Raw genomic sequence first — 114,200 nt, 5'->3', positions numbered from 1 at the left:
CGCCGCGATCGACCCCGTCATCGCCGTTCAGGTCGGCGCCTCGATGGTGGCCACCGGCGTTATCGCCGCGACGGCCCTGCTGGGCTGGTGGCGCTTCCACCACAACTCGTGGCTGACCACCATCTACTCCGCGGTTATCGCCGTCGTCGTGCTGGGCGTGTCGATGTTGCTGCTGGCACGGGCCCAAACCGACGCGGATCGGCGCGTCGGCGACATCATGCTGTTGAGTGGCCTGGCGCCCCTGGCAGTCACCGCGGCAGCCGCACCGCCCGGCGGGGTGGGTTCCCCGCACGCGGTCTTGGGCTTCGGGGTGCTCACCATCTCGACGATGTTGGCCCTGCGTTTCACCGGCCGCCGGCTCGGCACCTACACCGCGATCATCACCGTCGGCGCGGTGGCGGCGATCGCCGCCCTGGCGCGGATGGTCGCGAACAGCAGTGCGGTGACGCTGTTCAGCTGCGTGGTGCTGGTCTGCGTGCTGGCCTACCACGCCGCCCCGGCGATGTCTCGCCGGCTGGCCGGCATTCGGCTGCCGGTGTTCCCGTCGGCCACCAGCCGCTGGGTTTTCGAGGCTCGACCCGACCTGCCCACCACCGTGGTGCGCTCCGACGGTGGCCCGCCGGTGTTGGAAGGGCCCGCATCGGTGCGCGACGTGCTGCTGCAGGCGGAACGGGCACGCTCGTTCCTGACCGGGCTGCTGATCGGACTGGGCGTGCTGATGGTGGTTTCGCTGGCCGCATTGGCCGATCCGCACACCGGTCAACGGTGGCTGCCGCTATTGCTCGCCGGCTTCAGCGCCGGGTTCCTGATGCTGCGCGGGCGTTCCTACGTCGACCGCTGGCAGGCGATCACCTTGGCCGCGACCTCCGTGCTGATCGTCGGCACGGTGGTGGTGCGCTACGCGCTGGTGCTGCACTCGCCGCTCTCCGTGGCGATCTGCACCGGGATCCTGGTTCTGCTGCCGGCGGCGGGCCTGATGGCCGCGGCGGTTGTGCCCAACACGATCTACAGCCCGCTGTTCCGCAAGTTCGTGGAGTGGATCGAATACCTCTGCCTGATGCCGATCTTCCCGTTGGCATTGTGGTTGATGAACGTCTATGCGGCGATTCGGTACCGCTAGCACCAAGGTGTGGCGTGGTCGCGCATCCCGCGCGACCGTCGCTGCCCTCCTGCTCACGTCGGGCGCGTTAGCCGGCCTGCCGCCGGCGTACGCGATCTCGCCTCCTACCGTCGATCCCGGCGCGGTTCCGCCCGACGGTCCGCCCGGACCGCCGGCGCCGATGAAGCAGAATTCGTACTGCACCGAGGTCGGGGTGCTGCCCGGCACCGATTTTCGGTTGCAGCCGAAGTACATGGACATGCTGAACTTGCAGGAGGCCTGGCAGTTCGGCCGTGGCGCCGGGGTGAAAGTCGCCGTCATCGACACGGGCGTGAGCCCCCACCCCCGGTTCCAGCACCTGATCCCCGGCGGCGACTACGTCATGGGCGGCGACGGATTGTCGGACTGCGACGCCCACGGGACGATCGTGGCGTCAATGATCGGCGCGGCCCCCGCCAGCGGCGCGACACCGCCGCCCGCGGGACCGCGCAAGCCGGTCACCATCCCGACCACCGAACCGCCCCCGAAAGCGCCTCCGCCGCAGACGGTTACGTTGTCGCCGCTGCCGCAGACGGTGACAATGGTTCCCCCGCCGCCGCAGTCGGAAGCTCCTCCCGCCGCGCCGGGACCCTTCGGCATACCGGGATGGCCGCCGCAGCCGCAACAGCAACAGCCGGCGGCACCGCCGGCACCGGCTCAGGGGGGCCCAGCCCCGGGACCCGGTCAGGCCCCGTCGGGCAATCGCGGCGGTTCGGGCACGGTGACCATCCCCAGCTACTCCGGTGGCAAGCACATCATCGGCGTCGACAACCCCGTCGACCCGCGCCCACTCGACCCGCCGAAGCCGCCACCGCCGCCCCCGCCACCCGCGGGGCAGGCGCCCGACGCCTTCAGCGGAGTCGCACCCGAAGTCGACATCATCGCGATCCGCCAGTCCAGCCAGGCGTTCGGTCTCAAGGATGCCTACACCGGCGACGAGGATCCGCAGACCCGGGCGAAGGTCGACAACGTCGAGACGATGGCGCGGGCGATCGTGCATGCCGCAAACCTGGGTGCCCAGATCATCAACATCTCCGATGTCACCTGCATGAGTGCGCGCAACATCATCGACCAGCGCTCGCTGGGTGCGGCGGTCCGCTACGCGGCGGTCGACAAGAACGCCGTCATCATCGCCGCGGCCGGGGACAGTAGCAAGAAAGACTGCAAGCAAAACCCGATCTTCGATCCGTTGCAGCCCAAGGATCCTCGCAACTGGAACGCGGTCACCACCGTCGTCACGCCATCCTGGTTCAGCGACTACGTGCTGACGGTCGGTGCGGTGGACCCGGACGGTCGGCCGATGACCCAAGGCGGTCAGGGCCAAGGTTCGTCGAGCATCGCCGGGCCGTGGGTGGGCATCGCCGCACCGGGAACCGACGTCATCGGGCTCTCGCCCCGCGACGACGGCTTGATCAACGCGATCGACGGCCCGGACAACACACTGTTGGTTCCGGCCGGCACCAGCTTCTCGGCGGCGATCGTGTCGGGGGTGGCTGCGCTGGTCCGCGCCAGGTTCCCGCAACTGTCGGCGTACCAGGTCATGAACCGCTTGACCCGCACGGCCAGGGCGCCCGCGCGCGGTGTGGACAACCAGATCGGGTACGGCGTGGTCGACCCGGTGGCGGCGCTGACCTGGGATGTGCCCGAAGGCCCGGCAAAACCGCCGCAGCAATTGTCGGCGCCGCTGACGGTGCCCAAACCGCCCCCGCACCGCGATATGGTGCCCGTGTGGGTGGCCGCCGGCGGACTGACCGGGGCACTACTCATCGGCGGGGCAATATTCGGTGTCGCGACGATGATGAAGCGACGGAAGCAGCAATGAGGGCGGAGCGACGATAGTAATGAATCCTCAACGCAGATTCGGGTTGTCGTTGTCGTGGCTGCGCGTCACCGCGGTGTTCTTGGTCGACGTCGTGATCCTGCTGGTGGCCAGCCACTGCCCAGACTCCTGGCAGGGCGAGCACCGCATCGCCTTTTGGGTCGGGGTCGGCCTGGCGGCGATCGTGACGCTGCTGTCGCTGGTCACCCACCACGGCCTCACACTCACCTCCGGGTTGGCCACGTGGTTGTGGGACTGGTCCGCCGATCCGGGCACCGCGCTGGCCGCCGGCTGCACGCCCGCAGTCGATTACCAGCGTAAGTACGGACGCGATACGGTCGGGGTGCGCGAGTACGCGGGCCGCCTGATTTCAGTGATCGCGGTTGACGGCGGTGAGGAGGACGTTCCCGGACGCCACCGCCACCATCGCACGACGGCGTCGGCCCCCACCCTGCTGGTGCAGGCGGTCGCCGAGGGGCTGCACCAGTTCGACATCCACCTCGACGGCATCGACATCGTGTCGGTGAAGATACGCCGCGGCGGCAACGCCGCCGAGCTGTCCAAGCTCGACGACTGGGGGCCCGAAGAGTGGGAAGTGGTGGGCGACCAGCCCGCCTCGTATGTGCGCCGCACCTGGCTGGTTCTGCGGATGAATCCCCAGCGCAACGTCGCCGCCGTCGCAGCCCGTGATTCGTTGGCGTCGACGTTGGTCGCGGCCACCGAACGCCTCGCCCAAGACCTCGATGGCCACGGCTGCGCGGCCCGGCCGCTGACGGCCGACGAGCTCGCCGAGGTCGACAAGGCCGTGCTGGCCGATCTCGAACCGACCTGGAGCCGCCCAGGCTGGCGCTACCTCAAGCATTTCAACGGGTTCGCGACCAGTTTTTGGTTGACGCCGTCGGACATCACCACGGAGGCAATCGACGACCTGTGGCAGCCCGACACCGAGGCGACCGTGGTCACCATCCGGCTCACTACATCGGGCGGCCGGCCGCTGGTTTCCGCGTGGGTGCGCTACCACAGCGACAAGCGAACCCCCAAGGGGTTGCCGCACGGACTCAACCGGCTCACCGGCCGCCAACTAGCAGCGGTGCGTGCCAGCCTGCCCGCCCCGACCGCTCGGCCCTTACTGGTGGTGCCCACCCGGGACCTGCTGGAGGGCGATGAGTTGGTGCTGCCGGTGGCCCAGGTGCGGGAGAACGCTGCGGCCTTGCCTGCAGCGCAATGAGTCGTCCGCAATCAACCCCCGAGGACGCCCGTAACGCGATGGTCGCCGGCCTGCTGGCGTCCGGCATCTCGGTCAACGGGCTGCAGCCCAGCCACAACCCGCAGGTGGCATTGCAGATGTTCACCCTGGCGTCCACCATCGACCCCGACATGTGCGACGCATGGCTGGCGCGGGTGCTCGCCGGTGACCAGAGCCTCGAGGTGCTCGCCGGCGCGTGGGCGTCGATCAGGACGTTCGGGTGGGAGATCCGCCGTCTCGGGGTCACCGAATTGCAGTTCCGGCCAGAAGTATCCGACGGGCTGTTCCTGCGGCTGGCGGTCACCAGCGGGGAGTCGCTCGCCTGCGCATATGCCGCGGCGCTCGCCGAGGCGAAACATTATGAGGAAGCCGCGAAACTGCTCGACGGCGTCGAGCCCAGGCATCCATTCGACGAAGAGCTGGTCACCTACGTGCGCGGCGTGCTGTACTTCCGCACCGGGCGATGGCCGGACGTGCTCCTGCAGTTCCCCGAGGGGAAGGTCTGGCGCAACCCCGAACTCAAAGCCGCGGGTGCGGCGATGGCCACCACCGCCCTGGCGTCGCTCGGGGTGTTCGAGGAGGCCGTCCGGCGCGGCCAGGCGGCCATCGAGGCGGACCGGGTGCCGGGTGCCGCCAACGTCGCGCTCTACACCCAAGGCATGTGCTTGCGCCACCTCGGTCGCGAGGAGGAGGCCGCCGAGCTGTTACGCCGGGTGTATTCGCGGGATCCCAAATTCACGCCGGCCCGGGAAGCGTTGGACAACAGCGATTATCGGCTGATATTGACCGACCCGGAGACGATCGAGGCCCGTACGGACCCGTGGGACCCGGACAGCGCGCCGACCCGCGCTCAGACGGAAGCCGCCCGCCACGCCGAGGAGGCCGCCAAATATCTGGCCGAAGGCGACGCCGAGCTCAACGCGATGCTCGGCATGGAAAAAGCCAAACGCGAAATCAAACTCATCAAATCGACGACCAAGGTGAATCTGGCCCGAGCCAAGATGGGGCTGCCGGTGCCCGTGACATCGCGCCACACCTTGTTGCTCGGGCCGCCGGGAACCGGCAAGACATCGGTGGCGCGGGCGTTCACCAAGCAACTGTGCGGGCTCACCGTGCTGCGCAAGCCGCTGGTGGTGGAGACCAGCCGCACCAAGCTATTGGGGCGCTACATGGCCGACGCGGAGAAGAACACCGAGGAGATGCTCGAGGGCGCATTGGGCGGGGCGGTCTTCTTCGATGAGATGCACACCCTGCACGAGCGCGGCTATCACCAGGGCGACCCCTACGGCAATGCGATCATCAATACGCTGCTGCTGTACATGGAGAATCATCGCGACGAGCTCGTCGTCTTCGGTGCGGGCTATGCCAAGGCAATGGACAAGATGCTCGAGGTGAATCAGGGTCTGCGACGGCGCTTTTCGACTGTGATCGAGTTCTTCAGCTATACCCCGGACGAACTTGTCGCGCTGACCCAACTGATGGGGCGGGAAAACGAGGATGTCATCACCGACGAATCGGCCCAGGCGTTGCTGCCGTCGTACACGAAGTTCTACCTCGACGAAAGCTACTCGGAAGATGGGGATCTGATCCGCGGTATCGATACGCTCGGCAACGCTGGTTTTGTGCGCAATGTGGTGGAAAAGGCTCGCGACCACCGAAGCTTCCGCCTGGACGACGAGGACCTCGACGCCGTACTGTCCAGCGACACAACCGAATTCAGCGAGCGCGACCTGCTGCGGTTCAAGGAGCTCACCAGCGACGACCTGGCCGAGGGCCTGAGCGCGGCGGTGGCCGAGAAGAAGTCGACCTAGCGCGCCGTTTTCGCGGCACCGCAAATCGGCCGGCAGCTAAGTTGACTCGCCCCGGTCCGAATGCCACCATGGCTTCGTATGCACCTCGCTAGGTGAGGCGTCTACATGGATATAGGCCACTGACCTCGAACGTCGAGAGACGCCCAGGGTCAGGACAGCTCTTCCCGGCTTTAAGGGTTGAGCCCAAGTGGCTTCCGGTTCGATCCGGATACGCCGTGTGGTGCCAAAGCTCTGACGAGAGGGGTGCGGTGCCTGGGTGGCTACTCGGGCCTCCTCCCCAATGTGCGACGCAGTTGGCACCCCCGTGTGCCCTGGCCGTGAGGAGGTGAGAGCGAAATGAGCCCCGACGATATTCCGTCTTCCAGAGCGACGACCATTTCGTTACGACCGACCACGGCCACGTTTCCACGGTCCTGATCGTGCTTGGCCCGGCAACCCCGGCCCGCCTCATCGGCTCCTAATGAAAACGGTTATCGTTTCGGTGTAGTGTCTTGCTCGGCCTCGCCGCGGCGGCGCGCGACGGCGCCAGCAATCCATCTGCAACGCGACGCGAGGAGGGGGCGATGTCGCTTGCCATTAGGCATCCGGAAGCGGTGACGACGGCTACCGGTCACCCGAATGGTGTTGGATTCGCCTTGACCGCAACACAATTCACGCCAAACGCCGGCTGGTAGGGCAGCAACTGTCCAAGGCATGGCAGTGCCCGGCACGACGTGCGGGATGCGGGACCTTGTGGCGTGATGAGCTCTCCGTTAGCTTAGCCTTGCCTAACTAGGAGGGCTCTCAACCCCCACGCGATCGCAACTAGTAAGAGAGGGACGCGAACAGTGACGCTGGATTTTGCGATGCTTTCTCCGGAGGTCAACTCGGCTCGGATGTATACCGGGGCGGGTTCGGCCTCGATGCTGGCGGCGGCGTCGGCATGGAAGGGCCTGGCCGCGGAGCTACGGTCCACGGCGCTGTCGTATGGGGCGGTGCTTTCGGCACTGACCGACGAGGAATGGCATGGTCCTGCATCGGCGGTGATGGCGGCCGCGGCCGCACCCTACGTCGAGTGGATGAACACCACCGCGGTGCAAGCCGAAGAGACCGCCGCCCAGGCTGAGGCCGCCGCGGCGGCCTACGACACCGCTTTCGCGGCCACGGTTCCCCCGGCAGAGATCGCGGCCAACCGCGCCCACCTGGCGTCGCTCGTCTCGACCAACTTCTTGGGCCTCAACGCTCCCGCGATCGCGGCGACGGAGGCCCAATACGGGGAGATGTGGGGCCAAGACGCCGCCGCGATGTACGGCTATGCCGGGTCATCGGCCGCGGCGAGCAGGCTGACCGAGTTTGACCCGCCTCAACCGATCGTCAACCCCGCCGCGACCACGGCTCAGTCGGCGGCGGTGACCCAGGCCGCGGCCACCTCGGCGGGCACCGGGCAAAGCACGCTGTCAAAGCTGATGACGTCGGTCCCGGGCACGCTGCAGAGCATGGCCTCCCCGGCGGCCTCGACGGCGTCCGCCCCGGCCAGCCTGGACGATCTCCTGAATTCCTCGATCTGGAATAACTTTGGACCCAACGCCAATATCTGGAACACCATCTTCTCTTCCGGGTTCTATATGCCGGGCAACTACCTAGGCACCGCCTCCAACTTCATGACCCAAGGCGCGGGCGACGCGGCCGCCGGCGCGGGCGAGGCAGCCGGCGCCGCGGCGGACGGAGCGGCAGCCTTCGGCCTAGTGCAGGCGGTCTCTCCGGCGGGCGGCCTCGGCGCCGTCGGCAACACCGTGTCGGCGGGGCTGGGCGCGGCACCCCAGGTTGGGGGGCTGACGGTACCGGCGAGCTGGACGGGGGCCGCGCCCCAGCTGTCTTCCGCAATCAATGCCACACCGATGGTGGCACCGCCGCCGGCGATGGCAGCAGGCATGCCCGGAGTGCCGCTGGCCGGCAGCCAGGGCTTCGGCCGCAGCATGCCCCCCCAGTACGGCTTCAGACCCTCGTTCGTCACACGCCCGCCCTCGGCGGGATAACCGCAGCTGCGGAGTGCGCTTGTCCAATCGCCCCTAGTGCGCACCAGCGCCCACGGGGCCACCTGACACCGCCTAGCAAAAAGGGGAGGAGGCTGACGAATGACCGCGCCAATGGATTTCGCCATGCTTCCTCCCGAAATCAACTCGGGCCGCATGTATTCGGGGGTCGGCGCCGGCCCGCTGTTGGCCGCGGCTTCGGCCTGGTATGGACTGGCCGCGGAATTGCGGGCCACCGCGCAAGGGTACGACTCCGTGCTTTCGGAATTGACCAGCCAGGCGTGGTACGGCCCGGCGTCGGCCTCAATGGCATCCGCGGCCGCGCCGTACGTGGCATGGATGAGCACCACCGCGGCGCAGGCGGAGGAAACCGCGATCCAGGCGGAGGCTGCCGTCGCGGCCTACGAGGCCGCGTTCGCCGCGACGGTGCCGCCGCCCGTGATCGCGGCCAATCGCGCTCAGCTGATGGTGCTGATCGCCACCAACTTCTTCGGCCAGAACACTCCCGCGATCGCGGCCACGGAGGCCGAGTACGCCGACATGTGGGCCCAGGACGCCGCGGCCATGTACGGCTATGCCGGTGCCTCGGCGGTCGCCAGCCAGCTGACGCCGTTCGACCCGCCCACGGAGACCACCAATTCCGCCGCGTCGCCGGCACAGTCGGCCGCGGTGGGCCAGGCCGCGGCCACGTCGGCGGGCACCGGGCAAAGCACGGTTTCGCAGCTGATGTCCGCGGTGCCCGGCAGTTTACAGAGTCTGGCAGCGCCGGCCGGTACGACGGCGTCTGCCCCGGCCAGCCTGGACGATCTCCTGAATTCCCCGATCTGGAACAACTTTGGGCCCAACGCCAATATCTGGAACACCATCTTCGGGTCCGGGTTTTACATGCCGGCCAGATACCTTGGCGTTGCCTCCGACTTCATGTCGATGAATCAAGCCGGCGGCGGCGTTGCCGACGCAGCGGAAGGTGCGGCCAGCGCAACGGCGGCCGGCGCCGTGGAGGGTCCGCCGGGCGGCGTGACCCTGGTCAACTCGGTCACCGCCGCCATGGGCAGGGGAGGTCTCGTCGGCCCGCTGTCGGTGCCGCAAGGCTGGGCCGCGCCCGCCCCGGTGCACAGTCCGCTCGCCTCGACGCTCGTCAGCGCCCCGGGGGATGGGACGGCCCCACCCGTCTCGGCCAGCACGCCCTCGGTACCGGTGGCCGGACATATGGGCGCTCGGGGGGAGGGCCGCGCGGTGCCGCAATACGGCTTCCGCGTGACTTTCGTGGCGCGCCCGCCGGCCGCGGGGTAGTAGGCCGTCTCGCACTATCTCACAAGCTCCACGTTGTTCACGTGAGCGTTCGGCAACCGTGGGGGCGCGCTGCCGGGCGCAGGGAACCAGTTGAACTACGCCATTTAGCACTGGGAACGGCGGCTTTCGACCTCACAGGCAACCGGCAGCAGCTAATCAGCGCTGTGGCAGAGAGCCAGGTTTACCCTTGGTGAAATTCAGGGGAGGTTTGCATGACAATTAACCGTCAATTCGGCGCTGCCGGTGCGCGGGGCCGCCGCGAGGCCCACGGCGCGGCGCCGCAAGCCGGGGACCACCGGGCCGGACCGCGGCTTCCAGGTGGTACATAAGCTGCCGAACCTGTGCGTAATTTGCGCACGTCCGCGGGACATACGTTCATCATCGATGCTGATGTTCCAGTCGACACATGTGTGATCGATATGCAATGGCAATGCGCTTTGCATTCCATGTCGATAGAGCTCTTTCGCCAATATCATTGCTGCGTATGATGCAATAGTGCGATGTAAAGTTTGCGAACAAAGAACTAATTACTGGCGTTAACCGCAATTAACGCGATCACCTGCGCCGCTGAAATGTGATCGGCGACACTAAATAGCAGACCCGCTGCGCGGGCATCGGGCCTGCGGTTTGACGTGCCAATATGCCTTCTGAGCAGGCCGTTCAGCATTGCGCTGCGTTAACTGTGAAACAGAGTTCTCACATCCGCACCAGGGAAACGTGACATTAATGTTTTACATCCTGATTACTCGTCGGGAACGCATAGTGAATAAGTTTCGATCACCATGATTCCTAGCTCAGGCGGGCACGGGCAGAGCGGCTCGATGCATGCTGTGACATTCACAGCTAAGGGAGGGTAGGGGTCCGGCTGTCTCCGGCGAGTGCAAATCAAACTCATGCACTCCGCGGCGAAATCAATGGATTCCATTAGAGCACGGCACGTTTGCTGGCTCGATGCTTAATGACGCCTAGCATGGCGGCCGAATAGGGGACCGGAGGTAATAGATGTTGGATTTCGGGGCGTTGCCGCCGGAGGTCAACTCCGGCCGGATGTACGTCGGGGCGGGAGCTGGGCCGTTGCTGGCCGCCGCCGCGGCGTGGGATGAGTTGGCCGCCGAGTTGCAGTCGACGGCGGCGTCGTACGGGTCGACCATCGAGGGCCTGACCGCCGGGCCGTGGACGGGTCCGTCCTCGATCGCGATGGCGGCGGCCGCGGCGCCGTATGTGGCGTGGATGAATGCCACCGGTGTCCAGGCCGAGCAGGCGGCGACGCAGGCCAAGCTGGCCGCGGGCGCCTACGAGACTGCGTTCGCGGCCACGGTGCCTCCGCCGGTGATCGCGGCGAACCGGGCCCTGCTCGCGGCGCTGGTCGCCACGAACTTCTTGGGCCAGAACACCCCGGCCATCGCCGCGACCGAGGCGCACTACATGGAGATGTGGGCGCAGGATGCCGCCGCCATGTATGCCTATGCGGGTGCGTCGGCAACGGCGTCGCAGCTGACCCCGTTCGTCCAGCCGCCGAAAACCACGAATGACGCGGGCGGCGCAACGCAAGCGGCCGCGGTTGCGCAGTCCAGCACCGTGTCCGGCTCGAACACGGCGTCGCAGCTTTCCCAACTGGTCACCGCGACACCGAGCACGCTGCAGAGCCTGGCAACGGGCAACGCAACGACCAACGCGACGTCGACGGCGGCCGCGACGGGAGTCGGTTTGCCGCCGGTGCCGCAGAGCCTGACGGACTGGAACACCATCTGGTCGACCCTCACCGGGCCGTACTCGCTGCAGGGGTTGACCGCCATACCCGGCGGTCCGTTCCTGTCGTTCGGGCAGGCGTACGCATGGGGCCAAAACGGGCAGGGAGCCGCCGCCATGTTGTCGGGCCCGAAAGCCATCAGCGGTGCGTTGGCGCCGCTGACCGGCGGCGCCAACGCCGTCAAGCCCATGCTGAGCTCCGCTGTCAGCCAGGTGGCGGGGTCGATGGGCAAGGCGCCCCTGGTTGGAAGCATGTCGGTGCCGCAGGGCTGGACCGAAGCCGCCCCGGCAATCCGGACGCTCGCCTCGGTGCTGCCGGCGAACCTCGCGGCCGCCCCGGAGGCCGCGCTCGCCGGCGAGGGCGGCGCCTTCAGCCAGATGGCCCTGTCGAGCCTGGCGGGACGAGCCCTGGCCGCCAGCGCCACATACTCCGGCGGTGGGGCGGCGGCCAAGGCGCTGGGCGGCGTCGTCGCCGAGGCCGACCCCGCCGCGGCCACCATCATCGTGATCCCGGCGCTCGAAGACTGAAAAGGGGTTTAGCCATGTTTTATGGAGCCTTTCCGCCGGAGTTCAACTCGGGCCGCATGTATGCCGGCCCGGGAGCCGAGTCGCTGCTCGCCGCCGCGGTGGCCTGGGATGATTTGGCCACCGAACTGCAGTCCACCGCGTCGTCCTACTCGTCGGTGGTCGCCAGCCTGACCGGCGGGCCCTGGATAGGGCCGTCGTCGCTGTCCATGGCGGCCGCGGCCGCCCCCTATATCGCCTGGATGCAAGGCACCGCGGTCCAGGCCCACGAAGCTGCCTCCCAGGCGACCGCGGCCGCAAGCGCCTACGAGACGGCGTTCGCCGCACACGTGCCCCCGCCGGTGATCGCGGAAAACCGCGCCCTGCTCGCACAGTTGGTGGCGACCAACGTGTTCGGGCAGAACACCGCGGCGATCGCGGCCACCGAGACCGAGTACTCCGAGATGTGGGCCCAGGACGCCCTGGCGATGGACAGCTACTTCAGCTCGTCAGCCGCAGCATCCCGGTTGACCCCGTTCACCGAGCCGCCACAGACCACCAGCACGTCGGGTACGGCGATGCAGGCGGCTGCGGTGAACGCCGCGGCCGCATCCCCGGCGGGCAATGCGGCGTCAACCGCCACCTCGGCCAGCTCGCTCATCACGAACAACCCCATCCTGTCGTTTCTCGCGGGGCTCGCCACCAACTACAACTCCACGATGGCGGGTCTGCTCAACACGGTGCCCAACGGAAATGCTTGGTACACAGCGCTGTACAGCGCCATCAAGGTTCCGCTCGGCTACACCACGCAGTTCAACGACATCGGCTTGCTGATCAACTTTCCCCTGTCGCAGTGGCTGAAGTTCGCCCCACCCGCGGGCTATGGCGCGCTGCCGAAAGACGCGCTGGGCGCCGGGCTCGGAGCGTTGGGCTTCGGCCGGGGCACGCTCTACAGCGCAGTGTCGGCAAGCATGGGAAATGCCGGCACGCTGGTCGGAAAGCTGTCGATTCCGCCGAGCTGGGCCACTGCCACCCCAGCGATCAGGACGGTCGCCGCCGCCCTGTCGGCCGCCGGGCCGGACGCCGTGCCCGCGGCCTCCCTGGGCGAGGGTCTGCTCAGTTCGATGTCGATGGCGGGAATGCTCGGCAGCGCCATGGGCGCCGGGGGCCCCACCGTCGTGAACGCCGGCGTCCGCGGCCGTCTCAACAAGATCAAAGACCTCAAAGACAAGCAATCGCCGGAGCAACTCAAGCGTCTGGTCGCGCAGATATCGGAAAAGCCCGAAAGCGTGCAGCACCACAACGTCGACCAAGAAGGCCTGGACGCCCTGCTCGAGCAACTCTCGAAGAAACCGGGCATCCACGCGGTGCACCTCTCCAAGGGAGACAAGCCCAAGGTCGTGCCGTCGGAAGCCCAATTGGGCTAGCGCGCAACATAATTGGAAAGTTGGTGAGTCATGAGAACACTACTGACATTGCTCGGCGTTTCCGCGATGATCGGCTTCGCCGCGCCGGCCCATGCCGCTCCACCTCCGGAACCCGACGGGGACGACGCGGGCTTCATCGCCGCACTGCACCAGGCCGGCTTCAGCTTTTCGAGCCCGAGCGCGGCCGTTGGCGCCGGCCGAGCGGTGTGTTCGTGCTTGAACAACGGCGAGTCGGGCCTGGAGCTGGTCCACGACGTGAAAATGCACAACCCGGGAATGGACATGGAGATGGCATCCAATTTCGCCTTGCTCTCCGCCAAGTACTACTGCCCCCATCAGTTATCCAAGGCCTGACCACCGGCGCGGAGTCATGAGACTGCTCCTGACACTGCTGGGCGTCACCACCGTGATCGGGCTTGCGGCGCCCGCGTCCGGGGATCCGGGCGGGGGCGACGACGTCTCCTTCTTGGCGACGGTGCGTGGCGCGGGCATCAACTACACCAGCCCCGAACAAGCGATCGCTTCCGCCAAAGCGGCATGTGCGTGGATAGGCACCGGCAAATCCGGCCCGGAGCTGGTCGGCGACCTGCAGAGAAGCAATCCCGCGTTGACCACCGCCCACGCAACGGTGTTCCTGGCCATCGCCGCGAAGTATTACTGCCCCCAACAACTCAGTCAGCGGGCCGCCGCGCAGTAGTTGCAGCACACCCGTAGCCACCCGCCGTTCACCTGGATGTGGCTAGATGTGGTGAGCCGCCGGGAAGCGCGGCGGGGGATGATCCGGCGGAAGGAGTGCGGCATGCAGACGCTGAGCGTCGCCGATTTCGCGCTCCGGCTGGCGGTCGGGGTGGGCTGCGGCGCCCTCATCGGGCTGGAACGGCAATGGCGGGCACGCCTGGCCGGCCTGCGCACCAACGCGCTTGTCGCCGGCGGCGCAACGTTGTTCGTGCTGTACGCGGTCGCCACCGAAGACAGCAGCCCCACCCGGGTCGCGTCATATGTGGTGTCGGGCATCGGCTTTCTGGGCGGAGGCGTGATCCTGCGCGAGGGATTCAACGTCAGGGGCCTCAACACCGCCGCCACCCTGTGGTGCTCCGCGGCGGTGGGTGTGCTGGCCGCGTCCGGTCATCTGGCCTTCACGGCGATCGGCACCGCAACCGTCGTCGCCATCCACCTGTTTGGGCGCCCGCTCGGCCGGCTGATCGACCACGACAACGGCGTCGAGGAAGACGAAAGCCTGCAGCCCTATCTGGTGCAGGTGGTCTGCCGACCCAAATCCGAGAAGTACGCGCGCGCCCAGATCGTGCAACACGCCAGCAGCCACGACATCACGCTGCGTGGCATCCACACCGGGCACGCCGACGACGACGAAATCACCTTGAGCGCACACCTACTCATGGACGGCCATACGCCGACGAGGTTGGAGCGGCTGGTGGCCGAACTGTCGCTGCAACCCGGGGTTCGCGCGGTGCAGTGGTATGCCGGCGACAAAGCCCAGCAACCGGAGTAGCGCGACTAGGGCCGCGCCTGCAACTCCGGCGCGGCCGCGGCCAGCAGGTCGGCACGGCTGCGGGTCAGCGGGGGATAGATCCGCCGGGTATTGATGGTCCGCTTGGTTGCCTTCGCCTGCGCGCCATTCGAAACCACCATGCGATCCCATCCCTCGGTGTACACCGCGCCGGCCGGCCCGAGGTCGAGAACCGTTACGTACCAAGGGATCCGAAGGGCCAGCATCGGCTCACCGAACAGGTCGCTGATCACGTTGTAACCGGCATAGCGTCCCATCGGCCGGCCGTGCTGACACGACATCACCGACAAGTGCTCGTCGTCCATCCGGGCCGCCGCCACGTCACCCGCGGCGAACACGTATGGCACCCCGATCACCCGCAGATAATCGTCGACGGGCACCCGGCCCAGGCGGTCCCGGGCCACGCCCAGCTGCTCGGTCAGAGGGCTCGCCCGCATGCCCGCGCACCACACCACCGTGGCCGCCTCGAGCCGCTCACCCGTCGAGAGCGACACGCCATCCTTGTCCACCGTCGCGACACTGACCCCGGTTCTGGTCTCGATGCCGTTGTCCGACAGGGCCTGTTCGATCACCGGCAGTGCCGAGGAGCCCATATCGGAGCCGACGGCGTTGTGGTCGACCAGGACCACCCGAGGCGTGACCGAACCCTCGGGGAACAACGCGCGCAGCCGCTTCGGCAACTCGCAGGCCGTCTCGATGCCGGTGAGCCCGGCACCGACCACGACGACGGTAGCGGCCGCGGCAGTCGGCGGATCATCTGCAAGACCGCGGAGGTGGCGCTGCAGCGTAAGCGCATCGTCATGGGTGTCGACGTCAAAACCGAACTCCCGCAGCCCGGGTACGGCGGGTTTGACCACCTGGCTGCCCGACGCCAATACCAGCCGGTCGTAGCCGTACCTCGCGCCGCCGGATGTGGTGACGACGCGGGCGGCCGTGTCGATCGCGGTGACCTCGGCGGCGACGTGTGTGACTCCCGCGGGGTCGAGCAGGTCGGCGAGCGGGATGCGGCAGGCGCTCAGATCGGCCTCGTAGTTGCGGACCCGGATGTCGTGAAACGGTTTGCCGCTCAACACGGTGATGTCGACGGTGCCTGGCGCAACGGCGAGCTCGTCGAGTCGCCGGGCCGCACCGAGCGCCGCCCATAGTCCCGCGAACCCCGAGCCGATCACGATCACTGCGGTCACGCGCTCACCATCTCCTCCGTCCGGCCCGCGCCGATGGTCGTAATCTATCGGTGTGCACGCCTTGACCGGGTTCTGGTTCGCGCTGCCCTCGCAGATGCGGGATCCGGTGCTGTTCGCCATCCCCTTCTTTTTGTTGCTGTTGATTCTCGAGTGGACGGCGGCCCGAAAGCTGGAGCGCCTCGAGGCGGCCGGCGCCGAGAACCCACGACCGGCGTCCGGCGCGTACCTGACGCGCGACTCGATGGCGAGCATCTCGATGGGGCTGGTGTCGATAGCCACCACCGCAGCCTGGAAGACCCTGGCGCTGCTCGGCTACGCGGCGATCTTCGCCTATGTCGCACCGTGGCACCTGTCGGTGACCAAGTGGTACACGTGGGTGATCGCGATCCTCGGCGTGGACTTGCTGTACTACACCTATCACCGCATCGCGCACCGGGTCCGGCTGATCTGGGCCACCCATCAGGCCCACCACTCCAGCGAGTACTTCAACTTCGCCACCGCGCTGCGCCAGAAGTGGAACAACAGCGGCGAGATTTTGATGTGGATTCCGTTGCCGCTGTTGGGACTTCCCCCGTGGATGGTCTTCTTCAGTTGGTCGCTGAACCTGATCTACCAGTTCTGGGTGCACACCGAGCGGATCGACAAACTTCCGCGGCCGTTCGAATTCGTCTTCAACACGCCGTCGCACCACCGGGTGCACCACGGCATGGACAAGATTTATCTCGACAAGAACTACGGCGGCATCTTCATCATCTGGGACCGGTTGTTCGGCAGCTTCCAGGCGGAGACGTTTCGCCCGCACTACGGCCTGACCAAGCAGGTGGACACGTTCAACATCTGGAACCTGCAGATCCGCGAATACGTCGCGATCGCCCGCGATTGGCGATCGGCGAGCCGCCTGCGCGATCGCCTGGGCTACGTGTTCGGCCCGCCGGGCTGGGTGCCGGGCGGGGCAGGTCAAATCGACGGCGCGGTGCCGCTGGCCACGTCACGGTAACGTCAAGACCAGGTCACGCGAAAGACTCAACGTCGGCGAGATTTGCGCCGTAATCTCAACCCGTGGCCGGTGCATGCACCGGCCCCGACGGAACGGAGTCCATGGTGCGCAGCCTGGCAATTCGCGCTTTTGTCGCCTCCGTCACCGTCGCGGCACTGGTGCCCGGGCTGCGGGCGGCGACGGCCGCAGCGGACCCCATCGTGGTCTTCCCCGGCATGGAGATCCACCAGGACAGCCACCTCTGCACCCTGGGTTACGTCGACCCGGGCCTGAAGATCGCGTTCACCGCGGGGCACTGCCGGGGCGGAGGAGTCGTCACCGACAAGGACCGCCACGTCATCGGCCACCTGGCGACGTTCCGGGACAACACTCCCAGCGGTTCGACGGTGGCCACCGACCAGGTGATCAACGACTACGAGGCGATCGTGCTGGACAACGTGCCGGCGAACAACATCCTGCCGAGCGGACGCGCGCTGGTGTCGACCCCGGGCCTGACCATCCAGCCGGGGCAGGCGGTCTGCCATTTCGGTGTCGCCACCGGCGAGACCTGCGGGACGGTAGAGGCCGTGAACAACGGGTGGTTCACCATGTCCCACGGCGTCCAGAGCCGCCAGGGGGATTCGGGTGGGCCGGTCTACCTCGCCCCCGACGGGGGGCCCGGCCAGATCGTCGGGATCTTCAACAGCATGTGGGGCGATTTCCCGGCGGCGGTGTCCTGGCGGTCCACCTCCGAACAGGTCCGCGAGGATCTGGGGATGCGCACCAGCTAGGGCTCATCAGCCCGAGGCCCCGCCCGCGGCGAGCACGAAGACCGGAATGGACGGCGCGGCGGCACGCAGCTCCTCATCGCTGGAGTCCGGCGTCAGCCCGGCGACATACCCCTTGACCTGCCAGTACCACCTGGCCAAATAGCGTTGCAGCACCTCGGGTTTGGCCGCGTCACCCAGCTCGGTAGCCAGCAGGCGTCTCCTGCGCCAGCGCGGGCCCACCTCGACGACGCCCGCGGCGCGCACATTGCGCGCCCATTGGGTGTTGCCGCGCGGCGAGACCAGATAGTCCACGCCGTCGACGGTCAGCAGGTTGATCACCACTGCGCGCTGTTTTCCGCTCTTGCGCCCACGTACCCGCAGGGCCCGGGTCCCGGCGATGCTGATCCCCAGCTCGGCGAGCCAGCGGATTGCCGCGTTCGCGGCCCGGGCGGCCCGGTTGGGTTCTTCGTATCGGGTGGCCATCGTGCGTCCTCTCGGGTGGTCTTGTCCGCTGAGCGGTATGAGAGCGGTGCTCTCGGTAATAGACACGGTGGCACAGCGCGCAGCGAAAAGCAAGAGCGGTGATCTCGTTTGTGTCAGACTGGTCACGTGGGCAAACGCCAGGAGTCGCGGGAGCAGATCGAGGCACGCATCGTCGAGCTGGGCCGGGTCCACCTGGTCGATCGCGGCGCGGCCGGCCTGTCGCTGCGTGCGATCGCCCGCGACCTGGGCATGGTGTCCTCGGCGGTCTACCGGTACGTGTCCAGCCGCGACGAGCTGTTGACCCTGCTCTTGATCGACGCCTATTCCGACCTGGCCGACGCGGTGGACCGGGCCCGCGACACCGCGGGCGAGGCCTGGAGTGACGACGTCATCGCGATAGCGCGCGCGGCGCGGCGTTGGGCCGTGGCGCATCCGGCTCAGTGGGCCCTGCTCTACGGCAGCCCGGTGCCCGGATATCACGCGCCGCCGGAGCGCACTGTCGGAGTCGGCACCCGCGTGGTGGGCGCCATCTTCGACGCCATCGCCGCGGGGATCGCGACCGGAGACATCAGGCTGACCGAAACCGTTGCGCCGCAACCGATGTCGTCGGACTTCGAACGGATCCGCCACGAATTTGGTTTTCCCGGCGACGATTCCGTCATCGCCAAGTGCTTTTTGTTCTGGGCCGGCGTGCTGGGTGCGATCAGCCTCGAGGTGTTCGGGCAATACGGCGCGGACACCCTGACCGATCCCGAGGCGATCTTCGACACCCAGCTCCGGCTGCTGGTGGACCTGCTGGCCCAGCATTGAGCGGACACTGAGGTCGGCCACGAATTAGAACGTGTTCACCCCGCGCTGGCGGGCGGCGGATGCCGGATTACGGCAAAGTCTTTCCGGCCCTTTCTGCCGGCCGGCGGACTGGGCTATCCTGCCAAACGATGACCGCTCCCACTCAGTCGCCGACGCAGATCGCATGGGTTACCCCGGACCTAGATGCCACCGAAAAGGCCCTCACCGGCCTTTTAGGCGTTCGGAAGTGGGTGCGGATCCCCGACGTGCACTTTGCTCCGGACGCGTGCAGCTACCTCGGCGAGCCCGCCGACTTCGTCGCCAGCATCTCGCTGAGCTATCTCGGTGACATGCAGTTGGAGCTGATCTCCCCGGTCCGCGGGCAGAGTATCTATAGTGACTTTTTGCGCGACTCGGGCCCGGGTTTGCATCACATCTGTATCGAGGCCGAGAGCCCCGAGAAATTCGACACGGCGCTGACCGATGCCGCCGGGCACGGCGCGCCGGTCGTGCAGCAGGGCGTGATGCCGGGCGGAATTCAGTTCGCCTACGTGTCGGCTCCGCAGGCGGGCGTGCCGTTCGTGGAGATCGCGTACGTCTCGCCCGAAATGCGGGCGTTTTACGAATACATCAAACAGGAGCAACGGTGAGCACCCAGATACCAGCAACCGTCGACGCGGGCACGGTCACGTCGTGGTCGGATGACGTCGACGTGGTCGTGATCGGTTTCGGTATCGGCGGTGGGTGCGCGGCGGTGAGCGCGGCCGCGGCTGGGGCGCGGGTGCTGGTGCTCGAACGGGCGGCCGTGGCGGGCGGCACCACTTCGCTTGCGGGGGGCCACTTTTACCTCGGTGGCGGCACCGCGGTCCAGCAGGCGACCGGCAATCCCGACTCGCCGGAAGAGATGTACAAATACCTCGTGGCGGTGTCCCGGCAACCCGACGAGGCTACTCGGGCCAAGATTCGTGCGTACTGCGACGGCAGCGTCGAGCATTTCAATTGGCTGGAAGACCTCGGTTTCCAGTTCGAGCGCAGCTACTTTCCGGGGAAGGCGGTGATCCAGCCCAACACCGAGGGGTTGATGTTCACCGGCAACGAGAAGGTGTGGCCGTTCCTCGAGCAGGCGGTGCCGGCGCCGCGCGGCCACAAGGTGCCCGTGCCCGGCGACACCGGGGGCGCGAGCATGGTGATCGACCTGTTGCTCAAACGGGCCGCGAGCCTGGGCGTACAAGTCCGATACGAGACCGGGGCCACCGAGCTCGTCGTGGACGGCTCGGGTGCGGTGACCGGTGTGACGTGGAAGCGGTTCACCGAAACCGGTGCGATCAAGGCAAAGTCGGTCATCATCGCTGCCGGGGGATTCGTGATGAACCCGGACATGGTAGCCAAGTACACGCCGAAACTGGCCGAGAAGCCGTTCGTGCTCGGCAACACCTATGACGACGGCCTGGGCATCCGGTTGGGCGTATCGGCCGGCGGCGCCACCCAGCACATGGATCAGATCTTCATCACCGCGCCGCCATACCCGCCGTCGATCCTGCTGACCGGGATCATCGTCAACAAGCTGGGGCAGCGGTTCGTCGCCGAGGATTCCTACCATTCCAGGACTTCGGGTTTCATCATGGATCAGCCCGACAGCGCGGCGTACCTGATCGTCGACGAGGCGCACCTGGAACACCCCAAGATGCCGCTGGTCCCGCTCATTGACGGGTGGGAGAGCGTCGCGGAGATGGAAGCCGCGCTGGGAATCCCCGAGGGCAACCTGGTTGCGACACTGGACCGGTACAACACCCATGCCGCTCGCGGCGAGGATCCCGACTTTCACAAGCAGCCGGAATTCCTTGCGCCGCAAGACAAAGGGCCGTGGGGGGCGTTCGACATGTCGCTCGGCAAGGCCATGTATGCCGGGTTCACCGTCGGCGGGCTGGCCGTGTCCGTGGACGGGCAGGTACTGCGCGACGACGGCACGGTGGTGCCGGGCCTGTACGCGGTCGGGGCGTGCGCGTCGAACATCGCCCAGGACGGCAAGGGCTACGCCAGCGGCACGCAGCTGGGCGAAGGCTCGTTCTTCGGCCGCCGGGCCGGGGCCCACGCGGCGACGCGCTAGACCGGCGCCGGCTCCTTTTCCACCGGCCCGAGCCGCCACTGCCCATCGCCGAGCAGCTGGAGCTGTTTTCCGTGGTGCTGCTCCACGGTGTGCCGGTGGCTGACGCTGACCACGACGCAGTCCGGCAGCTCGCTTCGGAGCAACTGGTAGAGCGCGAATTCCAGGCCCTCGTCCAGCGCCGAGGTGGCCTCGTCGAGGAAGACCGCCCGCGGTCTGGTGAGCAAAATGCGCGCGAAGGCGACGCGCTGCTGTTCACCGGGGGAGAGCACCTTGGCCCAATCCTGCTCCTCATCGAGCCGGTCATAGAGCGGGGCCAACGCGACCTTGTTCAGCACGTCGCGCAGGACGCCGTCCGCGATGTTCTCGGGGGAATTCGGATAGCACACAACGGTGCGCAACGTGCCCAGCGGCACATACGGCAACTGCGACAAGAACATCGTCGCGTTGTCACCCTCCGGGCGGCACAGCGTCCCGGAGGCGTACGGCCACAGTTCGGCGAGGCTGCGCAGCAGCGTGGTCTTGCCGGCGCCGGAACGGCCCGTGATCACCAGCGCCTCCCCGCTATCCAGTTGCACGTCAAGCGAATCGATCAATTGATCGCCGGCCGGAGTGCGCACCTCGACGCCGGCGAGCTCGACGGCCACCTCTTGACTCGGCTTGACCAGGACCGCAGGCAGTTCGCGCCCTTGCGCGTTGGCGTCGACGAGCCCGTGCAACCGGATGATCGCCGCCCGGAACGCCGCGAACGCGTCGTAGTTGTTGCGGAAGAACGACAGCGAGTCGTGAATTTCGCCGAATGAGGTCGCCGTCTGCCCGACATCGCCAAAGGCGATCTGGCCGGCGAACAGTCGCGGCGCCTGAATTATCCACGGCAGCGGCACGATTGCCTGCGACATCGACCAGTTCCATCCGTTGAAGATGATGGTCCGGCGGACGAACCTGCGGTAGTTGGTGATGACCGGGGTGAAGCGCCCCATCAGTTGCGTGCGCTCCACTCGTTCGCCGCGATAGAAGCCCACCGCCTCGGCGGCATCGCGCAACCGCACCAGCGCGTACCGGAATGCCGCGTTGAGCTTCTCGTTGTTGAAGCTGAGCCAGATCAGCGGACGCCCCAGCCAGAACGCGACGACGGTCGCGATGAAGACGTAGACCACGACGACCCAGAACATCGCGCGCGGCAGCGTGAAGCCGAAAATGTTCAGGCCGCCGGAGAGGTTCCAGAGGATCGCCGCGAACGAAATCACCGAAGCCACCGCACGCACGGCGCCGAACAACAAAGTGTTCTGCGTCTCGTTGGACGGGATGTTGGGGGTCGGACCGACCCCGGCCGTGAAGATGTCGACGTCTTGTTGGATCCGCTGATCTGGGTTGTCGATGGTGTTGTCGATGAACAGATCCCGGTAGTAGGCCCTGCCGTCGAGCCAGTCGTCGGTGAGGTGGGCGGTCAGCCAGACACGCCACGCGATGATGAAGCGCTGCGTCAGATAGATGTCGACCAGGATGCGGGCGATGAAGATGGTTGCCAACACACTGAAATGCCACAGCGACATCCAAAAGCCGTGAATACCAGAGTTTTTCACCCTGGCGTCGCCCGCCGCAATGCCTTCGAACGCGGTCTGCAGGGATGTGAACAGATCGTTGCTCTGGTAACTCAGCAGCACGGCGAGGCGCACGGACAGCAGGACCAACAGCAGCAGCACGCCCAGCATCAGCCAGACCTTGACGGCCTGCGGACCGACGAAGTAACCCCTGGTGATCCGCCAATACTGGCGGCCCCAGACCGTCACATACCTGATCACGACCAGCACGACGATCAGGCACACCGCGCTGATCGCCCAGGCTTCGCCCAGCCAGCGCAGGGAGTCATGGAGCGCAGCCGACCAGTTGATGGATTCCTTGAACGGCTTGGGGTCCAACTTCGACGTCTCCTTGCTACCGAGGCATCCGGCGGAGCCTCATGGTGGGCACTTCCCCGCGAAATTACCCGAGGCAGTGTGGATAGGCTGCCTGGATGAGCATCGACGCTCCGTCAAGCCAGACCGTGCATGCCGGCCGGCTCATCGCACGCCGGCTCAAGGCCAGCGGAATCGACACCATTTTCACGTTGTCCGGCGGCCACCTGTTTTCCATCTACGACGGCTGCCGTGACGAGGGTATCCGGCTGATCGACACCCGGCACGAGCAGACGGCGACCTTTGCCGCCGAGGGCTGGTCGAAGGTGACCAGGGTCCCCGGCGTGGCGGCGCTCACCGCTGGTCCGGGCGTCACCAACGGCATGAGCGCGATGGCGGCCGCGCAGCAAAACCAGTCGCCACTGGTGGTGCTGGGTGGCCGCGCGCCCGCTGGGCGCTGGGGCATGGGTTCGCTGCAGGAGATCGACCACGTGCCGTTCGTGGCGCCGTTGGCTCGGTTCGCGGCCACCGCGCAATCCGCCGAGGCTGCAGGGCTGCTCGTCGACGAAGCGTTGCGCGCGGCGATCGGTGCCCCCTCGGGCGTGGGATTTGTCGACTTCCCGATGGACCACGTGTTCGCCGCATCCGAGGACCCCGGCCGCCCCGGCGCACTGGCCGACATGCCGCCGGGCCCCGCTCCCGACGGCGCCGCGCTCGAGCGCGCCGCGGACCTGCTCGCCACGGCACACCGGCCGGTGATCATGGCGGGCACCAACGTGTGGTGGGGGCACGCGGAGGCGGCGCTGCTGCGTCTCGCCGAGGAGCGGCAGATCCCGGTGCTGATGAACGGGATGGCCCGCGGCGTGGTGCCGGCCGACCACCCGTTGGCGTTCTCGCGGGCCCGGGCCAAAGCGCTGGGCGAGGCGGACGCGGCGCTGGTCGTCGGCGTGCCCATGGATTTTCGGCTGGGATTCGGCAAGGTGTTCGGGCCGCAGACCCGGCTCGTCGTGGCGGATCGTGCCGAACCGACGCGCGAACATCCGCGGCCGGTCGCGGCCGGTCTCTACGGCGACCTCACGTCGATCCTGTCGACGCTGGCCGGGCCGGGGGAGCATCGGGACTGGATCGCCGAGCTGCGCACCGCCGAAACCGCGGCGCGTGGCTCCGAAACAGCCGAGCGCGGCGACGATCGCACGCCGCTGCACCCGATGCGGGTGTACGCCGAGCTGGCCCCCCTGCTGGACCGCGACGCCATCGTGGTCATCGACGCCGGCGATTTCGGGTCCTACGCGGGCCGCGTGATCGACAGCTACCTGCCGGGCTGCTGGCTGGACAGCGGCCCGTTCGGCTGCCTGGGTTCCGGCCCCGGCTACGCCCTGGCCGCCAAGCTGGCCCACCCCGACCGCCAGGTCGTCCTGCTGCAGGGTGACGGCGCCTTCGGGTTCAGCGGCATGGAGTGGGACACCCTAGTGCGACACAACGTGCCGGTCGTGTCGGTGATCGGCAACAACGGAATCTGGGCCCTCGAAAAGCACCCGATGGAGGCGATTTACGGCTATTCGGTGGTCGCGGAGTTGCGTCCGGGCACGCGCTACGACGAGGTGGTGCGCGCGCTGGGCGGCCATGGTGAGCTGGTGTCGGCGCCCGCCGAGCTGCGGCCCGCGCTGGAGCGTGCCTTCGGCAGCGGCCTGCCCGCCGTCGTCAACGTGCTCACCGATCCGAGCATCGCCTACCCACGCCGGTCCAACCTGGCCTGACGGCTCGTCACCGGAGGCGGCTGAGGGTTCACGTACCGTTGACCTGTGCCAAAGACCACCCGCGCTGAACCTGGCCGGCTGAGCAGCCGATTTTGGCGGCTGCTGGGCGCCAGCACCGAAAAGGACCGAAGCCGTTCGCTCGCTCAGGTGACCGCCTCGTCGGAGTACGACGAGGAAGCCGCCGGCCTCACCGACGAGCAGCTGCGTAAGGCGGCGGGACTGCTCAACCTCGACGATCTCGCCGAATCCGACGACATCGCGCAGTTCCTCGCGATCGCCCGGGAAGCCGCCGAACGGTCAACGGCGTTGCGGCCGTTCGATGTTCAGCTGCTGGGCGCGCTGCGCATGCTTGACGGCGACGTGATCGAGATGGCCACCGGTGAGGGCAAGACGCTGGCCGGGGCCATCGCGGCGGCCGGTTACGCGATCGCCGGCCGGCACGTGCACGTCGTGACCATCAACGACTACCTGGCCCGCCGCGACGCCGAGTGGATGGGGCCGCTGCTGGAGGCCATGGGGTTGACGGTCGGCTGGATCACCGCGGAGTCGACCAGCGAGGAACGCAGGGCCGCCTACGACTGCGACGTCACGTACGCCTCCGTCAACGAGATCGGCTTCGACGTGCTGCGGGACCAGCTGGTGACCGACGTTGCCGACCTGGTGTCGCCGAATCCCGATGTGGCCCTTATCGATGAGGCCGACTCCGTTCTGGTCGACGAGGCGCTGGTGCCGCTGGTGCTGGCCGGCACGACGCACCGGGAGACGCCGCGGCTGGAGATCATCAAGCTGGTCGGTGAGCTCGACGCCGAAACCGACTACGACACCGACGCCGACAGCCGCAACGTCCACCTGACCGAGGTCGGTGCGCGCAAAGTCGAGAAGGCGCTCGGCGGCATCGACCTCTACTCCGAGGAACACGTCGGCACCACGCTCACCGAGGTCAACGTGGCGCTGCACGCCCATGTGCTGCTGCAGCGCGACGTGCACTACATCGTTCGCGACGACGCCGTGCACCTGATCAACGCCGCGCGCGGCCGCATCGCCCAACTGCAGCGCTGGCCGGACGGCCTGCAGGCCGCCGTCGAAGCGAAGGAAGGCATTGAGACCACCGAGACGGGCGAGGTGCTCGACACCATCACGGTGCAGGCGCTGATCAACCGCTACACCACCGTGTGCGGGATGACCGGCACCGCGCTGGCCGCCGGTGAGCAGCTGCGCCAGTTCTACAAGCTCGGAGTGTCACCGATTCCGCCCAATGAGCCCAACATTCGCGAGGACGAGTCGGACCGGGTCTATATCACCGCCGCGGCCAAGAACGACGCGATCGTGGAGCACATCGCCGAGGTGCACCAAACCGGGCAACCGATGCTGGTCGGCACCCGCGACGTCGCCGAGTCCGAGGAGCTGCACGAACGGCTGCTGCGCCGCGGCGTGCCCGCGGTGGTGCTGAACGCGAAGAACGATGCCGAGGAGGCGCAGGTGATCGCCGAGGCCGGCAAGTACGAGTCGGTCACGGTGTCCACGCAGATGGCCGGGCGCGGAACCGATATCCGGCTGGGCGGATCCGACGAAGCCGACCACGACAGGGTCGCCGAACTGGGCGGGCTGCACGTGGTCGGCACCGGGCGCCATCACACCGAGCGGCTGGACAACCAGCTGCGCGGGCGCGCCGGACGCCAAGGCGACCCCGGCTCGTCGGTGTTCTTCTCGAGCTGGGAAGACGACGTCGTGGCGGCCAACCTCGACCGCAACAAGCTGCCCATGGAAACCGATGGGGACGGCCGGATCGTCAGCCCCAAGGCGGCCGGGCTGCTCGATCACGCCCAGCGCGTCGCCGAGGGCCGGATGCTCGACGTGCACGCGAACACCTGGCGCTACAACCAGCTGATCGCCCAGCAGCGCGCCATCATCGTCGACCGGCGAAACACGTTGCTGCGCACCACAACCGCGCGCGACGAGCTCGCCGAGCTCGCGCCCAAACGGTATGAAGAGCTGGCCAAGGCGATGCCCGAGGACGAGGCCGACGACCGCCTCGAGACGATCTGCCGGCTGATCATGCTGTATCACCTCGACCGCGGCTGGGCCGACCATCTGGCGTACCTGGCCGACATCCGCGAGAGCATTCACCTGCGCGCGCTGGGCCGGCAAAATCCGCTGGACGAGTTCCACCGGTTGGCGGTCGACGCGTTCGCCTCGCTGGCCGCGGACGCGATCGAGGCGGCGCAGCAGACGTTCGAAACCGCGAACGTGCTCGAAGAGGAGCCGGGATTGGATCTGTCGAAGCTGGCCCGTCCGACGTCGACGTGGACCTACATGGTCAACGACAACCCGCTTTCGGATGACACGCTCGCGACCCTGAGCCTGCCCGGGGTATTCCGCTAGGTCCCGATCCGGGCGCCAACGTGCGTCCAGCCGCACGCCGGTGCCCGAGTGTGCGGCCAGCCGCACGCTCGCCGGGCGTGGTCCGCGCTGCGGACCCCATCGTCTCCCGGCTAAGGTCACGGCTCATGGAGCACGTGCCTCCGCCCGACCGGGTACTGACCGTGCCCAACTTGCTCAGCGCGATCCGCCTGGCGCTCATCCCGGTGTTCGTCTACGCGCTGGTGTTCGCGCATGCCGACGGTTGGGCGGTCGCCATCCTGATGTTCAGCGGCGCCTCCGACTGGGCCGACGGCAAGATCGCGCGGGCGCTGAACCAGTCGTCGCGGCTGGGTGTCCTGCTGGACCCGGCCGTCGATCGCCTCTACATGGTCACCGTGCCCGTCGTCATGGCGATCGCCGGCGTCCTGCCCTGGTGGTTCGTCGTCACGCTGCTGGTGCGCGACGGGCTGCTGGCCGCGAGCCTGCCCCTGCTGCGAAGCCGCGGGCTGTCGGCGCTGCCGGTGACGTACGTCGGCAAGGCCGCCACCTTCGCCCTGATGTCCGGCTTCCCGCTCGTCCTGCTGGGCACCTGGGACGCGTTGTGGAGCCGCGTGATCGGCGCCATCGGATGGGCATTTTTGATCTGGGGCCTCTACACCTACCTGTGGGCGTTCGTGCTGTACGTCGTGCAGCTGACGTTGGTCGTGCGCCGGATGCCCACGCTCAAAGCGGGCGCGCATGGCTGAACCCGACCGCCTGCTCGGCGGCTACGACCCCAACGCCGGCCGCAGCGCCCACGAGGCGGCCCGGCCGACGCTGATACCGGTGCCGTCGCTGCTGCGCGCCCTGCTATCGGAACACCTGGATCCCGGGTACGCCGCCGCGGCCGAAAGACGTAGCCGCACCGCCACACCCCAGCCCGCGCGGGCGCGCGTATTCGGTTGGCTCTGGCAGGCCCTGGCGGCGATGCTGGTCGCCACCGTGTTCGCCGCCGCGGTCGCTCAGGCCCGCTCGGTCGAACCCGGTGTGCGCTCCGCCCAACAGCTGCTGGTGCGCAGCGTCCGCTCGACCGAGGACACGGCCGCCCGGCTGTCCAAGCGGCGCGCCGCGCTCTCGACACAGGTCGACGATGTCCAGCGACACGCGCTGGCCGACAACGCCGAGGGACAGCGGCTGCTGACCCGCCTGGACGCGCTCGGCCTGGCCGCGGCGAGCACCCCGATCATCGGGCCCGGCCTGACCGTCACCGTGACCGAGCCCGGTGCCAGCCCCAATCTTTCCGACGTGTCCAAACAGCGAGTGACCGGCAGCCGGCAGATCATCCTCGACCGCGACCTACAGCTCGTCGTCAACTCGTTGTGGGCCAGCGGCGCCGAAGCCATTTCGGTCGGCGGCGTTCGGATCGGGCCGAATGTAACGATCCGGCAGGCCGGAGGAGCGATCCTCGTCGACAACAACCCAACCGGCAGCCCGTACACCATCCTCGCTGTGGGGCCGCCGCGCTCGATGCGCGACGTCTTCGACGGCAGCCCGGGACGACAGCGTCTTAGGCTGCTGGAGATCTCCTACGGCGTCGGCGTCACCGTGAACGTCTCCGACGGTCTGTCGCTGCCGGCCGGGTCGGTCCGGGAAGTCAAGTTCGCCAAGCAGATTGGGCCCTAGTGAGAAAAGTCCTCGCATGATCGGTATCGCGGCGCTGGCGCTCGGCATCGTGCTGGGTTTGGTCTTCCATCCCGCCGTGCCCGAGGTCGTCCAACCGTATCTGCCCATCGCAGTGGTCGCCGCGCTCGACGCGGTGTTCGGCGGGCTGCGCGCCTATCTCGAGCGGATCTTCGATCCGAAGGTTTTCGTGGTGTCGTTCGTCTTCAACGTCTTCGTCGCGGCACTCATCGTGTACGTCGGCGATCAACTGGGCGTGGGCACGCAGTTGTCCACGGCCATCATCGTCGTGTTGGGTATACGCATTTTCGGCAACGCGGCCGCGCTGCGGCGACGGCTGTTCGGGGCATGACCGCGCCGGCGACGATGCAGTGGGGGCGCCCCCAGCCGCGCAGCGGCGAGGGGGACCAGCGATGAGGAGGAGCGGCGCTATGACCCAGGTGGGGTCAGCGTGAGCCAGGAGCCGCCAGAGGACGCCCGCGACGAAAGGCGTGACGCGCCAACCCGGCACGGCCACTCCGAAGGTGAGCACAAGGCCGACGACGCCCAGCGCGGCCGCCACGAATTGCCGTCGGACAGCCCGCGCCCCGAGATCGGGTCGGTGCGGCGGACCGGATGGTCCGGGCTGCTGCGGGCCGGGCGCTCCCGGCTCTTGTTCGGAATATTGGCGGCCCTGCTGTGCCTGGTGCTGGGGCTCGCCATCATCACCCAGGTCCGCCAGACGAAATCGGGTGACTCGCTGGACACGGCGCGGCCCGCGGACCTGTTGGTGCTGCTGGATTCGTTGCGGCAGCGCGAGGCCACGCTGAACACCGAAGTCGCCGAACTGCAGAACACACTGAATCAACTGCAGGCGTCGGGCAACACCGACCAGGCCGCCATCCAAAGCGCTCAGGCCCGGCTGGCCGCGCTGTCCATTCTGGTCGGCTCCGTCGGCGCCACCGGGCCCGGCGTCACCGTCACGATCGACGACCCCGGCCCCGGGGTGTCACCCGAGGCCATGCTCGACGTGATCAACGAGTTGCGTGCCGCCGGCGCCGAGGCGGTCGAGACCAACGACGCACACCAGTCGGTGCGGGTGGGCGTCGACACCTGGGTGGTGGGCACGCCCGGCTCGTTGACGATCGATGGCAAGACGCTGTCGCCGCCGTATTCGATTCTGGCGATTGGCGATCCGCCCACGCTGGCCGCCGCGATGAACATTCCGGGCGGCGCCGAGGACAGCATCAAGCGCGTCGGTGCGCGGATGTCGGTGCAGCAGGCCGACCGGGTGGACGTGACGACCTTGCGGCAACCAAAACCGCACCAATACGCTCAGCCCGTCAAGTGAGCACACCGACCAGAACAGGAACACCGTGAGCGATATCCCGGCCGAGCTGCACTACACCGCCGAACACGAGTGGGTTCGCCGCAGCGGGGAAGACACCGCGCGGATCGGGATCACCGACTTCGCCCAGTCGGCACTCGGCGACGTCGTCTTCGTTCAGCTTCCCGACGTCGGGGCCGAGCTGGTCGCCGGCGAATCCTTCGGCGAAGTGGAATCGACGAAATCGGTGTCGGACCTCTACGCGCCCGTGTCGGGCAGGGTCACCGCCGTCAACGCCGATCTGGACGGCAGTCCGCAACTGGTCAACTCCGACCCGTATGGCGCCGGCTGGCTGGTGGATGTGCAGGTTTCCGACGCCGCCGGGCTCGAGTCGGCCCTCGCCACACTCCTTGACGCCGAGGCCTACCGCGGCACACTGACCGAATGACGATTGCTAATGTCCCTGCAGCCTTTCGATCGCGCAGCCGTGGGGACATCGCCGACCGGTGCGCGGTACGGTCAAACGGATCACAATGAGAACGCAGTTATCGGCAGTACGAGGCAAAGCGCCTAGTGGGGAGCCGGCCGAGCGGCCCGGTCAGACAACGCCACAGCGGCCAGTGAGGAGCAGCGCGTGACGGACATGGACTCAGGGAAAGAGCAGGACCAGAACGCTGACGAAGTCACCGTGGAGACGACTTCCGTTTTCCGTGCCGACTTCCTCAACGAACTGGACGCTCCCGCGCAAGCGGGAACCGAGAGCGCGGTATCCGGCGTCGAAGGTCTGCCCGCGGGCTCGGCTCTGCTGGTCGTCAAACGGGGACCGAACGCCGGCTCACGCTTCCTGCTCGACCAGGCCATCACGTCAGCCGGCCGGCATCCTGACAGCGACATCTTCCTCGATGACGTCACCGTGAGCCGGCGCCACGCCGAATTCAGGTTGGAAGGCAACGACTTCCAGGTCGTCGATGTTGGTAGCCTCAACGGCACCTACGTCAACCGCGAGCCGGTGGATTCGGCGGTACTGGCGAACGGTGACGAGGTGCAGATCGGGAAGTTCCGTCTGGTGTTTTTGACCGGACCCAAGCAGGGCGACGACGAGGGAGGATCTTCAGGCTAGTGAGCGCACCCGATAGCCCGGCGCTGGCCGGGATGTCGATCGGGGCGGTCCTCGAACTGTTGAGGCCGGATTTCCCCGATGTCACGATCTCCAAGATTCGCTTCTTGGAGGCCGAGGGACTGGTGACGCCGCAGCGTGCTGCCTCCGGATACCGCAGGTTCACCGCGTACGACTGTGCCCGGCTGCGCTTCATCCTTACCGCTCAGCGGGATCATTACCTGCCGCTGAAGGTGATCAGGTCGCAGCTGGACGCGCAGCCCGACGGCGAGCTGCCGCCGTTCGGATCGCCTTACGGCGTACCGCGATTGGTCTCGGTCGCCGGCAGCGATCCCGGTTCCGCCGGCGGCGAGGCCGGGTCCGATCCGGCCGCCGTGGCGCCCACCCGCATCCGGTTGAGTCGCGAAGAGCTCCTGGAACGATCCGGTGTGGACGAGGGGCTGCTGACCGCGCTGCTCAAGGCCGGGGTGATCACCACCGGTCCGGGCGGGCTGTTCGACGAGCACGCGGTGGTGATCCTGCAGTGCGCACGCGCCCTGGCCGACTACGGCGTCGAGCCGCGGCATCTGCGCGCCTTCCGGTCGGCGGCCGACCGGCAGTCCGATCTGATCGCCCAAATCGCCGGGCCGGTAGTCAAAGCCGGCAAGGCCGGCGCTCTCGATCGCGCCGACGACCTGGCGCGTGAGGTCGCGGCGCTCGCTATCACTTTGCATACCTCGCTGATCAAGTCTGCCGTTCGCGACGTTCTGCATCGCTGAGGACTAGACTTTCGTTCGATAGCTTGGCGTTCGGGTGCATGTGCGGAGGGCAGACACAGATGGGCGAAGTTCGTGTTGTCGGCATTCGCGTGGAGCAGCCGCAGAACCAGCCGGTGCTCTTGCTGCGCGAGGCCAACGGTGACCGCTATCTGCCGATCTGGATCGGCCAGTCCGAGGCGGCCGCCATTGCGCTCGAACAGCAAGGCGTGGAACCACCCCGGCCGCTGACGCACGATCTCATCAGGGATCTCATTGCGGCGCTTGGGCATTCGCTGAAAGAGGTGCGGATCGTCGATCTGCAGGAGGGCACTTTCTACGCTGACCTGGTCTTCGACCGCAATATCACGGTGTCGGCGCGCCCCTCGGATTCGGTGGCGATCGCGCTGCGGGTCGGCGTTCCGATCTACGTCGAGGAGGCGGTGCTCGCCCAGGCCGGTCTGCTGATCCCCGACGAGAGCGACGAGGAACCCAACACCGCCGTGCGCGAAGACGAGGTGGAGAAATTCAAGGAGTTCCTCGACAGCGTGTCGCCCGACGATTTCAAGGCCACCTAAGCTGGCTATCCCATCGGGTTCGGGAAGCCGCAGGTAGCGGCGTTCCGTCGGCGGTCCGGGCAATCCGCGCGGGCGGCCACTAGGGTGGACGGCGATATCACGGATGCATCTCATCTGCGCCCGCGATGTCGACACGCCTGGCGGATAGCGCGCCGACTCACCCCTGCGGCGGCCATACTTTGACTACGACTAAGGCGCGGCGGCTGTCGGAAAGCGTAAGCTCTCTAGCACTCGGGCCTGAGCAAACATGGCTGCGGAGGCAGCCTGCGAACGCAGCTAGTAAACGAGCGCGATCGGCGAGAGGAACGAACCGTGAGCGAGCAGCCACGTCAAGAGCAGCTAGACCTAGCTGACCACGCGGACGCCACGACCGACCACAGCGCCACCCCGCCGAGCGTGGCCGTGCAGCCCGGGCTGTTCCCCGACGATTCCGTGCCCGACGAGTTGGTCGGCTACCGGGGGCCGAGCGCGTGCCAGATCGCCGGCATCACCTACCGCCAGCTCGACTACTGGGCTCGCACGTCGCTCGTCGTTCCGTCGATCCGCAGCGCGGCGGGCTCCGGCAGCCAGCGGCTCTACTCCTTCAAGGACATCCTGGTGCTCAAGATCGTCAAGCGCCTGCTCGACACCGGGATCTCGCTGCACAACATCCGCGTCGCGGTCGACCATCTGCGCCAGCGCGGTGTCCAGGATCTGGCCAACATCACCCTGTTCTCCGACGGCACCACGGTTTACGAGTGCACCTCGGCCGAAGAGGTCGTCGACCTGCTGCAGGGCGGCCAGGGCGTGTTCGGCATCGCGGTGTCCGGCGCGATGCGCGAGCTGACCGGTGTCATCGCGGACTTCCCTGGCGAGCGCGCCGACGGCGGCGAATCGATCGACGCCCCGGAGGACGAGCTGGCGTCCCGGCGCAAGCACCGCGACCGCAAGATCGGCTAGCACCGCGCGCTCGCGGGTAATTGGGGGCGGCCGAGTAAGCTGGGGCACGCATCGCCCTCGCGCGGGAGAGTTCCGTGATTGCCAGTCACGGACGCCGAAGGAGCAACACCTCTCCGTCAACCTCTCAGGCACCCGGACCGCGCAAGACAACGATGCCTCTGGAAAGCGGTGCGACCGGCAGCGGTCGCACCCGCCGATGGGGAAAGGCGCCGAGCGCACCGGCGCCGAATCTCTCAGGCACCCGGCGACCGGGTGAAGACAGAGGGAGAGGGCCGCTCGTCCCTCTGCCCTGTCAGGAGTTCGCCAGTGTCCGACCAGTCAACGTTCGCCGCCCGGCACATCGGCCCCGATAGCCCGGCCGTCGCGGCCATGCTCGCCGTCATCGGTGTCGACTCGCTCGACGAGCTGGCGGCCAAAGCGGTCCCGACCGGCATTCTCGACAAGCTTGCCGACGGCGGCGCGCCGGGTCTGGACGCGTTGCCGCCGGCCGCGAGCGAGGCCGAGGCGCTGAGCGAGCTGCGGGCGCTGGCCGACGCCAACACCGTCGCGGTGTCGATGATCGGGCAGGGCTACTACGACACGCTGACGCCGCCGGTGCTGCTGCGCAACATCATGGAGAACCCCGCGTGGTACACGGCCTACACGCCGTATCAGCCCGAGATCAGCCAGGGCCGGCTCGAAGCGCTGCTGAACTTCCAGACCATGGTCGCCGACCTCACCGGCCTCGAGGTTGCCAACGCGTCGATGCTCGACGAGGGCACCGCGGCCGCCGAGGCGATGACGTTGTTGCATCGGGCCGCTCGTGGCGCGGCCAACCGGCTGGCCGTCGACGTCGACGTCTTCGCCCAGACCGCCGCGGTGCTGAGCACCCGAGCCAAGCCGCTGGGCATCGAGATCGTGACCGCCGACCTGCGCGATGGCCTGCCCGACGGCGAATTCTTCGGTGTGATCGCCCAGCTCCCGGGTGCCAGCGGCCGGATCACGGACTGGTCGGCTTTGGCCCAGGAGGCGCACGACCGCAGCGCGCTGGTCGCCGTCGGCGCCGACCTGTTGGCCCTCACGTTGATCACGCCGCCCGGTGAGATCGGGGCCGACGTCGCGTTCGGCACCACCCAAAGATTCGGTGTCCCAATGGGATTCGGCGGTCCACACGCCGGATATCTGGCCGTGCACGCCAAGCACGCCCGCCAGCTGCCGGGCCGGCTGGTCGGGGTGTCGGTGGACGCCGACGGATCCCCGGCCTACCGGCTCGCGCTGCAGACCCGCGAACAGCACATCCGCCGGGACAAGGCGACCAGCAACATCTGCACCGCCCAGGTGCTGCTGGCGGTGATGGCCGCCATGTACGCCAGCTACCACGGCGCCGACGGCCTGACCGAGATCGCGCGGCGGGTGCATGGCCACGCCGAGGCGATCGCCGCCGGGTTGGGCTCGGCAGCCAACACGGCGCTGGTGCACGACAAGTACTTCGACACCGTGCTGGCACGCGTTCCCGGGCGCGCCGACGCGGTGATCGCCGCGGCCAAAGCCAAGGGCATCAACCTGTGGCGCGTCGACGCCGACCACGTGTCGGTGGCCTGCGACGAGGCCACCACCGCCGAGCATGTCGCGATTGTGCTGGACGCGTTCGGGGTTCAGGCCGCCGAGCCGGCACGCGCCGACATCGCGACCCGCACCTCGGGGTTCCTCACCCACCCCGCGTTCACGCAATACCGCACCGAGACGGCGATGATGCGCTATCTGCGCATGCTGGCCGACAAGGATATTGCGTTGGACCGCAGCATGATTCCGCTCGGATCCTGCACGATGAAACTCAACGCCGCCGCCGAGATGGAGCCGGTCACCTGGCCGGAATTCGCTCGGCTGCATCCGTTCGCCCCGCCATCCGACAGCGCGGGATTGCGGCGTCTCATCGCCGACCTGGAGAGCTGGCTGGTGCAGATCACCGGCTACGACGCGGTCTCGCTGCAGCCCAACGCCGGCTCGCAGGGCGAGTACGCCGGCCTGTTGGCGATTCACGACTACCACGCCGACCGCGGCGAACCGCACCGCGACATCTGCCTGATCCCGTCCAGCGCGCACGGCACCAACGCCGCGTCGGCGGCATTGGCCGGGCTGCGGGTGGCGGTGGTGGCCTGCCGCGACAACGGCGACGTCGACCTCGACGACCTGCGCGCGAAGGTCGCCGAGCACGCGGACCGGCTGGCGGCGCTGATGATCACCTACCCGTCGACCCACGGCGTGTACGAGCACGACATCGCGGACATCTGCGCGGCCGTGCACGACGCCGGCGGCCAGGTGTACATCGACGGCGCCAACCTCAACGCGCTGGTCGGCCTGGCGCGGCCGGGCAAATTCGGCGGCGACATCAGCCACCTGAACCTGCACAAGACGTTCTGCATCCCGCACGGCGGCGGCGGGCCCGGCGTCGGGCCGGTGGCGGCGCGCTCGCACCTGGCCAAGTACCTGCCCGGTCACCCCTACGCGCCCGAACTACCTGGCGGCCGGCCGGTTTCGTCGGCGCCGTACGGGTCGGCCTCGATCCTGCCGATCACGTGGGCGTACATCCGGATGATGGGCGCCGACGGATTGCGGGCGGCGTCGCTGACCGCCATCGCGTCGGCCAACTACATCGCCCGGCGGCTCGACGAGTACTTCCCGGTGCTCTACACCGGCGAGAACGGCATGGTCGCCCACGAATGCATCCTGGACCTGCGCGGCATCACCAAGTCGACCGGCGTCACCGTCGACGATGTCGCAAAACGATTGGCGGACTACGGTTTCCACGCGCCCACCATGAGCTTCCCGGTGGCCGGCACGCTGATGGTGGAGCCAACCGAGAGTGAGAGCCTGACCGAAGTCGACGCCTTCTGCGAGGCCATGATCGCCATCCGCCGCGAGATCGACCGGGTCGGCAAGGGGGAGTGGTCCGTGGACGACAACCCGTTGCGGGGCGCCCCCCACACCGCCGAGTGCCTGGTGGTGTCCGACTGGGATCATCCGTACACCCGCGAACAGGCCGCTTACCCGCTCGGCAAGGCATTCCGGCCCAAGGTGTGGCCCCCGGTGCGTCGCATCGATGGCGCCTACGGCGACCGCAACCTGGTCTGCTCCTGCCCGCCGGTGGAGGCTTTCGTCTAGCCGAATCGGTCGGCGATTGCCGCGGCGATTCGTTCGGGCTCGTCCTCCTGGATGTAATGCTTGGCGTCGGGCAGCTCGACTAGGACGTGGTCGGGGAAAGTCGCCCGCATCCGCGGGATGTTCGGGCCCGGCGGAAACGCGACGTCCTTCATGCCCCACACCAGCAGTGCGGGCTTGGCGCCTAGCTTGGCCGGCACCTCCGCGGCAAGCCGTCCCAGCAGCGGGTGGGCGGCCAGGATCTGCTTGGGCATCTCGGCAACGCCTTTTCGCGCCTCGGCGCTGGGCTGCACGCCGCGGTAGTGCGCCATCACGGCGTCGCTGGGTCGTCGCGCCGTTCCCGCCGGGATCAGCCGCTCGACGAAGAAGTTGTGCCGCAAGATCGCGTATTGCATCGGCGGACTGCCCATGACCCTGCTGAAAGCCTTCGTCGCGAAGGTTTCCGCCGGCCAGAACCAGGTGTTGCCCAGCACCACCCCGCGCACCCGGTCGGCGCGTTCGACCGCGACGGCCATGCTGATAGGCCCGCCCCAGTCCTGGCCCATGCTCACGTACCCGTCCAGGCCGAGGTGGTCGACGAATTCGCCGACGACCCGTGCGTGCTCGTCGATTTTGTAGCCGAATCCCTCCGGCCGATCCGAGAGCCCGAAACCGAGGTAATCCGGTGCGATGCAACGGAAGCGGTCGCGCAGCGCGACGATGATGTCGCGGTACAGGAAGCTCCAGGTCGGGTTGCCGTGGCAGAACAGGATCGGTGGCCCGGCCCCCTCGTCCACGTAGTGCATGCGGCCGCGCGAGCTGTCGAACCAGCGCGACTCAAACGGGTACAGCTGTGGGTCGGGCGTGAAATCGATGCGCATTACCCCTCCTCCGATGGCGCTCCCGATCGTATGCCCGCACTATGACATCTCCGAGGGTCAGAGATTGGTAGCGCTAGCCCAGGTATTGGGTGATCGCCGTGGCGAGGTCCGGGGAGCTCGACGTCGAAAGGTTCTGGTAGCTGCCGCCGCTGAGCTGGGCGACGGCTTCCCACGTCGCACGGTCGGGGTCCGCGCCGAAGTCGATGACGTTGACCGCGATCGGTTTTGCCGGGTCGGCGCCGGTGCGGATGAAATTCTGCAGCCCCGCGCCGTCCAGGGATTGGTCCGTGTGCGGCCCCGCCGTGATCACTAGTATCGAATTGGGTTGTCCGGCAACATATTTGGCTTGCATCTCCTGGTAGAGCATGCGCAGTGTGGTGAACGACACCGCACCGCCGGCCGATGCGGATTGCTTGTCCAGCGCCGCGGTCAGCGCGGCCGAGCGGGGCTGGCCGTTGACCGGGTCGGACAGCGGCCCGGCCGCAACCTCCGATCGGCCCTCGCGCCCGTCGAAAGTCCACAGGCCCACGACGGCGGTGGGCGGCAGCGCCTTGATCCGGTCGCTCAGCGCGCCGATCACGTTGGCCAGCCGCGACTTTCCGCCCTCCTCGCTGGGCATCGACTGGTCGAGCATGATCGTCGCGGCCAAGCCGCTCGACGGCGCGGCCATGGCGTCGGCCAGCGTGGCGCGCAGCGAATCATCGCCCACCGACAGCGTGGAAGGCAGCGCGGGGAAACCGGTCACCGCGCTGGCCGGCGGCTTGACGCCGTTGACCCGGAAGCCGGCCTTGGCCAGCTTCGCGAGTTGCTCGGGCCTGCGCATGAAGTGGGTGAACTCGCTGGCCGCCGAGCTCTGTTCGTGCGTGAGCCACGAGCCGCTGAGCAACACGGTGGGGTAGTCGGCGACGGCCGCCGGCCCGGGCGGTAGCCAGGAACCCAGCGCGTTCTTGGCGTCCGGCAGCGACTGGCCGCGCTGGAACAGCTGCTGCTCGGTGGTGACGACGGCGTGCACCGGCGCGGACGCCGGGTCACCCGGCTTGAGCAGCGTGTTCATCGCCTCCGTCAGCGAGTTGTCCGCCAATTTCGGTTGGGCGCTGGTCAGGCTGCGCAGGGCGGCGGTGCCCTGGATCGCGGGTGCGCCGGCGGGCGCCGAAGCGGCCGCCACCGCCTCGCCGGCGAGGTAGGCGGCGTCGCTGTTGCCGTTGGTCGGCAAGGCCAGCCGCAGCGATCCCCACGCGGGCAGGTTCAGGCCCGCCAACGAGTTCGGATTGGTTTGCAGGCCGGGCAGCGTCGCCCAGCTTTGATTGGCCAGGGCCGGCTGGAGCTCGGGCCGCACGGCGAGCATCACCGGCGAGCTCACCAGCGACCGGCTGTCGCTGATCGTTTTCTGGCCCGCGGCCGCGGAGAGCCGCGCCGCCGACACGGAGCTGGCCGGGATCCACAACGCCGGCTGGCCGCCCAGTTCGGCCGGCCATTTGCCGACGAAGCCGGCGACGACCGCGTCGGAGCCGGCGGGTTTGACACTGACCTGCATGCAGTGGTCACCGACCGGACCCGCCGTCGAGTTGTAGCTATCCGCGAACTGCTGCACCGGATCGGCCAGCGACGGGTCGACGACGACGGCGACCGTCTCCTTGCCTCCGACGCAGCGTGCGGCGGCCGTGTGCGAGCGGTGGGACAACACGTCGCCGAAGAAGCTCCACAGGATCACGGTGCCCACCACCACCACGACGGCGACGAGGGCGATGATGACGCCGATGCTGACCCCGCGTCGCCCGCCGGCGCTGCGGTGACCGCCGCGCCAGTCGCCGAGTCCGCGGTGGCCGCCGGTCGGCGGATCCGATCGCTCCGCGCTCGCCGTTGGGGGCGGAAAATCCGGGTACTCGCCGGCGGGATCGACGGCGAAGGCGTCGTCCGCGGGGTAGGCATCCGCCTCGTCCGCGGGGTAGGCATGCCCTTCGTCCGCGAATTCCTCTTCGGCGTAGTCATCCTCGGCGTAGTCGTCCTCGGCGGCGCCGAAGTACTCCTCGTCGGCGTAGTGACCCGCGTCCCGGTAGCGGCGGTAGTCGCTGAAGCCGCCCGGCGTGTCAGTTTCCTGGCCCGGCCTCAGATGACGGCCGCTGTCCTCGCCGGTTTCCAGATCATCGGCGTACAGATCGTCGGCAACGTAATCGTCGACGGGCTCGTCGCCGGAGTCTTCGGGGTCGGGCAAACTGTGCCTACCCATGCCGGTGCGCGCCGCCTTTCCGTCGAACCATCACATGACCCTGTTGTGGACTCAGCCGCCTGCCGCGCGGGCTTTGAATTCCCGCCGACGCCGGTGCAGGATCGGCTCCGTGTAACCGTTGGGCTGCTGCCCTCCGGCCAGGATCAGCTCCTGCGCGGCCTGGAAGGCGATGTTGTCGTCGAAGTTCGGCGCCATCGGCTGATAGGCCGCGTCCCCGGCGTTCTGCTGGTCCACCATCGGGGCCATGCGTTCCAGGCCGGCCCGGACGTCCTCTTCGGTGATCACGCCGTGGCGCAGCCAGTTGGCCAGCAGCTGGCTGGAGATGCGCAGCGTGGCGCGGTCCTCCATGAGCGCCACGTTGTGGATGTCGGGAACCTTCGACGACCCGACGCCCTGGTCGATCCAGCGCACCACGTAGCCCAGGATGGACTGGCAGTTGTTGTCGACCTCCTCGCGGATCTCCTCGGGCGCCCAGGCCAGCTCCTTGGCCAGCGGAATGGTCAGCAACTGGTCGATGTCGGTGCGCTTCTTGCCGGCCAGTTCCTTCTGCACCTCGATGACGTCGACCTTGTGGTAGTGCAGCGCGTGCAGGGTGGCCGCGGTGGGCGAGGGCACCCAGGCCGTGCTGGCCCCGGCGCGGGGTTGGCCGATTTTCTGCTCGACCATGTCGGCCATCAGCTCGGTCATGGTCCACATGCCCTTGCCGATCTGGGCGTGGCCGGCGAAGCCGGCGGCCAGGCCGGTGTCGACGTTGTTGTCCTCGTAACCCAGGATCCACGGTTGGCTCTTCATGGTGCCCTTGCGCACCATGGGCCCGGCCTCCATCGAGGTGTGGATCTCGTCGCCGGTGCGATCCAGGAAACCGGTGTTAATAAAAACGATCCGGTCGGTGACGGCCTTGATGCAGGCCTTCAGGTTCAGGGTGGTGCGCCGCTCCTCGTCCATGACGCCGACCTTCAGCGTGGTCTGCGGCAACCCCAGCACGTCCTCGACGCGGCTGAACAGCTCGGCGGTGAACGCGACCTCGTCGGGGCCGTGCATCTTCGGCTTCACGATGTAGATGGACCCGGTGCGGCTGTTCGTCAGCGGCCCGTTGGCGTCGCTGGCCTTGAGGCCGTGTATCGCGCTCACGCCGGTGAACAGCGCGTCCATGATGCCCTCGTACACCTCGTTGCCGTCGGCGTCGACGATCGCGTCGTTGGTCATCAGGTGCCCGACGTTGCGGACGAATAGCAGTGCGCGCCCGGGCAATACAAGCTCGCCGCCGTCGGGGGTGCTGTAGTGGCGGTCCTGGTTGAGGACCCGGGTGAACGTCTCGCCGTCCTTGTCGACCTGCGCGGACAGGTCGCCCTTGTTCAGGCCCAGCCAGTTGCGGTAGGCGGCGACCTTGTCGTCGGCATCGACGGCGGAGACGGCGTCCTCGAAGTCGATGATGGTGGTCACCGCCGACTCGAGGACCACGTCCTTGATCCCGGCCGCGTCGGTCTTGCCGATCGGCGACTCGGGGTCGATCCGGATCTCGATGTGCAGCCCGTGGTTGACCAGCAACACCGACCAATCGGGGGAGCCCAGTTCGCCGCTGTACCCCACGAATTGCTCCGGCCGGGCCAACCCCGTGGAATCCGGGCCGCTGGTGACCTTCAGCTGGCCGTCGTCGATGCTCACGCCCGTCGCTTCCGCCCACGAGCCCGACGACAGCGGCACCGCCTCGTCGAGGAACCTGCGCGCGTAGGCGATCACCTTGTCGCCGCGGATTCTGTTGTAGCTCGTGCCCTGCTCGGCGCCGTCGGTTTCGGGGATGACGTCGGTGCCGTAGAGGGCGTCGTAGAGGGAACCCCAGCGGGCGTTGGCCGCGTTGAGCGCAAACCGCGCATTGGTCACCGGCACGACCAGCTGCGGGCCAGCGGTCGTGGTGATCTCGTCGTCGACACCGGAGGTGGTGATGCTGAAATCGGCGGGTTCGGGCTGCAGATAACCGATTTCGGCGAGGAACTCGCGGTATGCGTCGACGTCGATCGGCTCGATGACGCGGTGCCGATGCCACTTGTCGATCTGGGCCTGCAGCTCATCGCGCCGCCGCAGCAAATCCTGATTCTGCGGGGTGAGGTCGGTGACGACCTTGTCCACGCCGGCCCAGAAGCTGTCGGGGTCGATATCGGTGCCGGGCAGGGCCTCGTTGTTCACGAAGTCGTAGAGCACTCGGGCGACGCGCAAGTTGCCCACCGACACGCGATCAGTCATGTTTCTCCTCCAAAATGGCCTCATTGGACGCCAGTGGCTACTTCGTCAGCCTACCGGCCGGCAGCCCGAGCGAGCGTATCCGCCCTACCCGCAATCGCAGGTCAGGCGCGCGAACAGCTCCGCCCATGGCGCCGGGGCGGACCTTGAGAACCGCTTTCTGGCAACGCATGTACTGCTGGCCAAGACCGTGAGCCCGCCAGCACGTTAGTGTGTCGGCGGCCGTTCAATCATACGGGCCATGGGCCGCGCCCTTCGCCAGGCGGCCCGCGAGCGCCGTCACTTCGGGCCTTTCACGATGCGTCGCGCATACTGCCGACCAGGTCCTCGACCAGATCCTCCATCGCCACCATCGCGACCACGTCGCCGCTGCCGTTCGTCACCAGCGCGAGATGGCTGTTACTGCGCCGCATCCGCGACAGCGCGTCGGCGAGCGGCAATGACGTGGGTACGCGCGGCAGCGGGCGCACCAACGCCAGGTCGATCACGGTCTCCGGATCGTCGTTGAGCGTCAGCACATCCTTGATGTGGAGGTAGCCGATGAATTTTCCGTCGCGCGCCGTGACTGGAAAGCGGGAGTAGCCGGTCTGCGCCAGAGCTCGCTCGACGGCGCCGACCTTCGGGCCCGAACCGGCCGCGTCCACTGACAACGCTCGCACGTCCGCCAGGGGTACGGCCACGTCGCCGACTACCCGGCTGCCGATCTGCAGCGCGCGGGTCAGCCTGCTGTGCTCTTCGGGATCCAGCAGGCCCTCGGACACCGATTCGGCGATCATCTCGCTGAGCACGACGGGGGAGACCGCGATGTGCAGCTCGTCCTTGGGCTCCACGCCCAGGGCGCGCAGTATCGCGTTGGCGCATTTGTTGTAGAACACGATGAACGGTCGGGCGGCGCGCACGTAGGCCAGGTAGGGCGGGACCAGCAGCATGGCCGTGCGTTCCGGGCCGGCCAGCGCGATGTTCTTGGGCACCATCTCGCCCAGCAGCACGTGCAGCGTCACCACCATCGCGAGCGCGATCGCGAACGACAGCGTGTGCAGCAGCGTCGGGTTCATGTGGGCGAGCCCGAGCCCTCGCCGCAGCAGGTTCGCGACCGCCGCCTCACCGATCCGGCCCAGCAGCAGCGATGCCACGGTGACGCCCAACTGGGCGCCGGCCAGCATCGACGACAGCTGTTCACCGGCCCGGATCACCGTGACCGCGCGCGCCTTGCCCTGTTCGGCCAGCGCTTCGAGGCGGTCGCGCCGCGCCGAGATGAGCGAGAATTCCGCGCCGACGAAGAACGCGTTCGCCCCGATCAGCAGGATCGCGAGCACCACTCCCAGCGTGTCGTTCATCAGTGGCCAAGCCCCATCGCCGGTTCGGCGTGGCCGCGCAGTTCGGTCAGCTCGAGCAGATCGATGCGCCGGCCGTCCATCCGCACGACGGTTGCGCGCCAGGGTATCGACGCGCCGGGCAGGCCGTCCGGGTCAAGAGCGGTCAGCTCGACCGTTTCCCCGACCACCGGGATATGACCGATTTCGCGAAGCACCAGACCGCCGATGGTCTCGTAGGGCCCCTCGGGTGCGCGATACCCGATGGCGGCGGCCACCTCGTCGATGCGCAGCAGACCCGACACCCGCCAACCGCCGCCGGCGGCATAGACGTCGGGCGTGGCGTCGTCGTGTTCGTCGCGGACGTCGCCCACGATCTCCTCGATCAGGTCCTCGACGGTCACCATGCCCGCCGTGCCGCCGTACTCGTCGACGACCATCGCGGTCTGCAGGGGATTGGCGCGGATCTCGGCCATCACGGCGTCGCCGTCCAGCGTCGACGGGACCACCGGAACCGGCTGGGCGACCGTCGCCAGCGGCGTACTCGGGCGATCGGCCCGCGGAATCTTGAAGACCTGCTTGACGTGCACGATCCCGACGGTCTCGTCGAGATCGCCGGCGACGATCGGGAAGCGGGAGAACCCCGACTCGGCGGCCGCGGCGACCAGGTCGCTGAGCGTGTCGTCGGTCTGCAGCGCGACGATCTTGGACCGCGGCGTCATCAGCTCCTCGGCGGTGAGGGCACCGAACTGCAACGATCGGCGCACCAGCGCGGCGGTGGCGGGGTCCAGCGAGCCGCTGCGCGCCGAGGTACGCACCAGCGACAGCAGCTCCTGCGGCGAGCGGGCCGAGCGCAGCTCCTCGGCCGGTTCGATGCCCAGCTCGCGAACGATCCAGTTCGCCGTGCCGTTCATCAGCCGGATCGCCGGGGTGAGCAGCAGCGAGAACAGCAGCTGGACGGCGACGACGGCGCGCGCGGTGGTCAGCGGCCGCGCGACCGCGAGGTATTTGGGGACCAGCTCGCCGAATACCATCGACACCGACGTCACGATCACCATCACCAGAAACGCCATGACCGCGTCGCCCACCCGGTCGGGAATGCCCATCGCGTCGAACCACGGATGCGGCAGATCGGCCACCATGGGTTCGGTCAGGTACCCGGTCACCAGCGTGGTGATGGAAATGCCGATCTGGGCACCCGAGAGCTGGAACGACAGCCTGTTCTGGGCGCGTTGGATCAGGCGATCGCGGCGGCCGCCGCGGCGCGCGTTGGCCTCGACGGTGGCGCGGTCCAGCGCGGTCAGCGAGAATTCGGCCGCGACAAACACGCCGTTGCCGAAGATGAGCACCGCGATGGCCAGCACGCTGACGACGGTGACGGTGACGTTCATGGCGGGGCTCGGTTATCGCGCTGGCGTCGCCGGTCGGACCGGGGCCGCGGTGGGGAGTCGCCGCCCCGCCCGGAAGGCCCCCGGCTGCAACGGGGCCTCGGCGGGTGCCTGCGGCACGTCATCCCTCTCGCTCTAGTACGGTTCCGGGTCGCGCACGCTTTGCTGCGGCCCGCAAGGTTCCAGGACTTCACATGGTAGCGAAAACGGCGGCGTCACCAGCCCAGCGGCAGCGGGTGTCCCTCGGCGAATCCGGCGGCGGATTGCACGCCGACGACGGCCCGTTCGTGCAGCTCCGCAAGGTTCGAGGCGCCGACATAGGTGCAGGTGCTGCGCACACCGGAGGTGATGTGGTCGATCAGGTCCTCGACGCCGCCGCGGTCGGGGTCCAGCCCCATTCGTGACGTCGAAATGCCTTCCTCGAACAACGCCTTGCGGGCGCGATCGAACTCGGTGTCGGCGGCGGTGCGGGCCACCACCGCCCGCTTGGACGCCATGCCGTAGCTCTCCTTGTACGGCTGCTCGTCGCGATCGCGCATCAGGTCGCCGGGCGACTCGTAGGTTCCGGCGAACCATGAACCGATCATGACGTTCGACGCCCCGGCGGCCAGCGCCAGCGCCACGTCCCGCGGATGCCGGATCCCGCCGTCCGCCCACACGTGGCCACCGAGTTGCCTTGCCGCAGAGGCGCATTCGAGCACCGCGGAGAACTGCGGCCGGCCGACCCCGGTCATCATCCGGGTGGTGCACATGGCCCCCGGACCGACACCGACCTTGACGATGTTCGCCCCGGCGCTCAGCAGGTCCCGGGTGCCCTCCGCCGACACCACGTTGCCCGCGGCCAGCGGGACACCCAAGTCCAGCGATGCGACCAGTTTGATCGCCTCCAGCGTCTTAACCTGATGCCCGTGCGCGGTATCGATGACCAGCACGTCGACGCCGGCCTCGACGAGGGAGCGGGCCTTGGCCCCCACATCGCCGCTGATGCCCACGGCCGCGCCGATGCGCAGCCGCCCGCCTGCGTCGGTGGCAGGGGTGTACAGGCCGGTTCGCAGCGCCCCGGTGCGGGTGAGCACCCCCGCGAGCGTGTCGTCCGGGTTGGTCACCAACGCGACCTCGATCGGGGCGTGCTCGAGCAGATCGAAGATCTTGCGCGGATCGGTTCCGATCGGGGCGCTGACGAAGTCACGGGTGGCGACGTCGCGCACCCGGGTGAAGCGGTCGATGCCGTGGCACGACGCTTCGGTCACCAGACCGATGGGCCGCCCCTCGAAGACCACCACGGCCACGCCGTGCGCGCGCTTGTGGATCAGCGCGACCGCGTCGGACACCGAATCGTCGGGCGCCAGCATCACCGGGGTGTCGAGGACGAGATCGCGGCTCTTGACGAATTCCACCGTCTGTTGCACCGCGGTGATCGGAAGGTCTTGCGGCAGAATCACAATGCCGCCGCGCCGCGCCACCGTCTCGGCCATCCGCCGCCCGGCGACGGCGGTCATGTTGGAGACCACCACCGGGATGGTGGTGCCGGAGCCGTCGCCGGTGGACAGATCGACGTCGAACCTCGACGCGACGTCGGAACTGTTCGGCACGATGAAGACGTCGTTGTAGGTCAGGTCGTACCCGGGTCGGTGCCCGTCCAGAAATCTCATCGCTCTCGCCCCACCGTCTGCAGCCCCCGCTAGGCCATGTTAGTTGGCGCGGGCTAGGCGGGTACTTCGCTGCGGTCGCCGCTCCACAGGGTGTGGAACTTCTTGCCGGGGTCCTCGTCGATGCGGCCGTAGGTATGCGCTCCGAAGAAATCGCGCAGCCCCTGGGTCAGGGCGGCCGGCAGCCGCTCGGTGCGCAGCGCGTCGTAATACGACAGCGCCGAGGAGAACCCCGGGATCGGGATACCCAACTGCGTGGCGGTAACCACCACCCGGCGCCAGCCGTCAATGGCCGCCTCGATGGCGCTGCGGAAATACGGCGCCACGATCAGCGTGGGCAGCTCGGGATCGGAGTCGTACGCCTCCTTGATCCGGTTGAGGAACTTGGCCCGGATGATGCACCCGCCACGCCAGATGGTCGCGAGATCGCCGGGCGTGATGCCCCAGTCGTACTCGGCGCTGCCGGCCTGGATCTGGTTGAAGCCCTGGGCATAAGCGATGATCTTCGACGCGTACAAGGCCTGGCGGACGTCCTCGACGAATTGCTTTGCGTCGCTTGGCTTTTCGCCCAGCTGGCCGGACGCCAGCCCGGTGGTGGCCTTGCGCTGGGCCACCGAACCCGACAGCGCGCGGGCGAACACCGCCTCGGCGATCCCCGTGACCGGCACACCGAGGTCCAGCGCCGACTTCACCGTCCAGCGGCCGGTGCCCTTCTGCTCGGCCTCGTCGAGGATCACGTCCACCAGCGGCTTGCCGGTCTTGGCGTCGTTTTGGCGCAGCACCTTTGCCGTGATCTCGACCAGGAAGCTGTCAAGATCGCCCTTGTTCCACTCGTCGAACACGCCGGCGATCTCCTCGGCGGTCTTGCCGAGCCCGTCGCGCAGCAGCTGGTAAGCCTCGCCGATCAATTGCATGTCGGAGTACTCGATGCCGTTGTGCACCATCTTCACGAAGTGCCCCGCGCCGTCGGGCCCGATGTGGGTGCAGCACGGCACGCCGTCGACGTGCGCGGAGATCTCCTCGAGCAGGGGTCCCAGCGACGTGTAGGACTCGGCGGGCCCGCCCGGCATGATCGACGGCCCGTTCAGCGCGCCCTCCTCGCCGCCGGAGATGCCGGCACCGACGAAGTGCAGCCCGCGGTCGCGCATCGCCTTCTCCCGGCGGATGGTGTCGGTGTAGAGCGAGTTGCCGCCGTCGATGATGATGTCGCCCTTTTCCATCGCGTCGGCGAGCTGATCGATGACGGCGTCGGTCGGATCGCCGGCCTTGACCATGATCAGCACGCGGCGCGGCTTCTCGAGCGCGTCCAGGAATTCCTCGATGGTCTCCGATCGCACGAACTTGCCCTCGTCACCGTGCTCGGAGAGCAGCGCGTCGGTCTTGGCGACGGATCGGTTGTGCAGGGCCACCGTGTAGCCGTGCCGGGCGAAGTTGCGGGCGATGTTCGAGCCCATGACGGCCAGGCCGGTGACGCCGATCTGCGCGGTGCCGGTCTTGGAATTCGGCTGGGAATCCGACGAACTCATGTCCTGCCTTTCAGTTAGGCCTCGCCGGTTGGAGAACCGGGTTGGAGAACACTGTGGCACAGCGGAGTGGTGGTCCTCCAAGGGGTTTCGCTTCGCGGTGCGCTAGAGGTTGAACAGGCGCTGCAGCTCGGTGAGCCACGGCACGGCCAGCGCGACGGTGGGCACCACGAACACCGCCGCCGCGGCCAGGTATGCGGCCGCCGACAGCGCGAGGCTATTCCCGCGCCCGGCGAGCCGGCGGACCCGCACCACCGTGCTGGGACCGCTCGCGGCCAGCGCGCCCGACGGCGCTAGGCCGGATGCGCAGGCGACCAGCGCGCGCGCCAGGGGAGTGCGCCCGGTGGCGCGCACCGCGGCGTCGTCGGCCAGGAGCTCGACGAGCAGTTGCACCGCCCGCAGCGCGTTGGCGCTGCGGACGAGCCGCGGGAAGGCGGCGTGCACCGCGGTGAAGGCTTCCAGGACGAGGTCGTGCCGCGCCCGCAGATGGGCCCGTTCGTGGGTGAGGATGGCGGCGACTTCGGTGTCGGCGAGCGTGTTTAGCGTTCCCTCGCTGACCACCACGCGGCTGCGCACGCCCGGCAGGCAGTAGGCGAGCGGCTGCGGCACGTCCAAGACGCGAAGGTCGCGGGCCCACGCACACGTCTGGGCCAGCGCCGCATCGTGTCCCACGCCGACCAGGTCGACCACCATGCGGTGGTGCGCACGCCGTCGCCGGTTGGCGATGGCCACCCGCGCCATCGAGATCATCAACCGCACACCGACCAGCACGGTCAGCGCGAAGACGGCGATGTATGCGGCCCACAGCGGCCAGCCGAGCCGGCCCTCGGCACCGATGACGCTGGCCGTGGGCCGTCCGTCGGGGCCGGGCATGAGCACCCGCGTGGCGATCGCGATGCCGGCGCTGAAAGCCGAGAGCACCGCGGCCAGGGCGATCGCCTGCCACAGCACCATCGCGGCCCGGGGAGCGCGCAGCGGCCACGTCGCGCGTGCCAACAATGCCGGCGCCGGGCCGACCAGCAGCACCGCGAGGAGGGTGAAGGCCGCCGCGGACACGCTGCTAGTCTCCCTTACTCCTCAGCGATAGCGCCAGCCGCTGGCGTTTTGCGTTGGCTTGCTTCCAATTCGGCGAGCGCCCGCCGCAGTGCGTCCGCCTCGTCGGCGCCGACGCGTTCGACGAAGTGCACCAGCGCGGCGTGTCTGTCGCCGGAGTCCTCAGCCTGGGCCAGGGCATCGACCATCAGCCCGGCGACCAGCTCGTCGCGGCCGTGCACGGGCGCGTACCGGTGCGCCCGGTCGTCGCGGATCTGCGAGACCAGATTCTTTTTGGCCAGCCGCTGCAGCACGGTCATGATCGTTGTGTAAGCGAGGTCGCGTCGTGCCGACAACGCTTCGTGGACCTGGCGAACGGTCTGGGGTTCTGCGGTGGACCACAGATGGTCCATGACGGCGCGTTCCAGATCCCCGAGCCGTGTCAGTTTGGCCATAGTTCGTCATCTCCTGAGCGTTGCACCAAGCGTACTCCTTGTTTACTACCGACTGTCGTATCGAATGCTGGGCAATCTCTGTGACCACCTCCGGGCCCACCGGCGCGGTCCCGGATGCGACAACGCACCCTTGCAATATTAGGGCAGCCTTGCCTATGCTAGGTCCGGTCGAGAGACAACGGACCGCGGCAGAGTCCTGAGGGCTGCAGTGACCCCGGGTCCAACTCGATCGGCGAGCCCCGTGCCTTAGCGCACGGGGCTCGCCTGTTTTCGTCGGTTGCCACCGCGGCCTCGCGTCCCGCGGTTTCCGCATGGTGTAGACACATGAGCGTGCCACCGCCGCCCGCGAGCCTCCCGCCGGATTTCACCGCCCCGTTCGACAGCGAAATAGGGCTGCAATTCACCGAACTCAGCCCCGACGGGGCCCGGGCACAACTGGAGGTCACGCCGAAGCTGCTGCAGCCGATGGGCCTGGTGCACGGCGGCGTGTACTGCTCGATGGTCGAGAGCATGGCCAGCGTCGCCGCGTACACCTGGCTCGCCACGCGCGGCGGCGGGAACGTCGTCGGTGTCAACAACAACACCGATTTCTTGCGGTCCATCGGCTCGGGGATGGTCTACGGCGCCGCAGAACCGATCCACCGCGGCCGGCGTCAGCAGCTGTGGCTGGTCACCATTACCGACTCGGACGACCGGGTGGTCGCCCGGGGCCAGGTGCGGCTGCAAAACCTCGTGGAGATGTAATCACTTGCGCCACAACGGATTAGAGCTTACATAAGCGGGCTAGCTGGCCCTCCGCGCGGCCTCGGCCGGGCCGCGGGCCTCGGCGGCCAATTCGGCGAGCTGTTCGAGCCGCGTTCGCGCGAACGCCTGCTGGTCGGTGATCGTCAGCTGGCCGCGCCGCGTGCTCAGGAAGGTCACCGTCCACGACAACAGCGTGGTGATCTTCGTCTTGAACCCGATCAGGTACACCAGGTGCAGCACCAGCCAGATCAGCCAGGCGATGAAACCACTGAACTCCAGCGGGCCGATCTTGGCCACCGCGGAGAACCGCGACACCGTCGCCATCGAGCCCTTGTCGAAGTATTGGAACGGCTCCCGCTCCGCCGGGTCGGCGCCGGCCAGCTCGGCCTTGATCGTGTTGGCGACGTACTTGGCGCCCTGGATGGCGCCCTGGGCCACCCCTGGCACGCCCTCGACGGCGGCCATATCGCCGACGACGAACACGTTCGGGTAGCCGGGGATGGACAGGTCGGGCAGCACCTTGACCCGTCCGGCGCGGTCCAGTTCCGCCGGCGACTGCTCGGCGAGGTCCCTGCCCAGGCGGCTGGCCTGCACGCCCGCGGACCAGACCTTGCAGGCTGACTCGATGCGCCGCACGGTGCCATCGGAGTCCTTGACGGTGATGCCGTTGCGGTCCACGTCGGTAACCATCGCGCCCAGCTGGATCTCGACGCCCATCTTCTCCAGTCGCGCGGCCGCACGCTCGCCCAGCTTTTCGCCCATCGGCGGCAACACCGCGGGGGCGGCGTCGAGGAGGATTACCCGCGCCCGGGTCGAGTCGATGTGCCGGAACGAGCCTCGCATGGTGTGTTGCGCCAATTCGGCGATCTGCCCGGCCATTTCGACGCCGGTGGGCCCGGCCCCGACGACGGTGAACGTCAGCAGCTTCCTGCGGCGCTCGGGATCGCTTGACCTCTCCGCCTGCTCAAACGCGCTGAGGATCCGGCCGCGCAATTCCAGCGCGTCGTCGATGGATTTCATGCCGGGCGCGAACTCGGCGAAGTGGTCGTTGCCGAAGTAGGACTGGCCGGCCCCGGCGGCCACGATCAGGCTGTCGTAGGGGGTTTCGTAGGTGTGCCCCAGCAACTCCGACACGACGCACTGGTTGGCCAGGTCGATGTGGGTGACGTTGCCGAGCAGGACCTGGACGTTGCGCTGCTTGCGCAACACCACCCGGGTCGGTGGGGCGATTTCCCCCTCGGAGATGATCCCGGTGGCCACCTGGTACAGCAACGGCTGGAACAGGTGGTGGGTGGTGCGGGCGATGAGCTTGATGTCGACGTCGGCCCGCTTGAGCTTCTTTGCCGCGTTGAGTCCGCCGAAACCTGATCCGATGATGACGACGCGATGCCGACGCTTCGGTTCAGCTGTACCTTCTGGCTGCGGGCTCATGTATCCGTTGCTCCTGCCGGGGCTCCTTGATGCGCGAATTCAGTTAGCTACCACGCTAGTCAAGCCGCCACCCGGAAACCCAGATCGTAAGCCTGTGTAATGAACCACACCGGCGGTATTACCGCTGGTCGCCGAACGTGATCCGCGTCATGCCCCGCCGCTCGCGGCGGTCCCGGCTACAGGCCGACCAACGGCCGCAGCGCCTCGCCGGCCGCGGCGATGATGCCGGGTGTGTAGAAGGGCATGTTGATGATCACCCCGTCGACACCGGCATCCAAGATCTTGGTCTTGATTTGGTCGGCGACCGAGTCGGCGCTGCCGACGACCATGCGCTGGGTCATCTCCGCGGGGATCTGGTCGGCGTTGAAATTCTCGTCGACGACCGCCGTGGTGAGGGTGCTGGTTTCCAGCGTGGCCGGATCGCGGCCGATCTCCTCGCAGCGCTCCCGCACCACCCGCACCTTGGCCGGCAGCTCGTCGAACCCGGCGATGATGTTGAGGTGGTCGAAATGCCGAGCGGCGAGCGGGATCGTCTTCTTCTCGCCGCTGCCGCCGATCATCAGCGGAATGTGTTCGCGGAAGCGAGGATTGGCCATCGCTTGGTCGGTGTGATACCACTTGCCGGAAAAGGTCGGCCGTTCGCCCTTGATCATCGGCAGGATGATCTGCAGCGCCTCATCGAGCCGGTTGAACCGGTCGGTGAAGGTGCCGAATTCGAAACCCAGCTGATCGTGCTCGAGTTCGAACCAGCCGGTGCCGATGCCCAGGATCGCCCGGCCCTGGCTCACCACGTCGAGCGTGGTGATGATTTTGGCCAGCAGCGTCGGATTGCGATACGTGTTGCCGGTTACCAACGTGCCCAGCTGCACCCGTTCGGTCGCGGTGGCGAGCGCACCCAGCGCGGTGTACGCCTCCAGCATCGGCTGGTCGGGGTCGCCCAGCATGGGCAGTTGGTAGAAGTGGTCCATCACGAAAACCGAGTCGAAACCAGCCGATTCGGCCTCGCGGGCCTGAGCCAGAACAGTGGGGAAGAGTTTGTCCACCCCGGTGCCGTAAGAGAAGTTGGGAATCTGCAGACCGAGTCGAATAGCCACGCGCTCTACCGTAGTGCGGCGCCGCGCGAGGGGATACGGCTCTTATTCAGCCTCAGGCGAAACTGGCCAACGCCCCGTGGCTGACGTGCAGCGTCTGGCCGGTGATGTGGCGCGCCGCCGAGGTGGTGAGGAACAGCGCCAAGCGGGCGACCTCCGTCGCGACGGACGGCGGGGTGCGCGAAAGGCCGTCGTAGCCGGCCTGGACGCTGCGCCCGCTGGCCACCACATTGATGGTGATCCCACGAGTGCCGAACACCTCGGCCTGGCCGGCGGCCCAATTCGAAAGTGCCGCTTTGATTCCGGCGTCGACGCTGCCGGCGGGCGGGTTTTCCGCCACCACGCCGATGATGGAGCCACCGGAGCGCAGGTGATCGCCCACGGCCTGCACGGTCAGCACCGCCGAAAGCACCGTCGCGTCAAGCGCATTGCGCCACGCCCGGGCCGTATCGGACATGGAGTAGGTGCGCGGGTCGCCGCCGTCCCAGCCGGGAGCCGGCACATGGACGATGGTGTCGAGGTGATGGGGGAACAGGCCACGCGCCTCTTCGAGGCTGGCCGGGTCGGTCGTGTCGCAGACGATCGCGTCCACGTCGAGCTCTTTGGCGGCGATTTCGAGGTCGCTGCGCCGCGCGCCCACGAGGGTCACCTTGTGACCGTCATCGCGGAAGCCCTCGGCCACTGTGCGCCCCAGCTCCGTGTCCCCGCCGGTGACCAGCACTTCCACAGCCATGACCTCCTCATGTTCAACGTTGAACCCCGACGTTGCGGGCGTCGATCTCCGTCGATGTTACTGGACAGTAGCTATTCGGCGAAATTCCGGGCGGCGCGCCGCGCGAATCATTTGAATAACTATTCGGTCCGCACGTTTTTGCGACGATTTAGCCCCTAAGCGAACCGCATCCTCGGCGGGTTAGGGTTCATCCATGCGCAGGGTCCTGGCCTTCGGGCTATCCGCGATGCTGCTGACGGCCCTCGTATCCTGCGGCTCGAAGCCGCCCTCGTCGTCACCCTCCGGGCCGTCGCAGGCCTCCGGATCGATCGTGGTGTTCGCGGCGGCCTCGCTGAAATCCGCGTTCACTCAGCTCGGCGAGCGGTTCAAGACCGAGAACCCCGGCGGTCGCGTCGAGTTCGAGTTCGGGGGCTCCTCGGAGCTCGCGACCCAGCTGACCCAGGGCGCGACCGGCGACGTCTTCGCCTCCGCCGACACCGCCCAGATGGACGTTGTCACCAGGGCCGGGCTGCTAGCCGCCAACCCGACGAACTTCGCCGCCAACACGTTGGTGATCGTCACCGCGCCGGGCAATCCGAAAAACGTCGGGTCCTTCGCCGACCTCGCCAAACCCGGTCTCAGCGTGGTGATCTGCCAAAAGCCGGTGCCCTGCGGGTCGGCGACCCAGCGCGTCGAAGCCAGCACCCGGGTGCGCCTGAACCCGGTCAGTGAGGAGCTCAGCGTGACCGACGTCCTCAACAAGGTCACCAGCGGGCAGGCCGATGCGGGGCTGGTCTACGTCACCGATGCGCACAGCGCCGGAAACAAGGTGACGACGGTGCAGTTCCCCGAGGCCGCGAGCGCCGTCAACGTCTATCCGATCGGGGTGCTGAAGAAGGCGCCAAAGCCGGCCCTGGCGCAGAAGTTCGTGACTTTGGTGACCTCCGACGCGGGTCAGCAGATCCTGGCCCAGTCGGGCTTCGCCAAGCCCTGACGGCCGATCGTGCACCGGCCTACGGATCTGCCCCGCTGGGTATACATCCCCGCCGCCGCGGGGATCGTCTTCGTGGCGTTGCCGCTGCTGTCGATCGCGATAGAGGTCGACTGGCCGAATTTCTGGTCGCTGATCACCAGCCCTTCGTCGCGGACCGCGCTGCAGCTGAGCCTGAAGACCGCCGCCGCCAGCACGGCGTTGTGTGTGCTGCTCGGCGTGCCCACGGCGCTGGTGCTGGCCCGCGGCACCGGGCGGCTGGTGCGATTGCTGCGGCCGCTGATCCTGGTCCCGCTGGTGTTGCCGCCGGTGGTTGGTGGCATCGCGTTGCTGTACGCGTTCGGCAGGCTCGGGTTGGTCGGGCGGTACTTGGACGCCGCCGGCATCAGCATCGCGTTCAGCACCACCGCGGTGGTGCTGGCGCAGACCTTCGTCTCGCTGCCCTTTCTGGTGATCTCGCTCGAGGGCGCGGCGCGCACCGCGGGAGCCGACTACGAAGTGGTCGCGGCGACGCTGGGGGCTCGGCCCAGCACCGTGTGGTGGCGGGTGACGCTGCCGCTGCTACTGCCAGGCATGGCGTCGGGCGCGGTGCTGGCATTCGCCCGCTCGCTGGGGGAGTTCGGCGCGACGCTGACCTTCGCCGGTTCGCGGCAGGGGGTGACGCGCACCCTGCCGCTTGAGATTTACCTACAGCGGGTGAGCGACGCCAACGCGGCGGTGGCGTTGTCGATCCTGCTCGTGGCGGTGGCGTCGCTGGTGGTGCTCGGCCTGGGTGCCCGCCGGCTGACCGGGAACCCGATTGGGACTGGGGCGAGGTAGCCGGCGATGAGCGAGTTGCAGCTTCGCGCGGTAGTGGCCAATCGGCTACTGGGCGTGGAGTTTTCGGTGTCCGCGGGCGAGGTGCTCGCGGTGCTGGGGCCGAACGGCGCCGGCAAGTCGACCGCTCTGCACGTCATCGCCGGGCTGCTGCGTCCCGACGAGGGCCTGGTGCGGTTGGGGGATCGGGTGTTGACCGACACGTCGGCCGGCGTGCACGTGGCGACCCACGATCGTCGCGTCGGGCTGCTGCTGCAGGACCCGTTGTTGTTCCCGCACATGAGCGTCGCCGCCAACGTCGGCTTCGGACCACACAGCCGTCGAAGGATTCTCATGTCGCATTCCGCGCGCGCCGGGCGCCGCGAGACGGCGCTGCGCTGGCTGCGCGAGGTGGATGCCGAGGGACTCGCGGACCGAAAACCGCGCCAGCTGTCCGGCGGCCAGGCCCAGCGGGTGGCGATCGCCCGGGCGTTGGCGGCCGAGCCCGACGTGCTGCTGCTGGACGAGCCGCTCACGGGGCTGGACGTCGGCGCGGCCGCGGCCATCCGCGCGGTGCTGCGCAACGTGGTCACCCGCGGCGCCTGCGCCGTGGTCCTTATCACGCATGACCTACTCGACGTGCTGACCCTGGCCGATCGGGTGCTGGTGCTGGAGTCCGGGAAGGTCGCCGAGCTCGGCCCGGTGGCCGAGGTGCTGGCCGCGCCGCGCAGCCATTTCGCGGCGCGCATTGCGGGGATCAATCTGGTCAACGGGACGATCGCAGAAGACGGAGCGCTGCGCGCTCGCTCCGGCGAGCGCTGGCACGGGATTCCCACCCAGGAACTCGGCGCGGGGCGGGACGCCATCGCGGTGTTCCCGCCGACGGCGGTGGCCGTCTACCGCGACCGGCCGCACGGCAGCCCGCGCAATTGCATCGAGCTGACGGTCGCGGAGCTGGGAGTCCGCGGTTCCGCGGTCTTGGTGCGCGCCGCGGAGCAGGCCGACGGCGCGCCGGGCCTGGCCGCGGAAATCACCGTCGACGCCGCGTCCGAGCTGCGGTTGGCGCCGGGTCAGCAGATGTGGTTCTCGGTCAAGGCGCATGAAGTGGCGCTGTATCCCGCGGCGCAACGCCACGCTCACTCGTGACGGGCGAGCGAACTCCACGGATGCGAAACCGGTTGCACATCGGCAACATCGGGAGCACCGGATCGCATCGTCCGCAAGGCACCCTTGCGTCACAGCCGTAACACGGTAGGTTCGTCGCCATGGATCAGGTGGACCCGAACTCGACACGTCGCAAAGCACTGTGGGCGACGCTGGCGATCGCCACGGTGACCAGTGCCAGCGCCGTCACCATCGCGTTACCGGCGACGTCGCACGCCGATCCCGAGACCCCGACGCCGGTCCCGGCAACCACGACCGCGGCACCGCCGCCGGCGGGAGCTCCGGCGCCGAACGCGCAACCGGCGCCGAATGCGCAACCCGCGCCGGGCGATCCCAACGCTGTGCCGCCGCCGCCCGTCGACCCGAACGCCCCGCCGCCCCCCGACCCGAATGCCGGGCGCCTCGGCAATGCCGTCGGCGGATTCAGCTTCGTGCTGCCCCCCGGCTGGGTGGAGTCCGACGCGTCGCACCTCGACTACGGCTCGGAGTTGCTGAGCAAGACCATCGGCCAGCCGCCGGCGCCGAACCAGGCACCACCGGTCGCCAACGACACCCGCATCGTCATGGGCCGGCTGGATCAAAAGCTTTACGCCAGCGCCGAACCCAACAACGCCAAGGCCGCCGTCCGGCTCGGCTCCGACATGGGTGAGTTCTTCATGCCGTATCCGGGCACGCGGATCAACCAGGCGACGGCGTCGCTGACCGGCGCCAACGGGCTCACCGGAAGCGCCTCGTACTACGAGGTGAAGTTCAGCGACCCGAGCAAGCCGAACGGCCAGATCTGGACGGGGGTCATCGGGTCAGCTACCGCGAGCCCGCCGCAGCGCTGGTTCGTCGTGTGGCTCGGCACCTCGAACGACCCGGTGGACACGAACGCGGCCACGGCGCTCGCCCAGTCGATCCAGCCCTGGACGGCCCCGCCGGCCGCTCCCGCGCCGGGAGCCCCCGCGCCGGGAGCCCCCGTCCCGGCACCCGGAGCACCTGCCCCGGCGCCGGCTCCAGGCGCGCCCGCGCCGGCCGCTCCGCCGGCCCAAGCGCCCGCGGGAGAGGCCACTCCCACGCCAGCGCCGCAGCAGACCGAATCCGCCTGAGTTCGTTAGGCAAACGGGGTATACCGGAACCACGACCCGGTACCTGCGCCGGGCTTTGCCAGTGAACGCAAGGAGACCCGGATGGACGTCATGGCAGCAACCGAATTTCTTGCCCGCTCGACAACCCTGACCAGCGTCGGCTGGATCGGCTACATCATCATCGGCGGAATCGCGGGGTGGATCGCCGGCAAGATCGTCAAAGGCGGCGGTTCCGGCATCCTGATGAACATCGTGATCGGCGTCATCGGCGCGTTGATCGGCGGATTCCTGCTGAGCTTCTTCGTCGACACCGCCGCCGGCGGCTGGTGGTTCACCTTGTTCACCGCGATTCTGGGCTCGGTGATCCTGCTGTGGATCGTCGGGATGATCCGAAGGACCTGACGCACGACAATGCACGCGTGGCGAGTGCGGCGGCCCGGCCCGATGGAAACCGGTCCGCTCGAGCAGGTCACCGCCGACGTGCCGCGGCCCGAGCCATCCGAGTTGCTGGTGGCCGTGCGCGCGTGCGGTGTGTGTCGCACGGACCTGCACGTCGCCGAGGGCGACCTTCCGGTGCACCGCGAGCGAGTGACGCCCGGCCACGAGGTGGTGGGGGAGGTCATAGAGGTCGGTGCCGCGGCGGCCGGTGACGGCTTCGAGGTGGGCGATCGGGTCGGCATTGCCTGGCTGCGCCACACCTGCGGCGTCTGCAAGTACTGCCGTCGGGACGCCGAGAACCTGTGCCCGGAGTCGCGCTACACCGGCTGGGACGCCGACGGGGGATACGCCGAATTCGCCACGGTCCCTGCGGCTTTCGCACACCACCTGCCGAGCGGCTACAGCGACAGCGAGCTCGCACCGCTCTTGTGCGCCGGCATCATCGGATACCGCTCCCTGCTGCGCGCCGAGCTACCGCCGGGCGGCCGGCTGGGTATCTACGGCTTCGGCGGCAGCGCCCACATCACCGCGCAAGTCGCACTGGCCCAAGGGGCCGAGGTGCACGTGATGACCCGCGGAGCCGAGGCGCAGGAGCTGGCGCGCAAGCTCGGCGCCGCATCGGCGCAAGGCGCGGCCGATCCGCCGCCGGTGCCGCTGGACGCCGCGATCCTGTTCGCCCCGGTCGGCGATCTGGTGCTGCCCGCGATGGAGGCGCTCGACCGGGGCGGGACGTTGTCGATCGCCGGGATTCACCTGTCTGACATTCCGAGCCTGAACTATCAACGCCACCTGTTTCAGGAGCGCGAAATCCGGTCGGTCACGTCGAATACCCGGGCCGACGCGCGGGCGTTCCTCGACTTCGCCGCCGGGCACCACATCGAGGTGACCACGCCGGAATACCCGCTCGCACAAGCGGATCGGGCGCTGGCCGATTTGGCCGGCGGACGCATCGCCGGCGCCGCCGTGCTGCTTGTGTGACGCGACGTCAGGTCGACAGGTGCCAGACGAGCGCGGCGGCCAGGGCGCCGAGCCCATTCAGCGACCAATGCAGGGCGATCGGCGCGATCAGGCTGCCGCTGCGCCGGCGTAACCAGCTGAAGACGAATCCGGCTGTCGCGGTGGCCAATACGGCCAGCGTCACCCCGGCCAGCATCCCGACGAAACCGCCGCCGAACACCCGGGTGAAGCCGACGTTGCTGCTCGTCAGCCCGAGCGACGTGGCGACGTGCCACAGGCCGAATAGCAGGGAACCCGACAGTGCGACCCCGCGAAATCCCCAGGCCCGGCTCAACGCGCCGTGCAGCACACCCCGGAAGGCCAACTCCTCGGGGATCACGGTTTGCAGCGGGATGATGACCATCGACGCGATCAGCGCGCCCGAGATCGTCGCGTAGTGATTGTTCATGAACATCGGCCGGGTCATCGGCAGCAGCACACCGACTGCGATGACCGACGCGACCACGCCCACGGCGGCCAGCGCATAGCCGAACCCGGACTTCCAGTGTTCGCGGCCCAGGCCGAGGTCGGCCCAGTCCAGGCCGTTGGCCCGCATCAGCAACGCCAGCCCTACCGCGGCGGCGGGGACGGTCGCGACGCTCGCCCAGGGCGTGGTGAAGTGCGCGATCAGGTTGGTGAGCACCAGCACCACGACCACCACGGCGATGTCGAGGTGGACCCGGAAGCGGTGCAGCGCCGAAAGCTGCGACACCACCGGATGGGTGTGGGCGGCCGTCGTCGCGTCGGGCATCGGGCAAGTTTACCCGCGGCTCGCGTCGGCCCGGCTCACTTCGACTGCGGCGCCTCCCAGGTCCAGCCGGCGATCGCCGGATCGTCCTCGCCGTGCTCGCGGGTGTAGCGGCGGGCGGCGATACGCGCGTCCTCCATCCGTTGACGAAGCACCGCGGCGCGATTGGCCAGCCCGTCCACGCGGTCGATGACATCCATGACCAGGTGGAAGCGGTCGAGGTCGTTGAGCATCACCATGTCGAACGGCGTCGTGGTGGTGCCCCGTTCTTTGAACCCGCGCACGTGGATGTGGTGGTGGTTGGTGCGGCGGTAACTGAGCCGATGGATCAGCCACGGGTAACCGTGGTAGGCGAAGATCACCGGCTTGTCGCGGGTGAACAGCGCGTCGAATTCGTTGTCCGGCAAGCCATGTGGGTGCTCGGAGTCAGGCAGCAGGCGCATCAGGTCGACGACGTTGACCACCCGCACGGCCAGGTCGGGCAGTTCGCGGCGCAGGACGTCGGCGGCGGCCAGCGTCTCCTGCGTCGGGATGTCCCCGGCGCAGGCGAGCACCACGTCGGGCTCGGCGGTGGCCGTGCTCGCCCACTGCCAGATCCCCAGCCCGCGGGTGCAGTGCGCGATCGCATCGTCCATCGAAAGGTAGCTCAGCGCCGGCTGCTTGCCGGCGACGATGACGTTGATGTAGTCGCGGCTGCGCAGGCAGTGGTCGGCGACCGAGAGCAGCGTGTTGGCATCCGGCGGCAGGTAAACCCGGACGATCTCGGCCCGCTTGTTGGCGACCAGGTCGATGAACCCGGGGTCCTGATGGGACGCGCCGTTGTGGTCCTGGCGCCACACGTGCGAGCTCAGCAGGTAATTCAACGACGCGATCGGCTGGCGCCACGGCAACTCGCGGCTGGTGGACAGCCATTTCGCGTGCTGGTTCAGCATCGAATCGACGATGTGTACGAACGCCTCGTAGCAGTTGAACAGCCCGTGCCGGCCGGTCAGCAGATAGCCTTCCAGCCAGCCCTGGCACAGGTGCTCGGAGAGCACCTCCATCACGCGGCCGTCCGGCGCGAGGTTTTCGTCGTCGGGCCCTGTCTCCGAAAGCCAGACCTTGTCGGTGGATTCGTACACGGCGTCCAGCCGGTTCGACGCGGTCTCGTCGGGCCCCATCAGGCGGAAGCGGTCCGGGTTACGGGCGATGACGTCGCGCAGGAACGTGCCCAGCACCCGGGTCGCCTCGTGCATCGTCGACGCCGGTTGTTCGACCGCCACCGCATAGTCGCGGAAGTCCGGGAGGTCCAACTCGCGCAGCAGCAGCCCGCCGTTGGCGTGCGGGTTGGCGCTCATCCGGCGGTCACCACGCGGTGCGATCGCCCGCAGCTCGGTGCGCAGCGCGCCGCTCTCGCCGAACAACTCCTCGGGGCGGTAACTGCGCAGCCACTCCTCGAGCTGCGCGCGGTGCTCGGGGTTTTCGTGCGTCGCGGCCAGCGGCACCTGGTGTGCCCGCCAGGTGCCCTCGACCCGCTTTCCGTCCACCTCCTTGGGTCCGGTCCAGCCTTTCGGCGTGCGCAGCACGATCATCGGCCACACCGGCCGGCCGGTTTGCTCGCCGCTGCGGGCCGCGCGCTGAATCGCCGCGATGTCGTCGAACGCGTCGTCGAGGGCGGCGGCCAGCTGCTGGTGCACCGACGCCGGGTCTTGATCTTCGTCACCGGCCACCGTGATCGGCCGGTACCCGTAACCGCGCAACAGGGATTCGAGCTCGGTCTGCGGGATTCGCGCCAGCACCGTCGGGTTGGCGATCTTGTACCCATTGAGGTGCAGGATCGGCAGCACCGCGCCGTCGACGGCCGGGTTGAGGAATTTGTTCGAGTGCCAACTGGTCGCCAGCGGCCCGGTCTCGGCCTCGCCGTCGCCGATGACGCACGCGACCACCAGATCCGGGTTGTCGAACGCCGCGCCATAGGCGTGCACCAGGGCGTAGCCGAGTTCACCGCCCTCGTGGATCGACCCGGGGGTCTGGGCGGCGACGTGGCTGGGGATGCCGCCGGGGAAGGAGAACTGACGGAACAGCCGGCGCAGCCCGTCGGTGTCCTCTCCGATGCCGCTGTACACCTCGCTGTAAGTGCCCTCGAGGTAGGCGTTCGCCACCAGCCCGGGCCCACCGTGGCCGGGCCCGGTGACGTAGATGACGTTGGCGTCGCGGTTGCGGATGATCCGGTTCAGGTGGGCGTAGATGAGGTTGAGTCCCGGCGTGGTGCCCCAGTGACCCAACAGCCGCGGTTTCACGTGTTCGGCCGACAGCGGCTCGGTCAGCAGCGGGTTGTCCAGCAGATAGATCTGCCCGACCGACAGGTAGTTGGCGGCGCGCCAGTACTTGTCGATGAGGCCCAGTTCGTCGTCGGAGAGTTTCGTGGTCGAGGTCGTTGCGGTTTCTAGGCTCACCCGGCCGATTGTCCGCGCTTTCGATGAACGCCGCGCTGGGCGGCCCTCATTCTTCGCCGCGGGCGCGGGCCTCGTAGGCCCGGCGCTGTTCGACGTCGACCTCATCGGTGAAGACGTGCTCGCCGCCGAGCAGGCGGTTGAGGCCCTCGCCCAGCCTGCGCGGCATGAACTTCTGCGAAGCGACCATCGCGCCGGCCGCCCTGGTGACGCGCACCCGCGGCCTCGGGCGAACCACCAACCCGACGATCGCGTCGGCGATTTCCGAGGGCTCGGCATTGCGGAATCCCTTGGCGCCCTTGGTGCCCGCGGTCAGCTCGGTGTTGACGAACGACGGCAGCACCATCGAGAAGTGCACGCCGGCCGAGCGGTATTCGAGCCTCGCGGAATCGGTGAACGCGACCACCGCGTGCTTGCTCGCGCAGTAGGTGGCCAGCCCGACGGCGTAGATCTCCCCGGCCAGTGAGGCGACGTTGATGACGTGTCCGGATCCGCGGGGGACCATGCGCTGGACCGCCAGCTTGCTGCCCAGCATCACGCCGTAGACGTTGATGTCCAGAATGCGCCGGGTGACCGCGTCGGGCTCGTCGATGATCCGGCCGACCGGCATGATGCCGGCGTTGTTGACCAGCACATCGATCGGTCCGAGCTGGCGCTCGACGTCATCGAGGAACTCCGAAAACGAGTGCGGGTCGGTGACATCGAGCTTGCCGTGCACGTCGAGGCCGAGCGCGGCGCCCGATTCCTTCACGCACACCTCGTCGATGTCGCCGATCGCGACCTTGGCGCCCAAGTTGTGCAGCGCGGTCGCGGTGGCCAATCCGATGCCCCGCGCGCCGCCGGTGATCACGATGACCTTGTCGCGGACCTTCAGGCCTACTGCGGTGTCTGCCATGTTGATCCCTTCCGGTCTTAACAGGTGTCAACTATGCGATCCGGTAAGCACAGCACTCGACGTCGGGGTGCGCAATAAGCCCGCCCGCTCAGCGCAGGGTCAGCCAGGCCAGGCTCGCGGCGCCAACCAGGGCGCAGTAGACGGCGAACGGTGTCAGGGTGCGCGTTTGGAAGTACCGGGTGAGATAGCGCACGGCGAGGTAGGCGCAGACGAACGACGCGATGCTGCCGGCCAGGACCTGCCCGCCGATGCCGCTTCCCAGCGGCCCGAACAGTTCCGGGATCTTGTAGATTCCGGCCGCCAGGATGATGGGCGTCGCCAGCAGGAAGGAGAACCGGGCGGCGTCTTCGTGGGACAGGCCGCGCCAGAGGCCGGCCACGATCGTGATGCCGGAGCGGCTGATGCCCGGCAGCAGGGCCAGGATTTGCGCCGAGCCGATCAGCACACCCCGGCCCAGGGGCAGTTCGGCCAGCCGGTTGTCGACGGCCTCGCCGCTGTGCGCGGCCTCGCCGCTGTGCGCGGCCTCGTCGTTGGGTGCGGCCCCCTCGGCTGGCGGCGGGTCGTCGCGAGCGGGCGCCACGCGGCGGCGCAGGACCTCGCCCGCATACAGGGCGATGCCGTTGAGGAGCAGAAACGCCGCCGCCGGAATGGGTTTGCCCAGCGTGGTGCGGAACAACTGTTCCAGCGCTAGGCCGGCCAGGCCCACCGGGATGGTGGCCAGCACGATCAGCCAGGCCAACCGCTCTTCGGGGGTGCGGATTCGGCGATACCGCACCGAGGAGAAGAATCCCGCCAGGATGCGCACCCAGTCGCGCCAGAAGAACACCAGCAGCGCCGCGGCCGTCGCGACGTGCAGGCCGACGATGAACGCCAGGTAGGGCGACTGGGGCGCGGACACGTTGAGGTCTCGGGCCCATTGCCCGCCGACCAGCGCCGGCACCAACACCGAGTGCCCGAGGCTGGAAACCGGGAACAGTTCGGTGATGCCCTGGGCGGCGCCGACGATCACGGCTTCGACATAGCTCAAGTGCGCGCTCATTGGTTGGCGGTCTCCATCCGATCGTGGGTCGGCCTGTGACGATAGCCAAAGCCTCGTGCCCGATGCCCGCGGTGGCCCGGTCCATAGACACGCTAAATTCGGTCCATGACCGTCGCCCCCCGTACACCGGTGCTGATCGGCTGCGGTCAGGTCAACCATCGCGACGACATCGACCCGCAGACGCGGTCCGTCGAACCGGTCGACCTAATGGCCGCCGCGGCCCGGCAGGCCGGCGATCCCCGGGTGATCGACGCAGTCGATTCCATCCGGGTGGTCAACGTGCTGTCGGCGCACTACCGGGATCCCGCGCTGCTGCTCGGCGAGCGGATCGGCGCCTCGGGCTTCCGTACGCGCTACAGCCCGGTGGGCGGCAACGTGCCGCAGTCGCTGGTCAACCAGGCGTGCATGGACATTCAGGCGGGCCGGGCCGGCGTGGTGTTGCTCGCCGGCGCCGAAACGTGGCGGACCCGGCGGGGACTGAAGGCCAAGGGCGGCAAACTCGAGTGGACGGTTCAGGACGACTCCGTCCCGCTGGCCGAGGTCGGCGGCGACGACGTCCCGATGGCCGGCGACGCGGAGATCAGGATCGGCCTGGACCGGCCCGCCTACGTCTACCCGCTGTTCGAGCAGGCGCTTCGCGTCGCCAACGGCGAATCCGTTGACGACCACCTCGACCGCGTCGCCGAATTGTGGGCGCGCTTCAACGCCGTCGCGGTCGGCAATCCCAACGCCTGGATCCGTAAGCCGGTGACCGCGGAGGAGATTCGGCGGCCCGGACCGCAGAACCGGATGATCAGCTGGCCGTACACCAAGTTGATGAACTCCAACAACATGGTGGACCAGGGCGCGGCCCTGATCCTGACGTCGGTCGAGCAGGCACAACGCCTGCGGATCCCGGCCGACCGCTGGGTTTACCCGCATGCGGGCACCGACGCGCACGACACCCCGGCCATCGCCGAGCGTGACGAGTTGCACCGGTCCACCGCCATCCGGATCGCGGGCGCCAGGGCGCTGGAGCTCGCCGGCCTGGGCATCGACGAGGTCGACTACGTCGACCTGTACTCGTGCTTTCCGTCCGCCGTTCAGGTCGCCGCGGCCGAACTGGCGCTGGCCGTCGACGATCCGGCGCGTCCGCTGACCGTCACCGGCGGGCTGACGTTCGCGGGCGGCCCGTGGAGCAACTACGTCATGCACTCGATCGCCACCGTCGCCGGTCTGCTGGTGGAAAATCCGGGACGGCGCGCCCTGATCACCGCCAACGGCGGCTACCTGACCAAGCACAGCTTCGGTGTCTACGGCACCGAACCTCCTTCCGAATTCCGTTGGGAGGACGTGCAATCCGCGGTGGATCGCGAGCCCACCCGCGACGGGTTGGTCGAGTGGGAGGGCGTCGGCACCGTCGAAGCCTGGACGACTCCGTTCGACCGGGAGGGGCTGCCGGAGAAGGCATTTGTTGCCGTGCGCACGCCCGACGGGTCGCGAACGCTGGCGGTGATCAACGATCGCGCCGCGGCGCAGGAAACCGTGCATGAGGACATCGGTGGCGCCAAAGTTGCCGTCGCGACCGACGGCAGCGCCACGCTGCGGTAGCCCGCCGCGGGAATACCGCCAGGCCAGAGCCCGGTTTGGGGAGTAACAGTCGCGAAACTGTTGGCGACTTGCCTATTGTCGAAGCGGACGTCGTGGGAGGTGAGCCTGGGTGCAGATCCTGGTTACCGACGCCACCGGCACCGTCGGGCGGCTGGTCGCACGCCAGCTCATCGCGGCCGGCCACAGCGTCAGTGGCATTGCTGAGCGCCCGCACGCCTGCCTGGACCCAAACGTCGAATTTGTTTGCGCGCCCCTGAGCGACCCCGTCCTGCAGCAGCTGGCCGACGAGGCCGACACGGTCATCCACCTGGCCCCGGTCGACACGACCGCCCCCGGCAGCGCGGACATCGACGGCGTCGCGCGGGTGACCCATGCCGCCGCCCGCGCCGGCGCGCGCTTGCTGTTCGTCTCCCAGGCCGCGGGCCGGCCCGACCTGTATCGGCCCGCCGAGGAGCTGGTGTCCACCAGTTGGGCGCCGAGCGTGGTCGTCCGGATCGCGCCGCCCGTCGGCCGTCAGCTCGACTGGATGGTGTGCCGCACCGTGGCCACCCTGCTGCGCAGCAAGGTTTCCGCGCAGACCATGCGGGTACTGCACCTCGACGACCTGGTGCGCTTCCTGGTTTTGGCGCTGAACACCGACCGCACCGGTGTCGTGGACCTGGCTACGCCGGACGCCACCAACGTGATCACGGCCTGGCGGGTGCTGCGATCCGCCGATCCGCGTTCGCGGCCGTATGGGGTTCGCAGCTGGTCACAATTGATTCCGGAGATGGATATCACTGCGGCGCAAGAGGATTGGGGATTCGAGTTCGGCTGGCAGGCGATCGAGGCGGTCGCCGACACCGCGCGCGGACTCGCCGGCCGCAGACTCGGACCCGCCGGTGCGGTCCACCATGGGGGGCGATTGGCGCTGCCGGTGGAGGTGCTCCCGCGGCACGCGCCGCCCGGTTCGCTGCGCAACGCCGCACCGGAGGGCATGGAGGGTGAATTCGACGACCTGATCGATCCGCGGTTCCCGGTTTTCAGTGCGACCGGCCTTGCCGAGGCGCTGCCCGGACCGCTGACCCCGATAACCCTGGACGTCCAGTTGAGCGGACTGCGGACGGCCGGACGGGTGATGGGTCAGGTGCTTGCGCTCGGTGGCGTCGTGGGCGACGAATGGGGGAGCAGGGCCATCGCGGTGTTCGGTCATCGCCCTTACGTCGGGGTGTCATCCAATGTCATTGCCGCCGCCCAGCTCCCGGGCTGGGACTCCGAAGCCGTCGTCCGGAATGCCCTGATCGACCAGCCACAGGTCGGTGACCTGCTGCCGTTCGGTCCGCCGCAGCTGGCCAGCGGGGCGGTGGGGTCGGTCGCCAAGGCGGTCGCCGCGGCGAGATCGCTCGCCATATTGCGTCACCTGCGGACCAACACGCGCGCCTACGCCGCCGCGGCCACCGCCGAACACCTCGATGACGCGCAGCTGGGTCTGCTTTCCGATGCCAGCCTAGGGGTGCGGCTCCGGCTGCTGCGGGACCGGATTCACCAGGGCTGGATCCTGACGGCGTTGTCGTTGATCGACACCGGCGTCACCGCGGCCGCGTTGGAGCGCACCGGGGTGGGAACCAGGGTGCCGGGACTGGGCACGATCTTGGAGGGTGGCCGCGTCACGGCCGAGATCGCCGAGCTGGCAACGATATTGCGCGCCGACCCACCGCTGGCCGCGCTGGCCCGGGACCGCAATCTCGACAGCATCCGCGCGTTGTCTCCGGGGACCGCCGCCGCGCTCGACGCCGCGGTCGCCCGCATCGGCCACCGCGGGCCGGGGGAAGCCGAACTGGACAGCACGGTGTTCGTCGACGACCCGGCGATGCTGCTGGCGGCGGCCGCCGAAGCCGCCGAGGCCCCCGCCCAGCCGCCGCCACCCGCGACACTGGCCCGGCGTCTTGCCGACAATGCCCGCGTGTCGCGCGAGCTGGCTCACGACGCCACCATCCGATTCACCCATGAGCTTCGAACGACGTTGCGCGAGTTGGGTTCTCGACGGGTCGCGGCGGACATGATCGACGTCGTGGCCGACGTGTACTACCTGACCTGCGACGAGCTGGTCACGATGCCGGCCGATGCCCGGTTGCGGATCAAGCGCCGGCGCGCCGAGCGGGAGCGCCTGCAGGCGCAACGCCCACCCGACGTCATCGACGGGACATGGGTGCCCGCCGAGACGTCAGCTCACTAGGTCGGCAAGCGGGGACTGCGGATCGGCCAGCGCGCCGGGGTCGACGGAAGTCCCGGACCTGATCAGCGCTTTGACGTCGTCGAGCACATCCCAGACGTTGACATTCATCCCGGCCAGCACCCGGTTGTCGCCGTCGAGCCAAAACGCGACGAATTCGCGCCCGCCGACGTCACCGCGGAACACCACCCGCTCGAAGTTGGGTGCGTGCCCGACGTACTCCATCCCGAGGTCGTACTGATCGGTGAAGAAGTAGGGCAGCTCCGCGTATTCGCCTGGCTCGCCGAGCATTCCGGCGGCCGCCACCGCGGGCTGCTTGAGCGCGTTAGCCCAGTGCTCGGTGCGAATCCGGCAGCCGAACAGCGGGTGCTCGGCCGCGGCGATGTCGCCGACCGCGTAGATGTCAGGATCGCTCGTGCGCAGCGACGCGTCGACCAGCACACCGCCGTCGCCCATGGCGAGCCCGGCCTGTTCGGCGAGTTCGACGTTCGGCTTGGCGCCCACGGCCACCAACACCGCATCAGCGGCGACCGTCGACCCGTCCCGCATTTTCAGGCCGGTGGCCTTGCCGCCCGTGGTCGAAATCTCCTCGACCTGCGCCTCGAGCCGCAAGTCCACGCCGTGATCGCGATGGAGGTTGGCGAACACTTCGCCCACCGATTCGCCGAGCGCGGCCAGCAGCGGCTGTTTGGCCGTCTCGACGACGGTCACGGCGACGCCACGCTGTCGGGCGCCGGCGGCCACCTCCAGCCCGATCCATCCGGCTCCGACCACGGCCAGTGAAGACCCTTCGGCGAGAATAGAATTCAGCGCCACGGCGTCGTCGTAGGTGCGCAGATAGTGGACCGCGTCGGCGTCAGATCCGGGTATCGGCGGACGCCGCGAGGCCGATCCGGTCGCCAGCAGCAGTTTGTCGTACCGCACCGCGGTTCCGTCGGGGAGGGCCACGGCGTGTTCGGCGGGGGTCAGGCCTGCCACAGGCGAGCCGAGTCTCAGGTCGACGTCGTGGTCGCGGTACCACTCGGAATTCTGCACGGTGAAATCGGCCAGCGATTTCTTGCCGGCGAGATACTCCTTGGAAAGCGGTGGTCGCTCGTAGGGCAGGTGTTCCTCTTCGGCGAAGAGGATGACTTGGCCATCAAAGCCGCTGTCGCGCAACGCTTCTGCCGCCTTGGCTCCAGCAAGTCCGCCGCCGATGATGACGAATGTGGTCGAGCTGGCCATGATTGCTGCTCCGTTCTTTCGTCGACATTCCCAGCCTACGCGGCCCGGCTCAGGCCAAAAGTTCTTGCAAAGTCAGGGCATTGCGGACGGCGTGACCGCCGAGGTCGTTGTTGAAATACACCCATACGTCCCTGCCGTCGCGGTCCCAGCCGACGATTCGGTCGGCCCAGCGCCGCAGGTCGTCTTCGGAATAGCAGCCGGCGTAGATCGAATCCTGATCCGGGCCGTGCAGCCGGATGTACACCAGATCGGTGGTGGCGCGCGGCACGCACGCCAATCCGGCGCCGCTCATCACCACATACGCCGCGCGGCGGCGTTCGAGCACTTCATAGACCGCGGGGTCGTTCCACGAAGGATTGCGCAGCTCCACGGCCACCCGGATCGACGCCGGCACTTGCCGCAGAAACGAATCCAGCCGCGCGTCGTCGCGCTGCTGCTCGGGGTGCAGCTGAACGAGCAGCACACCGCGCCGATCACCCAGCAACTGCCAACAGCGCTCGAACCGTTCGATCCAGGGCTCCGGGGAGGCCAATCGGCGGTAGTGGGTCAGTCCGCGATGGGCCTTGACCGACATGGTGAAGCCGGCCGGCAGTTGGTCGCGCCACCCCGCGAAAGTCGAATCCTTGGGCCAGCGGTAGAAGCTGGCGTTCAGCTCGACGGTGTCGAACACCTCGACGTAGCGCGCCAGCCGCTTGCCGGCCGGCAGGCCGGGCCGGTAGAGCACGTCGTTCCAGTGCTGGTACGACCAGCCCGACGTACCGATCCGCACCGTCACCGGGCGCTCAACCGGTCACCCGCTGGCGCAGATCGTCGTCCAGGGAGACCCGCACCAGCGCGGCGGCCAGCCGGGCGTTGGCCCGCGGAGCCAGCGAGGCCAGCTTCGCCGCGTCGGCCGGCAGGCCCAGCCGCTTAGCCGCGGCGGTGGCGCGGCCGTCGAAATATGGGCGAACCCAGGTCCATACGTCCTGCACCTCGCGTAGGTAGATATCGGCGCCGGTTTCACCGATTCCCTTGAACGTCTTGAGCATTCGCTTGGCCTCACGGACGTCTTGATTGCTGCGGCCATCGAGTTCGCGGAGGTCGCCGGAATACTCGTCGCAAACCCGCCTGGCAATGTCGGTGAGGCGGGTGGCCGAGCTTTCGTCGTAGCGCACGTAGTGAGCGCGGCCGAACGCGCTGATCATGGTCCGCCTGTCGGAGGCCAGGACGGCCTTCGGGGTCCGCAGGCCCGTCTTGAAGAGCTCACGGGCAGCACGGACGGCGGTGGCGGCATCGATCGGCTTGCTGGCCAGCATGCACAGCACCAGGAGCTGAAACAGCGGCATCGGTTTGTCGTTGACTCGAATGCCCGCCTCGGCGGCGTACGTGGTGCCGGCGACCCTGAGCAATCGCTGCACCACTTGCTCGCGCCCGCTCATACCGCACCGCGTACCCGCGCCGTTCGCCTGCAAACCGGGGCGGGTGCTTGCCTCGCAGCTGGGTTCACCGCCTTGGTGGGCAGGTGAACTCCATCTCGAAAGGTTTGGATACGGTCCCGCTGCCGCCAGGGCTATCACTTGCAGTTCCGACGATTTTGAAGGTAGATCCGCTCTTGGTGACAGTCGGTTTGGGGCCGATATTTGACTCGTAGTACGTCAGCGGCATCCCGTCGACCATGCCGAGGGTGAGATCTTTCACCGTCGGATTGTCGCCAGCACTCAGGGTGACGGCGATGCCATCCTCTCGGCTGCCAATGTTGGCCATCACCATGTTGGCCGCCGTCACGCACGCGACTTCGTTCTGAACCGGCCGGACCTTGCCGTCCACGACGACGTTCGGCGCAGCAGCAACCGATCCGCTCGGAGCTCGCGCGCCGGCGCCATTGCCTGAGCCGCTCGAGCACCCGACAAGCGCAACACCGACGACCGCTGCGCTACCGATGGCGACCCAACACCCGCGCTTCACCACAACCTCCTCATTTGGATGGCAGGCTGCGTGCATAGCCGACGCCGCGCGTCACCCAACCCTGAAGCTGGCGCTTGGTTTTCACGCCCTCGTCGTCAACGCGCAACCAGCCACGGGCTTCGCGGCCCGCCATCACCATGGCGCTGACGTGGTCGCGTTCCAGCAGCTTGTCGGTGTCGTCCGGCGGTACCCGCACCAGCAATCCGCCCTGTCCACTGGCGGCCACGGACATGTTGCCGTTGACCAGGAACGCGAGGCCACCGAACATGCGCTTTTCCTCGACGCCACGCTCGGATCCGAGCAGTTCGCGGATCCGGTTGGCCAGGTCTTCGTCGTAGGCCATGCGCCGACCTTAACGCCGGCGACCGACACGCGCCGAGCCTGTAGTTTCGCAGGCCTCTACTCGTACTTCTCCTGCAGATTTACCGGCTCGGCGAATATGCCGAACACGGTGTCAGTCCAGATCAACTCGAATGGTGAGCAGGTCGCTACCCATCAGGCGCACCACGGCGCTGTTGAGTCGGGGGAGATTGCCCAGCCGCCGCAGCGGGTCGTCGTCGGGCATGAGGTGAGCCGTTCCGTTTCGCCACCGACCGCCAACGCGGACCCGAACTGCGGAGTTGGCCTTGATGTTTCGAACGTAGTCGGACCGGTCACCGTGCTCGGAGACCATCCAGAACTGGTTGTCCACCACGCGACCGCCCACCGCGGTGCGCCGCGGCTGCCCCGACTTGCGGCCACGGTCTCGAGCATGGTCACCGGAAGTTGCCGCCCCACCGGGTTGACCACCAGACGTTGGACGCGGTGGACGACTTGCCGTTTCAGATTGCGAAATTCGGTCATCACTGCGATTCTGCCGCACGTCCGACGAGCGCAAGGCGAAGCCGCAACGGCCAAATGTGGAACAGCCGCCCCCGTTCGGGGGCGGCTGCCACATTCCGGCTTTTATGTGCCGGTTTTAGGTGCCGGGCGTTCCGACATTGCCGCCGACGTTGCCGTTGGCTCCGCCCGCAGGCGTGAACACCTGGAAACCACTAGACGTGTGCACGCCCCACTGGCCCAGGTCCGGGTCGAATACGACCGGAAGCTGGGTTCCGTCGGGGTCACCCACGGGCGGCACCCAGGTGGCCGGCAGTCCGTAGCGGACCGGGTCGTTGTAGTGCCCCGGCGGCGGGAACCGATCCTGTCCCGGCGGAAGCGGGCTGCCGGGTCCATTGCAGTTGACGCCCGGCCCGCCGTTACAAACCGGCCACCCCTGTCCGGGCAACTGCCCGTGACCAGGCACATCCCGGTCTCCCGGCACATTCGGGCCCGGAACGTTCGGGCCCGGGATGTTCGGGCCAGGCCCTGGGATACCCGGGTCGGCCTGGGCCAGACCGGCACCGATTCCGAGTGCCGCGGCCCCTAGGCCGCCGGCCATCGCGGCGGTGGCGGTGATCTTGTTGAGGTTCATGTGAACTCCTTGTCCAGCCTGGCTGCGACGCACGCAGCGCAACAGCATTGACGGTGTTGTTCAGTTATTTCCCCAAGCTCCTGGTTTGGGCCGAGGGAACAGGGGTGGAATCCCCCTGGCTGTTTCGGCTACCCGGGCTCGGAGGCGCGAAAACGCCTTCGGCCAGGTTTATTGGCAGGAATCTTTCAGACAACCTGCATGCGATTAACAGATTCACCACGCAGCAACAGACTGACCAGCGGTGTTGGCCCGGCCACCACGTGCCCGCCATCGGGTGTGAGCATTGTTACCCAGGCCGCGCGGCAGGTACCCCGACGGCGCGCAAAACCCACTCGCGCGGGACGTGGAACGCCAACGACCGGCGGGGGAGGGTGGTCAGCACCGGTTCGGGGATCGCGGTTTTGTACCGCAGTGACAGCTGACCGGAGAATGCGGGATCGACCTGGCTGACATCGACGTCGAGCGCGAGGCCGTCCTTGGAGAACTCCGCCCTGACCGGCCCGCCCTGGGCCGCATCCCAGCGCTGGTCGATTGCTCGGCCCGCCAATTTCGGCACCGTCGACAACGTCCCGAGAACCCGCTGGGGGGTAAGGGCCAGGGAACCGACGTAGCTGCGGACGTTGTGTCCTTTCACCGCGAAACCCGGTACCGAGCCATTGAATCGGAAAGTGACCGGGACGAACTCGGCGAGATGGGTGAGCCCCTCCGATTCGACCTGGGCCCGCAGTTCGGCGGGCAGCTTGCCAATGCGGAGCATCCTGCGCAGGATCACGGCCATCCCCGCACGGTAACGGCCCGGGCCGGCCGGTGCGCCGTTTCCCCGTATCAGGCGGCGGCCGTGGCGGTTTCGGCCACCGGTTCCAGCGCCCGGGCGACGATCTCGGCGACGTCGGTCATCGGCGTGACAGTCAGAGCCTCGAGCACCTCCGCGGGCACGTCGTCCAGATCCGGCTCGTTGCGCGATGGGATGAAAACCGTTGACAGCCCTGCACGTTGGGCAGCGAGCAGCTTCTGCTTCACCCCGCCGATAGGCAGCACGCGGCCGTTGAGCGTGACCTCGCCGGTCATGCCGACGTCGGAGCGGACCTGACGCCCGGTGGCCATCGAGACCAGCGCGGTCACCATCGTGACACCGGCCGACGGACCGTCCTTGGGCACCGCCCCGGCGGGCACGTGCACGTGGATGCGACGGTCCAGGGCCTTGGGGTCAACACCCAGTTCAGCGGCGTGCGAACGTACGTAGGACAGCGCGATCTGCGCCGACTCCTTCATCACGTCGCCCAGCTGACCGGTCAGCTGCAAACCGGGTTCGCCATCGGTTGCGCCTGCCTCGATGTAGAGCACATCGCCGCCCAGGCCGGTCACGGCCAGGCCGGTGGCCACGCCGGGCACCGCGGTGCGTTCCGCCGACTCCGGCGTAAACCGCGGCCGGCCAAGGTAATCGACCAGATCGGGCTCGTCGATGGTCACCGGTTCCTCGGCGATCTTCGTCGTCACCTTGCGCAGCGCCTTGGCCAGCAGGCGTTCGAACTGGCGCACACCCGGTTCGCGGGTGTAGTCGGCGGCGATCTTGCGCAGCGCGGCATCGGTGACGGTGACCTCGTCGTCGTTCAGCGCCGCCCGCTCGCGCTGGCGCGGCAGCAAGTAGTCGCGGGCGATGGCGACCTTGTCGTCCTCGGTGTAGCCGTCGATAGCCACGAGCTCCATCCGGTCCAGCAGGGCCGACGGGATGGTCTCGATCACGTTGGCGGTGGCCAGGAAGACGACGTCGGACAGGTCCAGGTCCAGATCCAAGTAGTGGTCGCGGAACGTGTGGTTCTGCGCCGGGTCGAGCACCTCGAGCAGCGCCGCGCTTGGGTCGCCGCGATAGTCGGATCCGACCTTGTCGATTTCGTCAAGCAGCACAACGGGATTCATCGATCCCGCCTCGCCGATCGCACGCACGATCCGGCCGGGAAGCGCGCCCACGTAGGTGCGCCGATGCCCGCGGATTTCGGCCTCGTCGCGCACCCCACCCAACGCGACGCGCACGAACTTGCGGCCCAGCGCCCGCGCAACGCTCTCACCCAGCGACGTCTTGCCGACACCGGGCGGACCGGCCAGCACCATCACCGCACCCGAGCCGCGGCCGCCGACGACCTGCAGCCCGCGCTGCGCGCGCCGGGTGCGCACGGCCAGGTATTCGACGATGCGGTCCTTCACGTCGTCCAACCCGTGGTGGTCGGCGTCCAGGATCGCCCGCGCGGCCGCCAGGTCCGTCGAATCCTCGGTCTTCACGTTCCAGGGCAGGTCGAGCACGGTGTCCAGCCAGGTGCGGATCCAGCCGCTTTCCGGGCTTTGGTCGCTGGCGCGTTCCAGCTTGCCGACCTCGCGCAGCGCGGCCTCGCGCACCTTCTCGGGCAGGTCGGCGGCCTCGACGCGGGCCCGGTAGTCGTCGGATCCGTCGGGCTCGCCCTCGCCCAATTCCTTGCGGATGGCGGCCAGCTGTTGGCGCAGCAGGAACTCCTTCTGCGTCTTCTCCATGCCCTCGCGCACGTCCTCGGCGATCTTGTCGTTGACCTCGACCTCGGCCAGGTGCTCGCCGGTCCAGTCGATCAGCACGCGCAGCCGCTCGGCGTCGTCGACCGTCTCCAGCAACTGGCGCTTCTGCACATCGGTCAGGTAGGACGCGTAGCCGGACGTGTCCGCCAGCGCCGACGGATCGGTCAGGCTGTTGACGTAGTCGATGATCTGCCAGGCGTCGCGCCGTTGCAGCATGGCCAGCAACAGCTTCTTGTACTCCGCGGCCAGCGCCTTGATGTCGTCGGTCGGCTCGGCCTCGGTGACCTCGGTCACCTCGACCCATAGCGCCGCGCCCGGCCCGCTCGCACCGGCGCCGATCTGCGCCCGGCGCTCACCGCGCACGACGGCGGCGGTGCCACCGCCGGCGATCCGGCCGACTTGCAGGATCTTGGCGATCACGCCGTGGGATGGGTAGCGGTCCTCGAGCCGCGGGGCGATCAGCAGCTGCCCCGAATCGCTGGCCCGGGCTGCGTCGATGGCCGCCCGCGCGGCGTCGTCCAGTGCGATCGGCACGACCATTCCGGGCAACACGATGGTGTCGGTGACGAACAGCACCGGCACTGATGTGGCTTGAGACACTCGTCCTCCAAAGGTTTAGTCTGTTGCGCTCAACCCTGGTCGGACGTGGTTTGTTCCCGGGTAGATCCCCGCGTCAGCGGGCCGCCGCGCGCTGCCGCGCCCGAAAAGCCTGGACCTTCACCTTGTTTCCGCAGGTGCTCATCCCGCACCAGTGCCGGTTTTTCGCTCTGGACGAATCGACGTATAGGCGTGTGCACCCGGGATGCGCGCAACGTTTGACGTTCTCGAGGTCGGGTCCGGCAATGAGGTCGAGCAGATCCGCTGCGAGGCTCGCGAGCAGCCGCGGCACGGTGCCCTCGCGGCGGGTGGCACCGGTGCGGAGCAATCGGGGCGCGAGCTGGGGTTGCGACGCCCATTCGTTGAGCAGCTCGACGTCGGCGGCTTGGGGGCGGCGCCCCTCGAGCCGGGCGATGACGGTCCGGTAGCTGGCCTCGCGCAGGTCGATCGCCGCGACGAGCTCGTCGTCGGTGACATCGATCGCGTCGTCCAGCAGTCCCGCCTGGATCGCCCAGTCCGACAGCAGCCGGGGATCGGTCAGCAGTTCCTCGCGTGCCGACATGCGGTATTTCAGCGTGCCCGCGAAGTCGAGGCACCGCCGGCCGCTCACGTAGACGAATTTCATGTAACCACCTTGACAGGTTTCATGTCGCGGAGCAAGATGTAACTGTCTAAGCCGGTTACTCAGCGAAGGAGTCTTCGACATGATCACGAAAATGCTTGTCAGCGCTGCGATCCTCGGCTCTGTTATTGCGGGAGCGGCGCCGGCCGGCGCCGACCCGAGCCAGTCGGACCAAAACATATTCGGCAGCCTGACCTGCAACTGCCAGCAGACGCCCCCAGCCGGCGGTGCGAGCCAGAGCGACGACATCGAGCGGGGACTCCGGGCGGGTTTCGCTGCCGGCTAGCCAGCTAGGGCGCCCAACGTGCGGCTGGCTTCACGTTCGACATCGAACGTGCGGCTCGCCGCACGCTCACGTCAGTCCGAACGCTCGACGGGGCCCAGCCGCCGCAGCTGCGTCACATGCTTCGGCGAAAGTTCCTCCAGGCAGGTGACACCCAGCAGCCCCATCGTCCTGATCACTCCGGTCTGCAGGATTTCGATGGCGCGGTTGACGCCCGCTTCACCGCCGGCCATCAGCCCGTAGAGATAGGCCCGCCCGACCAGCGCGCACCGCGCCCCCAACGCAATCGCCGCGACGATGTCCGCGCCGGACATGATCCCGGTGTCCACCAGGATCTCGGCGTCGTTGCCGAGCTCGCGGGCGACCACGGGCAATAGGTGGAAGGGCACGGGGGCCCGATCCAATTGGCGGCCACCGTGATTGGACACCACGATGCCGTCGACCCCGCGGTCGACGACGGCGCGGGCATCGTCGAGGGTCTGGATACCTTTGACGACGAGCTTCCCCGGCCATCGGGCCTTGATCCATTCCAGGTCCGCGAAGGTGAGGCTGGGATCGAACATCGTGCTCAGATACTCGCCAACGGTCCCGGACCAGCGATCGAGCGACGCGAACGCCAGCGGCTCGGTGGTCAAGAGATCGAACCACCACTTCGGGTGCGGCACCGCGTCGAGGACGGTTCGCAGCGTCAGCGTCGGCGGGATCGTCATGCCGTTGCGGTTGTCGCGAAACCGCGCACCGGCGACCGGCACATCGACGGTGACCAGCAGGGTGTCGAAACCGGCGTCGGCCGCGCGTTGCACGAGCGCCATCGAGCGCTCGCGGTCGCGCCACATGTACAGCTGAAACCACTTCCGCCCCTGGGGAACAGCGGCCACGAGGTCTTCGATCGCACAGGTACCGAGCGTGGACAGCGCGAACGGAATCCCGGCCCTGGCCGCCGCCCGCGCACCCGCGATTTCGCCCTCGGTGTGCATCAGGCGGGTGAACCCGGTCGGCGCGATCCCGAATGGCAGCACAACCGGCTGGCCGAGCACGTTCCACCCGGCGGTCACGTTGCTGACGTCGCGCAGGATCGTCGGATGAAATTCGATGTCGCGGAACGCTTGTCGGGCACGCTGCAGCGACAACTCGTCCTCGGCGGCGCCGTCGGCATAGTCGAACGCCGCCTTAGGGGTGCGCCGCTTGGCGATTCGCCGCAGATCCTCGATGGTGAAGGCGGCGTCGAGGCGCCGTTTCGTCGCGTTGAACCGGGGTCTCCTGAATTGGATCAGCGGTGCCAGATCGCGCACTTTGGGCACTCGCCGTTTGACCGCCATGTGTGCAACCGTAGTCGTATGGCGTCGGCAGCCGACCCCTTCGACCTGAAGCGTTTCGTGGACGCCCAGGCCCCCGTCTACCGCAGCGTCGTCGAGGAGTTACGCGACGGGCGCAAGCGCGGTCACTGGATGTGGTTCGTGTTTCCGCAACTTCGCGGCCTGGGCAGCAGCCCGATGGCGGACCACTACGGCATCGCCTCCCTCGAGGAAGCCCGCGCCTATCTGCGCCACGACCCGCTAGGCCCGCGATTGCACGAATGCACCCGGCTGGTCAACGAGGTACAGGGGCGTTCGGCCGCGGAGATCTTCGGTTCACCCGACGACCTCAAGCTGCGTTCGTCGATGACGCTGTTCGCCCGCGCGGCCGAGGACAACGGGGACTTCGTGGCGCTCCTCGATCGGTACTACGACGGCGAGGAAGACCAGCTGACCGTGGCTCGGTTGAGGCGTTCCTAGACCGGGCTCAGGATGCGCCAGCCGTGCGCCTCGACGGCCACCGTCTCCACGACGTCCTGGGGCGGGGCCGCCGATCCGGCGACAACCTGGGCCCGAGCCCAGCCCAATTCGTACGGGCCGAGTTCGGACAGGGCCAGCTGGAGGGGCTCGTCGTCGATGTTGAGCGCGACCAGCAAGGCGTTCTCGCCGCTGCGCGTCTCGTAGACGTAGTGCCGGTTGGTCAGCCGCAGCGCGGTGGTCGACGCCGAATGCAGCCAGGCGTGGCGGCGCCGCAGCCCGACGAGGTATTGGTGCAGCGCCCAGATGTCGGTGCCGAATGCGTCCAATTGCACTGGGGGAGAGGCGAACTCCGGGCGGACCGCGTCGTCTCCGCCGTAGCGCTCTTCCTTCACCCCGCGAAACGCGAACTCGTCGCCGGCGTAGACGCTGGGCACGCCCCCCACCGTCAGCTGGATCACCAGCGCGTGCGCCAGGTGCGCGGAGTTTTCCAGCCGGCTGGCAATGCGGGTGACGTCGTGGTTGCCGATAAATGTCAGCGGGGCGAAGCTGGCGAGGAAAGTGTTGTGTCGCTGCAGCGCCCAGTCCAGCTCGAAGAAGTTACCGTCGTTGAGGGCGCTCCAGATGGCCTTCCACAGCTCGTATTGGGTGGCGGAGTCGAACTTGGCCGCATCGACGACGGCGGCGTAGTCGCCGTGGATCAGCTCGCCTACGAACCAGGCATCCGGATGTAGTTCGCGGACCTTCGGCAGCGTCGCGGCCCAGAATTGTTGCGGCACAATATAAGCCGCATCCAGGCGCCAGCCGTCCGCGCCGCGGCGCAACCAGTGTGCCATCACGTCGGCGGTGTACGCGACGACCTCGGGGTTGTCGTGGTTGAGGGTGATGAGTTCGGAATGGCCCTCGAACGTGTGGAATCGACCCGGGCGCCCGCGAAACCAGCCTGCCGCCGCGTCGTTGTGCGGCGCCTCGCGATAGCGCGGAAAGTCGACGCCGACGTGGTTGAACACGCCGTCGAGCAGGATGCGCAGCCCGCGGCGGTGCGCCTCGGCGACGAGGTAGTCGAAGTCGGCGTCGTCACCGAGGCGCGGATCGATGCGGTAGTGATCGGTCGTGTCGTAACCGTGTGTGCGCGAGGCAAAAATCGGGCCCAGCGCGATCCCGGACGCGCCCAACGCGATGGCGTGGTCGAACCAATTCACCAACCGCCGCAGCCGGTGTTCCGCGGGATCCGGCGGCTCGGTCGTCGGAAACGCGCCGACAAACCCCAGGGGATAGACCTGCCACCAGATGGCGTGGGAAACCCAGGACGGCGTCACGTCGCGGCGATCAGCCGACCGCCGCCAGTGTCTGCGAGGCGGTAATCGCCTGTGCCACACCGGCAATGATCGCAGCGGCCTTCAACGCTTCCAGGATGGCCTCGCGGCTGATCCCCGCCTCGCGCAGCGCGTGTTCGTGGGCGACCATACAGTGTGAGCAACCGTTGATCGACGACACCGCGAAGCACCAGAGTTCGAAATTCGCCTTGTCCACACCCGGATTGCCGATCACATTCATGCGCAGTCCGGGCCGCAGATCGTCGTAGGCGCCTTCGAGGAAGCCGCGGCCACGGTAGAAGACATTGTTCATGCCCATGATGGACGCGGCGGCCAGCGCGGCCTGGTATGCCTCTGCGGACAGGTTCTCCGCGGCATCCGTGCCGATCTCGTTGAGTACCTGGGTGTTTCGGGTGGCCACGGCGCTGGCCAACAAGGTGCCCCACAGCTGCTCGGAGTCCAGGACGGTGCTGCGGGTGATCGAGCCCAGGTTGAGCTTGAGATCCTTGGCGTACTCGGGCAGGGCAGCCTTGAGCGTCTCTACGGTCATGTCGCGTCTTCCAATCGTGGTCAGGGCCGGTGATCAGGCAGAGGCCTTGAGCAACTCGCCGGCGTCCAGCGTCGGGTCGCCCTTGCGCCAGTTGCACGCACACAGCTCGTCGGACTGCAGGGCGTCCAGCACGCGCAACACCTCGTCCACGTTACGCCCCACGGATCCCGCAGTCGCCGACACGAATTGGATCTCGTTGTTGGGATCGACGAGGAAGGTCACCCGGTCGGCGACGCCGTCGGCGTTGAGCACCCCGGTGGCTTGGACGAGTTCCCGCTTGATGTCGGACAGCATCGGGAACGGCAGCCGCTTGAGGTCTTCGTGCTGCGCGCGCCACTGGAAGTGCACGAATTCGCTGTCGATCGAGACACCCAGGATTTGTGCGTCGCGGTCGGAGAACTCGTCGTTCAGCTTGCCGAACGCCGCGATCTCTGTCGGGCACACGAAGGTGAAGTCCTTCGGCCAGAAGAACACCACACGCCACTTGCCGGGGTGGTCCTCATTGGTGATCGTGGTGAAGTAGTCGCCGGGTTGCTGGGCGTCGACCTTCGACAGGTCGCCGCCGATCAGCGCGGTGAGCTGGTAGGCGGGGAATTGGTCGCCAATCGTCAGCAATGCCATGTCCGCTCCTTATCTGGACTTAATCAAGATTAGTTGTCTTTCCCAATGTTGCCGTGAGCTCGGTCTAAAGTAAAGGTGATATATCCCACTACACTAATAGGTATGACCGATAAGAGTTTTCAGCCCACCCTCGCCGGGCTACGTGCCTTCGTCGCGGTGGCCGAGAAGCAGCATTTCGGCAGTGCGGCAACCACTCTCGGCGTCAGTCAGTCGACGCTCTCACAGGCTTTGGCGGCGCTGGAAGCCGGCGTCGACACCCGTCTCGTGGAGCGATCGACGCGGCGGGTGCGCGTGACGACCGAGGGGATGCGGCTGTTGCCGTTCGCCCAGGCCGTCGTCGAGGCGATGGGGGCTTTCAGCGCCGCGGCCGCGGGGGCATCGGACCCGCTGCAGGGCACTATGCGGTTGGGATTGATCCCGACGGTGGCGCCGTACGTGTTGCCGTCGGTGTTGGCGGGGCTGGCGAGCCGCCTGCCCGCGCTCACGCTGCGGGTGATCGAAGACCAGACCGAGCGGCTCCTGGCGGCGCTGCGCGACGGCGCGTTGGACGCCGCCCTGATCGCGTTGCCCTCCGATGCGGCCGGCGTCACCGAGATCGCGATCTACGACGAGGATTTCCTGCTCGCGGTGCCGCCCGGGCATCCGCTTTCGGGCAAACAGCGCGTGCCCACCGGCGCGCTGGCGGAGCTGCCGCTGCTCTTGCTGGACGAGGGTCACTGCCTGCGCGATCAGGCCCTGGACGTCTGCCAGAAGGCGGGCGTGCGGGCCGACCTCGCCGATACCCGGGCCGCGTCGCTGGCCACCGCCGTGCAATGCGTGACGGGCGGATTGGGCGTCACGCTGATCCCGCAGAGCGCGGCGCCGGTCGAGGCCGCGCGCAGCCAACTCGGACTCGCGCAGTTTGCGACTCCCCGCCCCGGTCGACGGATAGGCCTGGTGTTCCGTTCCTCGAGCGGTCGCGACGAATCCTATCGGCGGCTCGCCGGGATCATCGGCGAGTCGATCAAGGCTGAGCACAAGGTCCGGCTGATCAAATAGCGGCCCTGTGGACCCGGGGCCTCCGACGGTAGGTTCAGCCCATGGAGAAGGTAATCGCCGTACTGATGCGCACCGAAGCCGACGACGATTGGTGCGCCCGCCAACGGGGCCCCGTCGCCGACGCGCTGTTGGGGCTGGGCCTGCCCGGGTTGTCGGTCAATGTCCGGGACGCCGCGGTGCGCCACTCGCTGATGACGTTGACGACCCTGGACCCGCCGGTCGCCGCGGTGGTCAGCCTGTGGACCCAGCAGTGCTACGGCGACCAGACGGCGGCGGCGCTGGACCTGCTCGCCAAGGAATGCGAACTACTGGGCGCGTACCTGGTGACGGAGTCGGTCCCGCTGGCCGCGCCGGCCGTCGAATCCGGCACTCGCACACCGGGTTTGGCCAACATCGCCCTGCTGCGCCGGCCCGCGGCCCTCGATCAGGAGTCCTGGCTCACGCGCTGGCAGCGCGAGCACACCTCGGTCGCCATCGAAACCCAGTCGACATTCGGTTACACCCAGAACTGGGTGGTACGAACGCTCACCGAGGGCGCGCCGGGAATCTCGGGCATCGTCGAAGAGTTGTTCCCCGCGGAGGCAATCATCGACCTGAAGGCGTTCTTCGGTGCCGCAGATGACGCAGACCTGCAGGACCGGGTGAGCCGGATGGTCGCCAGCACAACTGCATTTGGCGCCAACGAGAACATCGACACCGTGCCCACGAGCCGGTACGTGTTCAAGGCGCCCTTTGGAAGTGAGGACAGCGGATGACGACACTCGACGACGCGGTAGCGCTGGCGACGGCGGAAAGCGGTCTGGCGGTGATATCCACCGTTCGTGCCGACGGGAGCGTGCAGGCTTCGCTGGTCAACGTCGGCCTGCTGCCGCATCCGGCCACCGGCCAACCGTCCCTTGGCTTTACCACATACGGCAAAGTCAAGCTCGCCAACCTGCGGGCGCGGCCGCAACTCGCCGTCACGTTCAAGAACGGTTGGCAGTGGGCCACCGTCGAGGGCCGCGCCGAGCTGGCCGGCCCGGACGACGCGCAGCCCTGGCTGAAAGACGCCGATCAATTGCGGCTCCTGCTCCGCGACGTCTTCACGGCGGCGGGCGGCACGCACGACGACTGGGACGAGTACGACCGGGTGATGGCCACCGAGCGGCGTGCCGTGGTCATGATCGCGCCGACCCGCGTCTACAGCAACGGCTGAATTCACCAACCGTTAGGCTGCAGCCGTGACGCTGCAGATCGACGACGACAAGCGGGTACGCACGCTTACGCTCAACCGGCCCGACGCGCTGAACGCCTTCAACGAAGCCCTCTATGACGCGACAGCCGAGGCGCTGTGGGCCGCCGCCGACGATCCCGAGGTCGCCGTCGTCCTACTGACCGGCGCGGGGCGCGGCTTCAGCGCCGGTACCGATCTCGCCGAGATGCAGGCGCGGATCACCGACCCCGGTTTCACGCCGGGAAAGCATGGCTTCATCGGCTTGATCGACGCGCTCAGCGCGTTTCCGAAGCCGCTGATCTGCGCGGTGAACGGCGTCGGGGTGGGGATCGGCGCCACGATTCTCGGCTACGCGGATCTGGCGTTCATGTCCTCGACCGCGCGCCTGAAATGCCCGTTCACCAGCCTGGGCGTCGCGCCCGAGGCCGCTTCCTCGTATCTGCTGCCGCAGCTGGTGGGCCGGCAGAACGCCGCCTGGTTGCTGATGTCCTCGGAGTGGGTCGATGCCGAAGAGGCGCTGCGGATGGGACTGGTCTGGCGGGTCTGCGATCCGGACGAATTGTTGCCCGAGGCCCGTCGGCACGCCGAAATCCTTGCGGCACGGCCGATTTCGAGCCTGATGGCCGTCAAGCACACGATGGTCGAACCGATCCGTCCGGAGATCGCGGCGGCCAGCGCGCGGGAAAACGCCCATTTCGCCGAGTTGATGGGCGCCCAGGCCAACGCCGCCGCTCTGGCGGACTTCAACAAACGCTGACCGGTTATCGCGAGCGCGCGGGTTCGAGTTGGCGCGCGGATTCGATGATCGCGCGCAACGTGCGCCGGCAGCGCCCGCAGTCGGCGCCGGCCCCGCACGCGGCGGCAATCTCCTTCGACGTGCAGGCACCCCGCGCAACCGCGTCGCACACCGTCTGATTGGTGGCCCCCACACACAGGCATACGTACATCAGCGCATCCCCCGCGTGCGCGCGTAAGCCGTGCGAACCAGCCTCATGTTAGTGGAGTCTAACCTAACTAGGTTAGCCGAGTCTAACCTAACGATAGGTGACCTAAGTCATGCTTCTGAGCCCAGCCATACCTTGCTGAGCGCAGCCATACCTTGCTGGAAGATTCGAAATCGGCGTGGCAAAGTGCTGCTACAAGCCCGGAACGGTGTGCTTCAGCCCAGCCCGCCGGCCGCGCCCAGACATGACGGCCTTCATACCCCTAAGGAGCGATCGTGCAAGGTGATCCGGACGTTTTGCGCCTGCTCAACGAGCAGTTGACCAGCGAGCTCACCGCAATCAACCAATACTTCCTGCATTCCAAGATGCAGGACAACTGGGGCTTCACCGAGCTCGCCGAGCACACCCGCGCCGAGTCCTTCGACGAGATGCGCCACGCCGAGGCGATCACCGATCGCATTTTGCTGCTCGACGGCTTGCCGAACTATCAACGCCTCTTCTCGCTACGCATCGGCCAAACGCTGCGCGAGCAGTTCGAGGCCGACTTGGCCATCGAATACGAGGTGATGGACCGGCTCAAACCCGGCATCATCATGTGCCGCGAAAAGCAGGACAGCACCAGCGCCAACCTCCTCGAGGAGATCGTGGCGGACGAGGAAAAACACATCGACTACCTGGAGACGCAGCTGGAGTTGATGGAGAAGCTGGGCGAGGAGCTTTACTCGGCGCAATGCGTCTCGCGGCCCCCGAGCTGACCCGAGGCGCACAACCTGCGTTAGCGGCAGCAGTTTGGATCGAGCACCGCTCGCAAGGCGTCCAGGGCGTCCCGCCGCGGCCGGTGGTAGACGTTCATGCCTCGCCGTTCCGACGCCACCAACCCTGCCCGCCGTAACTGCGAGAGATGGTGACTCACGGTTGACTCGCCGAGGCCAACCGCCGCGGCGAGATCGCAGTTGCACACCTCGCCGGCCTCCGAGCTGAACAACAGAGAGACGAGCTTGACGCGCACCGGATCGGCCAGCGCCTTGAGGCGCAACGCAATCTCCAAGGCCGCGCTGTCATCAACGGGACCGGCGGCGACGGGCGAGCAACACACCGGCGCGGATACATCCACGGTGGGCAATGTCTTCGGCATGCCAACCATAATGCCACACCTTCTTGACATATATCGAAAAGGTGGCAATATCGGAGCTGCCGTAAGTTCGACATAAGTCACAGAGGTAGGAAGGGGCCATCATGTCCCGCACTCAGCTCGCTCTCAACGTCGACGACCTCGACGAGGCGATCACGTTCTACTCCAAGCTGTTCAACACACCGCCCGCGAAGGTCAAACCGGGCTACGCCAACTTTGCGGTCGCCGATCCGCCCTTGAAGCTCGTCCTCATCGAAAACCGTGGCCAGGGCGGGACTCTCAATCACCTGGGCGTGGAAGTCGAGTCCAGTGACGCGGTGCACGCGGAGATCGCCCGCCTGACCGATGAGGGGATGTTCACCGAAGAAGAAATCGGAACGACGTGTTGCTTCGCGAAGCAGGACAAGGTGTGGGTTTCCGGACCTGGCGGTCATAGGTGGGAGGTGTACACCGTGTTGGCCGACTCAGAGACGTTCGGCGGCAGTCCAGAAGACGCTCGGAACGCCGACGGCGGCGGCTGCGCCTGCAGCGCACCAGCTAGCGACGCCGAGAGCGCCGAAGCGGGAGGCCGTCTTCCGTGACCCTGACGGGGCAGCAGGGCACACATCCGGCCGTTGTCGAGAAGCTTCCGCTTCTCGACCGGCTCCTGCCCGTTTGGATCGCCTCCGCGATGGCCGCCGGCCTGCTGCTGGGTCGCCTCGTCCCGGGCTTGGATACCGCGCTGAATCACGTTCAGCTGGACGGTATTTCGCTGCCTATAGCGTTCGGCTTGCTCGTCATGATGTATCCGGTGCTGGCCAAGGTTCGCTATGACCGGCTCGGTAGCGTCACCGGCGATCGCAAGTTGTTGGTGTGCTCGCTGCTGCTGAACTGGGTGCTCGGTCCTGCGGTCATGTTCGCACTGGCTTGGCTGATGCTGCCTGACCTGCCCGAGTACCGCACCGGCCTGATCATCGTCGGTCTTGCACGCTGCATAGCCATGGTCATCATCTGGAACGACCTGGCCCGTGGAGACCGCGAGGCCGCAGCGGTCCTGGTGGCCCTCAACTCGCTGTTCCAAGTCGCGACGTTTGCTGTCCTGGGCTGGTTCTACCTGTCGGTCCTGCCCGGATTGCTCGGCCTGGAACAGACCACCGTCCGCACCTCGCCGTGGCAGATCGCCAAGTCGGTGCTCATTTTCCTTGGCATCCCACTGCTGGCGGGCTACCTGTCCCGACGACTCGGCGAGAACGCCAAGGGACGCCGCTGGTACGAGGCGACGTTCCTGCCCAAGATCGGCCCGTGGGCGCTGTACGGGTTGCTCTTCACCATCGTCATCCTGTTCGCGCTTCAAGGTGACCAGATCACCCACCGCCCGCTCGACGTCGCCCGCATCGCTCTGCCGCTGCTCGTCTACTTCGCGGTCATGTGGGTGGGCGGCTACGTGCTCGGGTGGGTGCTCGGGCTCGGATACCAACGCACCACCACCGTGGCATTCACGGCCGCGAGCAACAACTTCGAACTCGCCATCGCGGTCGCCATCGCCACCTATGGCGCGGCGTCCGGGCAGGCACTCGCCGGCGTCGTCGGACCCCTCATCGAAGTGCCCGTGCTCGTCGGCCTGGTCTACGTCTCCCTGGCCATCCGACGCCAATTCGCATGAAAACGCCGGCCGTTCTGTTCCTATGCACCCACAATGCGGGGCGATCACAAATGGCGATGGGATTTTTCAAACACCTCGCGGGCGACCAAGCCAACGTCTACTCGGGCGGCTCAAAACCCGCTGAAGAAGTAAATCCCGCCGCCGTCGCAGCCATGGCCGAAAGCGGCGTCGACATCGCCACCGAACGACCGAAGCAGTGGACATTGGACATGCTCGAAGCCGTAGACGTGGTAATCACCATGGGATGCGGCGACTCCTGCCCGATCCTGCCCGGAGTCCGCTACGAAGAATGGGCCCTTCCCGACCCGGCGGGCCAACCCCTTGAGGCCGTACGCCCGATCCGCGACGAGATAAAGCGCCGGGTGGAAAGGCTGTTGAATCAGCTGGGAGTTCAGCACTAGATTGCCGCTGCCTCACCCTGGGCATCCCTAAGCATCGAACGACGGGAAGGCAGGCATGACGAGGACGACACCATCAGCGATCCCGGCCAGCCCAGCCGCCGAGCATGCACCCGACGTCGCGGTCGATCCACAGCGACGGAATTTCATCTTCGTGGCGGTCTTGCTCGGCATGCTGATGGCCGCGCTGGACCAGACGATCGTGGCGACCGCGCTGCCGACCATCGTCGCCAATCTCGGTGGGGCGGGCCATCAGTCGTGGATTGTCACGAGCTACCTGCTTGCGTCGACCATCATGACCGCGCTGGTCGGCAAGTTCGGCGACCTGTTCGGCCGCAAGAGGGTCTTCCAGGCGGCCGTCGTGTTCTTCGTCGCCGGGTCGGTGCTCTGCGGCCTTTCGACTTCGATGGGGATGCTGGTCGCGTCGCGCGCGCTGCAGGGCATCGGCGGCGGCGGGCTCATGGTGACCGCCATGGCATTGATCGGCGAAGTGATTCCGCTCCGGGATCGCGGCCGCTACCAGGGCGCGATGGGCGCGGTATTCGGCGTCACCACCGTGATCGGGCCGCTGCTCGGCGGGTACTTCACCGATCACTTGACCTGGCGCTGGGCTTTCTGGATCAACGTGCCCATTTCGATCGTGGTTTTCTTCGTCGCCGCGGCGGCCATCCCGGCGCTGTCCGAGCGCACCAAACCGGTCATCGACTACACCGGGATCCTGTTGGTCGGCCTGGGCGCCTCGGGCCTGACCCTGGCCACCAGCTGGGGCGGCACCACGTACCCGTGGGGCTCGGCGACGATCGTCGGGTTGTTCGCGGGTTCCGCGGTGGCCCTGGGGATCTTCGTCTGGGTGGAAAGCCGCGTCGCCGCGCCGATTCTGCCGACCCGGCTATTCGGCAGCCCGGTGTTCACGGTGTGCTGCGTGCTCTCGTTCGTGGTCGGGTTCGCGATGCTGGGCGCGCTGACATTCCTGCCGACCTACATGCAGTTCGTGGACGGCGTCTCGGCGACGACGTCGGGCCTGCGCACGCTGCCGATGGTGGTGGGCATGCTGACCACCTCGATGGGCAGCGGCGCCCTGGTCGGCCGCACGGGCAGATACAAGATCTTTCCGGTCGCGGGCACCGCGGTGATGGCGGTGGCGTTTTTCCTGATGTCGCGGATGGACCCGTCGACATCGACCGTGGTGCAGTCGGTATTCCTGGTCATCCTCGGCGCGGGGATCGGGATGTGCATGCAGACCCTGGTCCTGATCGTCCAGAACACCTCGAGCTTCGACGACCTCGGCGTCGCCACCTCGGGCGTCACCTTCTTCCGCACGATCGGCAGTTCGTTCGGCGCGGCCATCTTCGGCTCGCTGTTCAACAACTTCCTGCACAGCCGGATCGGTCCGGCGCTGGCCGCCAGCCACGCGCCCGCCGCAGCGGCCGCCTCGCCGGCGGCCCTGCACCGGCTGCCGCACTCGATGGCGGCCCCGATCGTGGCCGCCTATGCCGACTCGCTCACCCGGGTGTTCCTCTGGGCGGTGCCGGTCGCACTGGTCGGGTTTGTCCTAGCGCTGTTTCTGCGCGAAGTGCCGCTGCGGGGGATCGGCAACAACCGCGGCGACATCGGCGAGGCGTTCGCCATGCCCACCAGCCAATCGCCAGACGAGATGCTGGAGACCGCGATCGGCCGGCTGCTGCGGGGCGCTCCCGGCATGCGGCTGCGCAGCATCGCCATGAGGCCCGACTGCCGGCTCGACGTCGCCGGGTTGTGGGGCGTCCTGCGGATCTACCGCTATCAGCAGATATACGGGGCGGCCCGGCTCACCGACATCGCCGACACGCTGCGGATCCCTTTCGAGGTGCTGGAGCCCACCTTCGGCCGCCTCGTCGCCGGCGGTTTGGTGCAGGGCGACGGCGACCAAATGTGGTTGACCCAATCCGGCGTCCAGCATGTCGATTACGTGTATTCGCTGCTGGTGGCCTGGATACTCGACAAGCTGGCCCGTTCACCGAGTTTCGAGGGCAGGCCGGACCGCCGCCAAGTGGAGGCCGCCATGGAACGCATCGCGCATCGGGTTCTGGCACAACGCGAGTGGCACGACGAACAGCCGACGATCGCCATACCGCAAACGGGCTAGGGCGTACCATCACGCCATGAGCCGAATCGGAACCTTCGCGGACGACGACGTCTACAGCTGGGCCACGAAATCGCCTGACCTTGGCGGCGCCATGGCTAAATTCAGCCAAGCGGTCTACACCAAGAACCGGCTGCCGCTACGCACCCGCGAGCTGGCCCGCGCGGTGATCGCGCACAACAACGAGTGCATTGTCTGCCTCAACACGCGCGACGCCGACGGCCCCGCAGAAGGTGTCGACGAGCAGCTCTACTACCACGCTGCGGAGTGGCGTACTTGGCCCGGCTACAGCGAACAGGAGCGGCTGGCGGCCGAATTCGCTTACCGCTTCGCCACCGAGCACACGAAGCTCCGCGAGGATGAAGACTTCTGGAGCCGCGCCCGCGAGCACTTCTCCGAGGAATTGCTCGCCGACCTCGCGATCTCGTGCGGGCTCTGGATCGGAATGGGGAGAGTCTTACGCACCCTCGATATCGGCCAGGCCTGCAAGCTGACCTTGCCCAGCCGCGCCTGACCGGCACGCGCCGACGCGCTCAATTGCTCCGCGACACATAAACGTCAGCCACGACACGCCGAAAAGCGTCGCAGCCGTTTATGTTTCGCGGGCATGAAGGACACCCTTGCTATGACAGCCACACCGCTTGCCGCCGCGGCGATCGCCCAGCTCGAGGGCGAGGGGGTCGACACCGTCATCGGCACCGTGGTGAACCCGGCCGGGCTCACGCAGGCCAAAACGGTGCCGATCCGGCGGACCAACACATTCGCCGACCCAGGCCTGGGTGCCAGTCCAACCTGGCACGCGTTCGCCATCGACCAGACCGGCATCGCCTTCACCGACGACGTCGGCGTGGTGGGCGATCAGCGTCTCCGCATCGACCTGTCGGCGCTGCGCATCATCGGCGACGGGTTGGCGTGGGCGCCGGCCGCGTTCTTCGAACAGGACGGCAAACCCGTTCCCGGATGCAGCCGCGGAACGCTGACGCGAATCGAGGCCGCACTCACCGAGGCGGGCATCGAGGCGGCCATCGGCCACGAAATCGAGTTCTTATTGGTCGAGCCCGACGGTGCGCGGCTCCCGTCGGTGTTGTGGGCGCAGTACGGCCTTGCCGGCGTGCTCGAGCACGAAGCTTTCGTCCGTGATGTCATCGCGACGGCGAGCACCGCCGGCGTCGGGATCGAGCAGTTTCACCCCGAATCCGGCGCCAACCAATTCGAGATGTCGTTGTCCCCGCTACCGCCGGTGGCCGCGGCCGACCAGCTGGTGGTGGCCCGGATTATCATCGGCCGGGCAGCCCGCCGCCATGGGCTGCGCGTCAGCCTGTCGCCGGCCCCGTTTGCCGGCAGCGTCGGATCCGGTGCACACCAGCACTTCTCGCTGATCACGCCCGACGGACCGCTGTTCTCCGACGGGACCGGGGCCGCCGGCATGACACCGGCGGGGGAGAGCGCGGTAGCCGGGGTGATCAGCGGGCTGCCGGAGGCGCAGGGGGTGCTATGCGGATCGATCGTGTCCGGCCTAAGGATGCGGCCCGGTAACTGGGCCGGCGCCCATGTGTGCTGGGGCACCGAGAACCGCGAGGCCGCAGTGCGGTTCATCAAGGGCGGCCCGGGCAGCGCGCACGGAGGCAATGTCGAGGTGAAGATCGTCGACCCCTCCGCGAATCCCTACCTTGCGTCGGCGGCGATTCTTGGGCTGGCCCTCGACGGGATCCGCCGCGACGCGACACTGCCGCCGGAAGCGACGGTAGATCCGGCAAAACTGTCCGCCTCGGAGCGCAAGCGCATCGGTGTGCTGCGGCTTGCCGAGGATCAGATGGAAGCGATTGCCGCACTGGATAATTCGAAGCTGTTGCGTGGCATCTTGGGCGATGCCGCCGTCGACATGGTCGTCGCGATCCGACGTCTGGAGCATGAGCGGTACGGCACCCTGGACGCCGAGCGGCTGGCGGACAAGTTTCGGATGGCCTGGAGCCTGTGACGGTGTCCGATCCGTCGGATCTGGCGCAGCAGATCGGCCAAGTGCCGTTGATCGATCAGCACGTCCACGGGTGCTGGTTGGCGCCGGGGGACCGGGCACGCTTCGAGAACGCGCTCAACGAGGCCAACACCGACGCGCTCACGTATCCGGGTTTCGACTCGCAACTCGGCTTCGCCGTGCGTAGCCACTGCGCCCCCATCCTGGGGTTGCCCAAACACCCCGAACCCCAAGCATATTGGGAACGCCGCAGCCAGTTTACCGAGGACGAGCTGGCCCGGCTCTTCCTGCGGGCTGCCGGGGTGAGCGACTGGCTGGTGGACACCGGGATCGGCGCCGACGTCGCGGACGTCGACAAGGTGAGCGCGCTTTCCGGCGCCCGAGCTCACGAGATCGTTCGGCTCGAGCAAGTGGCCGAGCAGGCCGCGCAAGCACCCGGCGACTACGCGTCGGCGTTCGAGGAGATCCTGCAGCGGCGAATGGCCACGGCCGTAGGTGCCAAGTCCATCCTGGCCTACCGGGGCGGGTTCGACGGCGACTTGAGCGAGCCCTCGCCCGCGGAGGTGGCCGCGGCCGCCGGCCGTTGGCGCGATCGCGGCGGCGTGCGGCTGCAAGACCGCGTCCTGCTGCGCTTCGGGTTGCATCAGGCGCTGCGGGTCGGCAAGCCGCTGCAATTCCACGTCGGCTTCGGCGACCGGGACTGCGATCTGCACAAGGCCAACCCGCTGTATCTGCTCGACTTCCTGCGGCAGGCCGGCGACACCCCGATCGTGCTGCTGCACTGCTATCCCTACGAGCGCGAGGCCGGCTACCTGGCCCAGGCGTTCAACAACGTCTACCTGGACGGCGGGCTGAGCGTGAACCACCTGGGGGCACGATCGCCGGCGTTCATCGCGCGGACGCTGGAGATGGCGCCCTTCCGCAGAATTCTGTATTCCTCGGATGGGTTCGGCCCCGCGGAATTGCATTTTCTCGGTGCGGCCTTGTGGCGCAAGGGCATTCATCGCGTGTTGAGCGAATTCGTCGCCCAAGGGGACTGGAGCGAGGTCGATGCGATCCGGGTGGTCGGCCTGATCGCCCACGAGAACGCCGCCCGCATCTACCGCGTTTGACCCCCGGTGAGACCGGGGTACCCCTGCCGTTATGGCGACCCTGGGGGATGTCTTGGAGTGGGCGCGCCACCAAGTGGTGTCGCGCGTGCCCAAGGCCGACCTCGACCAGCGCGATCCCGACTACATCCGCGACCAGCTGCCCGGCACCTGGCTGCTGGCGTCGCTGTACTTCAGGGCCGACGTGCGGGGCCTGGATCGAATTCCGCCCGAGGGCCCCGTGCTGCTGGTCGGCAACCACAGCGGCGGCAACGTGCCGCCCGACACATTCGTCTTCACGCTCGCGTTCTGCTCGTACTTCGGGGTTGAACGACCCTTCTACCAGCTGGCGCACAACCTCGTCGTCTCCGCACCGCCGCTGGGGTGGCTGCGCAAATTCGGCACCGTCGCCGCGAACCACGAGAACGCCCGGCTGGCACTGGAGTCCGGAGCGGCGCTGCTGGTCTATCCCGGCGGCGACTACGAGGTGTTCCGGCCGTCGTGGGAGCGCCACACGGTCGACTTCGGCGGGCGCATGGGTTACGTGCGGCTGGCCCGCGAGGCGGGAGTGCCCATCGTGCCCGTCGCCAGCGTCGGCGGCCAGGAGAGCGCGCTGTTCCTCGATCGAGGTCAGTGGCTGGCCAAGCTGCTGATGACGGATAAGTTGTTGCGGCTCAAGAGCATTCCGATATCGCTGGCGCTGCCGTGGGGGCTGAACATCAGCGACCTCGCCGGCCACATCCCGCTGCCCACCAAGATCGCGATCGAGGTGCAGGAACCGATCGAGGTCGACGGCGACGACCAGGCGGTGCACGACAAGGTGATAGCCAGCCTGCAGGGCGGCGTCGACCGCTTGGCCGCCAAACGCCGATTTCCGGTGATCGGCTGATGCGCGTCGAACGCCGATGCGTGATCAACGCGGACCGCGACACGGTCTGGAAGATCGTCAGCGACCCGGACTGCTACCCGTCGTTCATGACGAGCCTCGAACGCTGGGAGACGTCGGGCGAGCAGCGCAGCGGGGTCGGCGCGCGCTACACCGTGCACTGGAAGATCGGCTCGGTTCCCGTCGGCGGCCTGGTCGAGGTGGTCGAGTTCGACGACCGTCGCGACTTGGCTTGGGTCGGCATCACCGGGGTCAACCTGCGCGGGCGAATCCGGCTGCGCGACAGCGGGGAGGGCAAGACGAGGGTGACGTTCCGGCTCTCGTATCAGGCGCCCGGCGGCATATTGGGCTACATCGCCGACCGGATCGCGGTACGTCAGGTCGGGCGCAACCTGTCCGCCACGCTGAAATGCCTCAAGGGGCTCATCGAAGGCTAGCTGCCTTCTTAGCTGTCCTCTCAGCTGCCTTCTTAGCCGTCCTTTAGCTGCCCTTCGGGGTGTACTGCGGGCAATATTCCTTGATGCTCACCCCGACGAAGTAGCCGGAATGATAGGCGGGCATGCTGCTGCTGTTCAGCACGTCGGCCGCCACCTGGTTGGGCGTCATGCCCTGGTCGAGTTTCTGACAAACCATGTGACCGGCCTCGATCGCGTGATTGGCCGATACGTGATCGGTGATGCCCTCGGACTTGAGCGCTTTGAGAAATTTGTCGTCGTTGGTATCGGCGTGAGCGGTCGGTACCGCCGCGAACGGGCCCAGCACCGCTACCATGACAGCCACGATCAAGCGAATAGCCATATATGGATTTCCCCCATTGTCGCCGCAGGCAGCGCTGGCAGCATTCGCTGGCAGTGGCCGCGGCCCAACCTCTTTGAAAGCCGCTATCCCCTTTAACGACTCACGGACGACTAATAGCCCCTATCGCCGCCGGCCACACCCTCAATCGACAAAGTTCACGCGCTATCCACCAACCGGTAACCGCTCAGACGAGGCCGGTCGCGTCGAACACCCAGCTGGTGTCCCCGGCAAGACCCTCGAAGTGGTTGGGCGGCGCGAAGCTGACGAGGCTGTTCATGTCCCAATAGTCTTTCCAGACAGTAATTTTCCCGTCGATGACTTTGTGGACCGTGACGAACCTCAACACGCCGCGCTCGCCCGTCGCGAAAGTCCAAGTCTCCGAATGCTCGTAGATGGCATCGGGGCCGTTGGATACCAGCAGCCCGTCATGGTTCTCGTAGCCCGCAAGCGGCTCGAGCCCCATTTTCAGCCGTTTCACGATGTTGTCGGGACCCCGCGCCGACAACGCGGGGACCGGCATGTCGGCGTACAGGCAGTCGTCTGCCAGGAACGTCTTCACCGCGTCCCAATCGCGCCGCGAAAGCGCCTGCCACAGCCCGCTGACGACGTCCTCGACCGCGATCATAGAAGCCTCTGTCATAGCGGCCAATAAACCCGGTCGCCGGGCGGATGTCAACCGCGGCTTTACGGCGGATACTCAGCGGGTGACGCCGTTGCGGCGCTGCCTCGCCGAGGAGATCGCACCGACCTCGTCGGCGGTTTTCGGTCGCACAGCACCCCGCTAACGCGACGGCGGGACTGACCGCGCCGCCGGAATCGATCGCCGCGTCACAGCTGCTTGATGCCCGTCGACGGCGGCTGACTAGGTCCTATCGGATCGCCAGCCTCGCGGGTGCGGTGCTTTCGGTGATGTTCTTCGGCTTCGGTGCTTACCAGGTGTACGCGCACAACTTCGGCACACCGACCAAAGCGACGATCGTCAGCTGCGGCCGTGGCACAGAGGACACCCGTCATGGCACATGGACCCTGGACGGCAGGACACATACGGGCCGAATTTGGGGAGACGTCGAGGGTCTGCCGGCGGGTTCATCGCTGGATGTGCGGATGCTTAATGGCTGGGCGTTCGCGCCGCGCTTCCCGAAGTGGGAGTTCATTTGGGGTGCGATTTTCGCGGTCGCAGCTGTTTGGCCATCGTGGCCCAAACGGCGGCGAACAGGCCACGCCGGGCCAGCACGGCCCGGACGGCATGCCGGCCCCTAGAGCTGATGGGCACACTAGCCGGAGGCCCTTAGGTGTCGACCCGCGCCATCGACCGCGCTGGGCCCAGGATCACCGGCAGCGTCGACCACCCCCGCAGCACGCGGGTGTCACGCCGGCTTCCGGCACCCGCCGCCCGCACGCCGGGGAAGCGGTCGAAGAACGTTCGCAGACCGACCTCACCCTCGGCGCGGGCGAGGGCGGCGCCCAGGCAAAAGTGGCGGCCACCGGAGAACGCGAGATGCTTTCCGGCATTGGGCCGTTCGATGTCGAAGCGATGCGGGTCGGGAAATACCGACGGGTCCCGGTTGGCCGCGGCGAGGTAGACCACCGTCAACTCCCCACGCTCGACCCGCTGGCCCGCCACCTCGACGTCGTTGCGGGCCACTCGCGCGGTGAGCTGCACTGGTGACTCCAGCCGCAGGATCTCTTCAACGGCGTTGGGCCACAACTCCGGACGCTGCCGCAGCGTGTCGAGGTGCTCGGGCGCGTCCAGCAACATCCGAATCCCATTGCCCAACAGGTTCACCGTGGTTTCGAACCCTGCGGCCAGCACCAGCCCGGCGATCGCCTGAAGCTCCGTCTCATCCAGATATGTTTCGGCAGAGCCGCTTTCGGCTGTTTGGATCAACTGGCTCATCAAATTGTCGCCCGGGGTACGCCGCAATTGCCGCAGATGCTCCGCGAGCCAGGCGTTGAATCCGGCGATTCCCTGCTGCACGGTCCGGTACTGACGCCACGGCAATGCGATGTCAAGACTCGGCGCGGCCAACTCACCGAATTCCAGGATGCGCCCCCGGTCCTGCTCGGGTACGCCCAAGATGTCGCTGATGATCGCGACCGGAAGCCGCGAGCAATACCGTCCAACAATGTCTACGACACCGGGCTCTTCGGCCAGCTCATCCAGGAGATCGGCCGCGGTCTGCTCGACCCGATCCCGCAACGCGGTGACTGCCCGCGGGGTGAACACGGCCGACACCGTCTTGCGGTAGCGCGTGTGGTCCGGCGGTTCGACGGCAAGCAACGACGGCGCACGCAATGGATGTAGCAGGTCGTCGCGTGCGCGCCGCTCCAGCCATCGCATCGGCGCCGGCAGATTCGATCCGAATATCAGCACCCGGAAGTCGTCGGATCGCAGCAATTCATGGGCGACCGCATGGTCGGCAGTGATGAGGCTCGCCCGGCACTTCACCAGCGGGCCCTGCGCGCGCACTTCGTCGTAGAACGACACCGGGTCGGCCGCCACCTTAGGATCGACGATCAGCCTGCCCTGCAAATCTCCTCGTCGGGCCCCGATCGCCGCGAGACCCCTGATCAACCCGTGCATCGCAAGCCAGTGCAATCTCTGCTTCATGGCTTCAGCACTCGGCGCTGATCTTGAAGTCCGTTGTGACTACCTTGTTGGGATTGCGGCTGTTGATCCCGTAGGCGCTGCCGGAGATGGTGTACGCCCTGTCGGTGAGTTCGACGTGCGCGCTTCCGACGCCGCCTTGCCAGAAGCTGCCGGTGAACCCGTCGATATTGCGGATTTTCACCCACTGGGGAATGACGCGATACCCGCTGAGCAGTACTACCGCTTCCACGTGGCCGTCGCGGTCGGGGATCTCGATGGTCCGGTACGACTGCAGCTGACTGCACGCGGGAGGTCGGGCGCTGTGCGTGGTCCCGTCGATGGTCAGGCGGGCGGCCCGCAGTGGCGTCGTCTGGGCCTGCGAGCATCCGGCGACGCCGGCGACAAGGGCCAAACCGATCGCGATCACCCGTTTCTGCACGGATTCACTCCTTCACTGGGGTCTTTTTCCCTGGGGTTTTCGGCATCAGCGCGGGTAGAGATTTGACGATGCGGCCTCGCACGAGCTCGGGGCTCAGGCCCTTGAACAGGTCGATCAAGCGAATGCCCTTGGGTACGTACCAATGCAGGCGCCTCGGGTGGTGGTAAGCCTGCCACGCGGCGTCGGCGACGCTGGTCGCCGGCATCAGCCGGAACAAGCCCTTTTTTGGCGAGGTGGCGCGGAGTTCCTCGCCGGACATCGTCGACCCGCCGTCGTCGGAGTGGTTGGTCGTCGTGGTCAGGATCGCGGTGTCGATCAGACCGGGAAGGACGTCCGCGACGCGCACCCCGTGTCGCTGCCACTCGACGCTGAGCGCCTCGGTCAGGCCCTTGACCGCATGCTTGGTCGACGAATAGACCGCGATGCGCGGCATCCCGTAGGTGCCCGCCGACGACGACGTCGTGAACATCAGGCTGCCCGGCGCCCGCTTGAGGTAGGGCAGTGCGCCGTAGGCCCCGGTCAGCACCGCTTTGTAGTTGACCTCCACCACGCGCATGGCGGCGTCATACGGCACGTCCTCGAACCAGCCGGATTCACCGATGCCGGCGTTGTTCCACATCATGTCGAGTCCGCCGCCGGTATTGCCCGCGCAGAAGTCGGCCAGCGCGCCGTCGAGCGCGGCCTTGTCCGTCACGTCGACGACCCGGGTCCACAGCCGCTCGGCGCCCAGTTCCCGGCTCAGGGCCGCCAGGCCGTCGCCGTTGCGGTCCACCGCGGCGACCCGCCATCCGTTGGCGTGGAAGAGCTTTGCGCCCTCGCGGCCCATGCCGCTGCCCGCGCCGGTGATAAAGATCGATTTCACCCAGTCCGCCTCTAGCCCGCCTCGACCACATCTTTGATGCGGTTCAGCGTTTTGGTCATGTCGCGGATGTTGCGGCGCTTGCGCAGAAAGCCGCCCAGCAACCAATACACACCGAGCCATGGCGCCGGGTTGAGGCGAAACGATTCGGTGACGTCCGTGCCACCGCCGGAAGGCGCCAATCGGTAGTGCCAATTGTTGACCGGGCGGTCGCCGAGCATGACCGCGAAGCCGAACTCACGTCCGGGTTCGCACGCGGTCACCTTGCACGTCGTCCAGTACACCGGGCCTATCTCGTTGCGCCGGACGTGGCCGCGGAATTTGGCGCCCAGCGTCGGGCCGGCGGCATCGCCGAGCCACTCTGCCTCAATGACTTCCGGGGAGAACCGCCCGGTGTTGCGGACATCCGCGATCAGCTCCCAGATCTTTTCCGCGGGCGCCGCCATATGTACTGTCGCCGAACCTTCCATGGCCTGATCCAAACACAGCTTTGTGCGCGGTCATAGACCATGGGCAGTCATCGACCATCAGTGCGGGATGCTCGCCTGAATGATCCCGTTGATGATTTGTTTGATGCCCTGTGCGGGGTGCGAATACAGCCCGATCGGAAGGCCCGACGCGGCGCCGCACTTCGGCCATGCCTCGACGCCCTGGTCGGCAAAGACACGGTTGGCCACCGCGATCTGTTCCTCCCTGGATGCGGCCGCCGGGTTACCGACGCCGCCGTATCTGGTCCAGGTGGCTGGTTTGAACTGCAGCCCACCGTATTCGCCGTTGCCGGTGTTGGCCTGCCAGTTCCCGCCGGATTCGCACTGCGCCACCGCATCCCAGTTGGGGGTGACGGGGGTGGCGTTGGCCTCGACGGTTGAAGTAGTCAGCGACGCTGCAACGAACCCGCCGGCCATCAGGGACTTGACGAGAGGCTTGCAGAGTTTACTCATGTCAAACAATTCGGCAGCTGTGTCCGAAGCGTTACCAATTCGAAAATTGGCCGAGATAGGCCGTCTATCAGCCGAAATCGGTTCTCACCAGCCAAAAGGCAGCTTTAGAGATTCGTAAGAAATGACTAAATCAGCCCTGGCAGTACGAGCTCGTCGCCAACGAGAGCGCTTGCCGGTCGACGCCGTCGAGCTGGCGCGCCGAGATGACGCCGTTGCTGGCGGTGTCGAGTTGCGGGCCGCACGCCGGCGAATGCAGCAGGCCCCAGTTGGCCGCGATCTGGGTCAGCATTGTCTGGTTGAGGGCGTCGATCGCGCCCCGCAACGCGGGCAGGTCGGGCGCAGCGGCCGGCAGGTTGGACGGGTCGAGCTTCCATCCCGCGAACCGGCTGTATTCGATTGCCTCGGTCGCGTGGATCTGGTCGCGGAAGACCTGGGTGACGTAGTCCGGGTCGACGTGCCGGGCGGTGGCCTCGGCGCCCAGCTTGGTGAGTTCTTGTTCCGCGCGGCCCGGGTCCTCGATGGAGCCGTGCGTCCGCCACTTGACGGCGGCCACCGGCTCGGCGAGCTGCAAGCGCTGCGCCGCCGCGTCGACCAACGCGGTCAGTGTGCTGTCGCCGCGCGCCTGCGGCGCCAGGGTTGCGACCAGAACCGCCGGCGCCGCGATCAGAACGACCCTTAACGCGCTACTGCGCCTGACGATGGCGTCAAGCGCAGTAGCGATGTTCGGACTCCGACGGGTTATCCGCCGCCGCCAGGGGTCGCGCCCAAGCTGCTCTGCAGGTCACCCTTCATCGCGTTGAGCTGCGCTCCCCAGTACTCCCAGCTGTGGGTTCCGTAGGCGGGGAAGTTGAACACGGCGTTGTGGCCACCCGCGGCGTTGTAGGCGTCCTGGAACTTCTTGTTGACGCCGATCATGAAGTTGCTCTCCAGGAACGTCGCCGGCAAGTTGGCACCGCCCAGCTCGTTCGGAGTTCCGTTACCGCAGTACACCCAGAGCCGGGTGTTGTGTTCGACGAGCAGGTTGACGTTGACCAAGGGGTCGTTCCGTTGCCACGCCGGGTCGTTGTCCGGCCCCCACATGTCTTCCTTCTTGTAGCCGCCGGCGTCGCCCATCGCCAAACCGATCCAGCCCTGCCCGGTGGACGGGCTGAGGTAGCCGGACAGCGAGCCGGCGTAGACGAATTGGCCCGGGTGGTAATTCGCCAGGTTCATCGCGGACGCACCGGCCATCGAGATACCCACCGCAGCGCTGCCGTTCGGCTTGACGCCCTTCTGCGACGACAGATACCCCGGCAGCTCGCTGGTCAGGAACGTCTCCCACTTGTAGGTCGAGCAGCCGGCCTTTCCGCACGCCGGGCGGTACCAGTCGGTGTAGAAGCTGGACTGCCCACCGACCGGCATGACGATGGATAGGCCGGACTTGTAGTACCACTCGAACGCGGGCGTGTTGATGTCCCAGCCGTTGTAGTCGTCCTGCGCGCGCAGGCCGTCGAGCAGGTACACCGCCGGCGAGCCGCTTCCGCCGCTCTGGAATTGGACCTTGATGTCGCGGCCCATCGCCCCGGACGGAACTTGCAGGTACTCGACCGGCAGGCCCGGGCGCGAGAACGCGCCCGCGGTCGCCGTCCCCCCGGCAAAACTGATCAGGCCCGGCAGGGTGACGGCTGCTGCTGCACCGACCAATAGCCGCCGTCTCCAGGCCCGAATCTTTTCGCTCACGTCTGTCATACCTGCCCCTTAGTCGTGTGGTAGTCGGGTGCCCTCGCAGAATTTACCGTGTGAATAGGTCAAATGTCGATTAGGACGCGAAGTAATCTCGCTTTGATATCGGTTAGCCCCTGTCAATCAAGTACCGCTGCTCCGTGGGCCTCCGACCTCGCTGACCGCCAGCAGTGCCAGGCAGCGCGTAATACATAAAGGCTGTCTAATCAAAAGTGAGCCGGATGCCGCCCCTCGCCGCGATTTCTGTCGCGGCGAGTCGACACGCTGGCTCAATCTGCGAGTTTGTCCGGGATGCCACACTGGCGCGGCCGAACCTGAACCGACCGCGTAGGCTCTGTCGGAGCAAGCCGATGGAGACCAACCCCTCCTGGTCCGTTCCGGCTCTCACGAATCACCGCACCAGCGGACTTCCTGGTGCGCGCGGTGGTTTGGTCGAGGGCGTTGGAGGCCCGGGAACGATCGAGGTGCAAATTTGGACGCGGTACTAGGGCTGTCACTGACGCCGACCACCGTAGGGTGGGTCCTCGCTGAGGGGCATGGCGCAGACGGCACCATCGCGGACCATCGGGAATTGGCGCTGCAAGCGGGACGCGGTGTGCGCGCCGTAAGCACCGCGGAGCAGGTGGCGGACGAGGTATTGCGGGTGAACGCGCTCGCGGCCGCGGGCGACCGCCACCTCCGTGTCATTGGAGTCACCTGGAACGACCAAGCGTCCGCGCAGGCCGCCCTGCTGTTGGAAGCGCTGACCGACGCTGGTTTCCACAACGTGGTGCCGGTTCGATTGCTTGATGCCGTCGAGACCCTGGCGCGCGCCATCGCGCCTGTGATCGGTCACGACCAGACCGCGGTCTGCATCCTCGAACATGAGTGGGCGACGGTCGTCATGGTCGACACCCATGACGACCAGACCCAAACAGTCGTCAAGCATGTCCGCGGCGGCTTCGACGGACTTACCCAGTGGCTGGGCGGAATGTTCGAACGCAACGGGTGGCGTCCGGGCGGAGTCGTTGTCGTCGGCGCGGACACTGATATCGACGGGCTCTCATGGCAACTCGAAAACGCCTTGCCGGTACCGGTTTTCGCGCAAACCATGGCGCAAGTGACGGTGGCGCGGGGAGCGGCTCTCGCCGCGGCGTCCAGCACCGACTTCACCGATGAGCAACTGGTCGCGCACATCAGTGAACCCGCCGCCGCCGCGCCCGAGCGGAGTCGGCAGCTGTCCTACGCCGGGGCCATGACCGCGTTGGCCGCCGGCACGGTTACCTTCGTCGCGTCGGTCTCCCTCGCTCTGGGCATTCAGCTGGCGCCGGGCGCCCAGCCCGCGGGGCCGAAGCACTCGGTGCACCCACCCACGCCGCAAGTCGCCGAGGCCGTCGCTCCCGCGGTCGCACCGCCCCGCGAAACCGAGCAGGCTGCCCCTCATTCCAAGGCACCGGCCGGTGAGCCGGTTGCGGAGCCGGGCGCGCCGGACGAACAGCAAGGCGTACCGGGGGAGCCACAGCCCGAATCGAATGGACAGCCGTATTTGACCAGGATGCTCGAGCACATCCCCGGCGGCACCGGCGATTCCGGTCCGCACGCGCCGACCCAGCCTTAATCCAAGCGCTTGCCCTTCGGGTGCACCGCGGCGAAGGACACCGTCACGTCGTCGGCAACCTGCACCGAGCCCATCAGCAACGAATAGGGCTTGACTCCGTAATCGGTTTGGCGAACCTTGGATTCGGCGGACATTCGCCACGAATCACCGAGATCCTCCGTGCGCAAGTCGATTACGTGCTCTCGCGACTTTCCATTGATGTGCAGCTCGCCGGTGAGACGGTACCCGTCGCCGGTCTTGACGATGGCCTCGATATTGGCAGCGGCATCGGCGGCGAATCGGATCTCCGGAAATCGCCCGGCGTCCAACGACTTCAACGCGTTGGACCGGACCAACGCCTTCTCGGCACCGGACAGACCTTTGACGCCGCCCTCGCCGCGCAGCACCTCGAACGAATCCGTCTCGACCGCGAGCTGGACGGCGACGGGCTCGGCACCGGCCCAGCTCACCGTCGCGTGCCACCGCGTCATCGCGATAGTGAGCCGATGACCCATCCGCGCGGCTCTGCCCTTGACGCCGGTACGAAGTAACAGCTCCCCGTCGGATGCGTCCAGGGCCCACCGGTCGGTCACGGACCGACCCTATCCGCGCCATTGTTCACATTGTCAAAACGGTGCGGTAGTGCGCCCGGCCGCCTTCCAGCGCCGCATAGCCCTCCGCGGCTTGCGACAGCGGTAACTCCTCGATCCACGCCCGCACCCCGGACAAGACCGCGAAATGCATCGTGTCCTCGACATCCTTGGCCGTCCCGGAGGGATGGCCAACAATGCTGACGCCCGGCGTTATCAGCTGCACGGGACTGATGGGCAGCGGTTCGGGCGTGACGCCGATGGTGACCAGTTCCCCTTGGGGCAGTATGCCGCCGACCGTGGCCGCCATGGCCTTCGAGTTGCCCGCGGTGGCCAGCACGACCGTCGCGCCGCCCAAGGCCTTCAGCGCCTCGGCGGGGTCACTGGCCGTCGAGTCGATGTAGTGATGGGCGCCCAGCTTGCGGGCATCATCGGCTTTGCCGGTGCCTCGGTTGATCGCGATGGTCTCGAATCCCATTGCCCGGGCGAACTGCACCCCGAGGTGGCCCAGGCCGCCGACCCCGAGTATCGCGACCCGATCGCCGGGCAGCGCCTTGGTGTGACGTAGGGCGTTGTAGGTGGTCACTCCGGCACAACCCAAAGGGGCGGCCTCGGCGTCGGAGAGCTCTGCCGGTATTCGGGCCAACGCGCTGACCGGCACGGTCACCGACTCCGCGTAGCCACCGGGATATTGCCAACTCGGCACCTTGCCGTTCTCGCAGTGAATGAACCGGCCTTTGCGGCATTGATCGCAGCGGTAGCAGCATCCGCCGAACCATCCCACCCCGACGCGATCGCCGATTGCGAAATCCTGCACGCCATCGCCGATTTCGGCGATTTTGCCGGCGATTTCGTGCCCGGGCGTCAGCGGCCACGACATGCCCGGAAAGCCACCCGCGACAAAATGTGCGTCGGTGCCGCAGATGCCACACGCGGTAACCGTCAGACGAACCTCGTCGGGGCCCGGCGGCTTGGTTTCGACATCGACCAGTTCTAACGGTGCTCCAGCGGACTTTACGTGAACGGCTCGATGCGTGGGCATGCGATTGATGCTAGTGCGCGACAGGGGATTTCGCCGTGCCGTTGGTGTGGTAGTCCACCTGCCAATGCTTGATCCCGTTGAGCCAGCCCGAGCGAAGCCGCTCGGGTTTGCCGATCGATTCCAGGTTCGGTATGCCGTCGGCGATCGCGTTGAAAATCAGGTCGATCGTCATGCGCGCCAGGTTGGCGCCGATGCAGTAGTGCGCACCCGTGCCGCCGAATCCCACGTGCGGGTTGGGGTCGCGAAGGATGTTGAAGGTGTACGGGTCGTCGAACACGTCCTCGTCGAAATTGGCGGAGCGGTAGAACATCACGACCCGCTGGCCCTTTTTGATCTGCACGCCGGACAGTTCGTAGTCCTCCAGCGCGGTCCGCTGGAACGACGTGACCGGCGTGGCCCACCGGACGATCTCGTCTGCCGCGGTGGCGGGACGCTCCTTCTTGAACAGTTCCCACTGATCGGGGAAATCGGTGAAGGCCATCATGCCCTGGGTGATGGAGTTGCGCGTCGTCTCGTTTCCGGCGACTGCCAGCAGAATGACGAAGAAGCCGAACTCGTCGTCGGACAGCTTGTGCCCGTCGATGTCCGCCTCGATCAGCTTGGTGACGAGGTCATCGCCGGGGTTCTTCGCCCTGTCGGCGGCCATCTGCATGCCGTACATGATGAGTTCGACGGAGGCGGTGATGGCGTCGTTGTTGGCGAACTCGGGGTCTTGGTCGCCGACCATCTCGTTGGACCAGTGGAAAAGTTTCTTGCGGTCTTCCTGCGGCACGCCCATCAGGCCGGCGATGGCCTGCAACGGCAGCTCACACGACACTTGCTCGACGAAGTCACCGGATCCTTCGGCCGCCGCGGTCTCGACGATGCGCCGGGCGCGCTCGGCGAGGTCTTCGCGCAGCCGCTCGACCGCCCGGGGAGTGAAGGCGCGCGAGATGATCTTGCGCAGCCGGGTGTGTTGCGGTGCATCCATGTTCAACAGCACGAACTTCCCGCGTTCCACCTGTTCGCCGACCGTGCCGTCCTTGTAGCGGGGCAGGGCCGTCTTCTGCAGGCTGGAGAAGATATCGCTGCGCAGCGAGATCTCCTTGACGTCCTTGTGCTTGGTCACCACCCAGAAGCCGCCGTCGTCGAACCCGCCCGCGCCAAGGGGTTGCTCGTTCCACCAGATCGGTGCGACTCGGCGCATCTCGGCCAACTCCTCCACGGGCAGCCGCTCGGCGTAGATGTCCGGGTCGGTGAAATCGAAGCCGGCAGGCAGATTGGGGGTCGGCATGAACCACTCCTCGATACGACGTGTTCTAGTGCCAATAAACCATTGCAACACCCCGGTTGGGAAGCACCGAAGCAATTTCGACACCCGCGAACTGCAACATGTTCAGCGGCGATGAATTTTCCTGACGCCGGCGGTCTGCACCAGTGAGCACCGACCAACAGCACCGAGCAAACGAAAGGGCGTGACGGATGCGCATCGTGCTGAGCGACTTCATGAGCCTCGACGGCGTCGTCCAAGCACCGGGCGGGCAAGGCGAAGACACCGAGGGTGGATTTGCGCACGGCGGCTGGTCGATGCCCTACTTCGACCCCGCCACGATGGGCCCGGCCGTCACCGAGAGTATGGCCGCCACGGAGGCCCTACTGTTCGGCCGGCGCACCTGGCAGACCATGGCTGCGGCCTGGCCGGACCGCGCGGGTGATCCGTTCGCCGACCGAATGAACGAGATTCCCAAATACGTGGCGTCCCGCACGCTCACACCGGACGACCTCACCTGGCCCAACTCGCGCCTGTTGCCTGCCGACGACGCGGTCGGCGCCATTCGCCAGCTGCGAGCGCAGCGCGGTGCCGCCCTGCAGGTGATGGGCAGCGCGTCGTTGGCCGCGCAGCTGATCGAGCAGGACCTGGTCGATGAGTACCGCCTGATGGTCGAGCCGATCCTGCTTGGTGGGGGCAAGCGGGTGTTTCCCAGCGACGGCCAGGCCCGCGCGCTCGAGCTGATTTCCGTCACCACGACCGGCACCGGCGTTCTCATCTGCACCTACCACCCGGCCAACCATTCGGAGTAGTGCCCCGCCCAGAAGCAATACGACCTTGTGGCCCGCGGCTCAATGGATATGCTTTGGTGCAGGTCACCGGCGACAAGTGGGGTGGAACATGATTCGGGCACTGCTAAGCGCCGCTTCGATAGCGGGCATCACGATCGGCATGGCGCCGTCCGCGGCCGCCGGTTACGACGGCGACGTGCCGAACATGAACTATCAGGCTTCGCTGGGCGCGCCCTGCGATAACTACGAGCGCTTCATCTTCGGCCGAGGACCAAGCGGCCAGGCCGAGGCGTGTCATTTCCCGCCCCCGAACCAGTTCCCCGCGGCCACCACCGGCTACTGGGTCATCTCCTACCCCCTGTATGGGGTGCAGCAGGCCGGCGCGAAGTGCCCGGGCCCGCAAGCGGCGGCGCAGTCGGATCGCGGGCTTCCGATGCTGTGCCTGGGAGATCAGGGCTGGCAAGAGGGATGGTTCACCGGGGCAGGGTTCTTCCCGCCCTCTTCGTAGCGGGTCGACCGATGAATGACGTCCGGCCGGCCGCCCCGATCCCGCGGTGGCTGCGCTTTGTCCTGGCATCCGATCGCACCGGCTCGGCGTGGTACATCGGGGCCGGCTTCTTCTTCGCCCCACTGCTCGCCGTGCTGTCGCCGTGGCCCGCGGTTACCGCCGTCCTGTGGGGGATCATCGGCGTCGCAGGGCTATGGCTGGGGCTGCTCGGCGTGGCGATGGCCATCGGCCTGGCGCGAATATTGCGGTCCGGCGCCGAGATTCCGGAGGACTACTGGCGCAGACTGGTCAACTACTGAGCGTCTAGAGTCCTTACCAAGGTTCTGCAACGCATCCTGCAACCAAGTCCTGCAACCAAGGGAGACTCCGATGGCCATCAACGCCAAAGACGTGGTCGACGCCGCCAGGGACATCGCGACCAATGCCGTCGAAAAGACTTCGGACATCGTCGAACACGCCAGTGACATCCTCCGCGGCGACATCGCCGGGGGTGCGAGCGGCATCGTTCACAATTCGATCGACATCGCCACGCACGCGGTGGACCGGGCGAAGGAAGTGTTCACCGGTAAGGATGCGGTCGACGTCGACGACGAGTAGCCGCCGTCAGACGGTGGCCGCTAGACGGTGGCGGCCTCGTTGAGCTCGTCCAGCCTGTTCGTCGCCTCCAGGTACTCCTGCACCCAGCGTTCGATGACCGTCGAGGTCTTTTCCACCTTGCTGAACTGACCGACGACCTGGCCGACGGGGTTGAATGCGACGTCGACGGTCTCGTTCGGGTACTTGTTCGTGGCCCGCACCGCCATGCCGGAAACCATGTACTGCAACGGCATTCCCAGCGGCTTCGGGTTGTCGGCCTGCTCCCATGCCTCGGTCCAGTCGTTGCGCAGCATCCGGGCGGGCTTACCGGTGAACGAACGGCTGCGGACGGTGTCCCGGCTGCTGGCCTTCGCGTATGCCGCCTGCTGAACCGGGGTGTTCGAGGCTTCCTCGACCATCAGCCATTGCGATCCGGTCCACGCGCCCTGGGCGCCCAGCGCCAGTGCCGCCGCGATCTGCTGGCCGCTGCCGATGCCGCCCGCCGCCAGCACCGGCACCGGGGCGACCTCCTTGATGACCTGCGGCCACAACACAATTGAGCCCACCTCGCCGCAGTGACCGCCGGCCTCGCCGCCCTGCGCGATGATGATGTCGACGCCCGCGTCGGCGTGCTTGCGCGCCTGCGACGGTGAACCGCACAGCGCGGCGACCTTGAGTCCGGCGTCGTGGATGTGCTTGATCATGTCGGCCGGCGGGGTGCCGAGCGCGTTGGCGATCATCTTCACTTTGGGGTGCTTCAGCGCCAATTCGACCTGTGGGGTGGCCGTCGCCTCGGTCCAGCCCAGCAACTGCAGGGTGTCCTCGTCGGCGTTCTCCACGGGCACGCCGTGATCGGCAAGGATCTTCTTGGCGAAGTCGAGGTGCTCCTGGGGCACCATCTTGCGCAGGGTGTCGGCCAGCTCCTCGGCGGACAGGTGCGAGTCCATGCCCTCGTACTTATTCGGGATCACGATGTCGACACCGTAGGGGTGGTCGCCGATGTTCTCGTCGATCCAGTTGAGCTCGATCTCGAGCTGCTCGGGCGTGAAGCCCACGGCGCCGAGCACGCCGAACCCCCCGGCCTTGCTGACAGCCACCACGACATCGCGGCAGTGGGTGAAGGCGAAGATCGGGAACTCGATACCGAGTTCATCGCAGATAGGGGTGTGCATACCAACTCCTGGGACGCTCGCCGAATTGAAACGTGTTCTAGTTTAGTACGCACCCCCTTGACGAGGCCAGCCGCCCCTCACCAGCGTCCCGGAACTACGACGCGTCGCCGATGTCAGAGCACCACGGAGTGGGCCACCCACAAGATCAGGAACCCGAGGATGCAGCAGACGCAGACCAGATGATCGCGGCAGATGGAGCGCGCCAGGCGGGTCTGCTCGGGCGGGCTGTCGGTGCGGCGCCCGAGCCGAACGGCGTCGGGAACGGTCTGGGTCAGTGCCAGCATGATCGGGATGCCCGCGAGCAACGCCGACGTCACCAGCAGCCAGGCGGGGTCGTGCCCACGCGTGGCCTGAAACCCCAACGCGCCCAACAGGGTAAGCATCACAAGGGCGATCAGCCGGTTCATCGGTCGCGACGTGGTCGTCGCCCGGTGGTAATACGCGGCGACGGACGCGAGCACCGCCTCGGGCAGTTCGTCACCGCCGCGGTGCCGGAGAACCTGGGCATCGAAAATCAGATCCATCCATAAGACGGCGAAAAGGAACCCGCCGCACGCCACAAGTAATGGGGCCACCGGTCATCCACCTCCGCTTCGCCCAGGCGCTCCGCCTCAATTGTTAGCCTGACCCGTCATGGGACGAGTGGATGACAAGGTTGCACTGATCAGCGGCGCGGCGAGGGGGATGGGCGCCTCGCACGCCCGGCTGCTCGTGGCCGAGGGCGCCAAGGTGGTGATCGGCGACATCCTCGACGACGAGGGCAAAGCGCTGGCCGACGAGCTCGGCGCCGCGGCGCGCTACGTCCATCTCGATGTGACGGATCCCGAGCAATGGACGGCGGCCGCGGCCGCGGCGGTGGCGGAGTTCGGCAAGCTCAACGTCTTGGTCAACAACGCCGGAATCATGAACTACGGCCCGCTCAAGACCTTCGACCTGACCAAGTGGCAGCAGATCCTCGACGTCAACGTCACCGGCACGCTGTTGGGCATCCAAGCGGTGATCGATCCGATGACCGCGGCCGGCGGGGGCTCGATCGTCAACGTCTCGTCCATCGAGGGCCTGCGCGGCGCGGCGTGGGTGCACGGCTACGTGACCTCCAAGTGGGCGGTCCGCGGCCTAACCAAGTCCGCCGCATTGGAATTGGCACCGCACCACATTCGCGTCAACTCCATTCACCCCGGTTTCATCCGCACCCCGATGACCGCCAAGCTTCCGCAGGATCTGCTCAACATTCCTTTGGGACGGCCCGGGGAGGCGCAGGAGGTGTCGATGTTCGTGCTCTTCCTCGCCAGCGACGAATCGTCGTATGCGACCGCGGCCGAGTTCGTCATGGACGGCGGCTTGATCGCCGACGTTTCACACAAGGCCGAGTAGCGGTCCTTCAAACCCATCGGCGAAACCACTTGCGCCACTTGCGTTTCAGTGGTTTAGAGAGTGGTTTCTCGGTGAAGATTCTTGTCGGTGGCCCGTCGTAGTATCCGAACATGCTTTCGAGTGATCGTGCGGAGATCGAAGCCGACTATGTCGGGCTGCGCGCCGCGGTGTCGCGGATCCTCGAGCACTCTTACGACGCGCTGACCACGCCCGAGCGGCCGGCATTGCTCGACCAACTCGAGCATGAGGCGCGGCGGCTCCGGGCGCCGGGCCACCAATTGATCAATCAGCTCGCCGGGCAGGCGACGCCTGAAGAGCTGGGCGGCAAGCTGCCCCATGCACTCGCCGACCGGCTGCACATCACGCGCAGCGATGCGAACCGGCGGATAGCCGACGCCTCCGACTTGGGGCCGCGCCGCGCGTTGACCGGTGAATCGCTGGAGCCGCGGCTGACCGCGACGGCCGCGGCCCAGCGCGACGGAGCTATTGGGACTGCTCACGTTGCGGCGATTCGCGACTTCTTCAATCAGTTGCCGCATTGGGTGGATGTACAGACCCAAGAACGAGCCGAGCAACATCTCGCGCAGCACGCCATCCGGTTTCGCCCCGAGCAACTGCGCAAGCTGGCGGATCGGCTCGCCTACTGCCTCAACCCGGACGGGAATTTCACCGATATTGACCGCGCCCGCCGCCGTGGGCTGATCCTGGGCAAGCAGGACATCGACGGGATGTCGCGGCTCAGCGGCTGGCTAACGCCGGAAGTGCGTGCCACCGTCGAGGCAGTGCTGGCAAAACTGGCGGCACCGGGAATGTGCAATCCCGCGGACGCCATCCCGGTAGTCGATGGCGTGCCGGACGAGGAGGCAGTCCAGCGTGACGCCCGTTCGGCTGGCCAACGCAACCACGACGGATTGCAGGCCGCGTTACGCGCTGTGCTCGCAAGCGGGAAACTGGGGCAGCACAATGGATTACCGGCGACCATCATCGTGACCACGACGCTCAAGGAACTCGAAGCGGGTACTGGCAGGGCGGTCACCGGGGGAGGCGCCCTGCTACCGATGAACGACGTGATCCGCCTGGCCCGCCACGCGCACCACTACCTGGCCATCTTCGACAAGGGCCAAGCTCTGGCGTTGTATCACACGAAGCGGCTTGCCTCGCCGGGACAGCGAATAGTGCTCTACGCCAAGGACCGTGGGTGTTCGGCACCCGGCTGCGATGTACCCGGCTATCTTTGCGAAGTCCACCACGTTGACGAGTACGCCGCGTGCCAGGCGACGGACATGGACAACCTCACGTTTGTCTGTGGCCCCCACCATCGACTATTGCGACCCGGCGGCTGGACGACCCGAAAACGCGCCAACGGCGACACCGACTGGATTCCGCCGCCGCACCTCGACCGTGGCCAACCGCGCACCAACACCTTCCATCACCCCGAGGAGGCGGTGTGCGAGGAAGCCTACGAGGAAGCCTGCGAGGAAGACGACGACCCTTGATCCGCTCCGTCGGCAACGGGTAGCGTAGTGCTGCCAATTACGAAACTCCTCGTAGCGTAATTCCTGTAGCGTTATGTCACGACCGCCGAAAGGATCGGCTTGATGCGCAGCCGTTATGCCGGCCATCCCTTCACGACGTCGACGCCGGAAATCGCGGCCGCGCTAGAGGATGTCAGCATTCCGACGCTGCTGCTTTCGCTCGTGCATATTACCGGCGACCCGCGATTCATCCGTGAGTTCAAACAGATGGGCATCTTTCTCAACGAAGTCCAGGGATTCATGTCGGAGGAGGACAAGGCACGGGCCCGCGCGGCGGCGCTGCCGGTGATCACCGAGTATCGCGACCGCGGCTGCCCCGAACCGGAGCCGCTGAGCCCCGAGCTCATCCGAGAAATGATGGACTGGGCGGCCTGCGAGCACGTACCCGACGACTACCTTGCCCTCGTCTCCGAGGAGCTCGACCTCGACGGGGCCGACCCCCGCCGCCCGGCGCCCCTGCCGCCCGAGCGCGCGGCCGCGCTTCCGGTGCTCGTCGTCGGCTGCGGCGAGTCCGGCATCCTGGCCGGGGTGCGTCTGCGACAGGCCGGCATCCCCTTCACCATCGTGGAGAAGAACGCCGGTCCCGGCGGAACATGGTGGGAGAACACCTATCCCGGGGCCCGCGTCGACGTGGCGAACCATTTCTATTGCTACAGCTTCGAACCCAACAACGACTGGACACACTTCTTCGCCGAGCAGTACGAGCTGCAGGACTATTTCACCCGGGTGATGAACAAGCACGAGCTGACCGAGCACGTCCGTTGGAACACCGAGGTTCTCGCGGCCGAATGGCAGGATGACGCCGGCATGTGGGCCGTCACGCTGCGCTCGGCCGACGGGCAGACGACCACCGTGCAGGCGCGGGCGCTCATCACCGCGGTCGGTCAGCTGAATCGCCCCCACATCCCCGAATTCGACGGTGCCGACACCTTCGAGGGGCCGTCGTTTCACTCCGCGGCCTGGGATCACTCGGTGGACCTGACCGGCAAGCGCGTCGCGCTCGTCGGCGCCGGCGCCAGCGGCTTCCAGATCGCACCGGCGATCGCCGGAGAAGTCGAGCGGCTCACCGTCTTTCAGCGCACCGCGCAGTGGATGTTCCCGAATGCGATGTACCACGACGAAGTCGGTGACGGCGTGCGCTGGGCGATGCGCCACCTGCCGTTCTACGGCAGGTGGTACCGGTTCCTGGTGCTGTGGCCCGGCTCCGACAAGGGTCTCGACGCCGCGCAGGGCGACCCGAATTATGCCGATCAGGAGTATGCCGTCAGCGACATCAACGCCGCCGCGCGGATGATGTTCACGCAATGGATCACCAGCCAGGTCGGCGACGGCCCAGACTCCCAAGAGCTGCTGGCCAAGGTCATGCCCGACTATCCCGCCACCGGCAAGCGCACGTTGCAGGACAACGGCAGCTGGCTGCAGACACTGCAACGGGACAACGTCGAGCTGGTGCGGACGCCGATCCGCAAGATCGTGCCACGCGGCATCGTTACCGACGACGGGGTCACCCACGAGGCTGACATCATCGTGTACGCCACCGGATTCCGGCACACCGACGTGCTGTGGCCGTTGAAGGTCACCGGCCGCGACGGGATCGATCTGCACGACATGTGGGGGAGCCGGCCGTACGCGCACCTGGGCGTCACCGTTCCGCAGTTTCCCAACTTCTTCATCATCTACGGACCCGGCACGCACCTCGCGCACGGGGGCAGCCTGATCTTCCAGTCCGAACTGCAGATGCGCTACATCGACCAGTGCCTCACGCGGCTGGCGGAGCCGAACGTGCATTCCGTGGAACCGCGTGCGGAGGCGGCCAGCGATTGGCATCGGCGCACGCAGACCCAGATCAAGAAGATGGTGTGGTCACATCCGGCGGTCAAGCACTCGTACTTCAAGAACGCCGACGGGGAGATCCACACCGTCAGCCCGTGGCGCCTCAACGAGTACTGGGCCGCCGTCCGCGAGCCCGACTGGTCACAATTCGTTGTGCGAGAACGAAAGTGAAGCTTCAACCATGCGCACAGTAGTCGTCGATGGGCCCCGCAGCGTCAGGGTCGATACCCGTCCCGATCCGGCGCTTCCCGGGCCCGACGGGGCGATCGTCGAGGTCACCGCCGCGGGCATCTGCGGATCGGATCTGCACTTCTACGAGGCCGATTTCCCACTCACCGAGCCGATGACGCTGGGCCACGAGGCGGTGGGCACCGTCGTCGAAGTCGGACCCGACGTGCGCACCGTCAAGGTTGGCGATCAGGTCATGGTGTCATCGGTGACCGGCTGCGGTGCGTGCCCCGGCTGCGCCACCCGCGATCCGGTCCTGTGCTACTCCGGATTTCAGATCTTCGGCGGCGGCGTGCTCGCCGGAGCACAGGCGGATCTTCTCGCCGTGCCGGCCGCCGACTTTCAGCTGCTCAAGATTCCCGAGGCGATCAGCACCGAACAGGCGCTGCTGCTCACCGACAACCTCGCCACCGGCTGGGCGGCGGCGCAGCGCGCCGACATTCCCTACGGCGGCACCGTCGCGGTCATCGGCCTGGGCGCGGTCGGCCTGTGCTCACTGCGCAGCGCGCTTTTCCAGGGCGCGGCAACGGTTTTCGCCGTCGATCGGGTCGACGGGCGCCTCGATCGGGCCGCCCGGTGGGGGGCAACGCCGATCAAGGCTCCGGCGGTCGAGGCCATCCTGGCCGCCACGGGAGGCCGCGGCGCCGACGCGGTGATCGACGCGGTCGCCACCGACGCGTCGCTGACCGATGCGCTCAACGCGGTGCGGGCCGGCGGCACCGTCTCCGTTGTCGGCGTGCACGACATGAACCCGTTTCCGCTCAACGCCCTGGGCTGCCTGATCCGCAGCATCACGCTGCGGATGACCACGGCGCCGGTGCAGCGAACCTGGCCGGAATTGATTCCGCTGCTTCAGTCGGGCCGGCTCGATGTCGACGGCATCTTCACCACGACGCTGCCTTTGGCGGAAGCGGCCAGGGGCTACGCGACGGCGGAGTCGCGGTCCGGTGAGGACGTGAAAATTCTGCTCACCCCTTAGCTCGCCGGGTCGCTGTGACGTACTGCGAGCGCATGAAGCTGTCGATCTTGACGTCCACGTCCGGTGGCGTCATGCCGTAACCGGCCTGCAACTCGAGGGTGTTGCGGACGGGCTCGACAGCCCACCCATGGCCGGCCAGCCACTCCGCGGGCTCCGACTTCGTTTCGTAGGTGAGCGCGGAAAAGTCCACGTCACCCGACATGTTCACGCCCGGGTGCGTCGACTCCAGGGCCTCGAGCTGTGCGCGGTCCAGGCGCGATCCCAACGCGCCCAACGCAACTCGACTACCCGGCGCACACAGCTCGGTGATTCGGGCGAACAACGCGGTTTGCGCATCGTCGGTCAAGTAGGGCAACACTCCCTCTACCGACCAGGCGCTGGGGCCTTGCGGGTCGAACCCCGCCGCCCTCAACGGCGCCGGCCAATCCGTCCGCAGGTCGGCGGCGACCGCGATCCTGTGGGCCTTCGGGGTCGCGCCGTGCTCGCCCAGCACGCGCGCCTTGAACTCCAGGACTTTCGGTAGATCGACTTCGAAAACCGTTGTGCCTTCCGGCCATTCGAGGCGATACGCCCGGGAGTCCAATCCGGCGGCGACGATCACCGCCTGCCGGATGCCGGCTTCGCCGGCCGAGCTGAAAAAGTCGTCGAAGAAGCGCGTCTGCACACCGTAAAGGCGGGGAAAGGCGG

109 protein-coding genes, 2 pseudogenes and 2 riboswitches (2 of these 113 cut by a window edge) are annotated in these 114,200 nt (G+C 67.4%); of the genes and pseudogenes, 61 read left to right on the top strand and 50 right to left on the bottom strand.

The features are described from left to right. The 11 genes from eccD to A5744_RS02715 form a co-directional block, all read left to right on the top strand. Positions 1–1,120, top strand: partial view of a type VII secretion integral membrane protein EccD gene (gene eccD / locus A5744_RS02765; protein ID WP_076058140.1) — the 3' portion only. Its footprint begins 401 nt before the window's first position; only the last 1,120 of its 1,521 coding nucleotides appear in the window; its start codon lies off the left edge, out of view; the stop codon is at positions 1,118–1,120. Then, positions 1,098–2,960: a type VII secretion-associated serine protease mycosin gene (locus A5744_RS02760; protein ID WP_076058139.1), complete on the top strand. Its 1,863-nt coding sequence runs from the start codon at positions 1,098–1,100 to the stop codon at positions 2,958–2,960. Before eccD ends, A5744_RS02760 begins: the two co-directional genes overlap by 23 nt. Positions 2,961–2,979: 19 nt before the next feature. Next, a complete protein-coding gene (gene eccE, locus A5744_RS02755; protein ID WP_076058137.1) occupies positions 2,980–4,185 on the top strand; it encodes a type VII secretion protein EccE in 1,206 nt (401 codons plus the stop codon). Further along, a complete protein-coding gene (eccA, locus tag A5744_RS02750) occupies positions 4,182–6,014 on the top strand; it encodes a type VII secretion AAA-ATPase EccA (RefSeq protein ID WP_076058135.1) in 1,833 nt (610 codons plus the stop codon). Before eccE ends, eccA begins: the two co-directional genes overlap by 4 nt. Before the next feature lie 77 nt (positions 6,015–6,091). Next, positions 6,092–6,264, top strand: a riboswitch (M-box (ykoK) riboswitch). Positions 6,265–6,859: 595 nt separating this feature from the next. Continuing rightward, the gene (locus A5744_RS02745) at positions 6,860–8,029 is read left to right on the top strand and encodes a PPE family protein (protein ID WP_076058158.1); all 1,170 of its coding nucleotides are present in this window, start codon (positions 6,860–6,862) and stop codon (positions 8,027–8,029) included. Positions 8,030–8,128: 99 nt separating this feature from the next. Beyond that, a complete protein-coding gene (locus A5744_RS02740) occupies positions 8,129–9,319 on the top strand; it encodes a PPE family protein (RefSeq protein ID WP_076058133.1) in 1,191 nt (396 codons plus the stop codon). 1,002 nt (positions 9,320–10,321) lie between these two features. Then, on the top strand, positions 10,322–11,596 hold the full coding sequence (locus A5744_RS02735) for a PPE family protein (protein ID WP_076058130.1): 1,275 nt from the start codon (positions 10,322–10,324) through the stop codon (positions 11,594–11,596). A 14-nt stretch (positions 11,597–11,610) separates the two neighbouring features. Further along, positions 11,611–12,999, top strand: a complete 1,389-nt coding sequence (locus tag A5744_RS02730) for a PPE family protein (protein ID WP_076058128.1) — start codon at positions 11,611–11,613, stop codon at positions 12,997–12,999. A gap of 30 nt (positions 13,000–13,029) precedes the next feature. Then, a complete protein-coding gene (locus tag A5744_RS02725; RefSeq protein WP_076058126.1) occupies positions 13,030–13,353 on the top strand; it encodes a DUF732 domain-containing protein in 324 nt (107 codons plus the stop codon). Positions 13,354–13,369: 16 nt separating this feature from the next. Continuing rightward, entirely contained in the window at positions 13,370–13,696 is a 327-nt protein-coding gene (locus A5744_RS02720; RefSeq protein WP_076058124.1) for a DUF732 domain-containing protein, read from the top strand. A 102-nt stretch (positions 13,697–13,798) separates the two neighbouring features. Further along, the gene (locus A5744_RS02715; protein ID WP_076058157.1) at positions 13,799–14,509 is read left to right on the top strand and encodes an MgtC/SapB family protein; all 711 of its coding nucleotides are present in this window, start codon (positions 13,799–13,801) and stop codon (positions 14,507–14,509) included. Between the two features lie 5 nt (positions 14,510–14,514). Here the strand turns inward: A5744_RS02715 and A5744_RS02710 are convergent, their stop codons facing one another. Then, on the bottom strand, positions 14,515–15,711 hold the full coding sequence (locus A5744_RS02710) for an FAD-dependent oxidoreductase (RefSeq protein WP_076058122.1): 1,197 nt from the start codon (positions 15,709–15,711) through the stop codon (positions 14,515–14,517). A 52-nt stretch (positions 15,712–15,763) separates the two neighbouring features. Here A5744_RS02710 and A5744_RS02705 point away from each other — a divergent pair, with 52 nt between their 5' ends. Next, complete coding sequence (locus A5744_RS02705) at positions 15,764–16,708, top strand: sterol desaturase family protein (RefSeq protein WP_076058120.1); 945 nt, start codon at positions 15,764–15,766, stop codon at positions 16,706–16,708. 101 nt (positions 16,709–16,809) lie between these two features. Further along, entirely contained in the window at positions 16,810–17,478 is a 669-nt protein-coding gene (locus A5744_RS02700; protein WP_076058155.1) for a hypothetical protein, read from the top strand. 6 nt (positions 17,479–17,484) lie between these two features. Here A5744_RS02700 and A5744_RS02695 read toward each other — a convergent pair whose 3' ends face one another. Beyond that, the gene (locus A5744_RS02695; RefSeq protein WP_076058117.1) at positions 17,485–17,940 is read right to left on the bottom strand and encodes a nitroreductase/quinone reductase family protein; all 456 of its coding nucleotides are present in this window, start codon (positions 17,938–17,940) and stop codon (positions 17,485–17,487) included. A 126-nt stretch (positions 17,941–18,066) separates the two neighbouring features. Here A5744_RS02695 and A5744_RS02690 point away from each other — a divergent pair, with 126 nt between their 5' ends. The 3 genes from A5744_RS02690 (at position 18,067) to A5744_RS02680 (ending at position 20,836) form a co-directional block, all read left to right on the top strand. Beyond that, complete coding sequence (locus tag A5744_RS02690) at positions 18,067–18,750, top strand: TetR/AcrR family transcriptional regulator (RefSeq protein WP_205866278.1); 684 nt, start codon at positions 18,067–18,069, stop codon at positions 18,748–18,750. Positions 18,751–18,878: 128 nt separating this feature from the next. After that, positions 18,879–19,379, top strand: a complete 501-nt coding sequence (locus tag A5744_RS02685) for a VOC family protein (RefSeq protein ID WP_076058113.1) — start codon at positions 18,879–18,881, stop codon at positions 19,377–19,379. After that, positions 19,376–20,836 (top strand): FAD-binding protein, encoded by a 1,461-nt coding sequence (locus tag A5744_RS02680; RefSeq protein ID WP_076058111.1) that lies wholly within the window; start codon positions 19,376–19,378, stop codon positions 20,834–20,836. The genes A5744_RS02685 and A5744_RS02680 overlap by 4 nt, the downstream gene beginning before the upstream one ends. Here the strand turns inward: A5744_RS02680 and A5744_RS02675 are convergent. Beyond that, positions 20,833–22,752: an ABC transporter ATP-binding protein/permease gene (locus A5744_RS02675; RefSeq protein WP_076058109.1), complete on the bottom strand. Its 1,920-nt coding sequence runs from the start codon at positions 22,750–22,752 to the stop codon at positions 20,833–20,835. The genes A5744_RS02680 and A5744_RS02675 overlap by 4 nt on opposite strands. 95 nt (positions 22,753–22,847) lie before the next feature. On the opposite strand from A5744_RS02675, the gene A5744_RS24260 reads away from it, so the two are divergent. The 12 genes from A5744_RS24260 to gcvP all read left to right on the top strand — a co-directional run bounded on the left by A5744_RS24260 (position 22,848) and on the right by gcvP (position 36,320). Next, entirely contained in the window at positions 22,848–24,485 is a 1,638-nt protein-coding gene (locus tag A5744_RS24260; protein ID WP_139331209.1) for an acetolactate synthase, read from the top strand. A gap of 45 nt (positions 24,486–24,530) precedes the next feature. After that, entirely contained in the window at positions 24,531–26,867 is a 2,337-nt protein-coding gene (gene secA2 / locus A5744_RS24255) for an accessory Sec system translocase SecA2 (protein WP_139331208.1), read from the top strand. 125 nt (positions 26,868–26,992) lie between these two features. Continuing rightward, a complete protein-coding gene (locus A5744_RS02665; protein ID WP_076058107.1) occupies positions 26,993–27,592 on the top strand; it encodes a CDP-alcohol phosphatidyltransferase family protein in 600 nt (199 codons plus the stop codon). Then, positions 27,585–28,508 carry a DUF881 domain-containing protein gene (locus A5744_RS02660; RefSeq protein ID WP_076058105.1) on the top strand — a complete coding sequence of 308 codons (924 nt, stop codon included), beginning with the start codon at positions 27,585–27,587 and terminating at the stop codon, positions 28,506–28,508. The genes A5744_RS02665 and A5744_RS02660 overlap by 8 nt, the downstream gene beginning before the upstream one ends. Positions 28,509–28,524: 16 nt before the next feature. Beyond that, a complete protein-coding gene (locus A5744_RS02655) occupies positions 28,525–28,857 on the top strand; it encodes a DUF1290 domain-containing protein (RefSeq protein WP_076058102.1) in 333 nt (110 codons plus the stop codon). Positions 28,858–29,070: 213 nt separating this feature from the next. After that, complete coding sequence (locus A5744_RS02650) at positions 29,071–29,835, top strand: DUF881 domain-containing protein (RefSeq protein WP_240562942.1); 765 nt, start codon at positions 29,071–29,073, stop codon at positions 29,833–29,835. A gap of 25 nt (positions 29,836–29,860) precedes the next feature. Next, positions 29,861–30,259: a glycine cleavage system protein GcvH gene (gcvH, locus tag A5744_RS02645; protein WP_076058098.1), complete on the top strand. Its 399-nt coding sequence runs from the start codon at positions 29,861–29,863 to the stop codon at positions 30,257–30,259. Positions 30,260–30,445: 186 nt separating this feature from the next. Continuing rightward, positions 30,446–30,931, top strand: a complete 486-nt coding sequence (garA, locus tag A5744_RS02640; protein ID WP_076058096.1) for a glycogen accumulation regulator GarA — start codon at positions 30,446–30,448, stop codon at positions 30,929–30,931. Continuing rightward, positions 30,931–31,686, top strand: coding sequence for a MerR family transcriptional regulator (locus A5744_RS02635; protein ID WP_076058094.1), 756 nt, complete (start codon positions 30,931–30,933; stop codon positions 31,684–31,686). Before garA ends, A5744_RS02635 begins: the two co-directional genes overlap by 1 nt. A gap of 59 nt (positions 31,687–31,745) precedes the next feature. Continuing rightward, complete coding sequence (locus A5744_RS02630; RefSeq protein ID WP_076058092.1) at positions 31,746–32,240, top strand: bifunctional nuclease family protein; 495 nt, start codon at positions 31,746–31,748, stop codon at positions 32,238–32,240. Between the two features lie 312 nt (positions 32,241–32,552). Continuing rightward, complete coding sequence (locus tag A5744_RS02625; protein WP_076058090.1) at positions 32,553–33,179, top strand: MerR family transcriptional regulator; 627 nt, start codon at positions 32,553–32,555, stop codon at positions 33,177–33,179. Between the two features lie 52 nt (positions 33,180–33,231). After that, a riboswitch (glycine riboswitch) is annotated at positions 33,232–33,329 on the top strand. 156 nt (positions 33,330–33,485) lie between these two features. Beyond that, positions 33,486–36,320, top strand: coding sequence for an aminomethyl-transferring glycine dehydrogenase (gcvP, locus tag A5744_RS02620; protein ID WP_076058088.1), 2,835 nt, complete (start codon positions 33,486–33,488; stop codon positions 36,318–36,320). On the opposite strand, the gene A5744_RS02615 is transcribed toward gcvP, so the two are convergent. The 9 genes from A5744_RS02615 to A5744_RS02575 all read right to left on the bottom strand — a co-directional run bounded on the left by A5744_RS02615 (position 36,317) and on the right by A5744_RS02575 (position 49,002). Then, positions 36,317–37,177 (bottom strand): haloalkane dehalogenase, encoded by an 861-nt coding sequence (locus A5744_RS02615; protein WP_076058086.1) that lies wholly within the window; start codon positions 37,175–37,177, stop codon positions 36,317–36,319. The genes gcvP and A5744_RS02615 overlap by 4 nt on opposite strands. A 73-nt stretch (positions 37,178–37,250) precedes the next feature. Then, positions 37,251–39,404 carry a substrate-binding domain-containing protein gene (locus A5744_RS02610; RefSeq protein WP_076058084.1) on the bottom strand — a complete coding sequence of 718 codons (2,154 nt, stop codon included), beginning with the start codon at positions 39,402–39,404 and terminating at the stop codon, positions 37,251–37,253. 51 nt (positions 39,405–39,455) lie between these two features. After that, a complete protein-coding gene (locus A5744_RS02605; protein WP_076058082.1) occupies positions 39,456–41,645 on the bottom strand; it encodes a malate synthase G in 2,190 nt (729 codons plus the stop codon). 290 nt (positions 41,646–41,935) lie between these two features. Beyond that, positions 41,936–42,979: a hemolysin family protein gene (locus A5744_RS02600; RefSeq protein WP_076058080.1), complete on the bottom strand. Its 1,044-nt coding sequence runs from the start codon at positions 42,977–42,979 to the stop codon at positions 41,936–41,938. Next, positions 42,979–44,346 (bottom strand): hemolysin family protein, encoded by a 1,368-nt coding sequence (locus tag A5744_RS02595; RefSeq protein WP_076058078.1) that lies wholly within the window; start codon positions 44,344–44,346, stop codon positions 42,979–42,981. The genes A5744_RS02600 and A5744_RS02595 overlap by 1 nt, the downstream gene beginning before the upstream one ends. A gap of 212 nt (positions 44,347–44,558) precedes the next feature. After that, positions 44,559–45,995, bottom strand: coding sequence for a GuaB1 family IMP dehydrogenase-related protein (locus A5744_RS02590; RefSeq protein ID WP_076058076.1), 1,437 nt, complete (start codon positions 45,993–45,995; stop codon positions 44,559–44,561). A gap of 53 nt (positions 45,996–46,048) precedes the next feature. Further along, positions 46,049–47,518: an NADP-dependent phosphogluconate dehydrogenase gene (gene gndA / locus A5744_RS02585; protein WP_076058074.1), complete on the bottom strand. Its 1,470-nt coding sequence runs from the start codon at positions 47,516–47,518 to the stop codon at positions 46,049–46,051. A 102-nt stretch (positions 47,519–47,620) separates the two neighbouring features. Beyond that, on the bottom strand, positions 47,621–48,571 hold the full coding sequence (locus tag A5744_RS02580) for a M56 family metallopeptidase (protein ID WP_076058072.1): 951 nt from the start codon (positions 48,569–48,571) through the stop codon (positions 47,621–47,623). 14 nt (positions 48,572–48,585) lie between these two features. After that, a complete protein-coding gene (locus A5744_RS02575; RefSeq protein ID WP_076058070.1) occupies positions 48,586–49,002 on the bottom strand; it encodes a BlaI/MecI/CopY family transcriptional regulator in 417 nt (138 codons plus the stop codon). Between the two features lie 324 nt (positions 49,003–49,326). Between A5744_RS02575 and A5744_RS02565 the strand changes: the two genes are divergently transcribed. Continuing rightward, positions 49,327–49,746 (top strand): PaaI family thioesterase, encoded by a 420-nt coding sequence (locus A5744_RS02565; protein WP_076058068.1) that lies wholly within the window; start codon positions 49,327–49,329, stop codon positions 49,744–49,746. A 39-nt stretch (positions 49,747–49,785) separates the two neighbouring features. On the opposite strand, the gene A5744_RS02560 is transcribed toward A5744_RS02565, so the two are convergent. The 3 genes from A5744_RS02560 to A5744_RS02550 form a co-directional block, all read right to left on the bottom strand. Continuing rightward, entirely contained in the window at positions 49,786–51,177 is a 1,392-nt protein-coding gene (locus A5744_RS02560) for an NAD(P)/FAD-dependent oxidoreductase (RefSeq protein WP_076058066.1), read from the bottom strand. 176 nt (positions 51,178–51,353) lie between these two features. Continuing rightward, entirely contained in the window at positions 51,354–52,271 is a 918-nt protein-coding gene (locus A5744_RS02555; protein ID WP_076058065.1) for an LLM class F420-dependent oxidoreductase, read from the bottom strand. Between the two features lie 52 nt (positions 52,272–52,323). After that, positions 52,324–53,001 (bottom strand): SDR family oxidoreductase, encoded by a 678-nt coding sequence (locus tag A5744_RS02550; RefSeq protein WP_076058064.1) that lies wholly within the window; start codon positions 52,999–53,001, stop codon positions 52,324–52,326. Positions 53,002–53,194: 193 nt separating this feature from the next. On the opposite strand from A5744_RS02550, the gene modA reads away from it, so the two are divergent. The 6 genes from modA (at position 53,195) to A5744_RS02520 (ending at position 58,416) form a co-directional block, all read left to right on the top strand. After that, positions 53,195–53,974, top strand: a complete 780-nt coding sequence (gene modA / locus A5744_RS02545) for a molybdate ABC transporter substrate-binding protein (RefSeq protein ID WP_076058063.1) — start codon at positions 53,195–53,197, stop codon at positions 53,972–53,974. Between the two features lie 9 nt (positions 53,975–53,983). Continuing rightward, on the top strand, positions 53,984–54,790 hold the full coding sequence (locus A5744_RS02540; protein ID WP_076058062.1) for an ABC transporter permease: 807 nt from the start codon (positions 53,984–53,986) through the stop codon (positions 54,788–54,790). Positions 54,791–54,796: 6 nt separating this feature from the next. Further along, the gene (locus A5744_RS02535) at positions 54,797–55,912 is read left to right on the top strand and encodes a sulfate/molybdate ABC transporter ATP-binding protein (RefSeq protein WP_076058061.1); all 1,116 of its coding nucleotides are present in this window, start codon (positions 54,797–54,799) and stop codon (positions 55,910–55,912) included. A 119-nt stretch (positions 55,913–56,031) separates the two neighbouring features. Further along, the gene (locus tag A5744_RS02530) at positions 56,032–57,021 is read left to right on the top strand and encodes an alanine and proline-rich secreted protein Apa (protein ID WP_076058060.1); all 990 of its coding nucleotides are present in this window, start codon (positions 56,032–56,034) and stop codon (positions 57,019–57,021) included. A gap of 81 nt (positions 57,022–57,102) precedes the next feature. Next, positions 57,103–57,402, top strand: coding sequence for a GlsB/YeaQ/YmgE family stress response membrane protein (locus A5744_RS02525; protein ID WP_076058058.1), 300 nt, complete (start codon positions 57,103–57,105; stop codon positions 57,400–57,402). Between the two features lie 9 nt (positions 57,403–57,411). Further along, entirely contained in the window at positions 57,412–58,416 is a 1,005-nt protein-coding gene (locus A5744_RS02520) for a zinc-binding alcohol dehydrogenase family protein (protein WP_076058056.1), read from the top strand. Positions 58,417–58,423: 7 nt separating this feature from the next. On the opposite strand, the gene A5744_RS02515 is transcribed toward A5744_RS02520, so the two are convergent. From A5744_RS02515 to A5744_RS02500, 4 genes are all read right to left on the bottom strand, one after another. Next, entirely contained in the window at positions 58,424–59,185 is a 762-nt protein-coding gene (locus A5744_RS02515; protein WP_076058054.1) for a CPBP family intramembrane glutamic endopeptidase, read from the bottom strand. 35 nt (positions 59,186–59,220) lie between these two features. Further along, the gene (locus A5744_RS02510; protein ID WP_076058053.1) at positions 59,221–61,617 is read right to left on the bottom strand and encodes a phosphoketolase family protein; all 2,397 of its coding nucleotides are present in this window, start codon (positions 61,615–61,617) and stop codon (positions 59,221–59,223) included. Positions 61,618–61,663: 46 nt separating this feature from the next. Further along, positions 61,664–62,509 (bottom strand): SDR family oxidoreductase, encoded by an 846-nt coding sequence (locus A5744_RS02505; protein ID WP_076058051.1) that lies wholly within the window; start codon positions 62,507–62,509, stop codon positions 61,664–61,666. An 88-nt stretch (positions 62,510–62,597) separates the two neighbouring features. Further along, the gene (locus tag A5744_RS02500) at positions 62,598–63,548 is read right to left on the bottom strand and encodes an undecaprenyl-diphosphate phosphatase (RefSeq protein WP_076058050.1); all 951 of its coding nucleotides are present in this window, start codon (positions 63,546–63,548) and stop codon (positions 62,598–62,600) included. A 105-nt stretch (positions 63,549–63,653) separates the two neighbouring features. On the opposite strand from A5744_RS02500, the gene A5744_RS02495 reads away from it, so the two are divergent. Further along, positions 63,654–65,138 (top strand): acetyl-CoA acetyltransferase, encoded by a 1,485-nt coding sequence (locus A5744_RS02495; RefSeq protein ID WP_076058048.1) that lies wholly within the window; start codon positions 63,654–63,656, stop codon positions 65,136–65,138. A gap of 109 nt (positions 65,139–65,247) precedes the next feature. Next, positions 65,248–67,353: an NAD-dependent epimerase/dehydratase family protein gene (locus tag A5744_RS02490; RefSeq protein WP_076058047.1), complete on the top strand. Its 2,106-nt coding sequence runs from the start codon at positions 65,248–65,250 to the stop codon at positions 67,351–67,353. Here the strand turns inward: A5744_RS02490 and A5744_RS02485 are convergent. From A5744_RS02485 to A5744_RS02440, 10 genes and pseudogenes are all read right to left on the bottom strand, one after another. Continuing rightward, positions 67,342–68,574, bottom strand: coding sequence for an FAD-dependent oxidoreductase (locus A5744_RS02485; protein ID WP_076058044.1), 1,233 nt, complete (start codon positions 68,572–68,574; stop codon positions 67,342–67,344). The genes A5744_RS02490 and A5744_RS02485 overlap by 12 nt on opposite strands. Positions 68,575–68,623: 49 nt before the next feature. Beyond that, positions 68,624–69,349 carry a DUF72 domain-containing protein gene (locus A5744_RS02480; RefSeq protein WP_076058043.1) on the bottom strand — a complete coding sequence of 242 codons (726 nt, stop codon included), beginning with the start codon at positions 69,347–69,349 and terminating at the stop codon, positions 68,624–68,626. Positions 69,350–69,356: 7 nt separating this feature from the next. Then, positions 69,357–69,992, bottom strand: coding sequence for an endonuclease (locus tag A5744_RS02475; RefSeq protein ID WP_076058041.1), 636 nt, complete (start codon positions 69,990–69,992; stop codon positions 69,357–69,359). A gap of 64 nt (positions 69,993–70,056) precedes the next feature. Continuing rightward, positions 70,057–70,521 carry a lipoprotein LpqH gene (locus tag A5744_RS02470; protein ID WP_240562936.1) on the bottom strand — a complete coding sequence of 155 codons (465 nt, stop codon included), beginning with the start codon at positions 70,519–70,521 and terminating at the stop codon, positions 70,057–70,059. Positions 70,522–70,528: 7 nt separating this feature from the next. Then, a complete protein-coding gene (locus A5744_RS02465) occupies positions 70,529–70,861 on the bottom strand; it encodes a TfoX/Sxy family protein (RefSeq protein WP_076058039.1) in 333 nt (110 codons plus the stop codon). Positions 70,862–70,972: 111 nt separating this feature from the next. Next, positions 70,973–71,361 (bottom strand): annotated as a pseudogene (locus A5744_RS02460) (nitroreductase/quinone reductase family protein). Positions 71,362–71,476: 115 nt separating this feature from the next. Beyond that, complete coding sequence (locus A5744_RS24870; RefSeq protein WP_076058037.1) at positions 71,477–71,971, bottom strand: hypothetical protein; 495 nt, start codon at positions 71,969–71,971, stop codon at positions 71,477–71,479. 286 nt (positions 71,972–72,257) lie between these two features. Further along, the gene (locus A5744_RS02450) at positions 72,258–72,749 is read right to left on the bottom strand and encodes a hypothetical protein (protein ID WP_076058035.1); all 492 of its coding nucleotides are present in this window, start codon (positions 72,747–72,749) and stop codon (positions 72,258–72,260) included. A gap of 47 nt (positions 72,750–72,796) precedes the next feature. Beyond that, positions 72,797–75,112 (bottom strand): endopeptidase La, encoded by a 2,316-nt coding sequence (gene lon / locus A5744_RS02445; RefSeq protein ID WP_076058033.1) that lies wholly within the window; start codon positions 75,110–75,112, stop codon positions 72,797–72,799. Positions 75,113–75,185: 73 nt separating this feature from the next. Beyond that, the gene (locus A5744_RS02440) at positions 75,186–75,734 is read right to left on the bottom strand and encodes an ABATE domain-containing protein (RefSeq protein WP_076058031.1); all 549 of its coding nucleotides are present in this window, start codon (positions 75,732–75,734) and stop codon (positions 75,186–75,188) included. Positions 75,735–75,813: 79 nt separating this feature from the next. On the opposite strand from A5744_RS02440, the gene A5744_RS02435 reads away from it, so the two are divergent. Beyond that, positions 75,814–76,017, top strand: coding sequence for a hypothetical protein (locus A5744_RS02435; RefSeq protein ID WP_076058029.1), 204 nt, complete (start codon positions 75,814–75,816; stop codon positions 76,015–76,017). A gap of 71 nt (positions 76,018–76,088) precedes the next feature. On the opposite strand, the gene A5744_RS02430 is transcribed toward A5744_RS02435, so the two are convergent. After that, entirely contained in the window at positions 76,089–77,333 is a 1,245-nt protein-coding gene (locus tag A5744_RS02430; protein WP_076058027.1) for an alpha-hydroxy acid oxidase, read from the bottom strand. A gap of 18 nt (positions 77,334–77,351) precedes the next feature. On the opposite strand from A5744_RS02430, the gene A5744_RS02425 reads away from it, so the two are divergent. Next, positions 77,352–77,789: a DUF1810 domain-containing protein gene (locus tag A5744_RS02425; RefSeq protein ID WP_076058025.1), complete on the top strand. Its 438-nt coding sequence runs from the start codon at positions 77,352–77,354 to the stop codon at positions 77,787–77,789. Here A5744_RS02425 and A5744_RS02420 read toward each other — a convergent pair. Genes A5744_RS02420 through A5744_RS02410 form a run of 3 tightly spaced genes read right to left on the bottom strand, consistent with a single transcriptional unit; the run spans position 77,786 to position 80,273 of the window. Continuing rightward, positions 77,786–79,105, bottom strand: coding sequence for an alpha-amylase family protein (locus A5744_RS02420; RefSeq protein WP_076058023.1), 1,320 nt, complete (start codon positions 79,103–79,105; stop codon positions 77,786–77,788). The two genes, A5744_RS02425 and A5744_RS02420, sit on opposite strands and share 4 nt — an antisense overlap. A 10-nt stretch (positions 79,106–79,115) precedes the next feature. Further along, positions 79,116–79,652, bottom strand: coding sequence for an alkyl hydroperoxide reductase (locus A5744_RS02415; RefSeq protein ID WP_076058021.1), 537 nt, complete (start codon positions 79,650–79,652; stop codon positions 79,116–79,118). Between the two features lie 33 nt (positions 79,653–79,685). Beyond that, entirely contained in the window at positions 79,686–80,273 is a 588-nt protein-coding gene (locus tag A5744_RS02410) for a peroxiredoxin (protein WP_076058019.1), read from the bottom strand. Between the two features lie 102 nt (positions 80,274–80,375). On the opposite strand from A5744_RS02410, the gene A5744_RS02405 reads away from it, so the two are divergent. The 4 genes from A5744_RS02405 to A5744_RS02390 are packed head-to-tail and all read left to right on the top strand — an operon-like array spanning position 80,376 to position 83,281. Then, positions 80,376–81,311, top strand: a complete 936-nt coding sequence (locus tag A5744_RS02405) for a hydrogen peroxide-inducible genes activator (protein ID WP_076058017.1) — start codon at positions 80,376–80,378, stop codon at positions 81,309–81,311. 41 nt (positions 81,312–81,352) lie between these two features. Then, positions 81,353–82,066, top strand: a complete 714-nt coding sequence (locus A5744_RS02400) for a hypothetical protein (RefSeq protein WP_076058015.1) — start codon at positions 81,353–81,355, stop codon at positions 82,064–82,066. Further along, positions 82,063–82,506 carry a TIGR03618 family F420-dependent PPOX class oxidoreductase gene (locus A5744_RS02395; protein WP_076058014.1) on the top strand — a complete coding sequence of 148 codons (444 nt, stop codon included), beginning with the start codon at positions 82,063–82,065 and terminating at the stop codon, positions 82,504–82,506. Before A5744_RS02400 ends, A5744_RS02395 begins: the two co-directional genes overlap by 4 nt. 25 nt (positions 82,507–82,531) lie before the next feature. Further along, entirely contained in the window at positions 82,532–83,281 is a 750-nt protein-coding gene (locus A5744_RS02390) for an enoyl-CoA hydratase-related protein (RefSeq protein WP_076058011.1), read from the top strand. A gap of 4 nt (positions 83,282–83,285) precedes the next feature. Here A5744_RS02390 and A5744_RS02385 read toward each other — a convergent pair whose 3' ends face one another. Next, positions 83,286–83,471, bottom strand: coding sequence for a (2Fe-2S)-binding protein (locus A5744_RS02385; protein WP_076058009.1), 186 nt, complete (start codon positions 83,469–83,471; stop codon positions 83,286–83,288). Positions 83,472–83,743: 272 nt separating this feature from the next. Here A5744_RS02385 and bfr point away from each other — a divergent pair, with 272 nt between their 5' ends. Beyond that, on the top strand, positions 83,744–84,223 hold the full coding sequence (gene bfr / locus A5744_RS02380; protein ID WP_076058007.1) for a bacterioferritin: 480 nt from the start codon (positions 83,744–83,746) through the stop codon (positions 84,221–84,223). 20 nt (positions 84,224–84,243) lie between these two features. On the opposite strand, the gene A5744_RS02375 is transcribed toward bfr, so the two are convergent. Then, the gene (locus A5744_RS02375) at positions 84,244–84,603 is read right to left on the bottom strand and encodes an Rv2640c family ArsR-like transcriptional regulator (protein WP_076058005.1); all 360 of its coding nucleotides are present in this window, start codon (positions 84,601–84,603) and stop codon (positions 84,244–84,246) included. Between the two features lie 101 nt (positions 84,604–84,704). Here A5744_RS02375 and A5744_RS02370 point away from each other — a divergent pair, with 101 nt between their 5' ends. The 8 genes and pseudogenes from A5744_RS02370 (at position 84,705) to A5744_RS02330 (ending at position 93,148) form a co-directional block, all read left to right on the top strand. Further along, a complete protein-coding gene (locus A5744_RS02370; RefSeq protein ID WP_076058003.1) occupies positions 84,705–85,181 on the top strand; it encodes an ArsI/CadI family heavy metal resistance metalloenzyme in 477 nt (158 codons plus the stop codon). Continuing rightward, positions 85,178–86,643, top strand: a pseudogene (arsB, locus tag A5744_RS02365) (ACR3 family arsenite efflux transporter). The gene A5744_RS02370 and the pseudogene arsB overlap by 4 nt, the downstream one beginning before the upstream one ends. Before the next feature lie 55 nt (positions 86,644–86,698). Next, a complete protein-coding gene (locus A5744_RS02355; RefSeq protein WP_076057999.1) occupies positions 86,699–88,765 on the top strand; it encodes an MDR family MFS transporter in 2,067 nt (688 codons plus the stop codon). A 16-nt stretch (positions 88,766–88,781) separates the two neighbouring features. Next, the gene (locus tag A5744_RS02350; protein WP_076057998.1) at positions 88,782–89,276 is read left to right on the top strand and encodes a carboxymuconolactone decarboxylase family protein; all 495 of its coding nucleotides are present in this window, start codon (positions 88,782–88,784) and stop codon (positions 89,274–89,276) included. Between the two features lie 111 nt (positions 89,277–89,387). Beyond that, positions 89,388–90,740 (top strand): glutamine synthetase family protein, encoded by a 1,353-nt coding sequence (locus A5744_RS02345; protein ID WP_076057997.1) that lies wholly within the window; start codon positions 89,388–89,390, stop codon positions 90,738–90,740. Next, on the top strand, positions 90,737–91,849 hold the full coding sequence (locus tag A5744_RS02340; protein WP_076057996.1) for an amidohydrolase family protein: 1,113 nt from the start codon (positions 90,737–90,739) through the stop codon (positions 91,847–91,849). The genes A5744_RS02345 and A5744_RS02340 overlap by 4 nt, the downstream gene beginning before the upstream one ends. Before the next feature lie 31 nt (positions 91,850–91,880). Then, positions 91,881–92,714: a lysophospholipid acyltransferase family protein gene (locus A5744_RS02335; protein ID WP_076057995.1), complete on the top strand. Its 834-nt coding sequence runs from the start codon at positions 91,881–91,883 to the stop codon at positions 92,712–92,714. After that, a complete protein-coding gene (locus A5744_RS02330) occupies positions 92,714–93,148 on the top strand; it encodes an SRPBCC family protein (protein WP_076057994.1) in 435 nt (144 codons plus the stop codon). Before A5744_RS02335 ends, A5744_RS02330 begins: the two co-directional genes overlap by 1 nt. 43 nt (positions 93,149–93,191) lie before the next feature. On the opposite strand, the gene A5744_RS02325 is transcribed toward A5744_RS02330, so the two are convergent. The 9 genes from A5744_RS02325 to A5744_RS02285 all read right to left on the bottom strand — a co-directional run bounded on the left by A5744_RS02325 (position 93,192) and on the right by A5744_RS02285 (position 100,066). Further along, positions 93,192–93,482: a DUF732 domain-containing protein gene (locus A5744_RS02325; RefSeq protein ID WP_240562941.1), complete on the bottom strand. Its 291-nt coding sequence runs from the start codon at positions 93,480–93,482 to the stop codon at positions 93,192–93,194. A gap of 211 nt (positions 93,483–93,693) precedes the next feature. Further along, entirely contained in the window at positions 93,694–94,134 is a 441-nt protein-coding gene (locus A5744_RS02320; RefSeq protein ID WP_076057992.1) for a nuclear transport factor 2 family protein, read from the bottom strand. 663 nt (positions 94,135–94,797) lie between these two features. Then, the gene (locus A5744_RS02315; RefSeq protein WP_076057991.1) at positions 94,798–96,120 is read right to left on the bottom strand and encodes a cytochrome P450; all 1,323 of its coding nucleotides are present in this window, start codon (positions 96,118–96,120) and stop codon (positions 94,798–94,800) included. Positions 96,121–96,124: 4 nt separating this feature from the next. Then, positions 96,125–96,538 (bottom strand): lipoprotein LpqH, encoded by a 414-nt coding sequence (locus tag A5744_RS02310; protein WP_076057990.1) that lies wholly within the window; start codon positions 96,536–96,538, stop codon positions 96,125–96,127. 4 nt (positions 96,539–96,542) lie between these two features. After that, the gene (locus A5744_RS02305) at positions 96,543–97,400 is read right to left on the bottom strand and encodes an SDR family oxidoreductase (RefSeq protein WP_076057989.1); all 858 of its coding nucleotides are present in this window, start codon (positions 97,398–97,400) and stop codon (positions 96,543–96,545) included. 11 nt (positions 97,401–97,411) lie between these two features. Next, positions 97,412–97,885, bottom strand: coding sequence for an SRPBCC family protein (locus A5744_RS02300; protein WP_170874407.1), 474 nt, complete (start codon positions 97,883–97,885; stop codon positions 97,412–97,414). 39 nt (positions 97,886–97,924) lie between these two features. Beyond that, positions 97,925–98,338: a transglycosylase family protein gene (locus A5744_RS02295; protein ID WP_076057987.1), complete on the bottom strand. Its 414-nt coding sequence runs from the start codon at positions 98,336–98,338 to the stop codon at positions 97,925–97,927. A gap of 130 nt (positions 98,339–98,468) precedes the next feature. Continuing rightward, positions 98,469–99,038, bottom strand: coding sequence for a chorismate mutase (locus A5744_RS02290; protein WP_076057986.1), 570 nt, complete (start codon positions 99,036–99,038; stop codon positions 98,469–98,471). A gap of 38 nt (positions 99,039–99,076) precedes the next feature. Beyond that, positions 99,077–100,066 (bottom strand): alpha/beta hydrolase family protein, encoded by a 990-nt coding sequence (locus A5744_RS02285; RefSeq protein ID WP_076057985.1) that lies wholly within the window; start codon positions 100,064–100,066, stop codon positions 99,077–99,079. Positions 100,067–100,532: 466 nt separating this feature from the next. Between A5744_RS02285 and A5744_RS02280 the strand changes: the two genes are divergently transcribed. After that, positions 100,533–101,657, top strand: a complete 1,125-nt coding sequence (locus A5744_RS02280) for a hypothetical protein (RefSeq protein ID WP_076057984.1) — start codon at positions 100,533–100,535, stop codon at positions 101,655–101,657. On the opposite strand, the gene A5744_RS02275 is transcribed toward A5744_RS02280, so the two are convergent. Genes A5744_RS02275 through A5744_RS02265 form a run of 3 tightly spaced genes read right to left on the bottom strand, consistent with a single transcriptional unit; the run spans position 101,654 to position 104,541 of the window. Next, positions 101,654–102,229, bottom strand: a complete 576-nt coding sequence (locus tag A5744_RS02275; protein WP_076057983.1) for a YceI family protein — start codon at positions 102,227–102,229, stop codon at positions 101,654–101,656. The genes A5744_RS02280 and A5744_RS02275 overlap by 4 nt on opposite strands. A gap of 25 nt (positions 102,230–102,254) precedes the next feature. Beyond that, on the bottom strand, positions 102,255–103,268 hold the full coding sequence (locus A5744_RS02270; protein ID WP_076057982.1) for an alcohol dehydrogenase: 1,014 nt from the start codon (positions 103,266–103,268) through the stop codon (positions 102,255–102,257). Positions 103,269–103,278: 10 nt separating this feature from the next. Continuing rightward, positions 103,279–104,541: a cytochrome P450 gene (locus tag A5744_RS02265; RefSeq protein ID WP_076057981.1), complete on the bottom strand. Its 1,263-nt coding sequence runs from the start codon at positions 104,539–104,541 to the stop codon at positions 103,279–103,281. A 188-nt stretch (positions 104,542–104,729) separates the two neighbouring features. Here A5744_RS02265 and A5744_RS02260 point away from each other — a divergent pair, with 188 nt between their 5' ends. From A5744_RS02260 to A5744_RS02245, 4 genes are all read left to right on the top strand, one after another. Next, positions 104,730–105,329, top strand: a complete 600-nt coding sequence (locus tag A5744_RS02260; RefSeq protein ID WP_076057980.1) for a dihydrofolate reductase family protein — start codon at positions 104,730–104,732, stop codon at positions 105,327–105,329. Positions 105,330–105,417: 88 nt separating this feature from the next. Further along, positions 105,418–105,816, top strand: coding sequence for a hypothetical protein (locus A5744_RS02255; protein WP_076057979.1), 399 nt, complete (start codon positions 105,418–105,420; stop codon positions 105,814–105,816). Between the two features lie 11 nt (positions 105,817–105,827). Further along, on the top strand, positions 105,828–106,115 hold the full coding sequence (locus A5744_RS02250; RefSeq protein WP_076057978.1) for a hypothetical protein: 288 nt from the start codon (positions 105,828–105,830) through the stop codon (positions 106,113–106,115). Positions 106,116–106,185: 70 nt separating this feature from the next. Further along, positions 106,186–106,413 (top strand): hypothetical protein, encoded by a 228-nt coding sequence (locus A5744_RS02245; protein WP_076057977.1) that lies wholly within the window; start codon positions 106,186–106,188, stop codon positions 106,411–106,413. Positions 106,414–106,433: 20 nt separating this feature from the next. Here the strand turns inward: A5744_RS02245 and A5744_RS02240 are convergent, their stop codons facing one another. Continuing rightward, a complete protein-coding gene (locus tag A5744_RS02240; protein ID WP_076057976.1) occupies positions 106,434–107,564 on the bottom strand; it encodes a nitronate monooxygenase family protein in 1,131 nt (376 codons plus the stop codon). Positions 107,565–107,677: 113 nt separating this feature from the next. Next, positions 107,678–108,139: a hypothetical protein gene (locus A5744_RS02235; RefSeq protein ID WP_076057975.1), complete on the bottom strand. Its 462-nt coding sequence runs from the start codon at positions 108,137–108,139 to the stop codon at positions 107,678–107,680. 58 nt (positions 108,140–108,197) lie between these two features. On the opposite strand from A5744_RS02235, the gene A5744_RS02230 reads away from it, so the two are divergent. The 4 genes from A5744_RS02230 (at position 108,198) to A5744_RS02215 (ending at position 113,513) form a co-directional block, all read left to right on the top strand. After that, positions 108,198–108,938 carry a glucose 1-dehydrogenase gene (locus A5744_RS02230; RefSeq protein ID WP_076057974.1) on the top strand — a complete coding sequence of 247 codons (741 nt, stop codon included), beginning with the start codon at positions 108,198–108,200 and terminating at the stop codon, positions 108,936–108,938. A gap of 110 nt (positions 108,939–109,048) precedes the next feature. After that, a complete protein-coding gene (locus A5744_RS02225) occupies positions 109,049–110,434 on the top strand; it encodes an HNH endonuclease signature motif containing protein (protein ID WP_076057973.1) in 1,386 nt (461 codons plus the stop codon). 102 nt (positions 110,435–110,536) lie between these two features. Next, the gene (locus A5744_RS02220; protein WP_076057972.1) at positions 110,537–112,477 is read left to right on the top strand and encodes an NAD(P)/FAD-dependent oxidoreductase; all 1,941 of its coding nucleotides are present in this window, start codon (positions 110,537–110,539) and stop codon (positions 112,475–112,477) included. A gap of 10 nt (positions 112,478–112,487) precedes the next feature. After that, a complete protein-coding gene (locus tag A5744_RS02215; protein WP_076057971.1) occupies positions 112,488–113,513 on the top strand; it encodes an alcohol dehydrogenase family protein in 1,026 nt (341 codons plus the stop codon). Here A5744_RS02215 and A5744_RS02210 read toward each other — a convergent pair. Continuing rightward, positions 113,503–114,200, bottom strand: the 3' portion of a protein-coding gene (locus A5744_RS02210) for a class I SAM-dependent methyltransferase (RefSeq protein ID WP_076057970.1). The gene runs 226 nt beyond the window's last position; only the last 698 of its 924 coding nucleotides appear in the window; its start codon lies beyond the right edge, outside the window — the gene reads right to left on this strand; its stop codon occupies positions 113,503–113,505. The genes A5744_RS02215 and A5744_RS02210 overlap by 11 nt on opposite strands.

The organism is Mycobacterium sp. IS-1264, from assembly GCF_001954195.1.
In the GTDB taxonomy this organism is placed as follows: Bacteria; Actinomycetota; Actinomycetes; order Mycobacteriales; family Mycobacteriaceae; genus Mycobacterium.
The sequence above is the reverse complement of the archived record's forward strand: the minus strand, read 5'-3'. Positions and strand labels throughout refer to the sequence as shown.

Coding starts and splice junctions, on each gene's coding strand:
- A5744_RS02760 (WP_076058139.1), top strand. CDS start 1,098: ATGCGGCGATTCGGTACCGCTAGCACCAAGGTGTGGCGTGGTCGCGCA.
- eccE (WP_076058137.1), top strand. CDS start 2,980: ATGAATCCTCAACGCAGATTCGGGTTGTCGTTGTCGTGGCTGCGCGTC.
- eccA (WP_076058135.1), top strand. CDS start 4,182: ATGAGTCGTCCGCAATCAACCCCCGAGGACGCCCGTAACGCGATGGTC.
- A5744_RS02745 (WP_076058158.1), top strand. CDS start 6,860: ATGCTTTCTCCGGAGGTCAACTCGGCTCGGATGTATACCGGGGCGGGT.
- A5744_RS02740 (WP_076058133.1), top strand. CDS start 8,129: ATGACCGCGCCAATGGATTTCGCCATGCTTCCTCCCGAAATCAACTCG.
- A5744_RS02735 (WP_076058130.1), top strand. CDS start 10,322: ATGTTGGATTTCGGGGCGTTGCCGCCGGAGGTCAACTCCGGCCGGATG.
- A5744_RS02730 (WP_076058128.1), top strand. CDS start 11,611: ATGTTTTATGGAGCCTTTCCGCCGGAGTTCAACTCGGGCCGCATGTAT.
- A5744_RS02725 (WP_076058126.1), top strand. CDS start 13,030: ATGAGAACACTACTGACATTGCTCGGCGTTTCCGCGATGATCGGCTTC.
- A5744_RS02720 (WP_076058124.1), top strand. CDS start 13,370: ATGAGACTGCTCCTGACACTGCTGGGCGTCACCACCGTGATCGGGCTT.
- A5744_RS02715 (WP_076058157.1), top strand. CDS start 13,799: ATGCAGACGCTGAGCGTCGCCGATTTCGCGCTCCGGCTGGCGGTCGGG.
- A5744_RS02700 (WP_076058155.1), top strand. CDS start 16,810: ATGGTGCGCAGCCTGGCAATTCGCGCTTTTGTCGCCTCCGTCACCGTC.
- A5744_RS02695 (WP_076058117.1), bottom strand. CDS start 17,940: ATGGCCACCCGATACGAAGAACCCAACCGGGCCGCCCGGGCCGCGAAC.
- A5744_RS02685 (WP_076058113.1), top strand. CDS start 18,879: ATGACCGCTCCCACTCAGTCGCCGACGCAGATCGCATGGGTTACCCCG.
- A5744_RS24260 (WP_139331209.1), top strand. CDS start 22,848: ATGAGCATCGACGCTCCGTCAAGCCAGACCGTGCATGCCGGCCGGCTC.
- A5744_RS02665 (WP_076058107.1), top strand. CDS start 26,993: ATGGAGCACGTGCCTCCGCCCGACCGGGTACTGACCGTGCCCAACTTG.
- A5744_RS02660 (WP_076058105.1), top strand. CDS start 27,585: ATGGCTGAACCCGACCGCCTGCTCGGCGGCTACGACCCCAACGCCGGC.
- A5744_RS02655 (WP_076058102.1), top strand. CDS start 28,525: ATGATCGGTATCGCGGCGCTGGCGCTCGGCATCGTGCTGGGTTTGGTC.
- A5744_RS02630 (WP_076058092.1), top strand. CDS start 31,746: ATGGGCGAAGTTCGTGTTGTCGGCATTCGCGTGGAGCAGCCGCAGAAC.
- A5744_RS02615 (WP_076058086.1), bottom strand. CDS start 37,177: ATGCGCATCGATTTCACGCCCGACCCACAGCTGTACCCGTTTGAGTCG.
- A5744_RS02610 (WP_076058084.1), bottom strand. CDS start 39,404: ATGGGTAGGCACAGTTTGCCCGACCCCGAAGACTCCGGCGACGAGCCC.
- A5744_RS02605 (WP_076058082.1), bottom strand. CDS start 41,645: ATGACTGATCGCGTGTCGGTGGGCAACTTGCGCGTCGCCCGAGTGCTC.
- A5744_RS02600 (WP_076058080.1), bottom strand. CDS start 42,979: ATGAACGACACGCTGGGAGTGGTGCTCGCGATCCTGCTGATCGGGGCG.
- A5744_RS02595 (WP_076058078.1), bottom strand. CDS start 44,346: ATGAACGTCACCGTCACCGTCGTCAGCGTGCTGGCCATCGCGGTGCTC.
- A5744_RS02590 (WP_076058076.1), bottom strand. CDS start 45,995: ATGAGATTTCTGGACGGGCACCGACCCGGGTACGACCTGACCTACAAC.
- gndA (WP_076058074.1), bottom strand. CDS start 47,518: ATGAGTTCGTCGGATTCCCAGCCGAATTCCAAGACCGGCACCGCGCAG.
- A5744_RS02575 (WP_076058070.1), bottom strand. CDS start 49,002: ATGGCCAAACTGACACGGCTCGGGGATCTGGAACGCGCCGTCATGGAC.
- A5744_RS02565 (WP_076058068.1), top strand. CDS start 49,327: ATGAGCGTGCCACCGCCGCCCGCGAGCCTCCCGCCGGATTTCACCGCC.
- A5744_RS02560 (WP_076058066.1), bottom strand. CDS start 51,177: ATGAGCCCGCAGCCAGAAGGTACAGCTGAACCGAAGCGTCGGCATCGC.
- A5744_RS02550 (WP_076058064.1), bottom strand. CDS start 53,001: ATGGCTGTGGAAGTGCTGGTCACCGGCGGGGACACGGAGCTGGGGCGC.
- modA (WP_076058063.1), top strand. CDS start 53,195: ATGCGCAGGGTCCTGGCCTTCGGGCTATCCGCGATGCTGCTGACGGCC.
- A5744_RS02535 (WP_076058061.1), top strand. CDS start 54,797: ATGAGCGAGTTGCAGCTTCGCGCGGTAGTGGCCAATCGGCTACTGGGC.
- A5744_RS02530 (WP_076058060.1), top strand. CDS start 56,032: ATGGATCAGGTGGACCCGAACTCGACACGTCGCAAAGCACTGTGGGCG.
- A5744_RS02525 (WP_076058058.1), top strand. CDS start 57,103: ATGGACGTCATGGCAGCAACCGAATTTCTTGCCCGCTCGACAACCCTG.
- A5744_RS02520 (WP_076058056.1), top strand. CDS start 57,412: ATGCACGCGTGGCGAGTGCGGCGGCCCGGCCCGATGGAAACCGGTCCG.
- A5744_RS02515 (WP_076058054.1), bottom strand. CDS start 59,185: ATGCCCGACGCGACGACGGCCGCCCACACCCATCCGGTGGTGTCGCAG.
- A5744_RS02505 (WP_076058051.1), bottom strand. CDS start 62,509: ATGGCAGACACCGCAGTAGGCCTGAAGGTCCGCGACAAGGTCATCGTG.
- A5744_RS02500 (WP_076058050.1), bottom strand. CDS start 63,548: ATGAGCGCGCACTTGAGCTATGTCGAAGCCGTGATCGTCGGCGCCGCC.
- A5744_RS02495 (WP_076058048.1), top strand. CDS start 63,654: ATGACCGTCGCCCCCCGTACACCGGTGCTGATCGGCTGCGGTCAGGTC.
- A5744_RS02485 (WP_076058044.1), bottom strand. CDS start 68,574: ATGGCCAGCTCGACCACATTCGTCATCATCGGCGGCGGACTTGCTGGA.
- A5744_RS02475 (WP_076058041.1), bottom strand. CDS start 69,992: ATGAGCGGGCGCGAGCAAGTGGTGCAGCGATTGCTCAGGGTCGCCGGC.
- A5744_RS02465 (WP_076058039.1), bottom strand. CDS start 70,861: ATGGCCTACGACGAAGACCTGGCCAACCGGATCCGCGAACTGCTCGGA.
- A5744_RS24870 (WP_076058037.1), bottom strand. CDS start 71,971: ATGAACCTCAACAAGATCACCGCCACCGCCGCGATGGCCGGCGGCCTA.
- A5744_RS02450 (WP_076058035.1), bottom strand. CDS start 72,749: ATGGCCGTGATCCTGCGCAGGATGCTCCGCATTGGCAAGCTGCCCGCC.
- A5744_RS02440 (WP_076058031.1), bottom strand. CDS start 75,734: ATGAAATTCGTCTACGTGAGCGGCCGGCGGTGCCTCGACTTCGCGGGC.
- A5744_RS02435 (WP_076058029.1), top strand. CDS start 75,814: ATGATCACGAAAATGCTTGTCAGCGCTGCGATCCTCGGCTCTGTTATT.
- A5744_RS02430 (WP_076058027.1), bottom strand. CDS start 77,333: ATGGCGGTCAAACGGCGAGTGCCCAAAGTGCGCGATCTGGCACCGCTG.
- A5744_RS02425 (WP_076058025.1), top strand. CDS start 77,352: ATGGCGTCGGCAGCCGACCCCTTCGACCTGAAGCGTTTCGTGGACGCC.
- A5744_RS02415 (WP_076058021.1), bottom strand. CDS start 79,652: ATGACCGTAGAGACGCTCAAGGCTGCCCTGCCCGAGTACGCCAAGGAT.
- A5744_RS02410 (WP_076058019.1), bottom strand. CDS start 80,273: ATGGCATTGCTGACGATTGGCGACCAATTCCCCGCCTACCAGCTCACC.
- A5744_RS02405 (WP_076058017.1), top strand. CDS start 80,376: ATGACCGATAAGAGTTTTCAGCCCACCCTCGCCGGGCTACGTGCCTTC.
- A5744_RS02400 (WP_076058015.1), top strand. CDS start 81,353: ATGGAGAAGGTAATCGCCGTACTGATGCGCACCGAAGCCGACGACGAT.
- A5744_RS02395 (WP_076058014.1), top strand. CDS start 82,063: ATGACGACACTCGACGACGCGGTAGCGCTGGCGACGGCGGAAAGCGGT.
- A5744_RS02385 (WP_076058009.1), bottom strand. CDS start 83,471: ATGTACGTATGCCTGTGTGTGGGGGCCACCAATCAGACGGTGTGCGAC.
- A5744_RS02375 (WP_076058005.1), bottom strand. CDS start 84,603: ATGCCGAAGACATTGCCCACCGTGGATGTATCCGCGCCGGTGTGTTGC.
- A5744_RS02370 (WP_076058003.1), top strand. CDS start 84,705: ATGTCCCGCACTCAGCTCGCTCTCAACGTCGACGACCTCGACGAGGCG.
- A5744_RS02355 (WP_076057999.1), top strand. CDS start 86,699: ATGACGAGGACGACACCATCAGCGATCCCGGCCAGCCCAGCCGCCGAG.
- A5744_RS02350 (WP_076057998.1), top strand. CDS start 88,782: ATGAGCCGAATCGGAACCTTCGCGGACGACGACGTCTACAGCTGGGCC.
- A5744_RS02345 (WP_076057997.1), top strand. CDS start 89,388: ATGACAGCCACACCGCTTGCCGCCGCGGCGATCGCCCAGCTCGAGGGC.
- A5744_RS02335 (WP_076057995.1), top strand. CDS start 91,881: ATGGCGACCCTGGGGGATGTCTTGGAGTGGGCGCGCCACCAAGTGGTG.
- A5744_RS02330 (WP_076057994.1), top strand. CDS start 92,714: ATGCGCGTCGAACGCCGATGCGTGATCAACGCGGACCGCGACACGGTC.
- A5744_RS02325 (WP_240562941.1), bottom strand. CDS start 93,482: ATGGTAGCGGTGCTGGGCCCGTTCGCGGCGGTACCGACCGCTCACGCC.
- A5744_RS02320 (WP_076057992.1), bottom strand. CDS start 94,134: ATGATCGCGGTCGAGGACGTCGTCAGCGGGCTGTGGCAGGCGCTTTCG.
- A5744_RS02315 (WP_076057991.1), bottom strand. CDS start 96,120: ATGAAGCAGAGATTGCACTGGCTTGCGATGCACGGGTTGATCAGGGGT.
- A5744_RS02295 (WP_076057987.1), bottom strand. CDS start 98,338: ATGAGTAAACTCTGCAAGCCTCTCGTCAAGTCCCTGATGGCCGGCGGG.
- A5744_RS02285 (WP_076057985.1), bottom strand. CDS start 100,066: ATGACAGACGTGAGCGAAAAGATTCGGGCCTGGAGACGGCGGCTATTG.
- A5744_RS02270 (WP_076057982.1), bottom strand. CDS start 103,268: ATGCCCACGCATCGAGCCGTTCACGTAAAGTCCGCTGGAGCACCGTTA.
- A5744_RS02265 (WP_076057981.1), bottom strand. CDS start 104,541: ATGCCGACCCCCAATCTGCCTGCCGGCTTCGATTTCACCGACCCGGAC.
- A5744_RS02260 (WP_076057980.1), top strand. CDS start 104,730: ATGCGCATCGTGCTGAGCGACTTCATGAGCCTCGACGGCGTCGTCCAA.
- A5744_RS02255 (WP_076057979.1), top strand. CDS start 105,418: ATGATTCGGGCACTGCTAAGCGCCGCTTCGATAGCGGGCATCACGATC.
- A5744_RS02250 (WP_076057978.1), top strand. CDS start 105,828: ATGAATGACGTCCGGCCGGCCGCCCCGATCCCGCGGTGGCTGCGCTTT.
- A5744_RS02245 (WP_076057977.1), top strand. CDS start 106,186: ATGGCCATCAACGCCAAAGACGTGGTCGACGCCGCCAGGGACATCGCG.
- A5744_RS02240 (WP_076057976.1), bottom strand. CDS start 107,564: ATGCACACCCCTATCTGCGATGAACTCGGTATCGAGTTCCCGATCTTC.
- A5744_RS02230 (WP_076057974.1), top strand. CDS start 108,198: ATGGGACGAGTGGATGACAAGGTTGCACTGATCAGCGGCGCGGCGAGG.
- A5744_RS02225 (WP_076057973.1), top strand. CDS start 109,049: ATGCTTTCGAGTGATCGTGCGGAGATCGAAGCCGACTATGTCGGGCTG.
- A5744_RS02220 (WP_076057972.1), top strand. CDS start 110,537: ATGCGCAGCCGTTATGCCGGCCATCCCTTCACGACGTCGACGCCGGAA.
- A5744_RS02215 (WP_076057971.1), top strand. CDS start 112,488: ATGCGCACAGTAGTCGTCGATGGGCCCCGCAGCGTCAGGGTCGATACC.